The sequence below is a fragment of the Janthinobacterium sp. BJB301 genome, assembly GCF_002735685.1.
In the GTDB taxonomy this organism is placed as follows: Bacteria; Pseudomonadota; Gammaproteobacteria; order Burkholderiales; family Burkholderiaceae_D; genus Janthinobacterium; species Janthinobacterium lividum.
Genome location: NZ_PDZJ01000004.1, coordinates 285,837 through 398,010, shown reverse-complemented (window position 1 = coordinate 398,010; position 112,174 = coordinate 285,837). Strand labels below are relative to the sequence as shown.

The window sequence follows — 112,174 nt, the reverse complement described above, 5'->3', positions numbered from 1 at the left end:
CATGGCGCCGGCAATGACTTCATCGTCATCGACGCCATCCATCAAGATATCGACTTCACGCCAGCCCAGTGGCAGCGCCTGGCCGACCGCCGTTTCGGCATCGGCGCCGACCAGATCCTCGTGGTCGAAAAACCGCGCCTGCCCGGCTGCGATTTCCGCTACCGCATCTATAACAACGATGGCGGCGAAGTCGAGCAGTGCGGCAATGGCGCGCGCGCCTTCGTCAAGTTCGTCAGCGAAAAAGGGCTATCAAGCAAGGACAGCATCCGCGTGGAAACCATGGCCGGCGTCATCGCGCCACGCCTGGAGCCCGATGGCAGCATCACGGTCGACATGGGCGCGCCCGTGCTCGACCCCGCGCTGGTGCCGTTCGATGCAAACGGCCTGGACGGTGTAGCGCAAGGCAACGACACCTTGTGGCCGCTGGACCTGGCGCTGCCGGGCCAAACGTCGCCCGTGCTGGTGTCCGTCGTCTCGATGGGCAATCCGCATGCCGTGCAAGTGGTCGAGGATGTCGATGCGCAAGACCTGGAAGTGACGGGCCCGCGCATCGAGCACCACCCGCGCTTTCCCCGCAGGGTCAACGCCGGCTACATGCAGATCGTCGACCGCCAGCACGTGAAACTGCGCGTCTTTGAACGGGGTGCGGGCGAAACCCTGGCATGCGGCACGGGCGCCTGCGCCGCCGCCGTGGCCGGCATCCTGCGCGGCTTGCTCGATTCCCCCGTGCGCATCAGCGCGCGTGGCGGCGAACTGTCGATCGCCTGGCAAGGCGACGGCCATCCCGTCCTGATGACGGGCCCGGCCGTGACCGTGTTCGAGGGCACGATCGAGCTGTAGACGGGTGAAAGTAAGCAGTCAAAGTCAGGCCGCCAGGAACTGCTGTTCCTGTGCGACATCGAGTTCGGCCAGGTAGCACTTCAGGCGGTACAGGCGCTGCCGGTAATTGCCTTCCGGCCCCGCCACACCGCAATCGACGCGCTCGAACAGGCGCACCACCTGATCGAGCAGCTGGCGCTCCTGCGCCGTGCGGATCAGTACCAGGCGCCGCTTGCCGCGCCCATGTGTGGCACTGATATCGATCAACAGACAATGTCCCTGGTCAGCCGCGTGGATATCGAGCAGCAGCGCCTCGGCACGCGACAGATGGAAGCAGCGCGCCAGTTCCAGCCGCGCCGCCAGCAAGGGGTGGCTCTGGCCCAATTGCCGCAAGTGCCCATCGGCCTGCATGGCGGTGCACTGGCCCCAGTCGCCGGCTTCGCCCTGCGGCGCGATCTTTGCCAGCGCCGCCTCCGCTTCACTGCTGCCTTGCGCCTGCGCCTGCAGCAGCCAATACGCGGCCCGCACATCATTGTTGACGCCGTCGCGGCGATTGCGCCAGGCATGCATGCCGCATTCGAGCTGGGCCGGGCCATGCCCCAGGTCGGCGGCACGCTCCAGGCAGGAATGGGCTTCGACCACATTGCGCTGGGAAAATTCCGGTTTCGTGTAGATGCGCGACAGCACGAACCAGGCTTCGGCCAGCCCCTGCTCGCCAGCCTGCGTCAGCCAGCGCACGGCACGCTTGAAATTGGCCGCGCCATTGCGCGTGGCCAGCCGCTGGCCATGGGCATCCATGCGCGCATAGCCGAGCCCCAGCTCCAGCTGCGCCGTGCGGTCGCCGCCATGCGCTGCCAGCTCACAACACTGCCAGCCTTCGGCGTCGCCGCCAGGCGCCAATGCCTGGGCACAACGCGACAGCAACAGCACCTGCTGCGCGTCGAGGGCGATCGTGCGCGCACCGGCCGCCGCCTGGCGCTGCAGCAGCTCGCGCGCCAGCGGCAAGCCTTGCGACAGGAATCCGGCATGGTTGCCCTGGCGCCATGCCTGCTCCAGCCAGGCGTGCAGCGGCGCGTCGCCATCGATGGCTTTCTCGCCAGCCAGGCCGGTGTCCCGCCCGGCAGCGGCAAGCGAGCCATCTTGCATGGACAACAACCATTGTGCATCGGGCAAGCCGGCCCGCACGGCGGCATCCAGCGCCACGCGCGCCTTGGCGCGCAGGGATTCACAGTGACTGGCGGTATTGCCCAGCACCAGCTGCGCCAGCACCAGGCCCGCCTGCACCAGGCCTGCATCGAACGCCTGCGCGTAATAGGGAATCAGCGCCTTGGCTGCCGGTTGCGCCACTTCGAACGGCACGTGCGTGCCAATCAGCAAGCACGCTTCCTCGCTATCCTCCTGGGCCGCCCGCGCCAGCCAGTGCAAGGCCGTGGGCAGGCTTTGCGGCACGCCCTGTCCAAACAGATACACCCGCCCCAACGCCAGCTGGCAGGCAACATCGCCCGCACGTGCGCCCTTGATCAATCCTAATGTTTCGCGATTTGCCATCGATTCTCGATATTGAGTCAATGATTCTAATAATAGTGAGCCGTCTCCAGGCCCATCAACGCAGGCCTTCCCTTAGTGTACCGTCCTTGTGTCATAAATCCGCCAAAGCCGCCTCAAGAACTTGATTCAACGCAACAATGTCCTGGCGCGGACATGCCAATATGGCAAGGCGCCGCCAGCGTGACGGTGGGAGAACGCTGTCCATCGGCGCAGGATCGGCATAAACCGCGCGTTACAAAAATACAACAGGGGCATGCAGTTATGCCGCTTTTCACCAATCTTTTCACGCACATTTGACCAATCCCGCACGTCTTGCGCGCCGACGAATTAAGGTTCATTCATCGAAACGCGACAGTTAGCGCATTTCAATCTGCTCGGATCTCGGACGGAACTCACTTTTAATAGGGAATAAGACATGAAAAAATCACTCGTTGCCCTCGCACTCTTCGGCGCCTTTGCCGCAACCGCACAAGCGCAGTCGTCCGTCCAAATCTACGGCACGATCGATGCAGGCCTGGGCAAAGCGACTGGTTCGACCACCGCCGTCACCAAGCGCGACAACAACAAGCTGGGTTTCAAGGGCACGGAAGATCTGGGCAATGGCTTGAAAGCCATTTTCCAACTGGAAATTCGCTATGAATCCGACACTGGCACCGTAGAAAACACGTCGGGCGCCAATTCGCGTCCGCTGTTCCAGGGTCAAAGCCGCGTCGGCCTGCAAGGCGACTTCGGTACCGTGCGTCTGGGCCGTGGCCTGACCGCCTTCCAGGAAACGAGTACCGGTTTCGAACCATGGTCGGGCATGCCTACGCCAGCCGGTTTCCAGACCGACCTGACCGTTGCCGGCTACACCAGCGATCCGCTGAGCGCGCCAGGCAACTCGCGTAACCGCTTCTCGAATGCCGTGTTCTACAACTCGCCAGTCATCAGCGGCTTCCAGTTCAACGCCACTGTGGCCGCCAAAGAAGCGAACAACAACACCGCCGTTGCAGCCACCGTGCGCAACCTGACGACGAATGCCACCGGCAACTTCGCCCTGCCAGCAAATGCGGTGCCAGCATCGAACCCGTACTCGGTGTCGGCAACGTACAACAATGCCCAGTTCGCCGCCATGGCTGCCTACGAGCGTAACGGCCTGCAAGCCAAGCTGTGGTCGGTCGGCGCATCGTTCAATCCGATCGCGGAATTGAAACTGATGGCAACGTACCAACACCAGGATGACGGCAACTTCAAGATCGTCAACACCGACACCAAATCGTGGGTGCTGGGCGCCAACTATGACGTCGGCCCAGGCAAGATCCGCGCTGGCTACGGTCAAAAAACGCCGGATGGCGTCGCCAAGACCAAGCAAGCATCGCTGGGCTACGACTACAATCTGTCGAAGCGTACCTACCTGTACGCAGATATTTCGAACAAGAAATCGGCCAGCGTCGCCAACTACAACAACACCACCTCGGTCAACTACATCGGCCTGGGCGTACACCACAATTTCTAATGGCCCGCCTGTCACCCTCCGCGGGTGACAGCTGACCAGGAAATACAAAGCGGCATGGGCAACCATGCCGCTTTTTTCATGGGCGCGCGGAAAATGCACGGGCGCCATACCCTTTGCGCCTATGCCGGCGCACTCTCGGTTAGAATGAAGTGTTCAACTTTCACTGACAGATATTCTCAATGACCGCCACACTCGATTCCAGCACCGTCGCCCAGTACCTGAGCGAGCACCCGAATTTCTTCGAAGAGCATACCGCTCTGCTCGGCGAGGTCAAACTGAGCAGCCCGCTGACGGGACGCACCATCTCGCTGCAGGAGCGGCAGATGGAAGTGATGCGCGACAAGTACAAGGCGCTCGAACTGCGCATGTCCAAGCTGAGCCGTGTGGCCGAGGAAAATGGCGACATCGCCAGCAAGTTCCACGGCTGGAACCAGGCCATGCTGCAAGTGCGCAACGATGCGGACATGCCGCGCGTGCTGGTCGACGCCTTGCAAAGCAATTTCGACGTGCCCTACGTCAGCCTGCGCCTGTGGCAAGTGCTGCCGGAACACGCCAACGGCTGGTTCACGGAAGATGTCACGGCCGATGTGCGCATGTTCGCCAACAGCCTGCAAACGCCGTACTGCGGCAGCAACCGCGATTTCGAAGCCGTGCACTGGTTGCAGGCCGATAAGATCGAATCGACCGTCATGATCGCCCTGCGCGCGCCCGGCACGACGGGCACCTTCGGCTTGCTGGTGCTCGGCTCGCCCGACAGCGAACGTTTTACGTCCAGCATGGGCACGGACTTCCTCGTGCATATCGGCGCCACGGCCAGCGCCGCCCTGGCCGCGCTGCGCGCCGGCACGCCTGCCTGAGAACGCCATGGGCGACACGCGCGGCAAGGCCGAGTGGCTCGACGCCTATCTGGCGCAGCTGGCCACGCAACGCAAGCTGTCGCCGCATACGCTTGACGCCTACCGGCGCGACCTGCGCGCCTTGCTGGAACTGAGCGGCAACACGCCCTGGACGGCTCTTGCGCACAACGAAGTGCGCCGCTACACGGCCAAGCTGCACGCTGGCGGCCTCGACCCGCGTTCCATCGCCCGCAAGCTGTCGTCGTGGCGCGGCTTCTTCAACTGGCTCAGCGGCGCGACCAAGCTCGACGCCAATCCTGTCGACGGCATCCGCGCCCCGAAGCGGGCCAAAACGTTGCCGAAAGCCCTGTCGGTGGATGACGCCGTGCGCCTCGTGGCGCCCGCGCAACACCAGCAAGGCGCCGCCGAGCCGGAACAACTGTGCAACCGCGCCATGTTCGAACTGCTGTATTCGAGCGGCTTGCGCGTGTCCGAACTGACCAGCCTGGACACCCATTACTGCAAGGCCGACGGCGGCCAGCCCGCCTCGCTGGGCTGGCTCGACATGGCCAGCTTCGAAGTCATCGTCACGGGCAAGGGCAGCAAGATGCGCAAGGTGCCCGTCGGCAAGGCGGCCCTCGTGGCCTTGACGGCCTGGCTGGGCGTGCGCCCGCCGGCGGCCGATGGCAGCGCTGCCTTGTTTTTAAGCACGCGCGGCACGCGCATCTCGCCGCGCGTGCTGCAGCTGCGCCTGAAGGCGCATGCGCTGGCGACGGACATTCCCGCGAATGTGCACCCGCACGTGCTGCGCCACTCGTTTGCCTCGCACGTGCTGCAATCGTCGGGCGACTTGCGCGCCGTGCAGGAAATGCTGGGCCATTCCAGCATCACCTCGACCCAGGTTTACACGGCCCTCGATTTCCAGCACCTGGCGCACGTGTATGACCAGGCGCACCCGCGCGCCAAGCTCAAGTAGGCAGCCGCTCCCGCTGGACGGCCTGATCCATATCAAGCGGATGGGCGCGCATTTGCAAGCTTTTGCAAAATTCCGGCATAATCGTCCGCATTCTTCCGCTTGCGCGGCGGCACCACCGATTACAAGGCATCTCTCATGGCACTGATTCCAACCACCATCCTCACCGGTTTCCTGGGCGCCGGCAAAACCACCTTGCTCAACCGCATACTGCAGGAAGACCATGGCATGCGCATCGCCGTGATCGAGAACGAGTTTGGCCAGGAAAACATCGATAACGAGATCCTGGTGCAGGACAGCAACGAACACATCATCGAGATGAACAACGGCTGCATCTGCTGCACCGTGCGGGGCGACCTGATCGTGGGCCTGACGGAACTGGCGCGCAAGCGCGACGCCGGCTTGCTGGCATTCGACCGCGTCGTCATCGAAACGACGGGCCTGGCCAATCCCGGCCCCGTGGCGCAAACCTTCTTTGTCGACGAGGAAGTGGGCAGCCACTACATGCTCGACGCCATTATCACGGTAGTCGATGCCCGCCATGCCATGAAGCAACTCGATGAATACGAGGAAGCCCAGCGGCAAGTGGGCTTTGCCGACAAGCTGCTGCTGTCGAAAACCGACCTCGTCAGTGAAGAGGACGTGGCCGCCCTGACGCGTCGCCTGAAGCGCATCAACCCGCGCGCGCCCATCGCCAAGGTCGATTTCGGCCGCGCGCCGCTGGCCGAAGTACTCGACATCCGCGGTTTCAACCTGAATGAAAAACTGGAACTGGACCCGGATTTCCTGGCGACGGAAACGGCGCACGTGCATGATCATGACAAGGCGCACGACCATGCACACGGACATGAGCACGAGCATGGTCATAAGCACGAGCACAGCGACGCCTGCGCCACCGATTGCGGCCATGCCGACCACCACCATGCGCAGCACAGCGACGATATCGCCGCCTTTGTTTTCAAGAGCACGCAACCGTTCGACAGCGCCAAGCTCGACGAGTTCCTCGGCGGCCTGGTGCAAGTGTATGGCCCGCGCATGCTGCGCTACAAGGGTGTGCTGCTGATGCAGGGCGCCGAGCGCAAGGTGGTCTTCCAGGGCGTGCACCAGCTGATGGGCAGCGACCTGGGCGCCAAATGGGGCGAAAACGAAGTGCGTGGCAGCAAAATGGTATTTATTGGCAAGAATCTACCAAAAGACATTTTTATTCGCGGACTCGAACAATGTTTGGTATAAACTAGCCGGGTTTTGCAAAGTATCCGTTGCAAAGCAGAAACAAAAGGGAAAGTTAAGCACGCTTTCCCGCTGTCCGACACCCATCTTGCTGGCATAAACCAACAAGTAGCCGTTTCTGATCGGCTAGTCAACAAATCGGGATGGCAATATAAAGCAAAGCGTGCCAAAATCAGCGACGAAAACGGCCCATGTCGTTCGCCTGTCATGAAATGCTGGCAAACTGCCGCTGGCCGCATGCCAGGCATGCAACCGATCCACCCAACACGCCTGTTGACGCGCGCATAGCGCGACTGGCATAGAGCGGTAAAAAGTTATCAACATGGCACCTTAGCCGGCCGGTAGTCCTGGCTTTCGCCGGCAAGCCAAGGTCGCACGCAGTACAGCGGGACAGCAATGCCAAGCGGAACCTGTACAGTTGCTCGGTATCGCCGCATCAACTGATCAATTTGAAAACTCTGTCGTATCGAAGGTAAGCGAAGTTATGACCAAAACTAATAAATCGACCCCGGCCGCCAACCAAGACATCCCTCTCATCAGCGAAGACCAAATTCGCGCCATGAGTGAAGATGACTACATGAATCCGGCACAACTGGCATTCTTCAAGGCGCGCCTGCAGCAGCTCGAAAAAGATCTGCTGAAAAACGCCGGCGAAACCACGGAACACTTGCGTGAAACCGTGCTCGTACCGGATCCTGCCGACCGTGCCACCATCGAGGAAGAGCATGCGCTGGAACTGCGCACGCGCGACCGCGAGCGCAAATTGCTGAAGAAAGTGCAGCAATCGATCGCCAGCATCGACGCCGGCGACTATGGCTGGTGCGAAGAAACGGGCGAGCCTATCGGCATCCCGCGCCTGATCGCCCGTCCGACCGCCACCCTGTCGCTGGAAGCCCAGCAACGGCGCGAACTGAAGCAAAAGCTTTACGGCGACTGATCGCCCCTCCCTTGCGCGGTCGCCCCGGCGGCCACGCGATGGCGAATAAAAAAGCACGCAAGCTTCGGTTGCGTGCTTTTTTTTCGTCCCGCGCCGACTACACTGAAGCAGGCACTGCCGCTTGCAATTGCCTTTTCCATCCCCACTTTTGAGGCATGGGCGCGCAATCGCATGGCCTTGCACGCATCGGCACGAATCTTTTGAGGTCACTATGGAACAATTTCACGGCACCACCATCCTCTGCGTCCGGCGCGGCAAGCAGGTCGCCCTGGGCGGCGACGGCCAGGTAACGCTCGGCAACATCGTCATGAAGGGCACGGCCCGCAAAGTGCGTAAGTTGTATCAGGGCAAGGTCCTGGTCGGCTTTGCCGGCGGCACCGCCGACGCCTTCACCCTGCTCGACCGATTTGAAGGCAAGCTGGAAAAACACCAGGGCAACCTGCTGCGCGCCTCCGTCGAACTGGCCAAGGACTGGCGCACCGACCGCGTGCTGCGCCGCCTGGAAGCGATGCTGCTGGTGGCCGACAGCGAGTCGACCTTGGTCATCACGGGCAATGGCGACGTGCTGGAACCGGAAGACGGCATCGGCGCCATCGGCTCGGGCGGCACCTATGCCCAGTCGGCCGCCAAGGCGCTGCAGGAAAACACGGACTTGTCGCCGGCCGACGTGGTCAGGAAATCGCTGACCATCGCCGCCGAGCTGTGCATTTACACGAATATGTCCCACATCATCGAGACCTTGGACTAAACCTCCAAGCGCGCCTGAGCAAAGAATAGAAAGCCAACTATGATCATGAACATGACCCCGGCGGAAATCGTCACCGAACTCGACAAGCACGTGGTGGGCCAGGCCAAGGCCAAGCGCGCCGTCGCCATCGCCCTGCGCAACCGCTGGCGCCGCCAGCAGGTGGCCGAGCCCCTGCGCCATGAAATCACGCCCAAGAACATCCTCATGATCGGCCCCACGGGCGTCGGCAAGACGGAAATCGCGCGCCGCCTGGCCAAGCTGGCCGAGGCGCCGTTCATCAAGATCGAAGCGACCAAATTCACGGAAGTCGGTTATGTGGGGCGCGACGTCGACACCATCATCCGCGATCTGATCGACATCGGCATCAAGCAGACGCGCGCGCTGGAAATGAAGAAAGTGCGCGCGCGCGCCGAAGACGCGGCTGAAGACCGCGTGATCGACATCCTCGTGCCGCCGGCGCGCGACTTCGGCTTCACACCGAATACGGCGGCGGCCGTGGACACGGGCAGCGGCGACAGCACGCGCCAGACCTTCCGCAAGCGCTTGCGCCAGGGCGAGCTCGATGACAAGGAAATCGAGATCGAGCTGGCCGAGGCGGGTCCGCAGATGGAAATCATGGCGCCGCCGGGCATGGAAGAAATGACGGAGCAGATCAAGTCCATGTTTTCGGGCGTGGGCGGGCAGCGCAAGAAGGCGCGCAAGGTCAAGATCCGCGAAGCCTTGAAACTGCTGCTCGAGGAAGAAGCGGCCAAGCTGCTCAACGAAGATGAACTGAAACAGAAGGCCATCCAGAACGTCGAGCAGAACGGCATCGTCTTCCTGGACGAGATCGACAAGATCGCCTCGCGTTCGGAATCGGGCGGCGCCGACGTCTCGCGCGCCGGCGTGCAGCGCGACCTGCTGCCGCTGGTCGAAGGCACGACCGTCAACACCAAGTACGGCATGATACGCACGGACCACATCCTGTTCATCGCTTCGGGCGCCTTCCACCTGTCGAAGCCGTCGGACCTGATCCCGGAACTGCAGGGACGCTTCCCCATCCGCGTGGAACTGGAATCGCTGTCGATCTCGGACTTCGAGCGCATTTTGACGAGTACCGACGCCTGCCTGACGATGCAGTACGAAGCCTTGCTGGCGACGGAAAACCTCACATTGCAATTCGCGCCGGAAGGTATCACGCGCCTGGCGGAAATCGCCTATGCGGTGAACGAGCGCACGGAAAACATCGGCGCGCGCCGGCTGCACACGGTGATGGAAAAACTGCTGGAAGAAGTGTCGTTTACGGCCAGCGAAAACAGCAGCAGCACGGAAAACCTGCTGGTGATCGATGCCGCGTATGTCAACGAACGCCTGGAAGCGCTGTCGGTCAACGAGGACCTGTCGCGCTACGTGCTGTAGGAAAGAAGGGGGAAACCGATGGCAAACAAGGCATTGGCGACGCGGCAGAAAATGCAGTTCCGCGTCGAACCCTCGCAAAAACCGCGCAACCCGGTCGCCACTGCCGCCCTGCAGCGCGCCGCCGGAGCGCACGTGAAAACCGTGTCAGGCCAGCGCCAGCAGGAAAAACGCCTGCTGGCGAAATTGCTGCAGAAGGTTGACGTCAAAGACTGATCTGGAAATGTCCATGGCAAGGCGCATGGACGAAGACAGTATGAGCAATACGGCGAGGCCGTGCAACGCCGCCATGAACATTTCAGGCCGCCCGCGGACACCCCGTTCTGGGGGCGTCCGCCATCAGGCCATCGTCTGCTGAACGTCCCCCTTAGAAACGGTAGGACGCGCCCAGCGAAAACATGTCGACCTTGGTCGTTTGCTTGCTGTTGTACTTGACGGGCACGCGGTCCCAGTCGAGGTGCAGCGACCAATTCTTGTTCAGCGCATACGCCGCGCCGATGCCGTAGGTCAGGCCGATCTTGCTCTTCTTGTCCGAACCGCCGCCCAGATAATCGACCTTGCCCTGCGTGTATGCCGCACCGGCGCGGCCACTCAATGTAAACGCGTCAAACTGGTAACCGAGCACGCCCTGCATGCCGAGGCCCGTGAACTTGCCGCGGCCAGCGCGGTTGCCCGCGTCCGTGTCGAAGCCGGACTTGACCTCGCCGCCCATGTACCCCACCAGCTCAATCGAAGGCAGGGCCACGCCGCCCTGAAACGGCAGCGCGTCGAAACTGTAACCCAGGTAGGCCTTGCCATTGCGCTTGCTGCTTTTGTCGCAATCGCTTTGTCCGGCGATGCAATCGAGGCCGCTACTGGCGCGAAAGCCATAGCTGGCGCCCGCGTAGAACGGACCCGGTGCCGGTTCAGCTGCGACGGCATGCAGGGGGGCGATGGTGGCCAGCGCCAGCAGCGCTGCGGGGAAACGGAAAGATGGGAACATGGATAACCTCTACAAGTGGATGGATTGCCTGGTTGTAGCGCGCTGCGCGAGCCACAAGCGGGAGTGTCATCGCTTTTGCCGAAAAGTACTATCACCTTGTGCAAAGTGCCGTTAACGGCTACATTCGGTACCGTCATCCGCCACCAAAATTGCATAAAGGAACTATCGTGAGTTCACCTGAACTGGTTTTGCGCGTACTGCGCACCCAACTGCGCGCCGCCGGCATCACGTACAAGGTACTGGCCGAACGCATCGGCATGAGCGAATCAAGCGTCAAGCGCATGTTTGGCCAGCACGACATGTCGCTGTCGCGCCTGGCCCTGATCTGCAAGGCTTCGGGCATCGCCATGGAGGACGTGCTGCGCGGCGCGGCCGACATCACGCCGCATGCCGACACGCTCACGCTGGTGCAGGAAAAGTCGCTGGTGGCGCATCCGCGCTTGCTGCTGGTGGCGATCTGCTGCCTCGGCCACTGGAGCCTGGAGCAGGTGGTGGAAACGTATGCGCTGACGCAGGCCGAATGCATCGGCTGCCTGGCCGAGCTGGACCGGCTGGGCTTGATCGAACTCAAGCCGCTGAACCGCTACAGCCTGCGCGTCTCGAACGCCTTCCACTGGCTGGCCGACGGCCCGGTGCAGCAGTACTTCCGCGAACACGTGGTGGCCGATTATTTCAGCGGGCATTTTGACGGCGCCGGCGAAACCCTGATGTGCATCCCGGCGCGCCTGTCGCTGTCGAGCGCGCAGGAGCTGGTGCAAAAGATCCGCCAGCTGGCCGAGGAACTGGCGCGCCTGCACCAGAACGACCGGCGCCTTGCGCCTGCCGAGCGCGACGGCTTTACCCTGCTGCTGGGCTTTCGCTCATGGGAATTTGCCGCCTTCACGGCCCTGCGCCGCAGCACGGCGTCCGCCGCCCCCGCGGCGCCCTACCAGACCGGTCCCAGGAACAGATAGAGCGTGCTCTCGCCGCCCTTCGATGCGCCCGAGGCCACGTACACGGGACCGAAGCGCGTATCGACGGAGATGAAGGCGCTGCTGGCCTGCGTGAATTTGGTGGATTTCCAGCGCTCGCTCTGATCGAAGCCGCCGCCCATTTCCAGCGAAAAGCCGGCCCGCACGGCACCGCCCAGGGTGCTGGGCAGGGAGCCGATGCGGCGCGCCATCACGAAGCGCGCCAGGGCCACGCTGCGCCCCGTCACCGATTCGAACTGGGTGCCGGACAGGCGCAGGAAGCCGCCAAGGCTGAGCGGCGCCTCGCCGCGCTGCGCGCGCGCCCATTCGCCATACACGTGGCCGGCCCAGTTGCCGCGGCCAAAGGCCTTCAGGCCCGTGATGGCGGAGCGTCCCAGGCCCGACTCGCCCGTACCGGTGGTCGCAGAGCGGGTCCAGGTGGCGTCGAGCAGCACGCCGCGCGTGGGAAAACCGGGCGAATCGAGCGTATCGACGCGGAACTGGACGAACTGGTTGGTGCCCAGCGCCCGCTCCTCGGGGAAGGCCGGGTCGGCGGGGATGCTGAGACCGGCCTTCACCTCGCTGCGCGTGATGCCGAACTGCAGGTCGCCCCAGAAACCGAACTGGCGTCCCAGCACCAGGCTGGCACCCTGGCCGCTGTAGGCGACGCGCGCGCTGCGCCGTCCCTTGTCGAACAGGTCGACTGCCTGCGAACTGTACTGAATCGATGGCGCGATGTACCACGGGTTGCCGGCGCCGAGCGGCTGCCAGTACTGCACGCCGAAGTTGCGCGTGGTGCCGATCTGCACCATGCTGCGCAATTCGCCGCCCCAGCTGTTCAAATTCGAGCGCACGTGCAGCAGCTTCAGGGCAAAGGTATTGCTGTCCCTGAAATCGCTGGCCATTTCCAGGCCCACGCGCAGGCGGTTGCTGGCCCATGGCGCTTCGACCGCCTTGATATTGACCGTGCGCTGGTCGCCCGCGTCGACCACTTCCGTCTCCACGCGCGCCACGTCGCCGCGGCCATACAGCCTGGCCGCCGCCTTGAGCACATCCTCCTGGCTGACGGACTGCCCTTCCTCCAGCCCGGATTGCGCCTGCAGGATGCGCGGATTGATATCGCCTTCGCTCTCCACGGCCAGGCGCGTGAGCGGCAGGGCTACGTCCAGCAGGGCCGGCGCGGCCAGGCGCAGCTGCTCGCGCGCCGCATACTGTTCCGGCGGCAGGGCCAGCGGCGCGAGGCGGGCGGCCAAGGCCTGCGCCGCCTGCTCGCCGGCGCGCATGGCGCGCGCATAGTTTTCAAAGTCGAGGAAGCTGACGCCCGTCAAATCGGGCGCCACCAGGATATCCTGCGGCCGCAGCTCCTTGAGCGAACGCTGCACGTTCTGCTCCGTGAGAATCTGCAGCATCTGCTGCGCCACGCCGATGGCGCTGCCCAGTTCCTTTTCCGGCGCCAGCGGCGTGCCCACGTTGACGGCGATGATGATGTCGGCGCCCATGGCGCGCGCCATGTCGACGGGCAGGTTGCGCACCAGGCCCCCATCGACCACCAGCCGGTTGTTCACGCGCACGGGGGCAAACACCCCCGGCACGGCCAGCGAGGCGCGCATCGACAGGAACAGGGGCGTATCGACCAGCTCCACCAGCTCGCCATTGACCAGGTCCGACGCCACCGAACGGAAAGGCAGCGGCAGCTGGCTGGCGGGGCGGTCGCGCATGCCGGCCGGCAGCAGGCGGTTCAAGGCCATTTCCAGCGCCGCATTGCTGGCCGCCGCCGGCGGCGTGGAAATGCCGTTACGGCTGGTGCCAAACTCGATGCGCGACGGCAGCAACAAATCTTCCTCGCGGCGGCGGAACGCCAGTTCGTCGCGCGGCGGCCGGTCAGCCACCACGCGCGCCCAGTTGGTCTCGCGCGCCATCTTTTCCAGGTCCGCCACGGAAGCACCGGCCGCATACGCGCCACCCACCACGCCGCCCATGCTGGTGCCGACCACCATGTCGATCGGCACATGCAGCTCCTGCAGCACTTTCAATACGCCGATATGCGCCAGGCCGCGCGCGCCGCCGCCCGACAGCACCAGGGCGATGCGCGGGCGCGCCGCCACGGTCGCGGGCACGGCCAGGGTAGCAGCGGGGGTAGAGGTAGTGGCGGCGGCGGGGACGTCGGCTGCGGCAGCCGCCGGCAAGGCGCATAGCGCCGCCACGCAGCCCGCCAGGACGGCACGGATCGAGAACATGAAGACTCCTGTAGCGATGGCGGCATGGCGCCATCGGCAAAATACGATAAGAACAGCGTTAATTCGGCGGCGGCACGCTGCTCACTTGCGGCGCCGGCATCATGGTCGCCGGCCGCTGCTGCTCCATCGGCAGCGGCGGCGGCACCAGGTTCGAGACCGGCGCAGGGGCCGCGGCCGGCGTTGGGGTGGCGGACACTTGCCCCGGCAAGGCCAGCGCCTTGTCATCGGCCACCAGGTCGATGCGCTTGCTCACGCCGCCATCGCGCAGCAGCACGTGGCGCGCATGCACTTCCAGCACCGTCACGCCGGGCACCACCTCGGCGCCCTCCGGCAGGGCCACGGAAGGCTTGCCATCGGTCGAGATGATGGCCACGCTGCCGCGGCCATTGCCGGCGGCGACCACGCCCTTGAGCTGGTAATTGCTGGCCGTGGCCACGCTGACCTGGCCGCCAAACAGCGAAGCGCCCGCCTCCACGCTGGCATCCTGCACCACCGGCACGGCGGGCGGGTTGATGGGACGTTGCGGCGCCTTGAACAGCTGCATGGCCCAATAGGCCAGCGATACGGACAGCGCCACGACGGCGAGCAAACTTGTAACTTGAGGCAAACGCTTCATGGCTTCCTTGGATTCTTATCTTACGAGCTGATTGATTTCGATAATCGGCATCAGCACGGCCAGCACGATCAGCAGCACCACCACGCCCATCGCCAGGATCAGGGCCGGCTCCAGCAGGCCGGCAATCGTCAGGGTGCGGCGTTCCAGGTCCTGTTCCTGCGCGCTGGCGGCGCGTTCCAGCATGGCCGGCAGCTCGCCCGTGATTTCACCGGCGCGTATCATGTGGATCAGCATCGGCGGAAAATGCTTTTGTGCCGACAGCGCGCGCGCCAGGCTCACGCCCTCGCGCACGGCGCCGCTGGCTTCCTGCACCAGTTCCTGCATCGCCACGTTGGTGAGCGTGTCGCGGCTGGTGTCGAGCGCGCGCAGGATCGGCACGCCGGAACCCGTGGTGATGGCCAGGGTGCTGGCAAAGCGCGCCGTGTTCAGGCTGCGCTCGAATTTGCCGTACAGGGGCGCCGTCAGCAGCCAGGTATGCCAGCGCCGTTTCAGGGCCGGCTGCTGCAGGGCGCGGCGCCAGGCGAACCAGGCGCCGGCCAGGATCACGGCCACGACGAGGCCATAGTTGCGCACGAAGTCCGACAGCGCCAGCATGATCACGGTGAGCATGGGCAGCTTTTGCTTGGTATTGGCGAACACGGAAACGATCTGCGGCACCACATAGGTGAGCAGGAAGATCACGATGGAAAACGCCACCACCGTGACGATGGCCGGATACGTAAAGGCCAGCTTGACCTTCTGCACCAGCGCGTTGCGCCGCTCGATGTAGTCGGCCAGGCGCGACAGCACGCGCGACAGGTGGCCGATCTGCTCGCCCGACGCGACCAGCGCCCGATAGATCTCCGCGAAATCGCGCGGATGGCGCGCCAGCACGTCGGAAAACGCGGCGCCGCCGATCACTTCCGAGCGGATCGAGGCGATCAGGTCGCGCAAATACGGACGCTCGGCCTGTTCCAGCAGGGCGGAAAACGCCTGCTCCAGCGGCAGGCCCGCTTCCAGCAAACTGGCCAGCTGACGCGTAAACAGGGCCAGCTCGGTGCTGGACAGGCGCTCGCCGAAGCCGCGCCGTTTGGTGACGCCGGCGGCATCGACCTGCGCGGCGATCGGTTCGACGGCCAGCGGCACCAGGCCTTGCACGCGCAGCTCGGCGCGCGCGGAACGGGGACTGTCGGCATTGAGCACGCCCTTGCGGGTGGCGCCCTGGGCGTCGACGGCTTCATAGCGGAATGCGGGCATGGTGGCGGGCCTAGTCTTTGGTCACGCGCAGCAATTCAGCCTGCGTGGTGGTGCCGTCGCGCAGCCAGCGTTCGCCGTCGTCGCGCATGCTCGTCATGCCGTCCTGCAGGGCCACCGTGCGCACTTCCGCTTCCGACGCGCGGTTGTGGATCTGCGCGCGGATCTGTTCCGTCGTGCGCAACAGCTCGTACACGCCCACGCGGCCCTGGTAGCCCGTCTGGCCGCAATGCTCGCAGCCGACGGCCTGCCAGTATTGCCCGTCGAAGGTCTTGCAGGAGCCGCACAATTTGCGCACCAGGCGCTGCGCCAGCACGCCGAGTAACGACGACGACAGCAGGAACGGTTCGATGCCCATGTCGAGCAAACGCGTGACGGCCGCCGAAGCGTCGTTCGTGTGCAGGGTCGCCAGCACCAGGTGGCCCGTCAGCGACGCTTGCACGGCGATCTGCGCCGTTTCCAGGTCGCGGATCTCGCCGATCATGATCACGTCCGGGTCCTGCCGCAGGATCGCCCGCAGCGCCTTGGCAAAGGTCATGTCGATGCGCGGATTGACTTGCGTCTGGCCTACGCCGGCCAGGTCGTACTCGATCGGGTCTTCCACCGTCAGGATGTTCGTCGTGGTGGCGTTGAGCATCGACAGCGCCGCGTACAAAGTCGTCGTCTTGCCCGAGCCGGTGGGGCCCGTGACCAGCACGATGCCGTGCGGCTGCGTGATCAGGCCGTCGAACTGCCCCAGCATGGGCGCGCTCATGCCCAGGTGCTGCAGGTCGAGGCGCCCCGCCTCCTTGTCCAGCAAACGCAGCACGGCCCGTTCGCCATGCCCGGTAGGCAGGGTCGAGACGCGCACGTCGACGGGTTTTCCGCCCACGCGCAGGGTGATGCGGCCATCCTGCGGCAAACGCTTTTCCGCGATGTCGAGCTGCGCCATGATCTTGATGCGCGAGATCAGCGAACCGTGGATGGCCTTACGGGGGCGCACCACGTCGCGCAGGCTGCCGTCGATGCGGAAGCGCACGACGGAGGTCTGCTCGAACGGCTCGATGTGGATATCGGACGCGCCTTCGCGCAGCGCCTGCGTGAGCAGCGCGTTGATCATGCGGATGACGGGCGCGTCGTCGGACGATTCGAGCAAATCCTCGATGGCCGGCACGTCCTGCAGCAGCTTGGTCAAATCCAGGTCGGCGTCGAATTCATCGGCCATCTGCGACGCATCGCCGCCGCCGCCCGCGTAGGCGCCGGCAATGGCCGCATCGAGTTCGGCGCGCGGCAGCACCGTCAGCTGGATCTGGCCGAAACGGCGCGATACTTCGGCAATCGCCGCCGGCGCCGTCGATGCGGCCACCAGCACGTCGACGGGTGCGCCGTCGACGGCACCGGGCCGGGCCAGCAAGCCGAAATCGCGCGCGTAGGCGTAGGGAAGCAGATTACTCATGGCTGTCCCATCACTTCTGCGGCTGCTGCTGGTATTGCTGCAGCAGCGACTGCGGCGGCGTGGCCGCGTTGGCCGGCGCGCCTGGCGGCGGTGTCGGCGCTGGCGGCACGGGACGCGTCACCATGTTGCCGCCCACCGGCTGGCCATCCTGCAAGGCCGGCAGCACAGGCGTGCCCAGGTCTTTCAGCATCAAATTGCCCGACGCCGGCACGGCGGCCGTCTCGGCCGAACGCATGTAGTCGTAGCGGTCGGCCGCCAGGCTGCCGCTCTGCTCCTTGTTGCGCACGATGACAGGGCGCAGGAAGATCATCAGATTGGTTTTCTTGCGCTCGCGCGTCTGGTACTTGAACAGGTTGCCGATCAGGGGAATGTCGCCCAGGCCGCGCACTTTTTCCGCATTGTCGCCCGTGCTGTCCTCGATCAGGCCGCCGAGCACGATGATCTGGCCATCGTCGGCCAGCACATTGTTTTCGATCACGCGGTTGTTGATGGTGATGCCGCTGACGGCCGTCGACGTGGATTTGTCCACGCTCGACGTTTCGTGATAGATGCCCAGCTTGATGGTGCCGCCTTCGGAAATCTGCGGACGCACCTTCAGGGTCAGACCCACTTCCTTGCGGTCGATGGTCTGGAACGGATTCGTATTCGTGCCGGCCGTGCTCGTGTACTGGCCCGTCAGGATAGGCACGTTCTGGCCCACCTTGATGGTGGCCAGCTCGTTGTCCAGGGTGATCAGGTTCGGCGTCGACAGGATATTCGCGTTGCCGTCCGATTCCAGCGCATGCGCCACGGCGCCCAGGCCCAGCGCGCCGTTGATCTGCTTGAAGATGCCCAGGGTCAGGCCGCCCGTCGGCAGCACCTTGCCGCCGCCCAGCGCCAGCTTGGCGATATTGTTGTCGGTGCCGCCGGCGAACGACTGCAGCGCGCCCACGCGGTAGCTGCTGTTGCTGTCGCCGGAAAGCCCCAGCCACTGCACGCCGAATTCGGAGGCCTTGGCCGACGTCACTTCGACGATCAGCGCCTCGATGTAGACCTGGGCGCGGCGCACGTCGAGCTGGTCGATCACGGCGCGCAGGTTGCGGTAGACAGCCTCGTTGCAGGTCAGGATCAGGGTGTTGGTGGAAGCGTCGGCCTGGATGAAGCCAGCCGCGCCGCCCGACGACAGCTGCTGCGGCCCGTTGCTCAGCGAAGCGCCGCCCGAGGTGCCGCTTTGCGTATTGCCGCCCAGGCCAGTGCTGTTCATGCCGCTGCCCTGGTTAGTCTGGTTATTCGTATTCAGGCTGTTGCTGGTCGGCTGCTGCGCCGAGGCGGCCGTGCCGTCCGACGTCACGACCGAGCGCAGGGTTTGCGCCAGCTTGGTGGCGTCCGCATTTTTGAGGTACACCACGTGCACGTTGCCCAGCTGCGTGGTGGGCTGGTCCAGCTTCGAGATCAGCGACTTGGCCAGGTTGGCGCGCGCCGCCGACGGTGCGCGCAGCACCAGCGAATTGGTGCGCGGATCGGCCAGCACGGAGACCTTGCCCGCATCGGCCCCTGCAGCGCCGCCCGCATTCCCGCCTTCCATCAGTTTGTTCACCATCGAGGCCAGGTCGGACGCGATGGCATAGCGCACGGGGATCACGTCCAGGTCCGTCGAGGCGGGCACGTCAAGCGCGGCGATGATCTTCGCCAGGCGCTTGAGGTTATCCGCGTAATCGGTGATCACCAGCGAGTTGTTGCCCGGGTTGGCGTTGATCGTGTTGTTCGGCGAAATCAAAGGGCGCAGCACGGCCAGCAGGTTGGCCGACGATTCGTAGTTCAGGTAAAACACCTGGGTGGCGATCTGGTCGCCCTTCACCTGGCTGGCGCCGTTGCCCACCTGGGTCGGCACGGATTGCAGCTTGGCGTCCGCTTCCGGCACCACTTTCGCATAGCCGTCGCCGGAGACCACCGCATAGCCTTGCAGGCGCAAGGCCGATGCCAGCAGGGCGAAGGCCTGCGTCTTGCTGATCGATTTTTCCGACACCAGCGTGATCGTGCCCTTGACGCGCGGGTCGATGACGAAATTGATGTTGGTGTAATGGCCCACCGCCTTGATCACGGACTCGATGTCGGCGCCGACAAAATTGAGCGCCGCTTCGTCGCCGGGCGCGGCCCAGACGGGCGCCGGCATGCCGGCCACGGAACAGCACAGCAAGGCGGCGGCCGAGAGGCGGCGCAGCGAGAAGGTGGATTTATTTGGGCTCACGGATGGTTTTTTCATTGTCTGAACTCTAAGGCGATGATGTTTTTTTCGCTATTGCTACGGCGCTGTCCCAGCAAATTCAACAAACTCGCCAAGGTCTCTTCATATCCTGCTGCGGCCTGGGCCTGGCCGGAAAACTGCATGCGCCCCTGTTGCAGGCTGCCGCTGCCGTCGAGCAGCAGCGGTCCCCTGATGGAGCGCAAGGTCAATGCCGCCTGCTGCCCCTGCCAATCGAAATCAAGCTCATAACTGCCCAGCGGACGCAAGGACGACAGGCGCGACGCCATGTCCGTCATTTGCAAGGTCGTGCGGCCGACGGCGGAAAACTGCTGTTTTTCCAGTGCCAGCTGCAGGGTGCTCCACGACAGGCGCATGCTGCCCGTCGGCGCCACGGTATTCAAAGGTGCCCCCAGGCCGCCCAGGCCATCGGCCGGCAGCAGCAGGGCCGCCGGGCTGACCTGCCAGTGCGACCATGAACCGCGCAGGTTCACCGCCTGCGACAGCGCCTGCGCATTCTGCAATTCCACATCCACCGATCCCCACAGCACGGATGGCGAAATGCGCCAGCTGAAGCGCCCCGGCAGCAGCGGCGTCACGGCGCCATTCGCGCTGGCCGCCCCGCCGATAAAGGCCGAGCCGCGCCACAGGGTACCTTGCGCATCGCCCAAGGTCAAACGTCCGCCCGTCTGCTTTTCCACGATACTGGCCACCCAGCCGGACGGGAAAAACACCAGCAGGGTGACGCAGACGCTGACGATGATGGCCAGCAGCCAGGCAAGCAAGCGCATCATCGCGCCGCGCCCGGGCTCTGGTGCAGGGTCAGGCTGGCATCGACCAGTCCCGCCTTGCCCTGCGCCGTAATTTTTGCTTCCTGCACCGCCACGCGGCCTTCGCGGCGCAAACCGTCCAGCCACAGCATGACGCTGGCAAATGGCACGCCATTCAGCTGCACGCGCGCGTACTCTCCCGTCAGCGACAGCGATTGCGGCGCCAGGCCGCGCGCTTTCAGCGAGGCGTCAATGCTGTCACGGCTCATGGGTGCCACCTGCACGGGCGCCTGGCGCGCCAGGTCTCCCGCTTCGCGCGCCAGCGCCTGCAGCTGGGCCGCGTTCTGGCGCAGCTCGGGCAAGCTCTTTTGCAAGGCGATGCGGCCCGTCCAGGCCGGCTCGAAGAAGACGGCGTAGACGAGGGCCAGCCCCGCCACCACGCCGCCGATGCTCAAGAGCTTGCGCTCCTGCTGCGTGCGCTCGGCCCAGAAGGCCTGCACGGCCTGCTGCTGCCCCGCCCACGCGGCGCGCGCCTTGTTGACTGCTGCACTCATGTTTTTGCTCCCGTGGCCGGCGTGATCTTCCACACGCCCGGCGCCGTTTCATTCAAGGCCAGCTTGCGCGCGGCCAGGCCGTCGCGCACCTGCGCCTGGGCGCTGGCGTCGACCATGTCCGGCTTCAGCCTGACGATCAGGCTGCGCTCGCGGTATTCCAGCGACGCCACCACGCCGCGTCCGGCCAGGCCGCCCAGCGCTTCGCCCAGCGCCGCGCTCATGCTGGTGAAGTCATCCATGCTGGCTTGCCCGCCCTGCAGGCGGGCAGCAGCGATATTGCGCCGCATCTGCTCCGCTTCCAGGCCATACACGGGCGCTTCGTTCGGATACGCAGCCTTGAAGGTTTGCTGCATCGAGGTGCGCACGGTGGCGGCCTCGCGCTTCAGCCGCATCCATTCGATATTCATGCCGGCCAGGTTGACGATCACGGCCAGCAGCGCCAGGCGCAGCGGCCAGCGCCAGCGGCGCCATTCGGTGGCCGATCCCGTCGCCGTGCCCAGGGCGGCGGCCAGGTCCAGTCCCGCATTTTTGGCGCCGGCGATCCAGTGCGCCCAATGGTCAAGCTCCACCGTCACGCCATCCATGCCGGCAGCGAGCTGCTGATACTGCGCCAGCTCGGCCTGCGCCACATAGACCGTCAGGGGCACGTCGCCGGCAAACGCGCGCGTCGTCAGCAACGCCTGCTGCGGCTGGGCTGGTAATACCAGGCCCAGGCCCTCCTGCGGCGCCTGGCGCAAGGCCAGTTCCAGGCCGTCGCCGCTTGCCTGCAGGGCGGCCGTCACGCTGCCCGGCTGCAAGGGCAGGCACAGCTGCGACGGCAGCAGCGCCACCTTGCGCGCGCCCTGCGCCAGCAAGGCCTTCACCAGTACCTCGGCCCAGGCGCGCTGCGCCACGGCCACCGTGCGCATGCCGGCGGCGTCGGGCGCGCCAGCGGCCAGCAGGCAATCCTGGGTGTCGCCAAGGATGTGTTCTTCCACCAGGCCGGGCAAGGCCGCGCGCAAGCGGGCGCCGGCCAGCGGCGGCGTTTTCAGGCGCAGCAGGGTCACGTCGGCCGCGGCCAGCAGCAGCACCACCTGCTTTGCGCCGGCAATCAGCTGGCCCAGGCTGCCCAGCGGCGCGCTGCCTTGCTGCAGCAGGGCGCCGCCGTCGCCGGCCAGCACGAAGGAGCAGGCAGGCGCGCTGTCGGTGGACGCCTTGGCCGGGTGACGGATATACAATATTGTCAAAGTGACTCGCTTTCAGCTGTTAATTTTCCCGCAACCAGACCAGGCTGGTGGTGCGCTGCGGATCCGTTTTTCGATTGATGAGCGCCACGGCATCCAGGGCGGCACGGTCCAGCCGCACGCGGATGACGGTGAGGAAATAGCGGCTCTTCACATCGAGTTCCACGCCTTCAATCAGTTCAGCATTAATATTATTCTGGAAATTTGCTTTATCGACAAACTTTTTGCGCGGATTGCTCAAGGTCAGGGCACTGGCCTCGGACAGCGACATCATCGTCACGGCCGCCAACACCTCGGCCGGCGCCGTATTCACGTTGACTCCGGTGATCTCCGGCAAGATGATGACGACATCGCGCAGCTGCTCGACCATCTGCGGCGTATAGCCGGGCACGGCCAGCAAATCCTCGACCTGGGTGAAGGCCACCGGCTCGCTGCTGCCGCCCGTGGCAGGCGTGGCAACGGGCGTCTTGCCATCGGCGCCGCTGTCGGCAGTGCGTGGTTTCGGCCGCGCGCGCAGCACGGCGTCGGCCGTCGCTTGCGCCAGGCCGCTGTCGAGCTTCATGTTGGCCAACAGGCGCTGGTAGGCCAGCACCTGTTTCGGATTGATGCTGCCCGTGGCATCGACCAGGTTGGTGATATTGAAGCGCGCCTGCGCATCGAGCGCGCGGCCCGAGACGGTGGCGTCGAATTTTTCCGTGTCGACCTTTTCACGGTCCACATAATCGTCGAGCCGCGCTTCCTCGATGGGCGTGGCCCACACGCCGTCGGCGGCCGTCAGCATGGGATTGTCCTGGCGCAGCCAGAAGCGGGCAAAGTCGACCATGCCACGCATGGCCCACTGCGTCTGCAGGCGCAAACGCTGGTTTTCCATCGAACGCACTTGCACCTGCTGCTGCCAGAACAGGCTGGCAACGATGGTAATCGCCAGCGCCGTCAGCAGCAAGGCCGTGATGACGGCTACGCCGCGCTGGCGCGAGGGGCGCGTAAACGGCTTCATCCCGGCCCCAGTAAAAAGACTTTGGACAGGCCCGCGTCCTGCCCCGGCATCTGCAAGGTCACTTCCAGGCCCGGCACCTGCTTGGAGATGGTGGCGCCCGCCGTCAGCACGTTCCAGGCGCCATTGCTCCAGCCGCGCATGACCATGCTGTCGACGCCCTGCATCAGGGCCACGTCGGCGCTGGAGGTATCCGTATCGTCGCGCGCGGCCTGCCACAAGGTGTCGAGTACGGCCAAGTCGCGCGTGCCGTTCGACTCGCGCCGCGTCAGCACGCCGCCGCGCAGGCGGTAAGTGACCACTTGCAACTGTTGCGGTTCCTGTTCCGACGCGGCCAGGCGCACGAGGGTCAGGCGGTCATTTTCCGCCGACAGGTTGATGCGGCCATTGAGCAAACTCGTGCTCAAGCCGGCGCCGGCCAGGTGGTCGCAATCGCTCTGCATCTGGGCAAACGCCAGCTGCATGCCGCGCGCCTGCTCCAGCTGGCTGGTCAGCACTTCGCGCGAGCGCATGATGCTGTCCAGGCCGCGCCAGCCCAGCACGGCGACCATGGCCAGGATGCCGATCGCCACGAGCAGCTCGATCAGGGTGAAACCGCCAGCAGGAACAGTGCGGCGCGCCATCAGTCGTTAAAGGAAAGTAACACCAGGCGCACGATGCGCCGGGCCGGATATTGCGCGTCATACACGTTGACGCGCACTTGCCGGATGCGGGGATTCGGCGTGGCCACCACTTCTTCTTCACAGATCAGTTTCAGGTCGCCCTGCGGGCAGTCGACCGTGCGCTTGCCCGTCTGCGGGAACGTCTTCGCCAGGCGCAAGCGCACCAGGTGGTTTTCCGCCGACCAGGTGGCCATCATGGCGCTGCGCAAGCCATCGCTGTTCTGCGTCAGGCTGCCGACGGCGCGCAGCGAGGCGCCCAGGGCCGTGCCGACGATGACGAGGGCGACCAGCACTTCCAGCAAAGTGAAGCCGCGCTGGCGGCCATGACGTGGGAGCCGCATCATTGCTCGACCGTGAAGTGGCCGATGCCGTCGGCGCGGATGGCCACGCTGCGTTCGCCGCTGGCCAGGGTCAGCACGAAAGGCTTGTCGACCGGTTCGCGGCCGAAGATGATGCGCAAAGGCTGGGCCACGCTGTTCGATGGCTGCACGCTGAGCAGCATGGGCGTGTTGGCAAACGCCCGCTCGCGCAGCAAATCGTCCTGCGTCACGGGTTGCCACAACTTTTCATTGAGAACCAGGAAACGGTATTGATTTTCGTCAGCCTCGAACGCCACCTGCCGGCTGCGCACGATGGCTTCATCGCGCGCCAGTTGCAGCAGCAGCGCGATGCGCTCGGCTTCCTTCTGCAGCGCTTGCTGGCCATTCGGCATGGCGTTCAGCGACACCAGGCCCAGGGTGACGCCAATGATGACCATCACCACCAGCAGCTCGATCAGCGTGAAGCCGCTGGCGCGGGGCCGGGGCAGTGCACGGCCGGTGGTCATGGCAGGCATGCAATGGAAAACTTACAGTTCCCAGGAGCCGATATCGGCATCGTCGCCGCTACCGCCAGGCTGGCCGTCGGCGCCCAGCGAAATGATGTCGACTTCGCCTTTCACGCCCGGCGACAGGAACTGGTACGGGTTGCCCCATGGATCCTTCGGCATCTTTTCCAGGTAACCGCCCGCTTTCCAGCCATTCGCGGCCGGTCCCGTGGTCGGTTTTTCGATCAGCGCCTGCAAGCCCTGTTCGGTGGTCGGGTAGCGCTGGTTATCCAGGCGATACAGTTTCAAAGCTTGCATCACGGTGGCGATGTCGACCTTCGCCGCCGCCACTTTCGACTCACCCGTGCGGGCGATCAGCTTGGGCACCACCAGCGACGCGAGGATACCCATGATCACCACCACGACCATGATTTCGATCAAAGTGAAGCCGCGCGCACGGCGCTGGCGTATCGAACGGTTTGCTGCGTTTTGCATAAGAAAGAGAGAAGAAGGTGAGTAATGAGTGCAGAGTATAAAGCGGAAATATGACAAAGCCTGTCATATAGGGAAAAATTTCTGCGGGGGCTGTCAGGCCGGCAAGACCACTTCGCCGCAAACGGCGCAGCCGGGGTCGCGCGCGACGCGCATGCTGCTCCATTCCATGTGCAAACCGTCGAGCAGCAGCAGGCGTCCGGCCAAGGACTCTCCCGCTCCCATGATCAGTTTCAGCGCTTCGGCCGCCTGCATGGCGCCCACCACACCCACCAGCGGCGCGAACACGCCCATGGTCGAGCATGCCTCGTCCGTGAACTGCTGCTCCTGCGGAAACAGGCAGGAATAACATGGCTGCGTGCCCGTGCGCGGGTCGAACACGCTCACTTGTCCGTCGAAACGGATCACGGCGCCCGACACCAGCGGCACCCTGGCCGCCACGCAGGCGCGGTTGACGGCATGGCGCGTGGCGAAGTTATCGGTGCAGTCGAGCACCACCGTACTGGATAAGACCAGTTCGGCCAGGCGCGCACCGTCGAGGCGTTCCTGCAAGGCGATGATGTCGATCTCAGGATTGATGCCGGTCAAGGTTTCGCGCGCCGACAGCACTTTCGGCTGGCCCACGCGGGCCGTCGTGTGGGCGATCTGGCGCTGCAGATTGGTCAGGTCGACCGTGTCGTCATCGACGAGGATCAGCTTGCCGACGCCGCTGGCCGCCAGGTACATGGCCGCGGGCGAGCCGAGCCCGCCCGCGCCGATCACCAGCACATGCGCATCGAGCAAGGCTTGCTGGCCTTCGATGCCGATCTCGTCTAACAGGATGTGGCGCGAGTAGCGCAGCAGCTGATGGTCGTTCATGGCGGCGACTACGGTTTCCGTACAGGAGTCTTCTTGTCATCGGCCTTGATGTCGGAAGCGATTTCCGGCTTGGCGCCGATCTTCTCCGCCTTCGGGTCCACCTTGGCCAGCTGCACCGGCAAGCCCTGGAAGTGGTTCAAGGCTTGCTGCAGCTGGAAATCATCCTTGGCGCCGTATTCCAGCGGTTTGCGCTTTTTCGCCGTGGCGATCAGGCGCTGCTCTTCTTCCAGCTGATCCTGCATGCCTTCCATCGTCGGCTTGGCCGCTTCCGGCTTGCCATCGTTGCTGCTCAAGTGTTTTTCCAGGTCCGCCTCGCGGATGCGCAGGCTGTTCCAGCCATCGCCTTCGGCCGTTTCATCGACCAGCAAGTCGGGCACGATGCCGCGCGCCTGGATGGCCCGTCCTTTCGGCGTGTAATAGCGGGCCGTCGTCAGCTTGACGGCCGTGTCGGCCGTGATCTGGCGCAAGGTTTGCACGGAACCCTTGCCGAACGTCTGCGTGCCGATGACGGTGGCGCGCTGGTAATCCTGCAAGGCGCCGGCGACGATTTCCGACGCGGAAGCGGAGCCGGCATTGACCAGCACCACCAGCGGCACGGTTTTCAGCGCGGCCGGCAGCTTGGCCAGCGGGTCGGCCTTGGCGCCCGGCGGCGCATAGAATTCGCGGCGGCCATAGAACACCTGTTTCGACTCGGGCAACTGGCCCTTGGTGGACACAATCACGGAGTTGCCCGGAAGGAATGCTGTTGCCACGCCGATGGCGCCCGGCACGACGCCACCGGGATCGTTGCGCAAGTCCAGCACCAGGCCCTTGAGCTTGGGGTCTTGCGCATACAGCGCGTTGATCTTTTTGACCATGTCATCAACGGTCGGTTCCTGGAATTGGGCGATGCGCAGCCAGGCATAGCCGGGCGCGACCATCTTGGCCTTCACGCTTTGCACGCGGATTTCCTCGCGCACGATGGGAAACACCAGCGGCTTGCTCTCGCCCTTGCGCGACATCGTCAGCACCAGCTTGCTGCCAGGCTGGCCGCGCATCTTCTTGATGACTTCTTCCAGCTGCAAGCCTTTCAGCGGGATATTGTCGAGGCGGGTGATCAGGTCGCCCGCCAGGATGCCGGCCTTGGCGGCAGGGCTGTCCTCGATGGGCGAAACGACCTTCACGTAGCCGTCTTCCATGCTCACTTCGATGCCGATGCCGACAAACTTGCCCTGCACGCTTTCGCGCATTTCCTTGAAGGCATTTTTATCCAGGTAGACAGAATGCGGGTCCAGCGACGACACCATGCCGGAAATGGCTTCCGTCAAGAGTTTCTTGTCTTCCACCTTCTCGACGTAATCGGTCTTGATCAGGCCGAAGACGTCGGACAGCTGGCGCAACTCGTCGAGGGGCAGCGGGGCATTCGTGATTTTCTGCGCCACGGCCGGGAACTGCAGCGACATGCCGATGCCGGCCAGAACGCCCAGACCGATCAGGCCGATACTTTTGACTTTGATACCCATGTATTCTTCGCAATCTACAAATTCGCTGCCGCAGCAATGGTGGGAACTTAAAACTTCACCCAGGTGGCTGGATCGAAGGCGCGGCCCTGATGACGCAATTCAAAGTATAGCCCTGATTCCTCGTTGCCGCCGCTGTTGCCCGCGCTGGCAATGGCGTCGCCGCCCTTGACGGCGTCGCCCACACGTTTCAGCAGCGATTGGTTATTGCCATAAATACTCATGTACTGGCCGCCATGGTCGACGATGATCAAATTGCCGAAACCGCGCAGCCAGTCGGAAAACACGACACGGCCGCCGGCGATGGCGTGGATCTCGCTGCCTTCGCCCGTGCGGATGAACACGCCCTTCCAGCTGGGGCCGTCACCGCGCTTGCTGCCGAAACGGGCCGCGATCTTGCCCGCCACGGGGGCACGCAGCTGCCCTTTCAAGCTGGCAAAGGCGCCGGCTGGCGCAGCCGGGCCCAGGCTTGGGCGTTCCGGCTCCGGTTCCGGCTTCGGTTCGGGTTTCGGCGTCACCTTGGCCACTTGCGGCGGTTCGTCGTCGTCGATTGGTTCCAGTTTCACGGGCGGCGGTGGCGGCGTTTGCGGCTTGATCTTGCCCGACTTGTTTTGTTGCTCTTTCGCAATTCGTTCGCGTTCAGCCTGCGCCTGCGCGGCCTTGGCGCGCGCGGCCAGCAAGCGTTCGCGTTTCTCCGCCGCGATCTTGGCGTCAGCGGCTGCCTTGGCGGCGGCCCGTTGCTCGGCCAGCAATTGCTGGCGTTTCTTTTCCGCTGCGGCAGCGGCGGCCTGCTCTTCGATCAGTTTTGCCAGCTTGTCGACCAAGTTGCCCATGCGCTGTTCGTCGCGCTCGACATTGCCCACTTCCTTGCGCTGCGCCACCAGGCGCTGAGACAAGCTCGTCAGCAAGGCGGCGCGGCGCGCCTTCTCCTGCACCAGCAAGGCTTTCTGGTCGCGCTCTTCCTGCGCGATTTCTTCCAGCTCATCCTTGGCGTTCTGCACGTCCGCCTGGTTTTTCTCCACGGCCATCAAGTTGGCGCGCAAGGCTTCCAGCAGGCGCGCCTGCGCCTGCGACACGTACGCCATCAATTGCAAGTCGCGGTTGATGCGGTTGGGGTTGTCGCCCGACAAGAGCAGCTTGATGCGATCTTCGTTGCCGGCGACATATTGTTCACGCAGCAACTTGGACAGCTGCGTCTTTTGTTTCTCGACGGTGGCCGTCAATTGCTGATGCTCTTGCCCCAGCGCATTGAGTTTCACACCCGTCTCGCTTTGCTCCTGCGCCAGGTCGCGCAAGGCGCGGTTGGCGTTGGAAATGGCTTCTTCCGACTCGGCCAGGGTATCGGCCGCATCATCCTTGGCGCTTTCCGTGCGGCTGATGTCGCGCTTGAGCGCCGTCAGCTTTTGTTGCAATCCAGCACGTTGTGCTTCCGCGGCCGCCTTCTGCTTGCTGCGTTCGGTGGGCTTGGCGCCCTGCGCGGCACCGCTGGAAAGCAGCAGCGCCAGGCACAGCATGGCACCGGCGCGCCACGCCGGCAGAGGTCGTTCAGCAGAGGGGGCGATGGCTGTGCCGCGGAAGAAAGACGACAAGTTACTTGGCCTTCCCTTGGTTCGCCACGGCCGCTTGCGCTGCCGCAATCGCTGCCGGGTCGCCCAGGTAGTAATGACGAATCGGTTTCAGGTCGGCGTCCAGTTCATACACGAGCGGCTGGCCGTTCGGGATGTTCAGGCCGACGATGTCGCTGTCGCTGATGCCATCGAGCATCTTGATCAGCGCGCGCAAGCTGTTGCCATGGGCCGAAATGATGATTTTCTTGCCGGCGCGGATGGCCGGGGCGATTTCTTCATCCCAGGCCGGCATCACGCGCGCCACGGTGTCTTTCAGGCATTCGGTCAGCGGAATCGACGCTTTCGGCAAGCCGGCGTAGCGCGGATCGTTGAACGAGGCGCGGTCGTCGTCTTCCGCCAGCGGCGGCGGCGGCGTGTCGTAGCTGCGGCGCCATACCAATACTTGCTCGTCGCCATACTTGGCGGCCGTCTCGCCCTTGTCCAGGCCTTGCAGGGCGCCATAGTGGCGCTCGTTCAAGCGCCAGTCGTTCTTGATCGGCAAATACATCATGTCCATCTCGTCGAGCGCCAGCCACAGGGTGCGGATGGCGCGCTTCAGGACGGAAGTGTAGGCCACGTCGAACGTAAAACCTTCCTGCTTGAGGATCTGGCCGGCGGCCTTGGCTTCGTTGACGCCCTTTTCCGTCAGATCGACGTCGGTCCAGCCGGTGAAGCGGTTATCGAGGTTCCAGGTGGACTCGCCGTGACGCATGAAAACGATTTTGTACATAGTTCTATCTTCTCAAGGGGTTCAAATCAAAAAAGCAAAACGTAAAAAGACCTCGTCCAGCTTCTATTTTATAATGCGCGGATTGACTTAAACCATTGGACCCTACGTGAAATTCATTATCGACCACATTTTTCTGTTTGCCATCGTCATTATTTCCGGCGGCGCCCTCCTCTGGCCACTGCTGTCGATGCGCGGCAAGCGCGCGACCGTGCTGGAAGTCACGCAACTGATCAACCGCGGCAAAACCATCATCGTCGACGTGCGCAGCGCGGAAGAATTCGCCACGGGCCACTTGCCTGAGGCAAAAAATATTCCGCTGCCGGAACTGGCAAAACGCATGGGCGAGCTGGAAAAATTCAAAACGCGCCCCATTGTAGTGGTTTGCCAGAAAGGTTCGCGTTCGGCAACCGCCGTCGGCCTGCTGGGCAAAGCCGGTTTCGCTGAGGCAACGAGCCTGGAAGGCGGCCTCGACGAATGGAAAAAGCAGGGTTTGCCATTGAAAACCTTGTCGCTGGCGAAATAAACCAGCCTTAACTGAAGGAATCATCATGACCGTACCTGTTATTGTTTACAGCACCGCCGTGTGCCCGTATTGCGTGCGCGCCGAGCGCCTGTTGGAAGCCAAGGGCGTCGCCGTGCAAAAGATCCGCGTCGACCTCGACCCGGAAGAGCGCATCAAGATGATGGAACGCACGGGCCGCCGCACGGTGCCGCAGATCTATGTGGGCGATACCCACGTGGGCGGATTCGACGATTTGTATGCGCTCGATCAAGCCGGCAAGCTGGACCCCTTGTTAAATGGCACGGCAGCCTGATATAAAGCGGGTTCGAGAAATTGCTTGGTTTTTTGTCGTATTGTTTTGATACAATTGCCCTCGCACCTGATCTGGCCGCGCCTACCCGGCGCGGTTTGAATACCGCAAGCACCATATTTGAACGGTGTGCCGTTCTTGTCCTTTACAACGAAAGCGTTCCATGTCTGACGAAAATCTGCAACCAGTCTTCCAAATCCAACGCGTCTACCTGAAAGACATGTCGCTGGAACAACCAAATTCCCCAGCTATTTTCCTGGAACAAGAAGCACCAGCGATCGAAGTAGCTCTGGACGTGGGCGCTGCGCCTCTGGCCGACGGCATCTTCGAAGCCACCGTGACCATCACCGTGACCGCCAAAGTCGGCGAAAAAGTCGCTTTCCTGGTTGAAGGCAAGCAAGCCGGTATCTTCGAAGCACGCAACATTCCTGCTGATCAACTCGATCCGCTGCTGGGAATCGGCTGCCCGAACATCATCTACCCTTACCTGCGCGCCAACATCGCCGACGTGATCACCCGTGCCGGCTTCCCGCCAGTGCACCTGGCCGAGATCAACTTCGAAGTGTTCTACCAACAACGTCTGCAAGCTATTGCTGACGCCGCTGCCGCAGCACCAGCAGCCAGCGAAACGCACTAAGAACATCTCACCAAACCTGCTGCGCGGCGCGCTTTGCGGCCTGTGATGCTCGCTGTGCTCTAGCACAGCTGCGCTTCTCGGCCACAATGCACTGCCGCTCGCGACGGTTTTGTGAGTGTTCTATACTGCAGGTAAGAAACGGCGGCCTGGCCGCCGTGTTTCGTTAAGGTTCAAAAATATCATGTTGAAAAGTGCGCTCTTGAGCAAGTTCCGCTGGATGGCCGGCGCCGTACTGCTGCTGGCGACCGCCGCCAGCCATGCCGTCGATTTCAAAACGGTGGGCGCGGCTCCCGTGATCCTGTACGACGCGCCATCCTCCAAGGGCGGCAAGCTGTACGTGGCGCCACGCGGCATGCCGCTGGAAGTCGTGCTCAGCTACGGCGAATGGGTCAAGGTGCGCGACGCCAGCGGCGAAATGGCATGGACGGAAGCCAAGGGCCTGTCGGCCAAGCGCAACCTCGTGGCGCGCGCCGCGAACCTCAAGGTTCGCGCCAGCCCCGACGACACCGCCTCCGCCATCATCCTCGTCGACAAGGGCGTGCTGCTGGAAATGAGCGAGCAACCGACCTCCGGCTGGGTCAAGGTGCGCCACAAGGATGGCCAGAGCGGCTACGTCAAGACCAGCGAAGTGTGGGGCATGTAAGCACCGCACCCGTTCCCCCTGCCCCATTGAGGTTGCATGCAAGTTTCTCCTGAAGTCACTCCCGATATCATTCCCACCGCCCGCAAGATCACCATCCTGGGCGCTGGCGCCTGGGGCACGGCCGTGGCGATGGCCCTGGCCGGCCGCCACGACGTGCTGCTGTGGGGCCGCAATGGCGAAGCCATGGCCGCCATGGCCGCCAGCGGTGAAAACAGCTATTTGCCCGGCTTCCCTTTACCCCCGCAACTGCGCATCGGTGCCGATTTCGACGCCGCCGTCGCGCATGCCGGCGGTGAACACGGCATCCTGATCGCCGCCTGCCCCGTGGCGGGCTTGCGGCCCATGCTGCATCAATTGAAAGACAAGGCCATCGGCAACGTGGTGTGGCTCTGCAAAGGGTTTGAAGGCGGCACGGGCTTGCTGCCGCACCAGATCGTGCAGGAAGTGCTGGGCGACAATATTCCCGGCGGCGCCCTGTCCGGCCCTTCGTTCGCGCAGGAAGTGGCGCGCGGCTTGCCGTGCGCGCTGACCATCGCCTCGCACAGCGCGGCCTTGCGCGGCGCCGTCGTCTCGGCCTTGCATGGCGGCACCATCCGCGTGTATGCGAGCGAAGACCTGGTGGGCGTGGGAGTGGGCGGCGCCGTCAAGAATGTGCTGGCCATTGCCACGGGCGTGGCCGACGGCCTGGGCCTGGGCTTGAATGCGCGCGCCGCGCTGATCACGCGCGGTCTGGCGGAAATCACGCGCCTGGGCACGGCCCTGGGCGGCCAGACGGAAACGTTCATGGGCTTGACGGGCATGGGCGACTTGATTCTGACGTGCACGGGCGACCTGTCGCGCAACCGCCGCGTCGGCCTGGGCCTGGCGCAAGGCAAGGCGCTGGCCACCATCGTGGCCGAACTCGGTCATGTGGCAGAAGGCGTGCCCTGCGCCAAGGCCGTGCGCGAACTGGCGCGCCGCATGGGCGTCGACATGCCGATCACCAACGCGGTGGCCGGCGTGCTGTTCGACGGCGATCTGCCGCACGTGATGGTGCAGCAACTGCTGTCGCGCGATCCGCGCGCCGAGGCGGCCTGACAGGAAAAACCTAGCGACCAGCCTTGTGCATGAGTATGGTCAGCAACAATAAACTGTCTTCGCGCGCTTCCAGGGCGTGCGCCTGGCCGCCGAGCAGGTACAGCATCTGCCCCGGCCCCAGCAGCTGCACGCCGCCATGCGCCGTCACCGCCACCTGCCCCTGCAGGCACAGCAGGGTGATTTCACCGAGCACATGATGCTCGGGCATGGTCTTGCCCTTGGGCATGCACATGCGGATCAATTCCAGTTCGTCCGTCTTGGCCAGCGCAATGGCGGAAAACTGCGACAGGTCGTCGCCGTCCCTGCGCAGCACCTCGATCACCTGTCCTGAACTTGCGTGCTCCAGTGCCATCATGTGCTCCTTCCGCAATTACTCGGTGACTTCCTCCGGCTCTTTCGCGCCGCGCATCCACTCGACCAGCGGCCATGCATCCTTCAAGCCTTCCGCCAGGGTCGGCAGCAGTTTCTCGGGCGCGTTGACGGGCAGCGGCACTTCGGTCCAGACAAAAAAGCTTTTCAGCTTGATGAATTCGATATGTTCGGCATCCGCCTCGAAACCCTTGGGCGGGCGCTGCAATTTGCCCTCGTTCTGGATGGTGCCGAAGCGGGCCTTCAAACGCTTATTCTTCAGCACTTTGGAGAAACCTGGCGCGTCGTTGACCATGTGATCGCGCAGCGCCTTCAGGCGGCCCGGCGGCGGCATGTATTCGCCGGCGCCGAACAGCAGGTTGCCCTGGCCATCGATCTGCAGATAATACGTGGGGCCGCCCGCCTTGCTGGGACGGCGCATGTCGTTCGGCGCGATGGCGGCCGAAAAACGCGTTTTATACGGGCTCTTGTCGTGCGCAAAACGCACGTCGCGGTTGATGCGGAACATCGCCTTCTTCGGATTGCAGTACTTCACGGCCGGGTCGAACTTGCCCAGCTCACCGATCAGGCTGGTGACCAGGGCGAGGAATTCCTCGCGCAGGATGTCGTAGCGGGGCTTGTTCATGACAAACCAGGGACGGTTATTGTTGTCGCTCAGTTCACGTAAAAATTGGGTCAAATCACGCACATGCATGTGTCAAATTCCGATCAGCAACTATTTGGAAAGCTCTTTCGGGATGGGGCGCTTGCCCACCATCACGTCGAGCGCCGCTTCGCGATTCTTGCGCAGCACCGTCATTTTAGCTTTTCCGCCGGGCGGCAGTTGGGCGATCAGGTTCAGCATTTCCGTCGTGTCGCCCACGGGCTTGCCGTCCACCGTCAGCAGGATGTCGCCGGGCACGATGCCCGCCTTGTCGGCCGGCCCGTTGCGCACCACGCCGGCGATGATGGCGCCGCTGGTGCGCTGCAAGTTGAAGCTTTGCGCCAGCTCGGGGGTGATGTCCTGCGTTTCCACGCCGATCCAGCCGCGCACCACGTGGCCATCCTTGATGATGGCTTCCATCACCGTTTTCGCCGTCGAGACGGGAATGGCGAAGCCGATGCCGACGGAACCGCCGCTTTGCGAATAGATCGCCGTATTGATGCCGATCAGATTGCCGCGCGTATCGACCAGGGCGCCGCCCGAATTGCCGAAGTTGATGGCCGCATCCGTCTGGATGAAATTTTCAAAGCTGTTGATGTGCAGGTTGTTGCGGCCCAGGGCGGAGATGATGCCCATGGTCACCGTCTGGCCCACGCCGAAGGGGTTGCCGATGGCCAGCACCACGTCGCCCACGCGCGCCAGTTCCGACTGGCCCAGCACGATGACGGGCAGCTTGTCGAGGTCGATCTTGATGACGGCCAGGTCCGTTTCCGGGTCCAGGCCCACCACCTTGGCGGGCGCCTTGCGGCCATCGGTGAGCACGACTTCGATTTCGTCGGCGCCTTCGACCACGTGGTTATTCGTCAGCACATAGCCTTCATGGCTGACGATGACGCCCGAGCCGAGGCTGTTTTTCAAGTCCTCGCCATCCTCGCCGTCCGGGTCGCGGTCGCCGAAGAAACGTTTGAAGAAGGGATCGCGCGCCAGCGGATGGGCGCCGCGCTTGGGTACTTGCAGGGTGAGGATATTGACGACGGCGGGCATGGCGCGCGCCGCCGCGTCGCGGTAGGAACCGGGCGCCAGGCTGCTGGACGCCGTTTCCACCACGGGCACCGGTTTCGCAGGAGAGCCCAGTTGCTGTACCCGGCTGGCCGGGCGCAGCGCGCCGTACACAAAGTACAGCGCCAACGCGATCGTCACGGTTTGCGCAAACAATAACCAGAATCGTCGCATACAGTTCTCTGCCCAGGTCAGCCGGCCCGTGCCGGAACGACTTATTTTGCCAGATTGTTGCTGTTGCGTGCGTTCTGCTGCAAGGAGTCGCGGATTTCACGCAGCAGCACGATGTCTTCCGGCGTGGCCGGTGCCGGCGCTGGCGCGACCGGTTCGCTGCGGCGGGCCTTGTTCATCAGGCGCACCATCTGGAAGATGATGAAAGCAAGAATGATGAAATTGAGCAAAATGGTCAGGAAGTTACCGTAGGCCAGCACGGCGCCCGCCTTTTTCGCTTCCACCAGGGTCATCGTTGTCGCCTGGCCATTCAGGGGCAGGTAGTAGTTGGCAAAATCGAGGCCGCCGAAAATGCGGCCGATGGGCGGCATGATCACGTCTTGCACCAGGGAATCGACAATCTTGCCGAAGGCGCCACCGATAATGACACCGACCGCCAGATCGACGACATTGCCTTTCATTGCAAATTCTTTAAATTCCTTCATCATTGCCATGAATTTCTCCTTCGGATAGATATAAAAACATGCCGATCATACTATTGATTCCTGGGGACACCAACTTGTGGTTGCCAGCAGGACCAATTCCGGCACAGCCGTGCGCATCTAGTTCGAAAGAACTAGCCACCTCCTGCAAAAGTATATAAATTATGGTACAAGCAACGTTTTTGTTTTATTCGTTGTTTGCTTCACTTATAATTTGCGGTTGCCAGAAGTGGCTTTTTCACTTCCGGATAATCAACAAGAAACTGGCACGGGCTGCGCCATTGGCCGAAGTTCCGCAGGGATGTTGCCACTTTACCGTACAAAGATGCGGGTTGCGGCAAACAGTGGGAAAGAGCTTCGGCGACGGGTTTTTCGCGGCTGCCACTCATAATAAAGATTCGCATTTTGACTGATTGGGGTTTGCATGAGTAACGAAAAGCAGGTCGATTCAGGCCGTCGCGGCTTGCTCGTCGCCACGTGCGCGGCGGGCAGTGTAGTTGGATTGGCAACCGCGGGAGCCTTGGTAAGCACCTTCCAGCCGTCGGAGCGCGCGAAAGCGGCTGGCGCGCCGGTCGAAGTAGACATCACCACCTTGCAACCCGGCGAAATGCGCACCGTCGAATGGCGCGGCAAGCCGGTCTGGATCCTCAAGCGCACGCCGGAAATGATCGCGTCGCTCAAGCAAACCGATGGCAAGGTCGCCGATGCCAATTCACAACGCAATCCCGCCGAATTCACGCCTGAATACTGCATGAATGAAGCGCGCTCGATCAAGCCTGAAATTCTCGTCGCCGTCGGCATCTGCACCCACCTGGGCTGCTCCCCTTCCTCGAAATTTACCCCTGGCCCGCAACCGTCGCTGCCCGATGACTGGGAAGGCGGCTTCCTGTGCCCTTGCCACGGCTCCACCTTCGACATGGCAGGCCGCGTGTTCAAGAACAAGCCGGCGCCGGACAACCTGCAAGTGCCGCGCCATATGTACCTGAGCGACACCAAATTGCTGATAGGTAAAGACGAGAAAGGCGAGGCTTGATCATGGCTGCTTTCAAAGAAACGAAGTTCCCGGCAGACGCTCCCGTCGCCGAAAAAGCGCTGGGCTGGGTCGATGACCGCTTTCCCCTGACCAAGCTGTGGAACGACCAATGGGGCAAGTACTACGCCCCGAAAAACTTCAATTTCTGGTACATCTTCGGCTCGCTGGCCATGCTGGTGCTGGTGTTGCAGATCGTCACCGGCATCTTCCTGACCATGCACTACAAACCGGATGCGGCCCTGGCCTTCAATTCCGTCGAGTACATCATGCGCGAAGTACCGTGGGGCTGGCTGGTGCGCTACATGCACTCGACGGGCGCCTCGGCCTTCTTCATCATCGTCTATCTGCACATGACGCGCGGCCTGCTGTACGGCTCCTACCGCAAGCCACGTGAATTGATCTGGCTGTTCGGTTTCGCCATCTTCCTGTGCCTGATGGCCGAAGCGTTCTTCGGCTACCTGCTGCCATGGGGCCAGATGTCGTACTGGGGCGCGCAAGTGATCGTCAACCTGTTTGGCGCCATCCCGCTGATCGGCCCTGACCTGTCGCTGTGGATCCGCGGCGACTACGTCGTGTCCGACGCGACCCTGAACCGCTTCTTCGCCTTCCACGTGATCGCCATCCCGCTGGTACTGCTGGGCTTGGTTGCAGCGCACTTGATCGCCCTGCATGAAGTCGGCTCGAGCAACCCGGACGGCATCGAAGTGAAGGAAAACCTGGGCGCCGATGGCCACCCGGTCGATTCGATTCCTTCGCATCCGTACTACACCGTGCATGACCTGTTCGGCGTATCGATCTTCCTCGTCATTTTCAGCGCCGTCGTCTTCTTCGCGCCGGAAATGGGCGGCTACTTCCTGGAGTACAACAACTTCCTGCCGGGCGACTCGCTGAAGACCCCGCTGCACATCGCGCCAACCTGGTACTTCACGCCGTTCTACTCGGTGCTGCGCGCCACCACGGCCGACTTCATGTACGTGCTGATGGGTGTCGTGGCTGCCTATGTGGTGTTCATCTGGCTCAAGTCGCGCCTGTCGACGACCGTCAAATCCCTCATCGCCGGCATCGCCATCGTCGCCATCATCGGCATGCTGCCGCAGGTGCTCGATGCGAAATTCTGGGGCGTGGTGTTCTTCGGCGGTTCCGTCGTGATCCTGGCCTTCCTGCCATGGCTGGACCATTCGCCCGTGAAATCGATCCGCTACCGTCCGACCTGGCACAAATACATCTATGCCATCTTCGGCCTGTCGTTCCTGATCCTCGGCTACCTCGGGACCCAGGCGCCAACGGATACGAAGACCATCGTGTCGCAAGTGTGCACCCTGATTTACTTCAGCTTCTTCCTGTTGATGCCATGGTGGAGTGCAATGGGCCAGTTCAAGACCGTGCCGTCGCGTGTGACGTTTCACCCGCACTAAGCCGCTCTCACGCCACGCTCAAAGGACATACATCATATGAAGATTGCAAAAAAACTGCTCGCCATCCTGGCCTTCGTGCCTGCCATGGCTCTCGCCAGCGAAGGCGGCTTTCCGCTGGACAAGGCGCCTGACCGCCAGACCAACATGGCAGCGCTGCAGCATGGCGCCAAATTGTTCGTCAATTATTGCTTGAATTGCCACGCCGCCGTGTCGATGCGCTACAACCGCCTGCGCGACCTGGGCTTGACGGAAATCCAGATCAAGGAGAATCTGTTGTTCTCAGGTGATAAAGTAGGCGACCTGATGACGACGGCCCTGGCACCGCAGGACGCCAAGGCCTTCTTTGGCGTCGTACCGCCGGATTTGTCGGTAATTTCGCGCGCGAAATCATCTTCCGCTGGCACAGGCGGCGACTACCTGTATACTTACCTGCGTACGTTCTATAAAGACGACACTCGTCCGACCGGCTGGAACAACATGGTCGTGCCGAATGTTGCCATGCCGCATGTATTATGGGAATTGCAAGGTGTCCAGACTGCCAAGTTCGTGGAAGAGAATGATCCGCACGAAGCTGGCAAGAAGATCCACAAATTTGCCGGCTTCGAGCAGGTCAAGCCAGGTACGTTGAACAAGATCGAGTATGACAATGCGGTAGCCGACCTGGTCGGCTACATGGAGTGGATGGCCGAACCGGCACAGCAAACACGCAAGCGCCTGGGCGTGTGGGTGCTGCTGTTCCTGTCGGTCTTTGCTCTGCTGGCATGGCGCCTTAACGCGTCGTTCTGGAAGGAAGTCAAATAAGTGAGGCGCCGGCCATAGGCCGGTTTATGCCTGTTTCTGCGTTGTCCGCATGAGTGGACAAGCGACCTGGGGTGAGCCGTTCGCGGCTTCACCCCCTTTGTTTCTAAGGAACTATAAAAAATGATGGTTCTCTATTCGGGTACAACCTGCCCATTTTCGCAACGCTGCCGCCTGGTCCTGTTTGAAAAAGGCATGGACTTCGAAGTGCGCGACGTCGACCTGTTCAACAAACCGGAAGACATTTCGACCATGAATCCGTACGGCCAGGTGCCTATCCTGGTTGAGCGCGAACTGATCCTGTATGAATCGAACATCATCAACGAGTACATCGATGAGCGCTTCCCGCATCCGCAACTGATGCCGGCCGATCCGCTGATGCGTGCCCGCGCGCGCCTGATGCTGTTCAATTTCGAAAAAGAACTGTTCGTGCACGTGCACGTGCTGGAAAGCGAACGCGCCAAGAGCAACGACAAGGCCCACGACAAGGCACGCGCGGAAATCCGCGACCGCCTGACGACCCTGGCGCCGCTGTTCCTGAAGAACAAGTACATGCTGGGCGACGAATTCTCGATGCTCGACGTGGCTGTCGCGCCGCTGCTGTGGCGCCTGGACCACTACGGCATCGAACTGTCGAAGACGGCTGCACCGCTGATGAAATACGCCGAACGCATCTTCTCGCGTCCAGCGTATATCGAGGCATTGACCCCTTCCGAAAAGGTCATGCGCCGCTAAAGATAATCCCGGCAGGCCGCGCCTGCCGGGATATCTTGGGGCATGTGGTAAAGTTGCTTTTGCGCTGTCCCAGTCTTTTGAACTACCGGTGCGCCCGCCTCATGCTGACGGGGGCGCTCCCGCCTCACCGTGCCTACCATGTCTGAAATCTCAACCAAACCTTATATGCTGCGCGCCATCTACGAGTGGTGCACCGACAGCGGCTACACGCCTTATCTCGCGGTCAAAGTCGATTCGCGCACCACGGTACCGATGGAATACGTGAAAAAAGGCGAAATCGTGCTCAACATCAGCTTCGGCGCCACCAGCGGCTTGAAGATGGACAATGACGCCATCCGCTTCCACGCCCGCTTTGGCGGCGTCTCGCGCGAAATCTACGTGCCGGTCGACAACGTGATGGCCATCTACGCCAACGAAAACGGCCAGGGCATGGCCTTCGAGCCCGTGCTGGGCAACGATGACCCGGACGCGCAACCGACGGACAGCCCGGCCTCCGCCGACGTCCCGCCACCCGTGCTCGCCCCCGCCGCCAGCGGTCCCACCCTGTCGTCCGTGCCGACCAGTTCCCCCGAACAACGCGACAACGCCACGCCCGGCGACGACGAGCCACCAAAAAAAGGCGGCCGCCCGACCCTGACACGCATTAAATAGCGTATAATTCGCAACGCGCAGTTTTTGCCGACTTAGCTCATTTGGTAGAGCAGTTGATTTGTAATCATCAGGTGGCCAGTTCGAAACCGGCAGTCGGCACCAGAATTCAGTAGGAAATCAAAGGGTTACAGGCTTCGGCATGTAGCCCTTTTTCTTTTACGAGGGTCAACTGCGTCAACAAATGAAACATTAGTAGAGTAACAATGATGTTCATTGCGGAAGTTGGCATAGATCATTAGTTTGTAAACTAGAATGGTCCAGTACCTTTTGCACCAAGGAACGTCCTCGCGATCCATCATGAAGTGGCTTGCATATGTGTAGCGCACCATCTAAGTGAGCTAACTATGCAACAACTCATTGGCGAAGATCAATGCGTGCCCTGTATAGTGAATGGCTTGTGCATGGTCGGAAACGACTACTCTATGCGATGGTGCTATCTGGCTACAAGAGGTACAACAAGAAATTTATCATTGTGCTTCTCACTGCCGTCTTTTCCACTATAATCAAATACAAGTAATTATGCATTTAATGCAACGTCGTTACACAGCGTGACCGCGTTTGGAAGGGAAAAATGAGACCAGCTGATCTACCTGACTTCGGGAGCCCTCCACTAGGCGAGGTTGTTTTGGGAGTGCAGTTTTCGAATCCTGCCGGATATTCGCAGATTCATGCAGGAAAAGTTTGGGATCTGTTTCAGGAAAACTATCCTCACGTCGAAGAATATATGCCCTTGCCACCCGTTTTCGAAACATTCGGGCCACAGATTCCATCGCCTGGAAACCAGCTTTCATTCGTTGATGGTGCATTGCATGATCGCTACTGGTTCTTAAATGAGCGACGTGACGAAATAATTCAATTTCAACAAGATCGAATCCTTCATAACTGGCGTAAAGTAGGGGACCGCACGAATGAGTATCCGCGATTCGAACATATGATCGCGCGGTTTACAGATGAGTTAACTAAGCTGGAAAATTATTTTTCCACTCTTACTCCTCAGAAACTACAGATAAGCCAGTGCGAAATTTCATATATCAATCACATAGCTACTAGTGCCAATGGGACACTCAAACTATCAGATTGGTTAAGCTTTGTTAATTTTGGCACAAAGCACCCACAGAACTTTAATCTCAATTTTAGAGAAACTATTGTTGATGCGAATGAAAAGCCACGCGCACGTTTAATTTGTGAGATTGGAGAAATACTTAGGTCAGATGGACAGCGTGCTATTTCGCTAAGCCTTACGGTCCGAGGTGCTCCTGAATCATCAACTATTAGTTCTGCATTGAAGTTTCTGGCAGAGGGGCGTACAAGCATTGTGAATCGATTTACAGAACTTACAACGCCTGAAGCACATAAGGCATGGGAGCGAAAAAAATGATCACCGAATGCGCTGCATTTTCATCATCAGATATGAGGAGCACAATAGCGCCAAGTCGTCGCGTGTCTAGCACAGATATACTTCCATTGAAGACAGCTTTTGTGCGCCAACAAAATTGGATCGAGCCGATATCTAAACGTCTCCGTGAGTTGATGCATCTTAAAGCAGGGTGGGATGGTTATAGTGGACGTCCACTTAGCCAAGAGAATGCAGTGTTTGCCATGAGCATTTTGTCTGCCGTCATGGATCAAAGCATACCGGTTCCGTCACTAGTGCCAACCGTAAGTGGCAGTGTCCAAATTGAATGGCATACATTAAAAGGCGACATTGAACTTCGCATTCATCGACCAAACAGCGTGCATGCATGGTTCAGTAGTGTTGACGATGATCAGGAGCCGGAAGTTGACCTCACTTGGGACTTTAAAATCGTATCGGCTTGGCTCAATTATATTAAGGAGACGAACGTTGCCGCTGAGCCCGCCGCCGCGTGATGTAAATAACTTAGTGATTCCTCATGACCACGCCGAGATTCTGGCCGAGGATGGACTAATTCGTCGAATCCCGCCGCAATGGGTTGTTGATGATGTTAAGTCACCCACCGGTAAGCGGCTTTCTTCTGAGGCCTTCGAAATGTCTTCCCCTGAGTGTGGAGGAGGCATGTCTGTTGATATTCGACGCCTCATAATTGAGGCCGGGCAGGATATAAAAGCACACGTGACAATGCCCCCATGGATCGGTTCAATTCAAGTGACGGCAGGTCAATTACGTGGCTATAATCTCCAAGTAGGTTTCTCTCCTTTACCTACAAATCCATTCCACGGCGAAGCATGGGGTAAGATCTCGAAGAAGCAGAGCAAAGCCTTGCGGCTGGCAAGCACTTGGATAGTCGAAATCAATGGTTGCTCGCTTGAGGCCTAGGACTAGGACTAGACATATAAATAGTGCAAGTCTTAATGCCAAGTTATGTGGCATAAAGGTTTAATTTTGTTATGCTATGTTAGCTCACGTTACTCTCACCAATGGATTTTTAATCATCAATGGATAGTTTGAGAGTGCTTGCTAGCAGAAAAATCATTAGGAAATCAAAGGGTTACAGGCTTCGGCTTATAACCCTTTTTTCTTTCCCCCGCCTGCCTAGCACTCTTGTGACCTTTCAAACGCATCGCCATCTCTAGGCAACCCACTTGCGTGATGCATTGCTGCACCGCGCAATGACGTCCAGCATATTTAGGCGCAAGATGAGCACGTGCTTGCGCAAAGCAGGCTCCCGATGTCTGGCTTGCCTACCTGGGGAAATATCATGTCCGCACACACTTACAAACTGATCGAACTGGTGGGAACATCGACCGAGAGCAGCGATCAGGCGATACGCGATGCCATTGCCAAGGCGGCGCTGACGGTCAAGCACATGGACTGGTATGAAGTGACCGAGTCGCGGGGACATATCGTCGACGGCAAGGTAGCGCACTTCCAGGTCACGCTCAAGGTCGGCTTCCGGCTCGAGTAAAGGGATCGATTAAGGCAGGCGGCGCATTCACCGCCGCGCGACCGCTCCCCGGCTTTCCAGCCACTCCCGGCCGCCGGCATCCAGCGCGGTCTCGATGACCTTGTCCGGCAGGCTGTAGACGGTCGCCCAGCTGGCGCGGCCATCCTGCGTGTTGGCGGGAAAACTGTGCGTCTCGATCGGCCAGTGATATTTGCGTTTCAATGCCTTGACGATGGCGGCCAGCGAGACGCGGCCTTGCAGCGGTTCGGCGCCGGACTGGTCGCGGTTCGACAGCAGCACGGCCAGGACCTGGCCGCGGCCCGTGCGCGCGCCGGGGAAGGTGGGGGTTTTGTTTGCCATGGCCTATTTTACCGGGCAATGATCGGACGAGAGGCGATGTGCCGCACCTTTGATCCGGCGCAAGCGCCGCAGCGGCTTTGCGTCCACGATGGGTATTTCGCCAGGCGTGCCAGCGCCCCTCTGCCAGCCTGGGCCTATCATCATGGGGCACAGGAGCCTATCATGCACAGCCTGAACATCCACGCCATGCAATGGCAGCCCGTCGCCGATATTTCCGCCGTCGATCCGCTGCTGCCCGAGGATCTCGCCTGCTTTCGCGAACTGCGCGATGTGCTGCAACGCTATAGCGCGCTCGACCGCTTCGGCATTTCCCTGATCCACCGCCATTTCGACATCGCCGACGATGAGGAGCTGATGGAGTACACGGATGCGGAAGCACGCACCCTGACGGTAAAACCTGTCAAGAAAAGCGACATCGACTGGCAGCATACGACGATTACCAACTGGAAATTGACGGACGGCGAGGAAGTGTCGCGCATCGGATGCGGCTGCGCACGCAATTCCGGTGGCCACCTCGGCTATCACCGGGGCACCTGAGGCTGGCTGGCACCGCCCGCCAAGCGGCGTCGGCCTTTCTTACACTTTGCTTCCGCCAGCTCAGTCAGCTTTGCGCAAGCAATTGATTTCACGTGATTTTTTTGTGTGGCACGCAAGCTGCTTATCCCTGTCTACGAGATGAATCCAGGCAAGTCATCCTGGATTCTTTGTCCCCCGGATTTTTCGAGACTGACCACGATAAGAGGCTGCGATGAACGTCGATCACACACGAAGCAAGACCCTGGGCTGGCTGGGCGCACTGGCGGCGGCAAGCCTGCTGGCCAGCGGCCAGGCGCAGGCCGGCGCGTACGGCCTGGCCGTCAATGAGTTGAACAATTTCCGCATCACCACCAGCGCCGGCGCGCTGTCGCTGGCCGGCGCGAACCGCAATGCCAGCGACAGCGCGTTTTTCGAAGGCGGCGTGGCCGTCAATCCGCGTGCCGTCAATACGGGGCCGGCCGCCAACGCCGACGTACTGCAAGTGTGCTCGGGCGGCGGCTGCAGCGGCCTGCCGCAAAACCATTACGCCCCCAGCCCCAGTTCCACCCTGGAGTTCGCCCGCGGCGATGCACATGCCTTCGGCAACATGCTCAATGGCGGCGCCACGGTGCGCGCCGTGGCGGAAGCCCAGCGCAACACGGTCGGTGCCGCCACGTCCACGGCCGGCGACACGCTGACCGGCTCCGTCAACCTGACCCTGTCGAGCGCCGGCTTCATCACCTTCAGCTTCATGGGACGGCGCGACCTGCGCACCAGCGTGACGACCATGGGCGACAAGTCGAACGTGTCGATCATGGATATCTTCAATATCTCCTGCAACAGCGCCAGCCCCGTCGGCTGCCTGTCGAACGCGAATGCCGATGGCGTGATCTTCCAGTTCGCACCCGATGGCGATGCCAACAATGGCAGCGACGTCAACGGCAACCATACGGTCGGCAGCCTGGATCCGTTCAGCCTGAACATGACGGCAGGCACCAACGACCCCGCTACCGGGCGCGCCTTCACGAATGGCTTTGCGATGTTTTCCCTGACCTCGAATTTCGCCCTGCCGGCTGGCAGCTACACCTTGAACTTTTCCAAGTCCACGCGCACCGACATCGTCGTCATCGATCCCCTGGCCGTGCCGGAACCAGGCACCCTGTTCCTGCTGGGCATGGGACTGGCGGCCCTGGCTTTTACGCGGCGCCGCCAGCCACAATCAGCAGCAGCATGAAATAAAACGGCGCCTCATGGGCGCCGTTTCTTTTGCATCAACAGAGGCGTGTTAACCGAGCCGCGCCAGCGCCTGGCGCGCCAGTTGCAACTGCTGCAGATAATAGCGGTGCAGCATGGCCGGATCGCTCAGGTCGTGCCCCAGTACCAGGCGCAGTTCGCTGGCAGGACAATCGGCGGCCTGGGTCTGCACCTGGGTTTGTACCTGCATCCCCAACTGGCGGGCCAGCTGGCGCGCCGCCTGCTCCTGCGCGGGCCGGTATTCGACGCGCGTGCGCGCCACCTGGAAGCTGGTTTCATTGGCCAGGCGCACCACCTGCACGGGACTGCCGGCCAGGCTGCGCGCCAGTGCGGCGGCCAGGCCGGGCACGCCATTGCCATTCACAATTTCCAGGCGCGGACGGGGTACGGCAGCGGGCACGCTGCGCACGGCTGCCGGCACACGCTGCAAGCGGGCCATGCCGTCGCCTTGCGTGATCTCGATGCGCGCCATGGCGGGCGCATCCGGCACCGGCGCGGCCACGGGTACACCTTGCGGCGGCGCCTCGCTGCGCAAGACGGCCATGTCGCGCCGCAAATCGTGCTCCTGCAAGCTGGCCGCCTGGCGCCGCATGACGGCCGCGCGCGCGTGTTGCCCCAGCCGTTCGAGCACCTGCGCCAGATGCTGCCAGGCCAGCGCATTGAGCGGGTCGAGCAGACACGCCTGCTCCAGCGCGGGCAAGGCTTGCGCAGCGCGTCCACTCAGATAATAAGCATGACCGAGATTGCTGAACAGATACGCCTGTTGCGGCTGCGGCGTGCCCGCCTCCTGCGTCAAGGCCAGCCAATGGGCAATCGCCGCATCGTGCTCGCCCCGCTGCGCGTGCAGCACGGCCAGGCCGTTGCGCGCATTCACATGGCGCGGCGCGGCGCGCAAGGCTTGCTCGTAGGCCGCTTGCGCGGCAGGCAGGTCGCCCGCATCAAAATACTGGCGTCCCGCGACATAGGCCGCATCGGCAGCGGCAGCGGCAGCGGGCGGCGCCGGCAGCCGCGGCGCGTGCGCCGTGTGGCTGGCGCACGCGCCCAGGCCCAGACAGGCACAGGCGGCGGCCAGGCGGGAAATCGTCAAGCGCATGGTAGCTCCTTTCAGCGGCTGGCCATGGCCGGCACGAGCACGCGATACACTTCGATCACGGCCGGCCCCATGAGCACCAGCATGAGGGTGGGAAAGACGCAAAAAATCAGCGGGAACAGCAGTTTCAGGGCAATCTTCGCTGCCGCCTCCTCGGCCAGCAGGCTGCGCTTGCCGCGCAGGTTTTCCGAATGCACGCGCAGCGAATCGCCCATGCTGGTGCCGAAGCGTTCCGATTGAATCAGCATGGCGACCAAGGTATCGACGTCTTCCACGCCGCTGCGCAGGGCCAGGTTACGCAGCGCCTTTTCCTTGGAAAAGCCGGCGCGCATTTCCATCAGCACCAGCTGCAACTCCTGTGCCAGCACCACGCTCTTGATATGGATTTCGCCCGACACCTTCACCAGCGCGCGCTCCAGGCTCAAGCCCGCTTCCACGCACACGGTCAGCAAATCGAGCGCGTCCGGGATGTTTTCAAAGATGTCGCGCTGGCGCCGCTTGGCCGTGCTGGCCAGCACCAGGTTCGGCAGGTAATAGCCGATGGTGGCGCTGACGCACAGCAGCAACAGCAGCACGCTGCGCAGCTGCGCCGCCATGGCGCTGGCCGCATACAGGCCCAGCACGGTGGGAAACAGCAGGGCCAGCACGCTTTTCGCGGCGAAGTACAGGGCCGGCGCGCTGGCCTGGCGCCAGCCCGCGTTCATGAAGCGCGTGCGCAGCGGCGAGCGCTCCCAGCCCTCTTCCGGCAGCGACAGCTTGCTGAACGGCTGCGCCACGCGCGCCACGCGCTCCACCCAGCCGTTTTCCGCCACCGCCTCGCTGGCGGCCGGCGCCATGGAACCGAACAGGCGCTGGCGCAAGGCACCGGGAAAGAAGATCAGCCACGCCAGCAGGGCCAGCGCCACCACCACGGCGAAGACAATCAACAGAAACAGCAGTTGCGAGCCAGTCATGGCATTTCCTCCGATTGATCGACTGACAAAACGTTCAGGGCTAGGCGTGTCGCCGAAGGCAGTACGAAAGTACGACAAGGCGACGCAACAACGCCATGGACTTTTTTCAGACGATCTCTTAGATGCGGATGCGGATCACATTGCGCATCCACACGACACCCAGCGCCACCATGCCGGCCGCGTACCACAGCAGTTTGATGCCGCTGGGGTCGGTCCACAGCAAGCTGATGTATTGCGGATTGACGAGCGCCATGACGCCGATCATCACCACCGGCATCAAGCCCAGCACCCAGGCCGACATGCGCCCCTCGGCCGACAGCACGCGCACCTGTCCCAGCAGTTTCAAGCGGGCACGGATGATGCGCGCGATGCTGACCAGCACTTCGGCCAGGTTCCCGCCCGATTCACGCTGCACCAGCACGGCGATGACAAGGTAGCGCAAGTCCGTCAGCGGAATGCGCGCGGCCAGGTTTTGCAGCGCCTCGTTCATCGGCACGCCGTAATTGATCTCTTCGTGCGCCATCTTGAATTCGCCGCTGATCGGCTCATTGAGTTCATCGCCCACCATCTGCAGCACATTCGAAAACGAGTGTCCGGCGCGCAGCGCGCGGGCCAGGAAATCGGCCGCTTCCGGCAATTGCGCCTCGATCTTTTTCAGCCGCGCGGCGCGCGCGCGCAGCACGACCATGCACGGCCCGCCGCCTGCCACGCCCAGCAGCAGCAAGGCGCCAGGCAACGGCATGGGCAAGATGGCCAGCCACAGCAGCGCCAGCAACAGCAAGCCGCCCGCGCCGCCCAGGAACTGCGCCACCGACCAGGACAAGCCCGATTGCAGCAGCAGGTGGTCGAGCCGTGCCGCCTGCGGCAGGCGCCGCAGCCAGCGCTCGAGGCCGGGCGAGCGCGCATAGCGGCGCTGCTTGAGGATCGAGACCCGCTCACCGCCCGCCTCGCCGCGCGCCGCCATCAGCCGCAAGCGCCGGTTGATGCGCCGCGCCGCGCTGCCGTGCGTGCCCGACCACCACAGCCAGGCGCCTTCCACCATCAGGATGCAGGCGGCGAACAGCAGCACGGCAAAGCCGTAGAACACCAGGTCCATGATGCTTCCTTTATTCGTAGATGCGGTCGGGATCAAACACCGTATCGGGCACGGGCGCACCGAACATGCGCAAGCGTTCCGTGAAACGGGGCCGCACGCCCGTGGCGCAAAAGTGGCCCAGCACCTTGCCTGCGGCATCGACACCCGTCTGCTCGAAGCGGAAGATTTCATGCATGGCGATGATGTCGCCCTCCATGCCCGTCACTTCCTGCAGGCTGACCAGCTTGCGCGCGCCATCCGTCAGGCGCGACACTTGCATCACCACCGTCACGGCCGAACAGATCTGCTGGCGCGTGGCGCGCGGCGTCAGGTTCACGCTGGCCATGCCGACCATGTTTTCCAGCCGCGCCAGCGCGTCGCGCGCCGTGTTCGAGTGGATGGTCGCCAGCGACCCTTCGTGGCCCGTGTTCATCGCCTGCAGCATGTCGAGCGCCTCGGCGCCGCGCACCTCGCCCAGGATGATGCGGTCGGGCCGCATGCGCAGCGCATTGCGCACCAGCGCGCGCTGGCTCACTTCTCCCTTGCCCTCGATATTCGGCGGGCGCGTTTCCAGGCGCACCACGTGCGGCTGGCGCAGCGCCAGTTCGGCCGCATCCTCGATGGTGACGATGCGCTCGCTGCCCGGGATGAAACCCGACAGCACGTTGAGCAGGGTCGTCTTGCCGCTGCCCGTGCCGCCCGAAATCAGGATGTTGACCTTGGCCTGCCCCAGCGCCTGCAGCACCTGCACCATGGGCGGCGTCAGGCTTTTGTAGTCGAGCAGGTTGGCGATCGTCAAAGGCTGCACGGCAAAGCGCCGGATCGACAGGATCGGGCCATCGACGGCCAGCGGCGGAATGATGGCATTGACCCTGGAACCGTCCGGCAGGCGCGCGTCGACCATCGGGCTCGATTCGTCGACCCGCCGTCCCACACGCGAGACGATCTTTTCGATAATCTTCATCAGGTGCGCATTGTCGTGGAACGTCACGTCCGTCAGCTGCAGCCGCCCGCCCCGCTCCACATACACCTTGTCGCAGGTGTTGACGAGGATATCGGACACGCTGGCATCGGCCAGCAACGGTTCCAGCGGGCCGAAGCCCAGCATCTCGTGCTGGATGTCGAGCACCAGGCTATGCCGCTCGTGCTGGTTCAGGACGATGCGTTCTTCCTCGATCACGCGCTGCACCAGCAGCGCCAGCTCGTGCTTGAACTGCTCCGCCGTCAGGCGCTTCAGGCGTTCCAGGTCGATACGGTCTAGTATCGTCTGGTGCATGGTTTTTTTCAGTTCCTGGTAGGCGTGCAGCGCCAGCGCGCCTTGTGCGTTGGTGGCGGGGCGCACCGTTTCATTCGCCGCCAGGCGTTCGCGTAAAGTCATCTCGGCTCCCATGATGGCTCCCGGCGGGAGCCTTGACATCCATTGCTGTCCTAAGCCTCGCTGCGGCTGAACAGGCGGTCGAACAGGCCGCGGCTTTCCGTCACGCGGCGCGCCGTCACCAGTTCCACCAGCTCGGCCAGGCTGCGCGCCACGGCGCTGGTGCGCGACAGCTGCAGCAGCGGGATGCCCTGGTTGACGGAATCGGTGGCGGCGATGTAATCGTTGGGCACCGTGTGCACCACTTCCGCACCCAGCGCCTGCTCCAGGTCCGCCAGGCGCAGCCGGCCACCCTTTTCATAGCGGTTGACGATCAGGCGCAGGCGCTCGCCCGGATAGCCGAGCGAGCGGAAGATGTCGAGCAGGCGGCGCCCGTCGCGGATGTCCGGCAAGGCCAGCTGCAGCACCGGATAGATGGCGTCGGCGTTGTCGAGCGCGCGCAGCGACAGCGCATCGATCTGCCGCCCCACGTCGAGCACGATATAGTCGTAGTGCTGGCGCGCCACGGCCAGGATGCGGTCCATGTGCTCGGGCTGCATGTCGACCTTGTGCGCGGGATCGTCGGCCGCCGCCAGCACGCCGAAGTTCGGCGTCACGTGCACCAGGCACGAGGCGAGAAAGGCGCCATCCATGCGCGCGATCTGCGCGCAGATGTCGGACAAGGTCATGGCCGGCTTCTGGTCCGAGACATACAACGTGGCGTCGCCGAACTGGCCGTGCAGGTCGATCAAGAGCACCTTGCAGCCGGCCAGTGTCGCCATCGCATAGGAAAAATTCGTCGACAGAAAGGTGGCGCCGCTGCCGCCCTTGCACGAGATGAAGGCAAGCACTTTTCCATCGCGCATCTGCGTCACGCCGGCCTGGATATCGACCCTGTCCATCGCCTCGTGGAAGGCCTTGTGCACCAGCGGCAGTTGCAGCACTTCGCGCATGCCGGCGCGCATGGCGCGTATCAAAACATCCTGCTGCTGGCCGCGCGTGAGCAGCATCAGCACGGCCAGCGGATACTGGCGCGCCAGGCGCTCGAGCAGGTCGGCCTCGTCGGCATCGATGCCGCTGGCGTCGACGATCACCAGCTCGGGCGCTTCGGCCAGCATGCGCTCGACGGCGTCGCGCAGGCCGCTGCGCCGGTCCAGCAGCCGCAGCACGGGCATGCGGGCCGCGCCTTGCGCCGCGATTTCATCGTGCAAGCTGGCGTCGCGGGTAATCATCAAGGCTTTCATCGCCCCTCCTTCATTCAAGGCTACACATTCGGCTGCGCCAGCGGAGCGGCGCTCATGGACAAAAACCGGGATTGTCCGGATAGCCCAGCGACTCGGCCACCGCCATGGTGGTCCCGCTGGGCAAACGTATGGCGCCTGCGCCGGAAGGAAACATCACCCCCAGCAGCGGCAGGATGGGCCGGTAGGGCACGCCCTCGCAGCGCGCGCCATCCCCCGGCAGGCACAGGCGCGCGCGCACGAAGCGGATGCAGCTGGCGCCATGCGGATCGTCCAGGCAATTGATGCGGTTGCGTTGCGGGCAGCCCGGCAGCACCGTCACCGGCACTGCCGCCAGCGCGGCGCCGCCGCTGCTCTCCGACAAATAATCGATGCGCACATGCGCGTCGCCGATGCCGCCGCCCAGCGGCAGCGTGCCCGGCGTGGCGCGCAGCACGGCGTGCGTGCGCACGGCCTGCAAGGCGCCGGCATTGCTGAAATCGGTGACGGCGGCAGCGCGCGCCGCGCGCCGGGTGATCTCATGCACCATGTTCCACACGTACACGGCGCGCGCCATTTCCAGCATGGCAAACAGGAACAAAAAGAACAGCAGCGCCAGCATGGCAAATTCGACGGCGAAGACGCCGCCCTGGCGCTGCCGGTGGGGGGGCAGGTTAATTAACATAGCGCAATGTCGCATTGGCGCGCAGGGGAATCGGCTCCAGCTGCGGCAGCCACTTGCGGGTCAGCTCAGGCAGGAAATCCACCGGCATGTCCACGGTGACCTTGATGCGCACCTGCAGCGGCGCCGTCGCGTAGCTGCCGCAGCCATAGGAATCGTCGGCATACACGCAATCCACGTTGACCCTGGCGGCCTCCATGTCGGGCCAACTTTCCGCCATCGCATCGACCACCATCTGCCGGGCCAGGGCGGCGCCCTGGTTCGCCGTGCCGATGCTGCCCATCTGCGGCAGCGGCATGGTCGCCATGTAGCGCGCCGCATCGTGCACGCTTTTCTGCAGGGCCGTGTACACCAGCAGCGCGCGGCCGAACAGCAGCACGAAGGGCAGCAGTCCCATGAAAAACAGCAGGATCAGCGCCAGCTCGATGGCGGCGACACCGCCCTGGCGGCGTGGCGCGCGGCAGGCCAGCTTCATTGCAGCAGCTCCGCCGGGCCGATCAGCGATCCCTCGGCTGCCAGGCCGGCAAATTCGGCGCTCAGCACGCCATTGCTGGCCGGCGCCGTCATGAAGAAGCGGCCGATGCCCAGCACCTGGGCCAGCACGTCGCTGCCGGCCGGCACGGGACAGGCGAGCAGCGCAATGTGCAGCAAACGCCGCTGCGCCAGGCCCGCGTTGCCGGTCGGCGCCGTCTGGTATGCCAGCGTCAGGTACGGCGACTTGTCGGTCGGATAGCTGGATTTGGCGGCCGGGGCGGCCGGCGTGGCCGGATACAGCTTGGGCCAGTCGGTGGTGGCAAACGGCGGATAACCGCCGGCCGGCTTCGGGTTGCTGTACCTGGCCGCCCTGGAAAATGACCACAGCGGCCCGTAGCTGCCGACCGCAGGCGGCGTCGCATTCGACTCCGGATCGGCCACGGACAGCAGCGGATTGCCCGTGCTCAGCGCACTGGGCGCATCGGGCGCATTCTTCATCCACCAGTTCGCCGCCGTATTCGGATAGGCGCGGATGTTCGTGTCGGACGGCGCCACCACCGGATGGCAGCCGCTGCCCGGATACTGGTTGAAGCGCGCATTGAAGGCCGTCCATAGCGCGGCGGGAAAAGGCCGGTGCACATGCACCTGGGCGCTGCCGATGCGCGGATACAGCACCGTGCCGCTGCAGACAAACGGCAACACATTCGATTCGCTGACCTGCTGCGACGGTCCCACCACGCCCGGCCGGCCCAGCGGATTGAGCACGAAATGTTCGGCCGCCGGGCCGTGCGGATTGAGCTTCAGCAAGTTATACGCCACGCCGCGGCGAAAGCCATATTCCAGCAGCTCGACGGCCGGCAGCAGTGCCGCATTCGTGCGCGGGCTGGCGGCACTGGCCGACAGCGCGCAGACAGCCAGCGGCATGAGATTCAAGCTGCTGCGCCCCGCCACGGCGCGCGCGCCCGTGTCCAGGGTGCGCAGCGCCGGCGACCAGGCGCCGAGGAACGCCGTCGCCACCCGCCCCAGCGAGGGATCATTGGCCTGCGTATCGACGCGCACGAACAGCGCCGTGGCGGCGTCGGGCACGGCGCCCGCCGCATGCCATTCGCTGGCGGGCGCGTCGGGAGCACTGGCGAAGCGGATGCTGGCGTCCGACAAGGTCGCGCCTTCCATGCGGCGGCGCCATGCGCTGCGGTCGGCCGCACTGCTCTTGGCTTTCGTCGCGGCGGCAAGCAGGCCCTCGGGCGTGCCCACCAGCTCCGCCGCCGCCGCCATCGCCGCGTTGTCGGCCAGGTTCTGCAGTTCCGTCTTGCGGCCGATGACTTGCCCCACGTCCAGCGCCAGGCCGATAAAGCCCAGCACCACGATGAGCAGGATGGAAAAGGCGATCAGCATCGCCCCGCGCTGGCGCCGGCGTCTATTTGCCATTGCCGCCTCCCAGCATGAATTGCACCGGCTGCGGCGCCTGGGCATTCGGTTCGGCAAACGAGGCGCGGTAGCGCTGCATGACGGCGTGCGCGCTGGGGCCGTCGAGGCCGTCTGCCGGCGTGCGATTGCCCGCGCCGGCCGGATCGCGCACCTGCTGCGCCATGGACAGGCGCACGGCGTCGCCGAAGCGGCGGTCCAGCTGCGGCGTGCTGCCGTGCGCGCAGGCGGCCAGCTGCAAGGCCAGGGCCAGGGCGGCCAGGCGCCGCAGCGACGTCAAGAGCGAGTTCGACATGGCGTATCTCCCCGTCTCATTTCAACTCGAAACCGTTGGCCGCGCGCGGTGGCGGCACGGACGGCGGCGCCGAGGGCACCGGCCCTTCCATCTTGCCGCCCAACATTAAGTCCATGCGCGACGGCGGCGCCAGCTGCGCCGTCGGCAGCACGGCATCGGCCGGCAAGGGTTTGACCAGGTGCGCGGTAATGACGAACAACAATTCCGTGCGGTCGTGCTGGAAATCCGTGCTGCGAAACAGCGCGCCGAGGATCGGCACTTCGCTCAGCCAGGGCAAGCCCGTGATGTTGCTCACCTGGTTGTTCTTGATCAAGCCGCCGATGGCGTAGCTCTGGCCGTCGTACAGCTGCACCGTGGTCGAGGCGCGCCGCGTGGTGATGACGGGCAAAATCGAGCGCCCGCTGACGCCGGCGGCGGAAATACCCACCCCTTCGCGCGACAGCTCCGACACTTCCGGCGCCACCTTCAGATTGATGCGCCCGCCCGACAGCACGGTCGGCGTGAAGCGCAGGCCGACACCGTACTCGCGCTCTTCCAGCGTGATCTTGTTGTTGTCCTGGCCGACAGGAATGAAGATCTTGCCGCCGGCCAGAAAACTGCCCTCTTGCCCGCTGATCGCCATCACCGTCGGTTCGGCCAAGATGCGCACCAGGCCATCCTGTTTCTGCGCCTCGATGGTCAGCTGCTGGCCATTCGACTTGCGCACGTCGAGCAGGCCATTGGCCGTGCCGCTCAAGAAATTCGACAGCAAGGTGGTGGCCCAGCTGCCGGAAGCAAAGCGCAGGGTGGCGCCCACTTCCAGCCGTTCCAGCAGCGACTTCGACACTTCCGCGATCTGCACGGCCAGCATCACTTGCTGCGGCGCACTGACGTCGAGCATGTTGATGATGCGGCTGTTCGCGCTGCCCGCGCCGCCAGCGGGCGCCGTGGCGGCGGGCGGCATGGCGGCGCCATCGGCGGGCTTGGGCAGCGCCAGCGGTACGGTGGCGCGGCGCACGTACGCATGCGCCAGCTCGACGGCGCGCAGCACGGCGCCCGCATCCTGCACCGTGCCCGACAGCACCAGGGTGTCGGCCACGGCCGTGACGCGGATGGCTTTTTCGTCCGGCATCAGCGCCGCCAGAGTTGCCTGCAAGCCGGCCGGGTCCATGCTGACGCTGACGTTCACCACGCTGCACACGCCGCTCTTGCCCTGGATGATCATGTTCGTGCTGCCCACGTCGACGCCGACCACATACAAGGTGTCGGGCGCCACCAGCATGGCTTGCACCACGGCAGGATTGCCGACGCTGCGGGCCAGCACCGCCTCGGGCAGGCGCAGCATGCTCGACTTGCCCACCTGCAGTTGCAGGTTGCCGGGCGAGGCCGCTTCACCGCCGCAGCGCGGACCAGGATCGGCCGCCGCGCCGGCAAGCGGCGACAGCAGGCAGCACAGTATCAGCAGGGCGCGGTTCATGAGCGTGTCCATGGTTGGCTAAAAACATTCGCGCGACTGGCGCGTTCCATCGATGACGCCGCTGCACTGGCGCGTTGGCTCCGGCGGCGCCTTGGCCACGCGTACCGGACGCGGCGCGGCGGCCGGCACGGGCGCGGCGGCAGGAACGGGCTCGTCGGCTTCGTGCGGCCCGCCCAGCAGGGTCAGCTTGGTGGCGCCCGCCGTCACGCCCGGCTGCGGGTCGACCTGGTTGCGCAGCACCAGCGACAGGCTGCCCACGCTGCGCGCCAGGTCCAGGTTTTCCGCCTGTTCCGGCGTCACTTCCAAGGTCACCGCATTGACCACGCGCGGCTTGGTCTCGTCGCGCCCCACTTCCTGCGCCACGGCCAGCACGAGGATGCGTTCGAGCACGATCTTGGAAATGTTGCGGCTTTGCGGAAAGGCGCGGTCGCCAGAATCCTGCTGCGTGCTCACGATGATGTCGACATAGTTGCCCGGCAAGGCGAAGCCGGCCACGCCGATCACATCGTTGACGCGCACGGTAATGGCGCGCCGCCCTTCCGTGATGAGCGCCGACAGGCCGCCCAGGGTGCCGGCCGGCGCCAGCTTGGCTTCGCTCAGCGGTTCGCCGCGCAGCACGCTGGTTTTCAGCACCCGTCCCGCCAGTTTCGCCGGGTCTTGCAGCGCGCCTTGCGGCAAGCTTTCCGCCGGCCATTCGGCCAGGCGCAGCATCTCGGGCGCCAGGCGCTGGCCCAGGTTGACATCGCTGGCGGCGACGACGATCTTGTCCTTGCCGGCCGGCGTCTGGCGCAGCAGCCAGTGCGAGGCCAGCAGCACGGCCAGCAGACCCAGCACGACCGCCAGGCCCATCATCAGGAGGGCGCGCCGGTTTTTCATGCGATACGCTCGCACAGGCTGGCGGCCGGCATGTCGCAGCTGGCAAACAGGCTGCCCCAGGCCTGTTCCAGGGCGCCCACCGTCAGGCGCGCTTCGCAGCCGGCAAAGCCGGCGAAGTCGCCTATGCGCGCCAGCAATTCCTGCGGATAACTGGCCAGCAGGGGCCGTCCCTGCGCGCCATGCAGGTGCAGCAGATGGTTCAGGGCCAGCTCGTCGATGGCCATGCCGGCCAGCCGGCATTGCTGGCGGAACAGCGCGCGATAGGCGCTCTCGGCCAGCGGCCCCACGTGCACCTTGTAGCCGATGCGGCGCAGCAAGGCGGCGTCAAACAGCTCGCCCGGCGGCACGTTCGTGGCCAGCACGAGGGCATTGTCGAACGGCACACTGATCTGCACGCCGCCGGGCAAGCCCAGCTGGTCGCTGCCGTGCGCCAGCGGCTGCATCAGCCGCGTCAGCAATTCCGGCGCGCCCAGGCGCTGGCGGCCCAGGTCGTCGATGATCAGCATGCCATTGTTGGCGCGCACATGGGGCGGCGCCTGGTAGCAGCCGCCGCTGGCGTCGAGCCGCAGTTCCAGCATGCCGGCGTCGAGTTCGGCGCCCACGTGGATCACGGGACGCTGGCACAGCACCCAGCGGATGTCCGTGCTGCGCCGCTCCAGCGCCTGGCGCGCATGGCTGACATGCTGCGGCGCGGGCGGCAAGTGCTGGGCCGGATCGTACAACTGGATGATGTCGTGGCCGACGATGACGGCGTACGGCACGGCGACCAGCCCGTGCAGCAATTGTCCCAGCTGCAGCGCCAGGGTCGACTTGCCGCTGCCGGGCGGACCGTACAGCAGCAGCGAGCGCCCCGAATGCAGAGCCGCGCCGACCACGTCGAGCATGCCCGGCCCCGCGTGGGCGCCACCCAGCACGGCGGCCAGGTCATCGCTGCCGACGCGCTGCTCCTGCGCCAGCCACGACTGGCGCGCCACCATGGCGCGGTACGCGTCCAGGGTAACGGGGGCGGCGCCGATATACGCGCAGCGCTCGAGGAAGGCGCTGGCGCGCTGCTTGCCGGCATTCGTCAGCTGGTACTGCACGTCGATATCGGATTCCCCGCGCCAGGCCACTTCGGCCATCTGCTCGCTCACCATGAAGTCGAGCACTTCGCGCAAGACATTGATCGACAGGCGTAAGCGCGTCGTCAGTGCGGACAGGTGCGTCTTGCCGCTCACAAACATCAGCTTGGCGATCAGTTCAACCACCAGGGGCCGCTCCAGTCCCGTTTCACGCAAGCTCTTCGGCTGCGGCGGCAAGGGCGGCATCAGGTTCGCATCGGCAGGGCGCGGCGCACTCTCGGTGCTCATGGAATAGTCGACCTCGGTCATGCTGCGTCTCCTAGCCGGTTAAGACTGCATTCAACAGAATTCATTCTAGCGAGCGGGGACCGGTGCCCATTGATCAAGAGCAATGAATACCAATCAGAAATAATGCCGCCCTTGCACCAGCAGGCAGCCCAGGGCAATGGCCAGTCCGTACGGCATGTTGCCCACGCTGGCGCCGCTGCCCAAAGCGTTTGGCGCCAGGGGAATGCCGGCCATGCGCGCGATCATCGGCCACAGCAGCTGGCGCAGATTGCCGAGGCAGGCGCGCCACTTGCCCTGCCAGGTGATCATCAGCACGGCCATCAGGCCGCCCAGGACAAACGTGGCGAAACAGATCTGCAGCACGGGCCAGGGACCGGCAAAGGCGCCCGCCATGGCGATCAGCTTGACGTCGCCGGCAGCCATGCCGCGCAGCACGTACAGCGGTAGAAACAGGAAAAAGCCCGTGGCCATGCCGCCCAGCCACAGCGGCAGCACGTTTTGCGGCCACAGCCACAGGTGCAGCGCCAGGGCGGCAAGGATGCCGGACAACACCACGCCATTGGGTATCTTGCGGCGGATCAAATCACTGACGGCGGCCCCCGTCACGAAGCACAACAACAGCAGGTCGAATACGGCATAGGCAGGCATGCGGCACCTCCTGAAAAAAAACCCGCCGCTGGCCGGCCAGCGGCGGGCACCCGCTTAGGGCGTCAACACCAGGTTCGACGAAATGTCGGTGAGGACGGCCAGCAAGTTGGTCTTGATCAGCAAGAAACCGGCCGTGATGGCGGTAGCCATCAACGCCGCAATCAGGCCGTATTCGATTGCCGTAATGCCATCCTCATCCTTGACAAACTGCTGTACTGCCGACAGGAAGGTATGCATGACAAGCTCCCAAAAGTGAATCACAAGTCCCTGGCGCAATCGGGTGTGAAACATTGCCCATTCCTGCTAATATGTTTCCTGCCGTAAATTTCTGCGCCATTGCATTGACTATAAAGCGTCCACGTTTTGGCAAATTGACGCGCCACAAGTTTCCATATGGAAATTATCAAACCCTGTTGAAATGCCGGCTGGCGCAAACAAATGTTGCGATCCGGATTGAAAGCCTTCGTCAGGGCAAGTTTTTTGCAATGCGGTGCATGAATCTCATGTATTTACATGAAATATTGCATACGTTAATTGCCTATTAGGCAAAAAGACATTATCCTGCTTAGCTCTTCTTTGGAAAGGCCTCTCGCCCGGCGGTAAAGAGCGTCATGCCACCAAATAAATCTTGGCTTCTTGTAGACGGACGCGAACATGCTCTTGCTTGATGCAATGCTGGTATGACGACACTTGTGTGACTACTTTCCAGAGATCGACAATGGATTCCCTACTGAAACACATGGTGGACATGACCGGGCACCGCGACCACACGATGCTCGACATCTCCGTGATCTCGGCCGTCCAGGAACTCGCTGCCGCGTCGCAGACCCGTGTGCTGGCCCTGACCACCGTGCGTGGCCAGGTGTTCGTGCGGTCGCGGGCCATCATCGTGGCGGGCAGCGTGGCCCGCATGGAAGAGCATAACGACCCGACTCTGCCAGGCGAACCGCTGTCGGACTACCCGGCCCTGGCCGCCTGCATCAAGCGCCATGAAGCGAGCGCCGACACCCTGTGCGCCGACGGCCGCCACCTGCTGTGGCTGCCCATCTGGATCGGCGACCAGGTCACCACCTGCCTGGAAATCACCAACCCCACGCCGTACACGGGCGCCACCATCCAGGTGATCGGCGGCATCGTCAGCGTGTACCGCAATTTCCAGAACCTGCTCGACTACAGCGAACGCGATTCGCTCACCGGCTTGTTGAACCGCAAGACCTTCGACGACCAGCTGGCGAAAATCCTGCAAAGCCGCGGCGAACCGGAGGCGGAGAAGCCGCTTCCCGTCGATGCAGAACGGCGCCACCATACGGACACGGAACGGCAATGGCTGGCCGTGATCGACGTCGATCATTTCAAACTGGTCAATGATAAATTTGGCCACCTGTATGGCGATGAAGTGCTGATCCTGATCGCCAACCAGCTGCAATCGTCGTTCCGCTCGCAAGACCGCATCTTCCGCTTCGGCGGCGAGGAATTCGTCGTGCTGCTGCGCTCGATCACCCTGGAAAATGCACAGAAAATCATCGACCGCTTCCGCACCAATGTCGAAGCGCACGACTTCCCGCAAGTGGGGCGAGTGACCGTCAGCGTGGGCTTCGTCAGCATCAACGCCTACGAGGCGCCCGTCATCATCCTCGGCCGCGCCGACCAGGCCTTGTATTACGCCAAGAGCCATGGCCGCAACCTGGCTTGCCACTACGACGAGCTGGTCGCCAAGGGCCTGTTAACTACCATTACCTCGAACGATACGGCGGAATTCTTCTAGGCATCCGCTAGGGAAAGAAACCGCATGGGATCAACCTGCCACTTGGCGGCCGACTCATGGCCGACGATCTTGTCGGCGCCGCCAAAACCGAAGCCGCGCGACAGGTCGACCGTTTCCGGCTTGATGTAGGTCTTGCTCTTCGTACTGAAAAACACATTCACTTTCGGCGCCAGCAGATTGCTTTCGTGCGCCTCGATGACGACGGCCAGGCGGCCTGATTCCAGCATCACCATGGTGCCGACCGGATAGATGCCCACGCAGCGCATGAAATCCTGGGCGAACACGGGGTTGAAATGGAATTTGCTCCACTCATAGATCTTGCGCAGGGCTTCGGCGGCGGCGATGCCCTTGTGATAGCTGCGGTCAGACGTCAGCGCGTCATACACGTCGACGATGGCGGCCATCTGCGCCAGTTCGCTGATGGCGTCGCCGGCCAGCTGGTCCGGATAGCCGCTGCCATCGCGCCGTTCGTGGTGGTGCAAGGCGATGTCGAGGGGAATCGCGCCCACCTCGGGCGACTGGCGCAGGATTTCGTAGCCGTCGCGCGGATGGCGCTTGATCAGGGCAAATTCTTCCGGCGTGAGGGGGCCGGGCTTGTTGAGCACGCTGTCGGGCACCAGGGCCTTGCCCGTGTCGTGCAGCAAGCCACCGAGGCCAGCCTGGTGCGTGGTGGCCGCATCGATGCCGCGCGAGCGGCAGAACGCCACCAGCAGCGCGCACACGCTGACGGAATGCAAAAAGGTGTAGTCATCCTTGGTCTTGATGCGCAACAAGCCGACGAGGGCACCGGGATTGCGCAGGATCGATTCGGTAATATCCTGGACCGTGTGCTGCACGCGGTCCAGCTCGACAGCCTTGCCCAGGCGCACGTCGGCCATCACCGTGCGCACCAGGCTGGCCGCCTGCCGCCGCACTTGCGTGGCGCGCGCCAGTTCCATGCCCAGCGACACGCGCGTGACCACTTGCGGCGCCGCGGCGATCTGCACCAGTTCGCGCTCGGTGGTGGCCTGTGCCTGCGCCACGGTAGGCGCGTCCTGCACGTCAAGGCCCTTGCCGCTGTCGATCACCACGTCGTGGATGCCGGCTTGCATGATCTTGCGGATTTCATCGTCGCTGCGCAACAGGAAACGGTTGCGCACGAATGGATGCGTCATCCAGTCGCAGCTGAGGTCATGAATGTACATGCCCACTTTTAATTGAGACGAATCAACTTTCTTGAGCATGCTGTCATCCCACAAATACGCGACTGGAGCACCGAAGGCGCTAGAATGAGTATAACAAAATTGTTATTCTGCTGGCCGCGTTCGGCGCTGCGGCGCAACACCGTGTTTTTTCCGCTCAACGCACCGCTTCTGGGACCCATGGAACTGCGCCAATTACGCTACTTTGTTGCCATCGTCGACCACGGCTCGCTGTCGCGCGCGGCCCTGATCCTGCACGTGGCCCAGCCGGCCCTGACACAGCAGCTGCGCCAGCTGGAAGAGGAACTGGGCGTGCAGCTGCTGCACCGCTCGGCCCAGGGCGTGCTCAGCACGGATGCGGGCAAGGTGTTCTACGAACATGCGCAAGCGATCCTGAAACAGGTGGCCGACGCCCGCTCGGCCGTCACGCAAAGCGCCACGCGGCCGTCCGGCAATGTCACCTTGGGCTTGCCGCACAGCATTTCCGGCGCCCTGGCCCTGCCCCTGCTGCTGGCCGCGCGCGAACGCTATCCCGAAATCACCCTGCAATTGACGGAAGAAATCACGGGTAACCTCAATGAACAGCTCAAATCGGGCCGCATCAACCTGGCCGTGCTGTTCGACGATGGCCAGCTCACGCCGTTTGCCTGCAGCCCGCTGGTGGAAGAAGAGATGCGTTTTATCTGCCGCAGCGATTCGCCGTTCGCCCCCGCCGGCCATGCCGTGTCGTTCCAGCAAGCCTTGAGCGCCACCCTGATCCTGCCGGGCCTGCAGCATGGCGTGCGTCCACGCATCGACAGCCGCGCGCGCGAACTGGGCCTGGAAACGGCCAACGTGATCGAGATCAACTCGATCGCCATCCTGAAATCGGCCATCCTGGCCGGCATGGGCGCCACCATCCTGCCGGCCGCCCCCCTGCTGGCCGAGCTCGACAGCGGCGCCATGCGCAGCTACGCCATCCACAGCCCCGTGCTGTCGCGCACAGTGGCCCTGTGCGCCTCGAAAAACATTCCCCTCACCAATGCGGGCAACGCCGTGAAAAACCTCGTGCTGCAAGTGGCCGCCGAACTGTGCGGCAGCGGGCGCTGGGTGGGGGCGAATGTGCTCTCGCCCATGACATAAGTATTTCTTATACCCCCATCGGCAAAGCGTATTTGCCCCCTTTCCTGACTCGTTCTACACTGACCACATTAACTATTTTAAATTTAAAATGGTTATGTGCCGCCCACACGCGGCCATCCCGTCTGCACAGTGCGCGCCTTACCGGGCGCGCCACTTGTACAGCCGTCATCTGAAACACCCTTTTGGAGACAGCCATGTCCGTGACCACGGAAAACGGCTCCGCAGCGTTCGCTAGAAACGCCGGTGCCGCGCCATCTACGCCCCCCGACACTTCCCGTTTGACCACCGTCAGCCTCGACGACAAATACACGGCCACTTCCGGCGCCATCTTCCTGTCCGGCATCCAGGCCCTCGTGCGCCTGCCCATGATGCAGCGCCTGCGCGACCAGGCCGCCGGCCTCAACACGGCCGGCTTCATTTCCGGCTACCGGGGCTCGCCCCTGGGCGGCCTCGACGAAAACCTGTGGAAAGCCAAGAAACAGCTGGAAGCGCACCACGTGCAGTTCGTCCCCGGCGTCAACGAAGACCTGGCCGCCACGGCCGTCTGGGGTTCGCAGCAAGTCGACCTGATCGGCCCGGCCAAGTACGACGGCGTGTTTGCCATGTGGTACGGCAAAGGCCCCGGCGTGGACCGCTGCGGCGACGTCTTCAAGCACATGAACCATGCGGGCACCTCCAAATTGGGCGGCGTGCTGCTGGTGGCCGGCGACGACCATGGCGCGTATTCCTCGACCCTGCCGCACCAGTCCGACCACCTGTTCTCCGCCTCGATGATCCCCGTCCTGTATCCGTGCAATGTGCAGGAATACCTGGACCTGGGCATCCACGGCTGGGCCATGTCGCGCTTTTCCGGCTGCACCGTAGCTTTCAAGGCGCTGGCCGACACGGTCGAATCGTCGGCGTCCATCGATGCCGATCCGTTCCGCGTGGAAGTCAAGATTCCGCAGGACTTCGTCATGCCCGAAGGCGGCCTGAATGCCCGCCTGTCGAGCATCCCGCTGGGCCAGCAGGCGCGAAATCAGGAAGCGCTGATGCAGGACTACAAGATCTACGCGGCCCTGGCCTACGCGCGCGAAAACAAACTCAACCACACCACCATCGACAGCCCGAACGCCAAGCTGGGCATCATTGCGTCCGGCAAGTCCTACCTGGACGTGCTGGAAGCGCTGGAAGAGCTGGGCATCGACGAGCAGATGGCGGCCGACGTCGGCATGCGGCTGTTCAAGGTAGCCATGCCGTGGCCGCTGGAGCCGGACAGCGTGCGCGAATTCGCGCAAGGCCTCGATGAAATTCTCGTCGTCGAAGAAAAACGGCAGATCGTCGAATACCAGCTCAAGGAACAGCTGTACAACTGGCGCGACGACGTGCGCCCGCGTGTCATCGGCAAGTTCGATGAAAAGGGCGAGTGGGTGGCGCCGCGCGGCGAATGGCTGCTGACCTCGAAGGCGGACTTTTCCGTCTCGCAAGTGGCGCGTGTCATCGCCAGCCGCATCGCGCGCCTGATTTCCGACCCCGTCACCTGCGACCTGATCAAGGCGAGATTAAGTTTCCTCGACGCCAAGGATGCGGTATTGAAGAAAGCCGTGAATACGCCGTTCCGCCCCGCCTTCTACTGCTCCGGCTGCCCACATAACACGTCGACCAAGGTGCCGGACGGCAGCCTGGCGCTGGCCGGCATCGGCTGCCACGTGATGGCCACGTCGATCTACCCGGAAATGAACAAGCTGACCACGCACATGGGCGGCGAAGGCGCGCCGTGGATCGGGCAGGCCGCGTTTTCCGAACTGCCGCACGTGTTCCAGAACCTGGGCGACGGCACATACTTCCACTCGGGCTATCTGGCCATCCGCGCCGCGCAGGCCGCCAAGGTCAACATCACCTACAAGATTCTGTACAACGACGCCGTCGCCATGACGGGCGGCCAGCCCGTGGACGGCTTGATCACCGTACCGATGATGGCGCAGCAGGTAGCGGCCGAAGGCATCGCGCGCATCGCCCTGGTGACGGAAGACCTGTCGCGCTACAGCGACCGCAGCAACCTGCCCGCCCACGTGACCTTGCATGATCGCAAGGATATGGATGCCGTGCAGCGCGAATTGCGCGAAGTGCAAGGCGTCTCCGTGCTGATCTACGACCAGACGTGCGCGGCCGAGAAACGCCGGCGCAGGAAAAAGGGCGAATACCCTGACCTGGCCAAACGCATGGTCATCAACGACGCCGTCTGCGAAGGCTGCGGCGACTGCGGCGTGCAATCGAACTGCGTGTCGATCCTGCCGAAGGAAACGGAATTTGGCCGCAAGCGCACCATCGACCAATCCTCGTGCAACAAGGATTACTCGTGCGCCAAGGGTTTCTGCCCCAGCTTCGTCACGGTCGAAGGCGGCAGCCTGAAAAAGACCAAGACGGGTGCCAGCAAAGCGGGCGAGACGGACAACTTCGGCCCCCTGCCGGAACCGGTCCTGCCCGCCTGCGACGCGCCGTACAACATCCTGATCAACGGCATCGGCGGCACGGGCGTCATCACCGTGGGCGCCCTGATGGGCATGGCGGCCCACCTGGAAGGCAAGGGCGCGTCCGTGCTGGACATGACGGGCATGTCGCAAAAGAACGGTTCCGTCACCTCGCACGTGAAAATCGCCAGGTCTCCCGCACACATCCGCGCCCAGCGCATCGCCACGGGCGAAGCGGACCTGATTTTAGGCTGCGACATGCTGACGGCCGGCGCGCAGGATGCCGTGTCGAAAATGCGTCCGGGCCGCAGCCTGGCCGTCGTCAACCTGCATGAGCAGCCGCCAGGCACGTTTGCGCAAAATGCCGACTGGCAATATCCAACGGCGGAAGTGCGCCAGCTGATCGAGGAATCCGTCGGCGGCGCCGAGGCAGCCGACTTTATCGACGCAACGAAACTGGCCACCGCGCTGATGGGAGATTCGATTGCCGCCAACCTGTTCATGCTCGGCTACGCCTGGCAAAAGGGCCGCATTCCGTTGACGGAAGCGGCCTTGCTGCGCGCCATCGAACTCAATGGCGTGGGCATCGAATCGAACAAGAAAAGTTTCCTGTGGGGCCGCCGCGCCGCCGTCGACGTGCGCCGTGTCACGCAGATCGCCACGCCCACGCAGGCGATCATCGTGCAAATGCCGCAAAGCCTCGATAGCGTCATCAAGAAGCGCGTGGAGTTCCTCACGGCCTACCAGAACGCCGCATATGCGGATGGTTATGTGACCTTGCTCAAGCAGGTACGCGACCGCGAAAACACCCTGGGATTGGGCCAGAAGCTGTCGACAGCCGTTGCCAAGAGCTATTTCAAATTGCTGGCCTACAAGGACGAGTATGAAGTGGCGCGTTTGTACACGGATGGCCGTTTCGTGGAGCAATTGCAGCAGCAGTTCGAGGGGAATTTCTCCGTGAAATTCAACCTGGCGCCACCGCTGTTCGCGAAAAAAGATGCGAAAGGCCACCTCGTGAAAGCGGAGTTCGGTTCCTGGATGTGGCGCGCCTTCAAGCTGCTGGCGAAAGCCAAGGGGCTGCGGGGCGGCACTTTCGACGTCTTCGGTTATACGGCCGAGCGCAAGATGGAACGCGCGCTGATCGTCGAATACCGCGAACTGCTGGCGGGACTGCTGGTCAACCTGACGGCGGAAAATCTCGGCACCTGCGTGGAACTGGCGTCGCTGCCCGAGAAAATCCGCGGCTTCGGCCACGTCAAGGAAGCGGCCGTCGCCACGTATCGCCAGGACAAGGCGAGATTGCTGGCCAAGCTGGCGGACGGCAGCAAGCACGCGGCATAAGCCGGTCAGCTGGGTTTGACATGACAACGCAGAGCCTCGGCTCTGCGTTTTTTTTCACTCAGGACAACGCCCCACCGTCGCCCCCGGCAACAGCACCGGCTGCCAGATTTCCTGCAGCCGCTCCGGCGGCGTGCCGGCCAGCAAGGATTGCAGCATTTCCACCATCTTGGCGCCGGCGCGGCGCAGGTCGGGCTGGTCGATGGTGGTGACGTTGATGCCGATCAAGGTGTCTTCCACATTGCCCCAGACGATGACGGAAATTTCCTTGCCGATTTCGATGCCCGCATCCATCAGCGCGCGCACCACGCCCACGCCGGACAAGTGATTGTCGACGATGACGGCCGTGGGACGGGGCGAACAGGCCAGCAATTGCTGCATGGCCTGATAACCGCTGCGGCGATCAAAAGTATTGTCGAGCAGATAGGCGGGATCGACCGGCAAGCCCGCTTGCGCCATGCAGCGGATAAAGCTTTCCTTGCGTTCATACGCGAAGTGCAGATCCAGCGGCGCGCTCAGCAGGGCAATGCGCTGGTGGCCGTGTGCCGCCAGGAAAGACACGGCCAGGTCGATACCCGTATCGTTGTCGTAGTCAAAATACGCATACGGCGCATCGATGCGCGTGCGGCCGTTCGCCACAAAAGGAAAGCCGACTTTCGTCAGGTAGGCGATGCGCTCGTCGACCACCTTGGTGCGGCCCACCACCAGGCCATCGACCTGGCGTCCGCGCACCATGGTTTCATACGAGGGCTGTTCGTTCTGCGGCGATACGGGAGCGATGATCAAACTCATCTTCGATGCTTCCACGGCGTCCGACATGCCATTCACCACGGAAAGAAAGACGCTGTCGCCCAGGTCGCTGGGCAGCAGGGGATAGATCATGCCCAGCACATTCGTGCGGCCGACGGCCAGGCTGCGCGCCAGCGGGTTGGGCCGGTAGCCGACTTTCTTGGCGGCGGCCAGGACGATTTCACGGGTGCGGGAATTGACTTCCGGATAGCCGTTCAACGCCCTGCTGACTGTCGTTTTCGACATGCCGAGGGCAATTGCGAGGCTCTTGAGATTCATGTTAACTACCTGTCTGTATGGCAAAAGAAACCAACTCTGACCGTCAATTATAGCCCAGAGCGCCAAACAGGCCGCGCATTAGCGTGCGCAGACATGGTATAAAAACAACAATACATTGACTATTTAAAAAGCAACGTTTTGAATGCGACCACTTCCACCCTCTCCGCAGCGCCATATCGGCGATAGCAGTCAAGACAAGGTAAAAAGCGACAGCGGGTACTCACTTTGACAAGTGCTGCAGCAACTTCAGGATGCCGGCTTGGGCATGCAAGGCGCGCACGTTAGCATTATCAAGAAAACATAATTTACTGGAACTGTGCGAGAATTTGTCCTACTCTTGATTCAGGTAAAGATTACCGCTTGGCATGTTCGAACAATGATGCCTGGCGCAGCACATCCGCCCGGGCTTTCCCCATCCCTGCACGCCTGGACATACTTTCAAAGGTGAACAATGTGGTCACGCTAACGTCCGTCAACAACTTGCAAGCCTCGCTGGCTACGGCGCAACGCCGGGTCGAGCAAGGCCAGAACCAGGTACAGCGCGACAGTGAACAGCTGGCGCAAAGCCGCCAGTTGCTGGCACGGGAACAGGAATCGCTGAGCCAGACGCAACGCAACAGCCAGCAAGCCCAGGCAGATGCCCCCACCGCCATCAAGGCGCCGCAGCTGGACCAGGCGATCAAGCTGGCCGTGCCGCAGCAAGCGGTCCCCGCCGCGCCGAAAAACACGCCCCAGCTGAACAGCTATGGCCAGACCCTGGGACGCCTGATCGACGTGACGGCGTAAATTACCGAATCATCTCCTCTTCCAGCATCGCCAGCCACCATTTTTCGCCCTTCGTCGGCTGCGCCAGATCGACTGCCTCGCCCATCTGCGGCGTGGCCAGGTTCACGCCCTGCTTGGCCGCCAGCCCCGTGATGCGGTCAAACGGTTCATGCCAGGCATGCAGCCCCAGGTCGAAGGTGCCGTTATGCACGGGCATCAGCCACTTGCCGCGCAAGTCCAGGTGGGCTTGCAAGGTCTGTTCCGGCTGCATGTGCACGTCCGGCCACAGCTTGTCGTAGGCGCCCGTCTCGATCATGGTCACGTCGAACGGGCCGTACTTGTCGCCGATTTGCTTGAAACCGTCGAAATAGCCGGAGTCGCCGCTGAAAAACACGCGCACGTCCGGTGCGTCGATGACCCACGATGCCCACAGGGTTTGATTGCCGTCAAACAAGCCGCGTCCCGAGAAATGCTGCGATGGCGTGGCGACAAGTTTCACGCCAGCAATCGTCGCGCCCTGCCACCAGTCGAATTGCTGCACCTTGTCTTTTGGCACGCCCCATTCGACCAAGGTGTCACCCACGCCCAGCGGCGTGACGAAGTGTTCGGTCTTGGCGGCCAGTTGCAGCACGGCCGCATGGTCGAGGTGGTCGTAATGGTCGTGCGACAGGATGACGGCCTTGATCGGCGGCAAGTCGGCGATACTGATGGGCGGCTGATGGAAGCGTTTTGGTCCTGCCCACTGCACCGGCGAGGCGCGCTCGGAAAACACGGGATCAGTGAGGAAAAATTCATTGTTCAGTTTCAGCAACAGGGTCGAATGGCCGAGGCGAAACAGGCTGTTGTCGGGTGCGGCCAACAGTTGCGCCCGGGTCAAGGCTTGCACGGGCACAGCCGCGGCCGGCACCGTGCTGTCGGGTTTGTCAAAGAAAAATGTCCACATCAGCTTGAGCGTCGCTGCCGTGCCCAGCTTGTGCATCTGCACGGGATTACGGAACTTGCCTTCGTGGCGTTGGGGCGATTCTATCGGTGCGGCAGGCGCGGCGCGCAAGGTGCAAGAACTCATGATGATCAGGACTCCCAGAAAGAAGAGACGACGTGCGACTCGGTGCAAGTGCATATGCGGCCCGGCAAAGAATTAACAAGGATTAAATTACACTACACAGTGTAGTTCCTATTTCTGGCAAAGTAAACCAAGAGGTGTAAAATATTGTTTTCAAAGGAGATTTCCCGCCATGGCCGCACCGCAACGCCTCACCGACCGCAAGCGCGTCGCCATCGTCGATGCCGCCATCGCCGAGTTCCGCGAGCACGGTTTTGATGCGACCAGCATGGACAAGATCGCTGCCACGGCTGCCGTATCCAAGCGCACCGTGTACAACCATTTCCCCAGCAAGGACGAGCTGTTCGCGGAAATCCTGCAGCGCATGTGGGAAAGCAGCATGGCCCAGCCTGCCGTGCCCTATGTTGCCGACCAGCCCCTGCGGCCGCAAGTGCTGGCCCTGGTCGAGCAGAAAATGGACTTGCTGTGCGATCCCGCTTTCATCGACCTGGCGCGCGTGATCTTTGGCGAAACCATCCACTCGCCCGAGCGGGCGCAAGCGATGGTGGCGCGCCTGAATGAAAAGGAAACGGGCTTGAATATCTGGATCCGCGCGGCACAGCAAGACGGGCGCATCAAGGCGGGCGAGACGCTGGAAGTGGCGCACCTGCTGATGTCGCCTTTAAAAACCTTTGCATTCTGGCCGCAGATCACCCTCGGTGAGCCTCTGCTGGGCCCGGCACGCCGGCGCGAAGTGACGGCACTGGCCGTCGATATCTTCCTGTGCTACTACGGCGTGGCAAAACAGACGGCATAAACGGGCGGCAAGTGGGCAGAGATGGTCTGCCAATGCTCGCCCTCGTCGCCGGAAAACCAGGCGCCCCCCGTCGTCGACGCCATCAATAAACTGCGCCCATCGTCGGCCAGCGCCAGCCCGTGGCGGTAGACCAGGTCATAGCAATGCTGCTGCGGCAATCCCGCGCGCAAGACCTCGAAGGTTTTCCCTCCATCGCGCGTGCGCGTGACGGCTAGCGCGCCATCGATGGGAATGCGCAGCACATCCGCCTGCGCCGGCACGAACCAGGCCGTGTCGCCATCGCGCGGATGCACGGCCACGGCAAAGCCAAAATGCGACAGCGGCGCCGTCGTCACTTCCTGCCAGTGCCAGCCGGCATCGTGCGAGCGCCAGATGCCGTTATGGTGCTGGCACCACAGCGCGTCCGGCGTGCCGGCGCTGCGCACGATGCGGTGCGGATCTTGCACGGCTTCGTTTTCATCGAGCTCGGGCGGCATGTAGTCGGCTCGCATGCCCGTCGCGCTCAAGGCCCAGCTGGCGCCGCCGTCCAACGTTTGCCACACGCCGCCGCAGGACACGCCAACCAGCACCTTGTTGCTGTCGCGCGGGTCGACGCAGATGCTGTGAATGCCGGGCACGTCATAGCCGCCGCCAAACCACTGCGCCCGCTGCGGCACGTGCCACAGGGATTCCACCAGCTGCCAGCTGTCGCCGCGGTCGCTGGAACGGAACAGGCCGCCAGGCAAGGTGCCCGCCCACAGCACGCCGGGCTGGTCCGCGCCGCCGGCCGCCAGCGACCATATCTGCTGCAAGGTCCAGTCCACGGTATCGGTGCTGCCTTCCGGCTTGGCGGGATAGGCGGGCACGGCGACTTCCTGCCACGCGCTGGCGCCCCCGTCGCGTCGGTGCAGCTTGGCGCCGAAGTGCCCCAGGTTCAGGGCCGCATACAAGGTGCCGTCGCGGCCATCGTGCAGCAGCATGGAAACGGGATCGCCGGCAAACTGCACCAGCGCCAGCTGCCAGGCGCCGGCCGCATCGACATCGAACTGGAACAAGCCCTTGCGGGTGCCGAGATACGCGCGTTGAGCCATGCCTTGTCCCATGATTAACCTCCGGAAAGTGCCTGCAAGATATACACCTGGCTGTCGGGCAGCAAGGCGTCGTCGAGCACGCGCCGCTCGCGGCAGCGGGCGCCATCGATGAAGATCACCACATTCGGGCGCAGGGCGCCCTGCTCGTCGAGCACGTAACCGCGCAGGCGCGGCTGCCGGGCAAACGCGGCATCGAGGGCGGCGCGCAGCCGTGGCGCGGCCACCTCCACCGTAGGAACGTCCAGGTAGCGTGCCAGTTGTTGCGTAAAATGCAAATGCGCCATGCTGTCCTTCGACGTCGTCGGCCTCGACTCATTCTAGTCCCCTTTGCGGCCAATACAATTAAAATAGAGGCAAGCACACAAGGAGGCCAGGCATGACGATTACCCCGGAAGAACTAGCAGTGCTGATGCAGGAAGTGGAAGTGGCCGATCCCATCGATTTTGCCGACCTGCCGTTCGACGAGCAGGAATTGCGCGGGCTGATCGCCAACCACCTGTGCGAGATGGCCGACGCGATGGAAAGTTTCAGCCCGGAAGACCGCAACCTGGCGCTGCTGGCCGTGGCGGCCAAGCTGGTGCTGGAAAACCTGGTGCTGCACGTGCAGCTGCTGCGCCGCCATGGCTTGCCCGTCAGCGACAGCGTGGACGCCCTGCTGCAGCGCCTCAAGGGCGGCAAGCCCACCTGAGTCAGGCGCCGTGCAAGCGGCAGGCGGCTACTGCAGGTTGATGGCCGTCAAGACCATGCTGCCGCCGGGTAGATCCGTGCCCTGGCGGATGTACAGCACGCCATGGCGCGACAACGCCAGGCTGCCCCCCATGCGGTAAATCCAGACAGTCTTGTGGCTGGCCAGGTCGATCGCATAGGTATTGTTCCGCCCGCCAACAAACAGCAGATTGCCGGTGACGATCAGATCACCGCCGAAGTACGCGTCGAGGGCCGTATCCAGGGGCCAGCTCCACAGGACCGCGCCGTCGCCGAGCCTGCGCGCTTCGAGCGCCTGGCTGCCCTGGTTGCCCACATACACGACGCCCTGCGCCACCACCGGCTGCGTGCTGAACTGTCCCTGCACCGTCCAGCGCACGGCGCGGCTATGCACGTCAACCAGACTCAGGCTGTTATTCGCCGCCTCGCCGGCCAGCGGCCGCTGATTGAGCAGCAGCACGCTGTCCGCATCGGCCAGCACGGGCGCCTGGCGCAGGCTGCTCTTGTTCAGCCCGCCCAGCACCTGCCCCGGCACCGTCACGCTGAAGCGAGCCTTGCCATCTGCGATATCGAACGCCGTCAATGTCCCTGCCGCATGGCTGTACACCGTGTCCCCATTGACGGCGGGCGTCCAGTCATTGACGTTGCCCAGCTTGGGCAAGCCAAGGCTGGCAGACCAGCGTGTCTGCCCCACCGCCGCATCGATGCCACTGATATCGTTATTGCCACCCACGTAGACATTGCCGCCAAAAAAGGTGGGCGCCGTCGCCAGGGAAACCCCCAGCAGCGTGCCATTCGTATTCGGCGGACGCACGCCGAGCGGCACACCGCCGGCATGCGCATCGAAGACATGCACGGTATCGTAGCCAGCCATGGCCAGCTTGCCGCCCGAAACGGCCGGCGCGCCCAGATAACCATCGGACGTGAGCGACTGCGTCCAGCGCGCCTGGCTGTCGCTCTCGTTGAGCGCCGTCACGGTCGAGGTGGTGATGTATTTGGTGCTGCTGCCTTCCACCGGTGCGGCCGATTGCTGGCTGACATACACGAGGCCATTCGCAGCCACCACGGGACTGCCGACGACCGCGCGCGGGGAACTGGGGCCCAGCCAAGTCCAGCGCCGCGTGAAGCGGCGGCTGTCGAAGGTGGCCGGCACCAGGCCCGTATGCGCGGCATTGCCATTCACGCCTTCCCAGTCGCCCACGCCGGGCAAGGCCTGCAGTGCGCCCATGCTGCCGGCGAACGGCGCGACAGTGACCTGGTAATCCATGCTTTCCGTCTTGTACACCCCCACCGTGAGCGGCAAGGATAGCTCGATCTTGCCCGCGTACACCCCGGGAGCCAGACCAGGCACCGCCTTGAACGTCAGCAGCCAGCTGCCGTCTGCCTGCTTCTGGCGGTCGGCCTGCTGCAGCACACCGGCCGTGCCGCTGGCCGGTTTTTCATGCGACTGGGGACGCGTATCGGTCACGCCATCGGCCAGGCGCACTGTTACGTGGATGTCATCGCAGATGGCGCCAGGCTGGGCCGTGCAGCGGCTACTGACTGCCGACAAGGTCATGCCGGGTTTTTCCTGCAAGCCAGGCGGTACGCCAACGGCACCGCCGGAACCGCCGCCACAGGCGGACAAGGTCGTCGTGATAGCCAGCGGCAATGCGGCGGCCCGCCACAACAAAGGGAATAATGTACGCATGCGATATCCATGTTGAGGTTTCATTTCCTCCCCAATGGAGGTGTGCTGGAAACCTGAATCAAATGTTATAGCATGGAAAACATTGCCAAAATATAACAAATAATCACGGCGGTGCTTTACTTGCGCACGGCCCGCGCCTGGATGGTGATATCGCTTTCGGCCGCGGCCACGCAGGGCAGGATGTAGCCGTCGAGCCGTTCATCGGGGCTGATGCCGGGCCAGTCCACCGTGTAGCGCACCTGGCCATCTGGCATGTGACACAGGCAGGTGCGGCACGTGCCATTGCGGCAGGAACTGAGCAGGCGGATACCGGCCAGTTCGGCGGCGGCCAGGATGGTGGTGCCCGCCTCGGCCGGGAATTGCCAGCCTTGCGGGATGATGGTGATAATAAAGGGCGCACTCATGCGCGCAGTGTAACAGTCAGCTTGCCAAGGTTGTCCAGCTCGCACCATCCGCATGGCTGCGCAGCACGGCTTCCGCAAAAGCCAGGCCCGCCACGCCATCGGTGACAGTCGGCAGCCAGCCGGTTTCCCTGGGCACGGGCAAGCCCGCCTGCAAGGCGCGAATGCGCAAGGCCGCATCCAGGTACAGCTGGGCGAACGCTTCCAGATAACCCTCCGGATGGCCGGCCGGCACCCGCGTGGCGTGGCGCGCGGCGGCGCTGTCGACCCGGCCCGGACGCAGCAACTGGCGGTTGCCGCCCTGCGGCGTAAACCACAGTGCATTCGGTTGTTCCTGGTCAAAGTCCAGCTGTGCCTTGCTGCCGAACAGGCGCAGGCGCACCGTGTTTTCGCAACCGGTCGCCACCTGGCTGGCCCACAGGGTACCTTTCGCCCCGTTGGCGTAGCGCAGCATGACCTGCACGTGGTCGTCCAGGCTGCGGTTCGGTACAAAGGTCGACAGTTCCGCCAGCACGGCATGCGGCGTCAGTCCGCTGACGAATTGCGCCAGGTGATACGCATGCAGCCCCACGTCGAGCAGGACGCCGCCCGGCCCCGCCTTCTGCGGATCGTTATGCCAGTTGCCCTCGTTCATGCCGCCGGCAGCAATCGAATCGGCCAGCCAGTCCTGCGAATACTCCACTTGCACGAGGCGCAATTCGCCGATGTCGCCCGCCTCGACCATGGCCTTCGCATGGCGCAGCAGCGGGTAGCCGCTATAGGTGTGCGTGAGCGCAAACAGCAGGTTTTTCCGCTCGGCCAGCGCCGCCAGCGCCTGGCCTTCCGCCAACGATATTCCCAGCGGCTTGTCGCAGATCACATGGATGCCCGCTTCCATGAACGCCGTGGCGACGGGCGCGTGCAAGTGATTCGGCGTGACGATGGCCACGGCCTCGATGCCGTCCGCGCGCGCGGCCTCCATCTGCGCCATGACGCGGTAATCGCTGTAGCAGCGTTCGGGCGCCAGGTGCAGCGCGGCGCCGCTTGCACGCGCGCGATCCGGGTCGGACGACAAGGCGCCCGCCACCAGTTCGTACTGGTCGTCGATGCGCGCCGCGATGCGGTGCACGGTGCCGATGAACGCGCCCTGCCCACCCCCTACCATGCCCAGCCGTAAGCGTCGCTGCATGTCGTCTCCTTATTTCAAGCCAAGCAAGTGATGAATTTGATCTTGGTCAACCGCACTGCCCGCGAAATCGTCGAACGCGTGTTCGGCCACGTGGATGATGTGCTCGCGGATGAATCGCGCGCCCTCGGCCGCGCCATCTTCCGGGTGTTTCAGGCAGCATTCCCATTCCAGCACGGCCCAGCCCGAAAAGTCATACTGCGCCATCTTGGAAAAGATCGCCTTGAAGTCGATCTGCCCGTCGCCCAGCGAGCGGAAGCGCCCGGCCCGGTCTTGCCAGTCGCCATAGCCGCCATACACGCCCTGGCGCCCGTTCGGCCGGAATTCCGCGTCCTTGACGTGGAAGGCCTTGATGCGCGCATGATAAATATCGATGAAGGCCAGATAGTCGAGCTGCTGCAGCACGAAGTGGCTGGGGTCGTACAGAATCGATGCGCGCGGGTGATCGTTGACGGCGGCAAGGAAGCGTTCGAAGGTCACGCCATCGTGCAAGTCCTCGCCCGGATGCAACTCATAACAGAGGTCCACGCCCGCTGCATCGAACGCGTCGAGGATGGGCAGCCAGCGTTTCGCCAGTTCCGCGAAAGCCGTCTCCACCAAGCCGGCGGGGCGCTGCGGCCATGGATACAGATACGGCCAGGCCAGCGCGCCGGAAAACGTCACGTGCGCCTTCAGGCCCAGGCGCTGCGAAGCGCTAGCCGCCCACAGCAACTGCTGCGTGGCCCAGGCCGTACGGGCCGCGCTGTCGCCGCGCACATGTTCGGGCGCAAAGCCGTCGAACAGGGCGTCGTAAGCGGGATGCACGGCGATCAGCTGGCCCTGCAAATGCGTCGACAATTCCGTCACCTGCAAGCCGTGGCGCGCCAGCAAGGCTTTCACGTCGTCGCAATACTGCTGGCTGCTGGCCGCCTGTTCCAGGTCAAACAATCGCGGCGCCGTCGGCAGCTGCAAGCCCTTGTAACCGAGGCCGGCCGCCCATTGCGCCAGGTGCTCAAGCGAGTCGAACGGCGGCTCGTCGCCGAGAAACTGGGCCAGGAAAATGGCCGGGCCCTGGATGGTTTTCATGGAAATTCCTTAAAATCAAATTGGAAGGTCGGTCCCTGCGGGAGCGGAAGGCGCCCCATTGGTACGCCTTCCCCCGTCAGGGTACGACCCCAATCCTTGTTTTGGGGTGTCGTTAAAAAGGCGAGTTCGGGAAGTAGAACTGCTTGGCGTTCTCGCGCGTGATCAGCACCGACGGGATGATGGTGTTGGCCGGCAATTTATCACCTTTCAGGCGCGTTTCCGTCGTCAGCTTGATGGCGTCGTACATGAACTTCGGCGAGTACGATACGTCGGCCACGATCAGCGGGTCGGAGCCATCCATGATCTTTTTCACCGCGCCCTTCGCGCCCGCGCCGCCGAACACTTGCTTGATGTCCGTGCGCTTGGCTTGCGCGATGGCTTTTTGCACGCCGATGGCCATATCGTCATCGGCTGCCCAGACGGCGTCGATATGCTTGAAGCGGGTCAGGTAATCCTGCATGACCTTGAAGGCATCGTCGCGGTTCCAGTTGCCGTACTTGGCATCGAGCACCTTGATCTCGGGATGGCCCTTCATCACGGCGGAAAACGCATCGTAGCGCTCGTTGTCCAGGGTGGTCGGCATGCCGCGCAGCACGACGATATTGCCCTTGCCATTCAGGCTTTTCGCCAGGTATTCGGCCGGCAGCTTGCCGAAAGCCGTGTTGTCGCCCGCGATGTACGCATCCTGCGACTGCGTGTTCGTCAAGCCGCGGTCGACCACGGTCACATACACGCCCTTGTTTTTGACTTGCGCCACGGGCTGCGTCAGCGAGGCCGATTCGATGGGGAAGATCACCAGGGTGTTGATCTTGTTCACCGTCAACATGTCCTGCAACTGGTTCGCCTGCTCGGGCGCCGTGGCGGCCGTCTTGACGATGATTTTCAGGCCAGGATGGGCTTTTTCCAGCTCCGCCTTGGCCTGGTTCGCCCACCACACGATACCCGACGTGAAACTGTGCGTGGCGGTGGGAATGGCCACGCCCACCACCAGTTTCTCGGCCGCCTGCGCCGGTCCCATCGGCAGCGCCCACGCCTGCATCACCAGCACTGCCATCCCTGCTACCCGTATAAAGCTCTTCATGCTGCTCTCCTCCAAGGTTGTGGGCGCCCGTTGGCCGCCCTTTCAGAACGCCGCTCTTGTTTTATTTGCGGCCTCGCTGCAGGAAGGCGACGGCGATGATCACCACGCCTTGCACTGCGGCATTCAGGTAGACACTGATGATGCTGGTCAAATTCAGGATATTGCTGATCACGGACAAAAGGATGGCGCCGATCACGGTGCCGACGATGCGTCCCTCGCCGCCCTTCAGGGCCGTGCCGCCCACGACAACGGCGGCGATGGCTTCGAGTTCCCACAGCAAGCCCGTGGTCGGCGTAGCCGAGCCCAGGCGAGGCACGTACAGCACCGTGGCGATGCCCACGCAGACGCCCAGCAGCATATAGGTGGCGATCTTGACTCTATCAACATTGATGGCCGCATAGCGCGCCACTTGCTCGTTGGAACCGATCGCCTGCACGTGGCGGCCAAAGGTCGTGCGGTTGAGGATGATGGCGCCGGCCGCCGCCACGAACAGGAAAATCCAGATCGGTATCGGTGCGCCCAGCACGCTCGTGTAGTACACGGGGCTGTACAGTTCGGACAGGGTGGCGTCCAGAGTCAGCGCGCCGCCGTCGGCCAGGTACGTGAGCACGGCACGGAAGATGCCGAGGGTGCCCAGCGTCACGATGAACGGTTCAATATTGCCCTTGCTGATGAGCAAGCCATGCATCAGGCCAAAGCCCGCGCCAAGGATCAGCGCCATGGCGATGCCCAGCACCAGCATGGTGATCGGCGCCAGATTTCCTCCCGCACCTTGCGCCAGCGCATTCATGAAATAGATCATGCAGCCGGCGATCAGGGCCGCCATCGAGCCGACGGACAGGTCAATGCCGCCCGAGATAATCACAAAGGTCATGCCGACGGCGATGATGCCGATGAAGGCCGTGCGCGTGAGCACGTTCATCAGGTTGTCCAAGGTGGCGAAATCGCCATTGAGCAAGGTGCCCGCGATGCACAGGGCCAGCAGGCCCAGCACAGGGCCAAAGCCCTTGATGCGCGCGCCGAATCGAGCAATAGGGGATACGGTGGTATCAGTGCGTGCCGGTTGCATGGGCAATCAACTCCTCTTCAGTCAGGTGGTCAGCAGACAGGGTGGCTTGCAAGGTGCCGGCGCGCATCACGGCGACTCTGTGGCACAGGCCAATCATTTCGATCAGTTCGGATGAAATCACGATCACGGCGCGCCCTTCGGCGGCCAGGCGGTGGATCAAAAAGTAAATGTCGCGCTTGGCGCCCACGTCCACGCCGCGGCTCGGTTCATCGAGCACGACGACGCGCGGGTCGGAATGCAGGTATTTCGCCAGCGCCAGCTTTTGCTGGTTGCCGCCCGACAGCATGCGCACGCGGCTGTCCAGGTCCCCCGTGCGGATATTGAAGTCAAGCACCGCCTTGGCCAGCGCCGCTTTTTCCCCTGCCACATCGAGCCACGGCCGCGCATAGCGCTCCATCGTCATCATGGTGAGGTTTTCGCGCAAGCCCAGGTTCACATGCAGACCTTTTCCCTTGCGGTCTTCGCTCAGGTAAGTCATGCCGTGCTGCATGGCTTGTTTGGGCGTGCGGATATCCACGGGCTGGCCATTGAGATGGATCAACCCCGCGCTGCGTGGACGCAAGCCCAGCAAGGCCTCGAACGATTCCGTGCGCCCCGCGCCCACCAGGCCCGCCAAGCCCAGCACTTCGCCGGCGCGCACCTCGAACGACAGGTCTTTCGACCAGCCGGGCACGCAGAGGCCGTCGACCTTCAGGAGCACAGGAGCTTCTTTCGCCAGCGCCACCTTGGCCGGGAACATGTCGGACAATTCGCGCCCCACCATCAGGTTCGCCATCTGCTGGCGCGTCAGGCTGGCCGTCGGCTCGCGCGTGACGAAACGCCCGTCGCGCATGACGATGACCTCGTCCGTGTTGCGCTCGACTTCGTCGAGCTTGTGGGATATATACAAAATGGTCACACCGTCCGCTTTCAGCTGGGCCATGACGGTAAACAATCGTTGGGTTTCCGACGACGTCAGGGTGGCCGTCGGTTCGTCCATGATCAGGAAGCGGGCGCGGCGCGACAGGGCCTTGGCGATTTCCACCAGTTGCTTCTCGGCTACGATCAGGTCGCGGATTTTCGTGTCGGGCGAGACGTCCAGGCCCACCTGTTTCAGGTAGCGCGACGCTTCTTCCTGCATGGCGGCCTCGTCGAGCAGCCAGCCGCGCGTCTTTTCGTGGCCGAGGAACATGTTTTGCGCCACCGTCAGGTGTTCGGCCAGGTTGAATTCCTGGTGAATCAGCACGATGCCGGCGCTCTCCGCCGCGCGCGAGCTGCCAAAGCGCCGGGGCTGGCCATCGATCAGCAACTGCCCTTCGCTCACGGCCTCGTAGCCGGCGAGGATTTTCATCAGGGTCGACTTGCCGGCGCCATTTTCGCCCAGCAAGCCATACACGCGTCCTGGCGACAGGTTGAAACTGACGCCATGCAAGACGCGCACGGGGCCGAAATCCTTGCAGACCCCCTCGAAACCGACGGCAACGCTCACTATGCACTCCCTCGCAGAATTAATCGGTGTTGCAGCAGCACGCCCGGCACACTGGCCGCCGGGTCCGCCAGACGCTGCAGCAATAATCGCGCCGCCGTCTCGCCCAGTTCGCGCATCGGCTGGGCGATGGTGCTCAAGCCCGGGTCGATCTGCGCGGCGATGGCGATATCATCGAAGCCGATGACGGCCACGTCTTCGGGCACCCTTTTTTTCAGCTGGCGCAGCGCACTCAGCACGCCGATGGCCAGGGTGTCGGAGACGGCAAAGATGGCCGTGGGCGCATCCGGTCCCGCCATCATCCGCAAGGTGGCGGCCGTGCCTGCTTCGTAATCGAGGCTTTGCACCGTGTGCACCCACTGCGGCTGTACTGGCAGGCCGGCCGCCGCCAGGGCGTCCAGGTAGCCTTGCTGGCGTTGCCGCGCGTACAGATAGCGCTCGTCGGAGTTGATCAGGCCGATGCGCGTATGGCCGCGCGACAGCAGATGCGCGACGGCGTCGGAGGCGGCGCGGTGGTTGTCGATGCCGACATAGGGCACAGCCACGGCGGGATCGAATTCGCAACACGCCACCCACGGCAGGCTGACGGATTCATGTGACAGAGCATGCTGCACCGTGTCCGGATCGAGGCAGATGGCGCCATCGGCGCGGTGCATGCGCAGCAAGTCGAAATACGAGCGCTCGCGGCCCGCATCGGCGCCCGTGTCACACAGCAGCACAAAATAGCCGTGTTCGCGCGCCACCGTATCGATGCCGCGCACGATCTGCGCATAGAAGGGGTTGCCCACGTCGGGCACCATGGTGAGCAGCATGCGGCTCTCGGCCGTGCGCAGGCTGCGCGCCAGATGATTCATGCGGTAGCCGAGCGCGGCCACGGACGCCAGCACCTTGTCGCGCGTGGGCGCCCGCACCCCGGCCTGCTCGTTCATCACGCGCGAGACGGTGGCCACCGACACGCCCGCATGCGCGGCGACGGCGCTGATGGAGACGGTTTCTGTCGGCAATGGAGAAGGAACGGCTGCTGGCATGGCGCTTTTCAATAAAATGTAATCGATTACATTTATAAGCCAGTCGCGCGCCCGATGCAAACAATATCGATGCTGCAATGCGCAAAAAAGAGGCAGAAAGGCGGCACAAGAGTGGCCCTGCGCGGGCCGCCGCAAGCGGCTATTTCTGTGGCGGCGAGGTATTCTGCTGCACGGCAAAACGCCGTGTCGCAGATCAGGGAGCACTTATTTCATCATCGCGCAAAACGTCTCGGGATTGCCGTCAAGAATGACCCCGCTGGGCCAGCGGTGGCTGCGCTGCTGCGCGCGCAGCAAGGACGCGGCCAGGGCCGAGTCGCCATCGACGGCGTAGACGAAGACGGGCATGTTCAGGCTGGCGGCGTCGCCCAGCAGATTCGGATTGGCGTCCAGGCTGCGCGCATCCACGTGCACGCCGGTGGGCATGCCGATCTGCTGCTGCACGCGCTGCAGCCACGGCTTGTCCAGCTTGGGCGGGCGGGCATTTTTCGCGATATAGCGGCTGACCCGGTTGGCGCCGGCCGCCTGGGCATTGCGCGCGTCAAACACGAGCAAGCCCAGATAACCCTGCGGGTCGGCGCGGCGCGCGCACGCCAGGTTATTCGGCACGCCCGACGTCAAGAACCAGTTGCCGTGCTTGATGTTCGTACGCAACTGCGCCACCAGGGTGGCGATCGGCGCGCACGACGAGACGACATCCTTGATTTCCGCATTCAGGGTTTTCGCAGGGAAAGCCGTGGCCAGGTCGGCGACGTCGCTGACGAACGGCGGCGTTTCCGGCGTGGCCACGCCACGGTTCTTCATGCTGGCGGCGCGCCAGTCGTCGGCCGTCAGCTGCTTGACGGTGCGCGGCGATCCCGTGTCGACCACCCGGCCAGTCAACAAATCGTGGTGCACCACCCAGCTGCCATCGCCCAGCAGCTGCAAATCCGTCTCGACGCCGTCCCAGGTGCCGAAATACGTGTTGCGCAGCGCGCTCAGCGAGTTTTCCGGCGCGTTGCCGGCGCCGCGGTGGGCGTGCACCTTCATGCCCAGGCAATCGGCCTGTACCAACGTGCAGAACGTGCTGAGTAGCAATGCCAGCGCGGCCGCCTTATTTTTGTTGCGCGTGATAGCCATAGTGAATTCCCTGCAAAACGTGGATGCGGATCGCTTCGTTGACGGGGTAGCTGTAGCCCTGCCCCACCGCCACGACGTGCGTGATATTGGCCAGCAAGCCCTTGCCGGCGATTTGCCAGCGCGTGCTGTCGGGCTCGGGCTGGCGCGCCCAGTCCAGCATTTGCCCGAACAGCTCGCTGCGCGTGACGTTGTTGTCGAGAATGGACAGCATGCCCCAGCTGCCCGCAAAGGCGGTCGCCAGCACACCTGTGGCGATCCAGGCGGAACGGCGGCTCAGCTGTCCATCCGCACCCGCCTGCTCGCCACGGCGCATGGCCAGCAGCAATAATACGACGGTGGCGACCAGGTACAGCAATTTGGAAAAGTGGCCGATGGCGCCCAGCAGCGAGAAGAACAGGGCCACGGGCGGCACGATGGCGGCGCGCGCCGCTTCCTTGCCTTCATGGAAGAACCTGCCACCCGCTTCAAAGTCGGTGCGGCTGGCGCGGTATTCCACCAGTTTTTCCGCCGTCTGGCGATCGAGGAACTGCTCGAACAGGCGCCCGAACTCGGCAGGACTGGCATACGCTGGCTGCACCGTGGCGCCTGCAGGCAGTTTCAACGCTTCGCGCAATTCCGCCTGCACGCCAGGGCGCGCGACAAAGGCGGCAAACGGCAAGCCCGGCGGGATGCGTTCGCCGCGCACGGTGACGCCCTTGCTGGCCGCCTCGGCTGTGTAGCGGCGCTTGACGGCGGCGCGGAAGCCCCGCTCATCGTCGGTACGCCAGTTGGCGGGCACGGGGACTTTCTTGCGCACATTATTGACGACGGCCGCCTGGCGCCGCATCGGCACGGAATGCGGCTGCCAGCCACGCCGCGACAGGCTGCTCACGTATTCCTGCCACGAGGATTGCTGCTTGGCACGCAAACCGGCATCGCTGTCGGGAATGATGCCCGCATACAGCTCCCACTTGCCGGCCAGCTCGCGCATGGCTTCCTGATATTTGTCATAGTAACCGGACGGGCCGCCCGCCACCTGGCGCACGTTGGCACGCACCAGCTGCTCCTTGGCCGGCCCCATGCGCTCGTCAAGATGCCGCACCGACACGGCCAGGAAGGGGAACAGGGCCAGGAAGGACTTGCCTTCCGGCTTGGCGAACAGGGTCGGATCGTCGACCAGACCTTGCAGTTGCAGGCTGCCGCCTACCAGCGAGCGCTGCAGCAAGGTGGTGTTGAAGGCCATGCGGCGAAATTCCGCGTCGCGCGTATTGACCAGCACATTCACCGTGGCCTTCAGCACGCCGAAGACGACGCCGGCCGTGACCAGGCAGCAAACGATGATTTTTACCCAGCCAGGGCCGCTGCCATTGTTCTTCAGCCGGCGGCGCCACATCAGTTGCAGCACCACCAGCGCGGCGGCGATGCCGGACAGGCTGCGGCCATAAAATTCCACCCCTTCCACGTCTTCCGGCTTGACGTTGCCGCCCACCACGTCGAGCAGGCGGGCATTGAAGCCCAGCTCGAAGCACAGGTAAATGATCGTCAGGACGATCAGAATCAGGGTCTGCCGGATTTGCAGACTGCGCAAACTCGCGGCCATCTTATTTCCTCAAATCGATGACGACGGGCTTGATCTCTTCAGCCTGGAAGATCATCGGCGCCGCCGGAGCAGCCGCTGCGGCACGCGGCGCGGGCAGGCTGATGGCTGCGGGCGCCGCCGCCCTGGTCGGGGTGTCCTGGCGGCGCGCCTTGGCGCTGGCGCGGCTGCCCGCTTTCGGCGCGGCGGCAGGTGCCGGGGCCGATGCCGGGGCCGGTGGCGCCGGGATCACACGGCCGCTGTCGCTGCCGGGCATGGTGGCGATGGCGGGACCGGTGGCGCGCAAGGCGTCATCGGCAAACGGCTGCGCGCGCGTATCGACGCCGGGCGGCACGGCCACGCTGGCGTTGAGCAGGCGGTTGTCCGTGTAGATCATGCGCGACAGGCGGTTGTAGTTGGGGAAATCGATATTCAGCGATTTGGCGTCCGCCGCCAGCTCCACGCGGGGGCGGTCCTTGCAATTGCCGACCGTCCACTGCAGCACGTCCGTGCCCTGGAAGGCCAGCACTTCATAGCGGTAGGCGCAGCCGCGCTCCTGGGTTTCCACGATCACGACGGTGCGCTCGCCCACGTTTTCCACGCGCGCCACGCGGGCCGTGATGGCCTTGTCCAGCGGCACGACGCGGAACGCCTGCGACAGCTTGATCGAATACTTGCCCTTCGGATCCTTGCGCAAGGTGCCTTCCGTGCCGTCGCGCAGGCGGAAGGTGGAAATCGGCGTGCCGAACAGCTCGGCCGTATCCAGGCCCACCAGCACGCCGCCACGGCCATTCGGCGTCATGGCGCAGCCCGTCAACAGGACGCCGGCAGCCAGGCCCATGGCCAGTTTGCGCCAGTGCGCGGATGCAAAGTTCTTATACATTGTCATGCTCGATAACTTTCTCTTATTTCTGGGTCAGGGATTGATCACGGCCAGCGGATTGCCCGGGCCTGGCGGCGGCAAGACTTTCTGGCGGTCGCGCGACAGCAGGGTGAAGGCGCCCAGGGTGTCCGGCCCGGCGACGATTTCCAGCTGCTCGCGCTGCAGCCAGGTGCGGATTTCCGCCTCCGTGGCCTCGGCGCGGAACAGCACGCGCATGCGCACGCCCTTCTCGACGCCGCTGCCGCCATTGCGGAACTCCGCATGGTCGACGATGGCGCCCTCTTTCGGCAGGAACAGCCAGGCCGATTGCACCACCATCACGCTGGCGGCCACGGCCGTGACGATCTTCAGCCAGCGGTTCGCATTGGCTGCCTGCACAGGCCTCGATATCGGTGCCGTCGTTTGGGATGCGGCCGCATCGGCCGAAGCGATCTGCAATTGCTGCAGCCCCTGGCGCAGCAATTGCCGGTACGCCACGCGGCCATCCTTGCCCAGCTCGCTAGACAGCGGCGTGCCCGTCAAGACGTAATCGTCGCCGGGCAAGGCCACGCGGGCGATCACGCCCGGTGCCGCAGCTACCCCCGCCCCGTTCGCCCGGCCATGCGTTTCCAGCCAGCGCGCCGCCTGCAGGCGTTCCTGGCTGAACACGCCCAGGCAGGCACCCAGGTCCGTCACGGCCAGGGTCACCGGCATGTCGCACAGCACCAGGCCCGCGCGCGGATCGGCGGGCGCGTCGCGCTCCTCGACCACCAGGCCGCAGGCATCCGCATACGCCGTATCCGGCGTGACGAGCCAGCCGCGCCAGCGCTGCCGCGTGCTGTCCCAGGCGTCGAGCAGCACGGCGCCGAAGCCGGGACGGCGCGCCAGCAAGTGGATCTGTCCACCGGCGATGGGCCTTGCTGCCAGCGGTGCGGCGTCGCTGCGGCGCGCGAAGCGTTGCATCACGTGTTCCGGCACGGCGATGCCGCGCCAGTCGGGGATATCGCCCGCCACCTCGTCGTCCAGCACGTCGGTGGAAGACGGTGGCGACGGCAGGCGCGCGGCAACGATGGCCAGTGTGGGCGTCAATGCAGTCATGCCGATGGCCTTTCATCAGTATTCGGGTGGGTGGACACGGGGTCCATGTGCAGGGATAACGCGGCCACACATAAAATATCCAAAACTATTTGCGCCGCCTGCATGTCGCGCGCGGCCAAGGAGTCCCCCACGCGCAGCTTGAGCAGGCTCAAGACCCAGCTGCCCAGCAAGGTGGCGCGGTGGGCCGGCTCGACGATCTGGCGTCCCGCGCTGGCAGGATCGTCCTTCTGCCTGTGCACCAGGCCCAGCTTGCCGCCGTGGTAATGCGCGGAAGCGATCTGCTCGGCCAGTTCCTTGACGGGCATGCCGCCGCAACCGCAATGGCGCAGCAGCAGGATCAAGTCACGCGGCAAGGTGGTAATAAAACCGTCTGCCGCCTCGCGCACCTGCTGTGGCGTGAGCCGGTAATCGCGCAGCGCTTCCGCATAGGCGTCGGGTGCGCGCAGTTCGCAGCCTTCTTGCGCATCGGCATCCTCCTCGATGCGCTGCTTGCGCAGCTGGTCGATGATGAAGCGCTTGAAGTACAAAAACAGGGCGCCGACGTGGTGAGGCGCCGCGTCACTATCGCTGTGGAGGACTTTTTCAATGAAAAACTGGTGGCGCAAGTCGGCCAGTGAATCGCCCAGCGACGCCGCCTCGCGCGGGCGGCATGGCGTCAGCGCGGCGATGACGCGCTGGTAAAACTCGCCCAGTTCGCCTTGTGTCAGCTGCGGGCGGCGGGTCCAGAAAGCATGAATCCGTTCAAATTGTTCCGATTGCACAGCCGGTCCGATCGTGTGTTGGGGCGGCGCGCGCCACTGGCCGGGAGCGAGGCTGGCCGGTAAAGAGGAAATACGCTGGACAACAAGACAAACTTGTCAGTCAGGTAAAATGCATTTAAGCAATTTTCTCATACCGTACTGGAAATCGCTAACTTTTGTTACTCACACGACAATCCCCGAGACCCCGATGCATCGCCTGATTCCCCTGTTTTTGAGCCTCATCTTTTTACTCTGCGGCAATGTCGTGCAAGCGGCCGTGGGCACCGCTGCCAGCGGTTCCGGCAAGCGCATCGCCCTGGTGATCGGCAACGCAGCCTATCCGCAACCCTTGCTGAACCCCGTGAACGATGCACGCGCCATGGCCGAGCGCTTGCGCCGCCTGGGCTTTGAAGTGCTGTTGCGCACGGACATCAATGCGGCGCAGCTGCAAAAGGCCTCGGCCGAGTTTTCCACACAGGCGCGCGGCGCCGATATCGCCCTCGTGTTTTACGCGGGCCACGGCGCGCAGGCGGGCGAAGCCAATTATGTGCTGCCGCTGGGCGCGAACATGAATGCGCTCAGTGCGGCCGCCATTGCCGCGCAGGGCGTGTCCGTTTCCAGCCTGGCGGGCGACTTGCAGCGCACGGGCGCGCGCGGCGCCGTGCTGATCCTCGACGCTTGCCGCCAGGAATATACGCGCGGCGGCGCCGTGGTGGCTCCCGGCGGCGGCAATGCGGCCAGCCATGGCTTTGCCGACACGCAAGCACCACGCGGCGTGGTGATCGCCTATTCGGCCGGCCCCGGCGCCCTGGCGCGCGATTTCTGGTCGCCTGATTCGCGCAACAGCCCCTACACGAGCGCCCTGCTCGACGCGCTCGACGCACCGGGCCTGTCCATGGGCGACGTGTTTTCGCAGGTGGCGGCACGGGTCGCCGCCATGACGCACGACGTGCAAAAGCCCCGCGTGTCGTTTGGCGAAACGTCGGCACGGCTGGTGCTGAACATGGGCAGCGGCAAGGGCGTCAGCCCGCCGGCGCCGGGCGTACTGGCATCGGGCAACAACGGCATGCGGGCGCCTGCCCCGACGGTGGAGAAGCCTGCCGCACCCGGTGCCAAGGTGTGGCCAGGCAACGTGCTGCAAGACATCAACTATGAAATCCGCATGCAGATCGCGGCCCGTCCGTTTCCCCGCCAGCAACTGGAAAAGCGCGCGCGCGGCGGCGACCTGGTGGCGCTGACGGCCCTCGGCTATGGCATCGGCGGCGGTGATGCGGGTGTGAAACAGCCGAAGGCGGGCATGCAGTGGCTGGAAAAAGCCGCCGCGAAAGACTTTCCGATTGCCCAGACCTATCTGGCGGAATTGCTGATGGTCAAAGGTGACCCAGCCTCGCTGAAACGGGCCGGCGTGCTGCTGGACGCCGCCTCGCAGGCCGGCTACACGGCCGCGCACGCGTATAAATTCGACCTGGCGCGGCGCACGGGCGCGCCGCCGCAGGATGCTGCCCGGCATTTGCAGGACGCCTTCATGGGCTTGATGAAGGATTACCAGGGCGCCGCCAAGGACCTGATGCAGCCGCCGAAAAAATAATTCAAAATAATTTTGGATTTCCCTGAACTGCCCCCGTTATCCGTGGGTACATGCAATACAGCATGACAGTGACCAGGGAAATCCCATGCAACCATCCAGCCCAGCAGCAACCATTACCACCGGCCAACGGGGCCGCATCCTCGCCTACCAACCGAGCGGACAAGGTTCCGTCAGCGTGGCCGGCATTCAACATGCCTTCGACGTGGCCACGCATTGGCGTTCGGACGTGGCGCCCGCCATCAATGCCGTCGTCGACGTGCGCTTCGATGACGCAGGCAGCCTCGCCACGGTCAGCGCCGTGGCAACGCAGCAACTGGCGCAGGAAGAGATGGCCGGCGCGGCCAAGCTGGCGCGCGACAAGGGCCAGCAGCTGTGGGGCCAGGCCGTGTCCGCCCTAGGCATCAAGGTGCTGGCCAGCCTGGGCGTCTTGATCGCCGGCGCCTTTGTCTTCAACATCATCGGCATCCGCCTGTTCGCCTCCGTTTCGCGCACCTATTGGCAGCTGCTGGGCCTGTCCGCCGACAGCCTGGAAAGCTTTGCCCGCGATGGCGGCGGCGGTTTTACCTCAGCACAATTCTTCTTCCTGCTGGCCATTGCCGCCTGCTGCGCCACCATGGCCAGTAACCACCCGAAAGCGGCGCTGGGCAAGTGCGCGCCGCTGCTGTTCGTCGTCATCCACAGCAGCTTGCTGTTCATCAAGATCAAGGGCGCCGTCAGCGACGCGGGCAACGCCATGGGCGGCATCATGGGCAGCCGCGCAGCCCGCATGGCCGAGCAGATGGCCAGCGAAATGCTGGGGCAAGTGTGGCAAGGGCTCTCGTTCGGCATCGGCTTTTACCTGGTGCTGGCGTCTTCCATCGTCCTGGCCGCTTACGGCCTTGGAGAATACAAACGCAAAACTGTCGGCTAAGTCACCTCTTACACACCCACACTGAAGGAAATACCATGAACCGCACTTTCCCCGCCCTGCTCGCCATCGCCGTGCTCCTGTCCGCCTGCGGCAAGACGGATAACGCCACACCAGCCGCCTCTGCCCCCGTCGCCGCGAATGTCGCGGACCTGGCCGCCAAGGCGCAGGTAAAAGCGGCCGCCGCCAGCCTGCCGCAAGCGGACGCCGCCACGCCAACGTCCAGCTATGTCGACATCACCAGCGGCAACCAGTTGATGTACAGCTACATCGCCCTGTCTGGCGTGCCGCCCGACTATGCGGCCGTGGCGCAGCGCATCTCGCGCGAATATGCGGGCAGCAACGATGCCTTCCGCAAGCAGGAAGTGCTCGATGCCCTGAAACCGCAGATCGACGCCAAGGTCAGTGAAGCGAAAACCAGGCGCTACCTGCGCTACCAGATCAATGGCCAGGGCGCGCTGTCGCCGTACGCCATGGACAAGGCCGCCTTCCCCGCCAAGTTCGCCGAAGCGGGCACGTATTACTACATGTACGACAACGGCGACTACAAGCTGGCGTTCACGAATGGCGACGGTTATTCGCTGCTGAAGGTGGATCAGGAGGCGGCGCGCAAGATCGAGGCGGCGCGCAGCGGCTACAAGGACTTCGCCATCGTCGTGTACGCCTACGCGCAGGAAGCGGACATGGCCAGCCATCAGGTCAAGGCGCAGATCGTCAAGGTGGCGATCAAGCTGAACGGAGAAGAAATTCCCGTCAGCCAGGCGCAGTAGAACGGGCTCGGTTACACTGTTCGCCACATTGCATCGGGATAGCGACATGGGCGAACAGACACTGGCGGAACAACATCTGGCAAACGGGCAACGGCTGCAGCAGGCGGGCAAGCTGATCGAGGCGATCAACGCCTACCAGGCCGCCCATAAACTGAACCCGGCCCTGGCCGAAGCACAGCATTTCCAGGGCCTGGCGATGCTGGAGCTGGGTCAGGGCGCCATCGGCCTGGGCCTGTTAAAACTGTCGCTCAAGCAACAGCCCGACAATGCCCTGTTCCACTACAACCTCGGTAATGTGCTGCGCGGCACGGACAACGAGGCGGCGCTGGCCAGCTACGCCACGGCGGCGCGGCTGGCGCCGCACGAACACGATTTCGCCATCAGCCATGCCGAATTGCTGATGGGCAAACAGCAACTGGCGGATACCATCGCCGAGCTGGAACGGGCCCACGCCCTGCGTCCGCAGCGCTGGCAAACCCTGCAGGGACTGGCCGAGCTGTATTACCGCACGGGACAGCAGGAACTGGCGCTGGCCCGCTACGCGCAAGGCCTGGCGCTGCATCCTGCGCTGGCGCAGACGTGCTGCATCGGCTTTGCCAGTCCGCAAGCGGAACAGGCAGAGACATTGACGCCGCTCAATGTCGCTGACACCCTGCACGATTTTATCCGCGAAACGGACTTGCACATCCTCGACGATTTCCTGCCCGACCCGGCCGCCTGGCGCGCGCAGGCGCTGGCGTTGCCGTTCGAGCAGCAGCGCTATGCGGGACAAAACTATCCGGGCAGCCAGACGGCGGGCCAGCCCAGCCAGGCCATCATGGAGCGCATCGCCACGGCCCTGGGCCGCCCCATCCGTTTTATTTCGCCCGACAATGGCTCGTACCGCCTCAGCTATGCGGACGCGATGGCGCGCACGGATATCCACGTGGACAATGAGACGGGCAACAATTTCAATTTCTATGCGGGCGTGCTGTATCTGAACCCGCCCGAGCAGTGCCAGGGCGGCACCACGTTCTGGCGCCACCAGCCCAGCGGCTGGTACCGGAGACTGCCCGAGGCGGACGTGAAAGCGGGCGGCTATGCCAGCTTCAAGGATTTCCAGAAGCGCTGGCTGCCGAACAGTAAAGTACAGAAATTCAACGACTTGCAGGAACAGCGCGACAGTTGGCAAGCGCTGCTGGAAGTGCCCATGCGCCACAACCGCCTGATCGTGTACAAGGGACATTACTTTCACTCGATCAGCAATGTGTTTGGCGACACGCCGAAGAATGGGCGACTGGTGCAGCTGTTTTTCTTTGAGGTACCCGATTAAGCATGCTGCGCGGGTATTGTCGGATTACGCCCTGCGGGCTAATCCGACCTACCTGTCTTTTTTGAAGTGCCCGATTAATTGGCGGTAAAAATCCCCGAAGTTGGTGACGGCGCCGAAGAAAATGTTCAGGGCCAGGCGCCGTGCCGCAGGCAGTACGAATGTACGACAAGGCACGGCAACAACGCCATGGACGTTTTATTGGGTGATCGTCAATACATGTCCGCAGCGGTCGCCCGCACAGCTTTGAGCAGCATATCCGCCCCCGGCGACAGCAAATGATCCTGCTGGCGGATGATGCCGAAGGCATCCATCTTGCACGGCAGCTCGATGGGCAAAATGCTCAGCACGTTCAACGATTCATAGTAGTGCGCCACTTCCGTCGGCATCACGTGCAGCGAGTCCGTTTGCTGCAGCAAGGACGTAATCAGCAGCAAAGCGGTCGTGTCGACCACGTCGACAGGCGGCTCCTGTCCCGCGCGACGGAACATCATGTCGAAGCGGTGGCGCAGGATGCTGCCTTGCGGCGGCAAGATCCACGGCTGGCCCGCCAGGTCCTTCAGTTGCAAATTCTTGCGCGACAGCAGCGGATGGCCATTGCGCGCCACGGCGCTGGCCGGCTCTTCCGTCAATTCCTCGTAGATGAGGCCGGCGCTGCTTTCCTTTTCCAGGATGCGCCCGATCATGAAGTCCAGGGTGCCATGCTGCAGCATGTCCATCAGGGTATTGCTGTGCTCAAGGTGCACGCCGATGCGCATCAGCGGCGCCTGCTGCTTGATGCGGGCGATCGCGCGCGGCAGCAAGGCCATGGCCGGCGTCATGATGACGCCCACTTCCACCTGGCCCGTCAAGCCCGACTTCAGGGCGACGATATCGTCATGCGCCAGCGACAGGCTCGTCAGGGCCATGCGCGCGTGGCGTATCATCGTCTCGCCGTAGATGGTCGGTTCCATGCCGCGCGGCAACCTGTCGAACAGGCGCACGTCCAGCATCTCTTCCAGGTCCTTGATTTGCTTGGACGCCGCCGGCTGCGTCATGTGCAATTCTTCCGCCGCGCGGTGGATGTTGCGCTGCTCGTCAAGGGCGATCAACAGCAGCAATTGCCGCGTCTTCAGGCGGGCTCGCAAGAACCAGTTGGGGTTGAGGGTATCCATGAATAAATCATATCATGATCGATATCGGTTCTAACTCAATATCGATGTTATAGATATCGGTGTGTCTCCTTTTTGTGCGTAGTCAACGAGCGTTCAGGATGCCTTGCAGGCGGCGCTGGGATTGGCGGCCGGGCCAGCCGTCTGCTGGATGAATTCAATGGTGCCGTCGGGCTTGTATTTCAGCTCCTCAACTGCCACGGAGCGCCGGTATTCTCCGCCGCCGGGCAATTTATCGTTGTGATAGAAGATGTAGGACTTGCCGTTGAATTCGATGATGGCCTGGTGTATGGTTTTCACGACGGCATTCTTGTCCATGATGGTGCCGCGGAAATGCCAAGGACCTGTCGGCGTCGGTCCCGTCGAATACGCCGTTTCTTCCGGGAAGTTGCGCGAGTACGATAAATAATACGTGCCGGCATGCTTGTGCATGTAGGCCGCTTCCGTGAACGCATCCATGCCGAAGGTCAGGATCGGGCCGTCCAGCTCCGTCATGTTCGCTTTCAGCTTGGCGTATTTCAAGACCGTGTTGCCCCAGTAAATATAGGCCTGGCCGTCCGTATCGATGAAAACGGCCGGATCGATGTCATCCCAGGGAATGGCCGTCTGCTTCGTCATGTCGTTCGTGATCAGGGCGCTGCCGCGCGCATCGACGAACGGCCCGGTCGGGCTGTCGGACACGGCCACGCCGATGGCCTTGCCGGCGATGGTCTTGTGGTCGACGGTCGAATAAAAATAGTATTTGTTGCCGCGCTTGACGATGTCACCGGCCCAGGCATCCTTGCCGGCCCACGCGAAGGTGGAAAAGCGCACGGGCGAGCCGTGGTCCGTCCAGTTCGCCATATCGCACGAGGAATACACGCGCCACTCGTTCATGCGGTAATCCGTATCCGTGGCGCTCGCTTCATCGTGGCCGACGTACAGGTACACCCTGCCATTGTCGACCAGCGCGGCCGGGTCGCCCGTGTAGATATTTTTCACGATGGGGTTGGCCGCCTGCACGCCGAATGGGGCGCAGGCGAGCGCCGCCGCCATGCCGATGGCTGCGGCAAGTGTGTGTTGCTTGAACATCAGATTAACTCCCGTTGGTATTTTTCTGGCCCATGGCCATCAGTCTTTGCACGACGCAAAAGACAAACAGCAGGCCGCCGATGACGATCTTGGTCCACCACGAGCTGAGCGTGCCGTCGAAGGCGATCAGGGTCTGGATGGTGCCCAGCACGAGCACGCCCGACAGCGCACCCGCCACGTAACCATAGCCGCCGCTGAGCAGGGTGCCGCCGATGACAACGGCGGCAATCGCGTCCAGTTCCGTGCCTTGCGCATGCAAGCCATAGCCGGACAGCATGTAGAACGAAAACAGCACGCCGCCGAGCGAGGCGCAGAAACCGCTGAAGGCATAGATCAGCACCTTGGTGCGGCCGACAGGCAGCCCCATCATCAAGGCCGACTGTTCATTGCCGCCGATCGCATACACGGCGCGGCCGAACGGCGTGGCGTGCGCCAGCCAGATGGCCAGCAGCAAAGTGACCACGGCGATCACCACGCCCGGCGAGACAAAACCACCGAGAAATTGCAACTGCGTCTGCGACATGGCGACGAACAGCGGATCATCGATGGTGATGGAGTTGATGCTGATCAAGTAGCACAGCCCGCGCGCCAGAAACATGCCGGCCAGGGTGACGATGAACGGCTGCAATTTGAAATAATGGATCAGCGCGCCCATGCTGGCGCCAAATACGGTGCCCAGCGCCAGCACGGTGGCGATCACCAGCAGCGGCGGCCAGTGCGCCACGTTGAGCAGCCAGGCGGCGATCATGGTCGACAGGGCCAGCACGGAACCGACGGACAGATCGATGCCGCCGGACACGATGACGAAGGTCATGCCGACGGCGATGACGAGCAAAAAGGCGTTATCGATCAATAAGTTAAAAATGACCTGCGTCGATAGCAGGCCCGGGTAGGCGGCGCCGCCCAGGCCCAGCATCACCACCAGCAGCAAGACCGTGACGAGCGAGGTGAAATACGGGGTGTGCAGCAAACCCTTCATGCTTTTCTCCGATGCAGCAATTGCTTGAATTCCGACGATTGCGACAGGCAGACGAGGAAGACGACGACCGACTTGACGACCATGTTGACTTCCGGCGGCACGCCCAGCGAATAAATCGTGTAGGTCAGGGTCTGGATGATGAGCGCGCCGATCATGCTGCCGACTAAGCTGAACTTGCCGCCAGCAAGGGACGTACCGCCCAGGGTCACGGCCAGGATGGCGTCCAGTTCCAGCATCAAGCCCGCGTTGTTCGCGTCGGCGCTCTTGATGTTCGAGCTGATCATCAGGCCCGACAGCCCCGCGCAGGCGGCGCAAAACACGTAGACGAAGAAGATCAGGGTCGCCGTCTTGATGCCGGCCAGGCGCGCGGCGACGGGATTGATGCCGACGGCCTGGATGAACAGGCCCAGCGCCGTCTTGCGCATCAGCACGGCCGTGATGAGGAACACGGCAGCGACGAGAAACAGGGAAAACGGCAAGCCGAACAGGTAACCGCTGCCGATGAAAAAGAAGGGCTGGTAGTAGACGGTGACGATCTGCCCATCCGTCAACAGTTGCGCCAGGCCGCGCCCCGCCACCATCAGGATCAGGGTAGCGACGATGGGCTGCAAGCCCAGGCTCGCCACCAGCACGCCATTCCAGGCGCCGCACAGCAAGGCCGCGCCCAGGGCTGCCGCCAGGGCCCAGCCCATGGGAATGTTGCTCACATACGCAGGAACGCCATTTTCCATCACCATGGTGCCGCCGATCAGCATGGCGGCCACGGTGCCGGACAGGGCCACGACGGCGCCCACGGAAATATCGATGCCGCGCGTGGCGATCACCAGGGTCATGCCCAAGGCCGCCAGCATCAGCGGTGCGGCACGGTTGACGATGTCGATCACGCTGCCGTACAGGTGACCGTCGCGAATTTCCAGATGAAAAAAGCCGGGGATGGCGAAGAAGTCGACCAGCAGCAGCAAGAACAGCGCGGCCAGGGGCCGGCTCAGGGGGTGATGCAAGACACTCTGCAACATGGAAGCATTCGTAAGGGAAGCCGCACGCGCCAGTGGTGCGCTCGATGGCGTGGATAAACTCATGTGGCGTCTCCGGCGATCACTTGCAGCACGGAACTGTCGTCCAGCTCGCCGCGCGCATAGTCGCCGCAGGCCTTGCGGTCACGCATGACGACGATGCGGTCGCTGCAGCGCAGCACTTCCGGCAGTTCGGACGAGATGAACAGGATGGCCATGCCCTTGCGGCACAGCTTGCTTACATAGCTCATGATTTCCTGCTTGGCGCGCACGTCGATGCCGCGCGTCGGTTCATCGAGGATCAGCATGGCGGGCGACGTCACCAGCCAGCGCGCCAGCAAGGCTTTCTGCTGATTGCCGCCCGACAGGCTGCCGATGGGGGTTTCGATGCTGGCCGTCTTGATGCCGAGCGCTTTCACATATTCGTCGGCCAGCGCCTGCTGGCGTTTGAACGGGATGGCGCGCAGCAAGCCCGTGCGGGCCTGCAAGGCCAGGATGATGTTTTCGCGCACGGACAGCGACAAAATCGCGCCCTCGTGCTTGCGGTCTTCCGAGCAAAAGCCGATGTCCCGGGCAATCGCATCGCGCGGCACGCTGAAGTGGCGTGGCTGGCCCTGCATGGTGATCGTGCCGGAATCGGCCTTGTCGGCGCCAAACAGCAGGCGCGCCAGTTCCGTGCGGCCCGAACCGAGCAAGCCGGCCAGGCCCAGCAATTCACCCTGGCGGATGTGGAAATCCATGGGCAGCAAGGCGCCCTTGCGGCCCAGTCCCTGCGCTTCGAGCACCGTCGGACCAAAGCTGGCGGCGCCCGCGTCTTGCGCCAGATCAAGCTCTTGCGCCACGGTGTCGGCCGCCACGCCGATCATCTTGTTCACCAGCGCCAGGCGCGACAGCTCGCTGCACGCATACTCTCCCTCGCGCTCGCCATTGCGCATGACGGTGATGCGGTCGGAAATGGCATACGTCTGGTCGAGGAAATGGGTGACGAACAGAATCGCCATGCCCTGCTCGCGCAGGCGGCGCAGCACGGAAAACAGCAGATTGACTTCCGCCTCGTCCAGGCTGGACGTGGGTTCATCGAGGATCAGCACGCGGGCCGAAATATTCAGCGCGCGCGAAATGGCCACCATTTGCTGGATGGCCAGCGGAAAGCTGGACAGTTGCGCCGTGACATCGATATCGATCTGCAATTGCTGCAGCAAGGCACGCGCCTGTTGCTGCATGCCACGCCAGTCGATAGCGCCAAAGCGGCGCGGATAGCGGCCGATAAAGATATTTTCCGCCACCGACAGGTTCGGGCACAGATTGACTTCCTGGTACACGGTGCTGATGCCCAGTCCCTGGGCATCCGAGGTGGACGCGGGCGCAATGGGCTTGCCATCGAGCAAAATCTGGCCGCTGTCGGGCGTGTAGACGCCCGTCAGCACCTTGATCAGGGTCGATTTCCCGGCACCATTCTGTCCCATCAAGGTGTGCACTTCACCCGGATACAGGCGCAGGGCTACGTCGCTGAGGGCTTTGACGCCGGGAAAGGACTTGCTGATGCCGCGCAACTCCAGCAAGGGAGCTGGCGCGGCATTGTGTTTCACTTGCGTCTTCATCATGCGGCAAGCTTAGTACTTACGGTTCGGGAATTCCTTGGCGGCCACCTCGGCAGGGAACACGCCTTCCACCGTCGTGATACGCGCTGGCACGGGCTTGCCGGCCACCACATCGCGGGCGATGGACATCAGTTGCGGACCCAGCAGCGGGCTGCACTCGACGGTCACGTTCAGCTTGCCGGCGATCATGGCCTCGAACGCGCCTTTGACGCCATCGATCGAGATGATGATGATGTCCTTGCCCGGTTTCATGCCCGCTTCTTCGATGGCCTGGATGGCGCCGATGGCCATGTCGTCATTGTGCGCGTACAGCACGTTGATCTTCTTGCCTTCGGCCTTCAGGAAGGCTTCCATCACTTCCTTGCCCTTGGCGCGCGTAAAGTCGCCCGTTTGCGAACGGATGATCTTCATCTTCGGATTCTTGCCCACCACTTCCAGGAAGCCCGCCTTGCGGTCGATGGCCGGGGCGGAGCCCACCGTGCCCTGCAGCTCGACGATGTTCAGGGTGGCGTCCGGGGTTTTCTTGGCATGCTCGAGCAGCCATTGGCCGGCGCGGCGGCCCTCTTCCACGAAATCGGAACCGATGAAGGTCACGTACAGCGATTTATCGGCCACGTTGACGGCGCGGTCCGTCAGGATGACGGGAATCTTGGCAGCCTTGGCTTCGCGCAAGACGGTATCCCAGCCCGACTCAACGACCGGCGAGAAGGCGATGACGTCGACCTTTTGCGCGATGAACGAGCGCAGCGCCTTGACCTGGTTTTCCTGCTTTTGCTGGGCATCGGCAAATTTCAGGGTAACGCCATCTTTCTTGGCGGCATCCTTGATGGAGACGGTATTGGCGGTGCGCCATTCGCTTTCGGCGCCCACCTGCGAAAAGCCCATGACGAGGGGCTTGGCGGCGAAAGCGGAAGAAGTAGCGGACAGTGCGAGCAGCATGGCGCTGGCGAGGAGTGTGCGGCGTGTCAATTTCATTCTTGTCTCCAGTTTTTTTGGAATACCATCACAGCCGGATGCCGGATGGGCGGTTTTTTATGAACTCATGGTAGGAGAAAGCAACATAGCCATCCAATCAATTCTTTTTCGCTTGCGATACCGATTTGCGTATCGGTATCGCCAGCAGAGTCCCTCTTCCCTCAGCGCAGCAAGCGCAGTCCGTACAGGCCGCCCGCCACGGAATCCTTGCCAGCGACAAATTTCACGCTGAGTTTGCCGTTGCCAGCCGCCACCAGGGCCTGGGGAATGGCGATATCGAGCGTATGCAGCTCTTGCGGCGCATCGGCCGCCACGGCGACCGTCTCGACCTTGATGCCGTTGATCAGGACGTCAAAGACGCGGCCCGCATCCAGGGTGGACAGGGTCAGGCGCAATCGCTTCGCTTCGGCTTGCGGGTCGCTCAGTTCATAGCTGAACCAGCCTGTCGCATGGCGCCAGTGCCTGCCCTTGTTGACGCCGTTTTCTCCGCCCTCGGCCTGGAAGAAATGGTCGGATTCCGGTTGCTGTTGCCCTGGCGCCACCTGGTCGATGGTTTGCGCGTCGAGCGTCAGGCGCTGCGCTTCCGCCTGCCGGGTGCTTTGCTGCAGCTGCGCCATCCTGGCCGGCGTGGACACGGGCCAGTACAGCATGTAGCGAGAGTCATGCAGGCGGAAGAACGGGATCAGTTTTATCTTCGCCGCATCCTTGCCCTGGATCAACCCGGGCGCCGTAAACGTCAGCGGCTGTCCCTTCACGGGACGGATTCTCCGCATGAAATCCTTCTCATCGCTGACGAACAGGGGCGACGATTCCAACGGACACACTTGCCCCTGGGCGATATGGCCCATGCGCGAGTCGTCGGCAAAGTAATTCAGGGCTTCATTGGCGAACGGCTGCGTCCTGGCGGCCAGCACGATGGGGCCATGCAGCACGGCGTAGTAATTCGACTGGTCCGGCATCTGTTCCAGGCGCGTGGTCATCGGCAGGGTCACGTCGACGGTGTCGCCGGACTTCCAGGCCCGCGTGATGGTCACGTACTCGCCCGGTGCGCCGTTCACGCGCATGGCCTTGCCGTTGAGCTTCAGGCGCAGCTTGCCTTTGGCTACCCACTGCGGGTAGCGGATCTTCATGCTGAAGGTTTTACTACCCTGCACGGTAATGCGCGTCGTGTCCTGGTCCGGAAACTGCGTGCTCTGGATAATCTTCACGCCCTGCTCTTTCCAGTCCAGCGTGGACGCCATGAACAGGTTCACGTACAGGGCGTCGCCTTCATGCGCGTAGATGAACTCGCCATACTTGGCCTGGCTTTCGATGCCGGATCCCACGCAGCACCACATGCCCTTGTCCACTTGCGAATACACGCGGTAGTGGTTCGGGCGCATGGGCGTGAAATACACGAAGCCGCCCGTGCCCGGGCGCTGCGACGACAGGATATGGTTGTACAGGGCGCGCTCGTAGTAATCCGCGTAGCGCACCTGCTCATCGCGGCGGAACAACTGCTCCGTGAGCTTGAGCATATTGTAGGTATTGCACGTTTCCGGCCCTTCGACCTCTTCCACCATAGCGGAAAAATCGTGCTCGTCATGAAAATGTTCCTTGACGCTATTGCCGCCGATGGCCACCGTGCGCTTGTCGTGCACGGTTTGCCAAAAGAATGTCGCCGCCTGCTGCCAGTCGCGCCGTCCCGTCAATGCACCGATACGCTCGAAGCCGATCACCTTCGGGATCTGCGTATTCGCATGCAGGCCCGTCAGCTTGTCTTGCCCCGCCGCCAGCGGCTGCAAGATCGCCTGGTGCGAAAAGCGCACGGCCAGGTCCATGTAGCGCTGCTCGCCCGTCATCGCGTAGACGTCGGCCAGTACTTCGTTCATGCCGCCATGTTCGGCGCGCAGCATGGCTTGCATCTGTGCATCGGTAAGCGAGGACGACAGATTCACGGCCCAGTCCGACAAGGCGATCAGCATGGCCTTCGCTTCAAGATTGCCGGCGTGCTGGTAGGCGTCGCGCAAGCCGGCGAACACCTTGTGCAGGTTGTACCACGGCACCCATTTACCATTGACGGAGAAGGTATCGGCCTGCAATTTTCCCTTGGCGATGGCTTGCCAGGCGGCATTGCCGTCGGGGATACCGCCCAGATAGCCGTTGCCATTGGCATCCTGGCATTTCTTCAATTCCACCAGCATGTAGTGGAGGTGTTCGCGCGCCTGCGCGTCGCCCGTCGATGCCACCATCAGCGCCAGCGCGGACAGGTAATGCCCGCCCATGTGGCCGTCCAGCCCTGTCGATTCCCAGTTGCCATAGCTGGACTGCACCTGCGGCAAGCCCGCCTCGCGGCGAAACGGCGCCAGCAATTTGTCAGGATCGAACGCCAGCAGATAGTGCAAGTCCGTCGTTTGCGCATCGAGAAACGGTCCCGCTTTCAAGCGCACGGACGAGAGGGGAAACAGCTCGGCTGCCTGCGCCGCAGGCGCGAACAGGCCGCCAGCGGCCAGCGCCAGCGTCAACAAGGTCTTGTGCATGGGGCGCCCTCAGGGTTTGGCGGCCGGCAGTTGGCGGCTTTGATAGCGGTTCAAGTCGCGCGCATCGATCTGCGGCCAGCCATCCTTGTCCCACGTCATGGGCAGGATCTTGAGCTTCTGCAAGTAATTGTCCGCCGTTTCGTAGGCGTGCAGCACCAGGTAATCCTTGCCATCGAAGGTGTAGGCGCTGTTGTGGCCCAGGCCCTTCCAGTCCTTGTCGCCTTGCAGCAGCACCGTGCCGCCGCCCTGCGCCATGTCGCGGCCATCCCTGTCCAGGTAGGGACCCGTCACGCTAGTCGAGCGGCCCACGGCCAGGTGGTAGGTACTTTTTTCCTTCTGGCAGCACAAGCCCCACGAGACGAACAGGAAGTAATCGCTGCCGCGCTGGAAGATGAACGGCGCTTCGATTTCCTCCGGTGCGGGCTTGAATTCGCCGGCCCTTGGCGGCAAGGGCACGCGTCGCGCCAGGGAATGCCACTCTTGCGGTTCCGCAATACGGGTCCAGTCGGGCGTCAGTTTCACCAGCTTGATGCCGTTCCAGAACGAGCCGAACGACATCCATGGCGTGCCCTTGGCATCGGTGATGATGTTCGAGTCGATGGCGTTCCACTCGTCGCGCTCGGGCACGGATTGCAGCAGCATGCCCTGGTCCACCCAGCGGTAGTCGGGCGAACGGGGATTCAAGGTGGTGTTGACGGTCACGCCGATGCCGGACGTGTTCTTGCCGAAGCCGGACACGGAGTAATACAGGTAATATTTTCCGTCATGGAATTGCACGTCGGGCGCCCAGATATGGTCGTCAAAACTGGGAGCGGCTGTTTTTGCCCACGTGGGCTGGCCCGCGAAGACGCGCCCTTCGGGCTGCCAGTCGACCATGTTTTTCGAACTGTAAAAGGTGATGCCGGGCCCCGTGCTGTACAGATAATACGTGTCGCCTTCCCTGGCCATCACGGGGTCGTGCACGCTGACCTGGGCCGCGTGCGCGGCAGCCATGATCGCCAGGGTGCCCAGGATGGCAGCCATGCCGCGGGTCAATGTATGCATCGTCTACTCCGATATGAATGGGCCGGCCCATCATGCGGGCCAGCCGGATGAATGACAAGGGGTAAAGACTATTCGACAGCCACCACCACCACGGCCTTGGCGGGCACCGACACGGTCAGCTTGCCGCCTTGCGCCTTGGCATTAAACGCCACCGGTTGTACGGCTTGCGGTTGCGCAAAGCTGTTGACGGCATCCATCTTGCCTGCGGTCAGCACGCGGCCATTCACGGCTGTCACTCTTTGACCTGCCAGCGCCACGCTCACGTCGACAGCCTTGTGCGGGTTGGTATTCACCAAGGACAAGTACACCTTGCCATCCTTGGCGCGCGCGGCCGAGGCGCTGACTTCAGGAATGCTGACCTTGCCCAGGCTGTACTTGCCATTGCCATTGATGGCGACCGGTAACGATGTGGCATCCTGGAACGGCACGTACATTTCAAACGCGTGATACGTGGGCGTGAGGAAATATTTATCCTTGTCGGTGATGATCATCGCCTGCAGCACGTTGACCATTTGCGCGATATTCGTCATGCGCACGCGGTCTGCATGGGCGTGGAAAATATTGAAGTTCAGGGCGGCGACGAGTGCATCGCGCAAGCTGTTTTGCTGGAACAAGAAACCCGTGTTGGTGCCCGGCTCCACGTCGTACCAGGTGCCCCATTCATCGACGTACAAGCCCGTCTTTTTCGATGGATCGTTCTTGTCGATGGCGGCGATATTGTTCTTGATCAAGCTATCGATGCGCTGGGTACGGCTCAGGGTGGAAATCCACTCATTTTCGCCAAAGCCCGTGGCGGCGCCCTTCTTTTCCCACACGCCGGTCGGCACCGTGTAGTAGTGGAAACTGATGGCGTCCATCATGTTCGGCTTGATTTCGCGGCTCAGGGTGCTGGACCAGCTGATGTCGTCGTCATTGCCGCCGCTGGCGATGAATTTCGGGCGCGCGCTTTCCGGCGTCTTCATGAAGGTGTGATAGTGCTTGTACAGGTCGGCGTAGTACTGCGGGCGCATATTGCCACCGCAACCCCAGGCTTCATTGCCGATGCCAAAGTAATCGACTTTATACGGCTGGGCGCGGCCATTCTTGCGGCGCAGCTCGGCCAGGGTGGACTTGCTGTCCGACGTCATGTATTCGAGCCATTCGGACATTTCCTGCGGCGTGCCGGAACCGAGGTTGCCGTTGATATAGGTTTGCGCGCCCAGCAGCTCGGCCAGGTCGAAGAATTCGTGCGTACCGACGGCGTTCGACTCTTCCACGCCGCCCCAGTTGGTATTGACCTTGGTCGGACGCTGGGCGCGCGCGCCGATGCCATCCTTCCAGTGATATTCATCGGCAAAGCAGCCGCCCGGCCAGCGGACCAGGGGCACGTGCAACTGCTTCAGCGCGCCCAGCACGTCATTGCGCCAGCCCTTGGTGTTCGGAATGGGCGAGTCCGGCCCCACCCACATGCCTTCGTAGATACCGGTACCCAGGTGCTCGGCGAACTGGCCATATACGTTCTTGTTGATCACGGGACCGGGCTTGGCCACGTCGATGGTGACGCTGACGGGCGCGGCAAAGGCGCTGCCGGCGACCAGGCTGAGGGCCGCGATGCTGGTGTTGATGAATTTCATGCTGTCTCCTGTTTTTAAGTGAAAAGCAAGGGCCGGAATCAAGCCGGCAATGGATGTGGCGATGCCTCTCCTGCTACGGAGTGGGAGGCATACACGAATGGGGTAAGGCGGGAAGGCCCGCGGCCGACAAAACGCCCAGGGCTAGGCGCAGCGTCGAAGACAGTACGCTAGTACGGCGAGACGCTGCAACAACGCCCTGGACGTTTTGTCAGACCCAGCCGGCGTCGACGATGAATTCTTGGGAGGAGCACATCGCGCCGTCATCGGAGGCCAGGAACAGCACCATGGCGGCGATGTCCTGCGGCATCAGCTTGCTTGGCAAGCATTGGCTTTTCTTGATTTCCACTTCGGCCGCGTCGTCTACCCACAGGTCGATCTGGCGCTGCGTCATGACCCAGCCCGGCGTGACCGTGTTGACGCGGATATTGTGGGCGCCATAATCGCGCGCCAGGCCCCGCGTGAGGCCCACGACGGCCGCCTTGGTGGTGGCATACACGGGGTAGCCGCCCGACTTCATGTGCCAGGAAATCGAGCTGACATTGATGATGGAACCGCCGCCCTTGCGCTTCATGCCTTCGAAGACGGCCTGGCACGTGAAGAACATCGGACGTTGATTGATCGCAATGCGCTCGTTCCAGTATTCCAGGGTGACGTCCTGCGCCTGGTGACGCTGGTCGTTGGCGGCATTGTTGACGAGGATATCGAAGTCGCCCAGCTCGCCTGCCAGTTCGGCCATGACGGCTTGCAAGGAACCAATATCCGTGATGTCGCAATGGCGGAACAAGGGCGCCGTCAGGCCCGCTTCGGCCAGGCGGCGGCACAGAGCCTCGCTCGCTTCCACGGCGATATCGACAAACGCCACCAGCGCGCCCTGGGCGGCAAATTCCGCCACCAGGGATTCGCCGATGCCGCTGCCGCCACCCGTGATGAACACGCGCTTGCCCTGCAAGCTGCCATATTTCGCCAATTGCTTCATCTTGTCTCCACCTGTTTATTTTTTACATACAACGTGCAACACAAGCCGGCGCGGCAAGACCCGTTGGCCCCGCCGCGCAGCAGGTTTTAGTCCTTGCCCAGCACGCCATCGTGACGGCGCCAGATCCCCAGCGGATTATCATCGCGCAACGACTCCGGCAGCAAGTCCTGCAGCAGGTTCTGGTACGACACGGGACGCAGGAAGCGGTTGATGGCTGCCGTGCCCACGGACGTGCTGCGGCCATCGGACGTGGCCGGGAACGGGCCGCCGTGCACCATGGCCGTCGACACTTCCACGCCGGTGGGGAAACCGTTGGCCAGGATGCGGCCCACGCGGCGTTCCAGCACAGGCAGCAGTCGGCGCGCATCTTCCAGGTCGCCCGCATCCATCTGCAGGGTGGCCGTCAGCTGGCCTTCCAGGCTTTCCGTGATCGCCAGCAACTGTTGCATGTCGCGGCAAGCCACCAGCAGGGAGGCGGGACCGAAGACTTCGTCGCGCAAGTCATGCTTGGCCAAAAACGCTTCCCCCGAAGTGACGAACAGGGCGGCGGCGCCCTTGCCTTCGTCGCCCGTATTTTGCACCAGCGGCGTCACATCGGCGTGCTGCGCCAGGGCGGCGACGCCCTTGGCATAGCTGCTGGCAATACCAGCCGTCAACATGGTGGCGGCAGGCGCAGGCGCCAGCGCTTCGGCGGCAGCGGCGGCAAAGGCCGTAAAGTCGGCGCCTTCCAGGCCCAGCACGAGGCCGGGATTGGTGCAGAACTGGCCCACACCCATGGTCAGCGAGGCGGCAAAACCGCTGGCGATCGCCGCGCCGCGGGCGGCCAAGGCTTGCGGCAGCACAAACACGGGGTTGATGCTGCTCATTTCCGCATACACGGGGATCGGTTGCGGACGTTCCGCCGCCACCTTCATCAGGGCGATGCCGCCCGAACGCGAACCCGTAAAGCCCACGGCCTGGATGGCCGGATGGGCCACCAACGCCTGGCCGATGCCATTGCCCGTTCCCGTCAGCAAGGCAAACACGCCGGCCGGCAGCTTGCAGATGGCAATCGCTTTCACGATAGCGCGCGCCACCAGCTCCGACGTGCCAGGGTGGGCCGAGTGGGCTTTCAGCACGACAGGGCAGCCGGCAGCCAAGGCCGAGGCCGTATCGCCACCGGCGACGGAGAAGGCCAGCGGGAAGTTACTGGCCGCAAACACGGCGACGGGGCCCAGGCCGATCATGCGCAAGCGCAAATCAGGACGCGGTGGCACGCGGTCAGGCAGCGGGCTGTCGATGCGCGCATCCGTCCACGAGCCTTCCCGCAGCAAGCCGGCGAACAGTTTCAGCTGACCGACCGTGCGGCCGCGTTCGCCTTCCAGGCGCGCGCGCGGCAAGCCGCTTTCCGTCATGGCGCGCACGATCAGGTCGTCGCCCAGTTCGAGGATTTGCGCGGCAATGGTGTCGAGGAAATCGGCGCGTTCCGCATCCGTGGTGGCACGGAACGGGTCGAACGCGGCTTGCGCCAGGCGGCAGGCTGCGTCGATTTGCGCTACGTCAACCATGTGGAAGGCAGGCGCGATGTGCGCGCGCGCAGCCGGATCCCAGGCTTGGAAGGAGCCGCCATTGCCCTGGACGGCAACGCCGCCGATCAATGCATCACCGGTGATATTCAAGCTCATAATGTGCTCACTTTCGCAAATTCGGTTGGGAAGACGTCGAGGCGGTTGCGCAAGGCGGGGCCAAAGGCCGGCGCTTCGATTTCAAAGGTTTCGCCCGGCGCCACGCTCACGCCATCGGCAAAGCTCAGGGTGGCCGTACCGAAGAAGTGCACATGCACGTCGCCAGGGCGCTTGAACAGCGGATACTTGAAGTGGTGGTGTTCCAGGTTGGCAATCGTGTGCGACATATTCTCTTCGCCGCTGACAAACGCCTTTTCCCAGCGCACATTGCCAGCCGCATCGAGCACGCGCGAGGCGCCGGCGATATGCGCGGGCAATTCGCCCACCAGCAGGGCCGGCCCGACGCTGCAGGCACGCAGTTTCGAGTGGGCCAGGTACAGATAGTTCTGGCGTTCCGTGATGTGGTCCGAGAATTCATTGCCGATGGCGTAGCCGACGCGGTAGGGCTGGCCATCGTCGCCGATCACGTACAGGCCGGCGATTTCCGGCTCCTCGCCGCCATCGAGGGCAAAGTCCGGCATGCGCAGCGGCTGGCCGCCGGCGCGCACGATGGAACCGTCGCCTTTGTAGAACCATTCCGGCTGGGCGCCGGCCGTGCCGTCAGTCGGCTTGCCGCCTTCCACGCCCAGGCGGAACATTTTCATGGAGTCGCTCAGGGACTCCGCATCGCCGCCGATCTTCTTGTGCATGGCGTCGCGCGCGCCGGCGCTGCCCAGGTGGGTCAGGCCCGTGCCCGTCACGTAGCAGTGCGCCTCGTCCGCGTGGTCGAGCGGCGGCAGCACACGGCCGCCGGCGGCCACGTCCGCATAGGAATGCGTGGTGTTGCCGACAGTAGCATTGACCAGTTCCGCCAGGCTGACCTTCTTGCGGATGGCGTCTTGCGCCAGCGCATACGTCGTGTTGTAGCCTTCGATGACGCGGATCTGGTCGTCTTGCAGCAGGCCGACCAGGCGGCCGCCATGTTCATTCGTAAATTGCAGCAACAGCATGAGATTCTCCGCTTAGTGTGAGTGGCGCGGCACGGCGGAACCGCGATTGCCGACCAGGAAGTCGAAATCGCAGCCTTCATCGGCCTGCAACACGTGTTCGATGTACAGCTGCTGGTAGCCGCTCTTCGGCCCGGGCGCGCTGCCCAGTTCGCGGGCCGCCAGGCGCTCGGCGATTTCCGCGTCGCTGATGTCGATATTCAGGCTGCCGTTGTGGCAATCGAGGGCGATCATGTCGCCATCGCGCACGATACCCAGCGGGCCGCCCGCCATGGCTTCCGGCGCCACGTGCAAGACGACGGTGCCGTAGGCGGTGCCGCTCATGCGCGCATCCGAGATGCGCACCATGTCGGTGATGCCTTGCGCCAGCAGTTTCGGCGGCAAGCCCATGTTGCCCACTTCAGCCATGCCCGGATAGCCTTTCGGACCGCAGTTCTTCATCACCAGCACGGAGTTCGCATCCACATCCAGATCCGGATCAACGATGCGGGCCTTGTAATGCTCGAAATCTTCGAACACGACAGCCTTGCCGCGGTGCTGCATCAGGTGCGGCGAAGCGGCCGACGGTTTCAGCACGGCGCCGCGTGGCGCCAGGTTGCCGCGCAGCACACAGATGCCGCCATCGGCCAGCAGCGGGTTGTCCAGGGTGCGCACCACTTCATCGTTGTAGATCGGCGCTTCGACGCAGTTGTCCCACAGCGACTTGCCGTTGACGGTCAGCGCATTCTTGTGCGGCAACAAATCGCCTTCCCCCAGGCGGCGTATCACGGCCGGCAAGCCGCCCGCATAGTAAAACTCTTCCATCAGGAAACGGCCCGACGGCAGCAGGTCGACGATGGTCGGCGTGCCGCGGCCCACACGGGTCCAATCTTCCATTTCCAGGGGCACGCCGATGCGGCCGGCAATCGCTTTCAAATGGATCACGGCATTGGTCGAGCCGCCGATGGCGGCGTTGACCTTGATGGCGTTTTCAAACGCTTCGCGCGTCAGCACTTTCGACAGGCGCAGGTCTTCGTGCACCATTTCGACGATGCGGATGCCCGACATATGCGCCAGCACGTAGCGGCGCGAATCGACGGCGGGGATGGCCGCATTGTGCGGCAGCGACGTGCCCAGCGCTTCGGCCATGCTGGCCATCGTCGAGGCCGTACCCATGGTGTTGCAGGTACCGGCCGAGCGCGACATGCCCGATTCGGCCGACATGAACTGGTGCAAGGTGATGGAACCGGCCTTCATCTGCTCGTGCAGCTGCCACACGGCCGTACCGGAACCGATATCCTTGCCATTCAGTTTGCCGTTCAGCATGGGGCCGCCGCTGACGACGATGGTGGGGATGTCGACGCTGGCCGCGCCCATCAGCAGCGCTGGCGTGGTCTTGTCGCAGCCGACCAGCAGCACGACGGCGTCCATCGGATTGCCGCGGATCGATTCTTCCACATCCATCGAGGCCAGGTTGCGCGTCAGCATGGCCGTCGGGCGCAAATTCGATTCGCCATTCGAGAAGACGGGGAATTCCACCGGGAAACCGCCCGCTTCCAGGATGCCGCGCTTGACGTGTTCGGCCAACTGGCGGAAATGGGCGTTGCAGGGAGTCAGTTCGGACCAGGTATTGCAGATGCCGATGATCGGCTTGCCGTGAAACTCGTGGTCAGGTATGCCCTGGTTTTTCATCCAGCTGCGGTACATGAAGCCGTTCTTGTCCTGCGAGCCGAACCACTCGGCAGAGCGCAGGGCAACCTTCTTTTTTGTCTCAGACATGCCATTCTCCTGGTTGTGCCATGCCGGATCTAATGTCGTCGGCCCGGGCAGCGATGTTGGAATACTAAAGAATCCTGCCATGCCTTTCCAATCAATTTTTAATGCGTTCCGATATCGAAAACGGTATCAGCATCCCCCAATGAAAACGCCCTGCGCGCACGTGGCGGCAGGGCGCAGGCTGTTTTGGCCGGGGTGCTTACTCGGCGGAAAAGCGATACACGGTTTGCGTCCGATACTCCTGACCCGGTCGCAAAATCGTACTGGGGAAGTGGGACTGGTTCGGCGAATCCGGGAAATGCTGGGTTTCCAGGCATAGCGCGCCGCGATAGCTGTTGGCGCGCAGCTTGCCGGGCTGGCTGCCGTCGAGGAAATTGCCCGAATAAAACTGGACACCGGGCTCCTGCGTGTACACCTGCATCACCCTGCCCGATTGCGGATCGCGCACGGTGGCGGCCAGCTTCAGCCCTTGCTCCGCCTGTTGATTCAGCACGAAGTTATGGTCATAGCCGCGGCCGATGCCCAGCTGCTCATGCGGCAGGGCGATGCTGTCGCCGATGATGGTGCTCTGGCGCAAATCGAACGGCGTGCCAGTCACGTCCGCCAGCTCACCCGTGGGGATCGACCCCGCGTCCACGGGCAGGTAGCGGTCCGCGTTGATGGACAGCGCGTGGCCGAGGATATCGCCCTGCCCCGCCAGATTAAAATAGCTGTGGTTGGTCAGGTTGACGGGCGTGGCCTGGTCCGTGATGGCATGGTAGCGCAGGCTCAGCGCATTGTCGTTGTCCAGTTCGTACACGACGGTGACGTCCAGCTTGCCCGGGTAGCCGTCTTCGCCGTGCGGGCTGCTGCGCGTGAACGTGACGCCGACCACATCATCCCTGGTGAACGGCTCGGCCTGCCACATGACCTGGTGAAAGCCCTGATTGCCACCATGCAAGTGGTTTGGCGCATTGTTGACGGCCAGCTGGTAATCCTTGCCGTCGAGGCTGAAACGCCCCTGCGCGATGCGGTTGCCGAAGCGGCCGATGACGGCGCCCAGGAAAGCGCTGTTGTGCAGATACGGTTCGATGCGCTCGAAACCGAGCACCACGTCGGCAAAGCTGCCGTCGCGGTCCGGCACGTGGATTTCGCTGATGATGGCGCCAAAGTCGAGCACCTTGACTTGCATGCCCTGGCGGTTCGTCAGGGTAAATACGCTGACGTGCTGGCCATCAGGCAGGATGCCAAACGGCGCTTGCGTCACTGAAACAGAATCAACTGGGGTCATGGCGTCGGGTCCGTAACGTTACAGGGTCGATGAGCGGCCAAACACGGGCATGCCTTGCGCATCCCAGCGCAGCGGTTTGACAAACGTGTGGCGATCCGGGTTCCACAGCGGGTCGCCGACGATTTCCGTGTAGGTGCGGGCATGGTACACCAGCAATACGCCGTCGCCGTCGTCGGCCGTCGTGAAACTGTTGTGGCCGGGACCGTAGATGCCGTGCTCATAGCAGGTGGCAAACACGGGCTCGGGCGACTTGCTCCACGAGAATGGATCGAGCAAGTCGGCGGACGCGTCAGCCCACAGCAAGCCCATCGCGTAATTTTCATCGGTGGCGCTGGCAGAATAGCTGATAAAAATCTTGCCATTGCGCTTCAGCACGGACGGTCCCTCGTTGACCCAGAAGCCGCGGATTTCCCAGTCGAATTCCGGTTTGCTCAGCATCACGGGCGGGCCGGCCAGCTGCCACGGCGTGGCCATCGGCGCGATGTACAGGTTGGAATTGCCTTCGATGGCGACATCCTTCTGCGCCCACAGGTAGTACAGCACGCCGTCGTGCTCGAACGTGGTGGCGTCCAGGCAAAAGGTGTCGATGCCCGTGTCTATCTGCCCCATGAATTCCCATTCGCCTTCGAGCGGATTGGCGTTGGTATTGCGGATCGCATACATGCGGTGCTGGAACAGTTTATGTTTGATCTCGCGGCTCGGCGCGGCAGCGAAATACACATACCAGGCGCCCTGGTTGAAGTGCAGTTCCGGCGCCCATACCAGTTCGCTGTACGGCCCCGTTTCCGGCTTGTGCCACACGTCGACCGTTTGCGCGTCCGCCAGGCCGGCGATGCTGTCGGCGCGGCGCAGCTCGATGCGGTCGTACTGCGGCACGGAGGCCGTAAAATAATAATAGCCGTCGCTGTGGCGATAGATATGCGGGTCAGCGCGCTGTTCGATCAGCGGTTTCAAGACGTCTGCCATGTTGCTTGCTCCATTCAGTTATTCTTACGCGGCGACAAAACCGCGCTTGTGCATCTCTACCTTCACGCCGCTGTAGTACGCATCGCTGATGCGGTACTTGAACATCAGCAAACCCATCAGCAAGTGAAAAAAGCCGGGGATGATCGACAGCATCAGGGCGATGCCGTTCAGGGCGAATTGCGTTTGCTCATGGTTGGGCTGGTAGTCGAAATACGCCAGCAGCACGCCCACCAGGCCACCCGCCACCGCCATGCCCGCCTTCTGGCAGACGGAAATGCCGCCAAAGGCGAAGCCGGAGACGCGCTTGCCCGTCTTGACTTGACCGTAATCAATGGTTTCCGCAATGGCCGACCAGAACACGGGCGCATGCAAGTCCACCACAAAGGACAGCAGGAAATACAGGGCGAAGGCCAGCACGGTGTCGCTCGGCTTCACAAAGAAATAGATCGCCAGGCTGATCAGCGCGACGCCGATCTGCGTGTAGCGGAACAGTTTCACCTTGCAATAGAACTTGGTGATCCAGGTCGAAGCGATCATGGCCAGGATGGCGGCCACCACGCCGGTCGTGAGGAAGGCGGCCACCGTTTCCGTGCTGCCGCCCAGATAGTATTTCGCGTAATAAATGGCGACGGAGCCGCGCACCACATAGCCGATGGTGCCCGTGACGCACACGCCGCACAGCACCAGCCACTGATCGTTCTGCAGCAGCACTTTCAATTGCTCGAGCAGCGATTGCTTTTCCACCACGTGCACGACCCGCTCGGTGGTGGAGAAATAGCAGAACAGGAACAGGGCCACGCCCATGACGGCCATCACGGCCATGGCCGCCTGGTAGCCGACGGCCGGGTTGCCGCCGCCCCAGCGCTGCGACAGGACCGGCACGACGATGGTCACCATGAAGGCGCCGATCTTGGCGAAGAACAGGCGGTAGCCGTTGGCCGACAGGCGGTCCTGCGGGTCGCTGGTCAAGCCGCTGATCAGGGAAATATACGGGATGCCCACGCCGGCCGTCATGATCGTCATCAGGATATACGTGGAATATGCCCAGATCAGCTTGGCGTCATACTGCCATTCGGGCGTGCTGAAGACAAAGAAGACGCTGACGCCATACGGCACGGCCAGCCACAGCAGATACGGCCGGTAGCGGCCCGAGGCAAAGCTGTAGCGGTCGGTGATCTGGCCCATGACCAGGTCGGCGATGGCGCCGATGACTTTCACGGCCACGAACAGCAGGGCCAGGTCGGTGGTTTTCAAGCCATAGATATCGGTATAGAAAAAGGTGATGATCAGCATCATCGACGAGATGACGACATTGAGCGCCATGTCGCCGGCGCCGAAGCCGACCTTTTCAACGGTGGATAATTTTTGCGTCTCCATGCTTTCCGTCCATTCTTTTTATGATGAATCGTGCGTGACTGTCCAACTGACAGGGGCGTTGCCGGCCGAAACCATGGCAACGCCCTTGATTGTTTACTGTGCGATCAACTTACATTTTCCAGCGTAAAGAAAGACCTACCGTGCGGTCATAGCGGCGCGTATCGCGCGCATACACGCCCGGCTCGTTCCAGTAATCCTTGAACTTGGTGTCGAGCAAGTTATTGCCATCGAGGGTCACCGTGAACTGCTCGTTGATCTTGTACGACAGCGAACCGTCGAGCTGGGCCGTCGGCGCCACTTTCAAGTCCAGGCCGGGGCCGCCCTGGTTGTAGCTGTCGATGAATTTCGAGCGCCAGTTGTAGGCCAGGCGGCCCGACCACGCGTCTTTTTCATACAGCAGCACCAGGTTGTAGGCGTAGCGCGACACGCCCGTGATGGCATGGCTGCCCGTCTCGTCATCGGTGGTGCCACTCATGTAGGTGCCGTTCGCCTGCAAGCCCAGGCCGCTCAACAGGCCCGGCAAGCCGTCATAAAACTGCTGGTAGCCAATTTCCAGGCCCTGCAGCTTGCCGGCGGCCGTGTTGTACGGGCGGTCCACGTCATAGGTCTTGCCACCGATGGTTTCGCTGGAAATGCGTTGCTGGATATAGCCGTCGAACTTGTGGTGGAACACGGTGGCCGTCACGGAACCGGCTGGCGCGAAATACCATTCCAGTG

109 protein-coding genes and 1 tRNA gene (2 of these 110 only partly in view) are annotated in these 112,174 nt (G+C 63.0%); 37 read left to right on the top strand and 73 right to left on the bottom strand.

Going from position 1 to position 112,174, the window contains the following annotated elements:
• Positions 1-840: the 3' portion of a diaminopimelate epimerase gene (dapF, locus tag CSQ91_RS23825; protein WP_070280036.1), read on the top strand. 24 nt of this gene lie to the left of the window's left edge; 840 of the gene's 864 nt are visible here — the last part of the coding sequence; its start codon lies off the left edge, out of view; it ends in the stop codon at positions 838-840.
• 24 nt (positions 841-864) lie between these two features.
• Here dapF and CSQ91_RS23820 read toward each other — a convergent pair whose 3' ends face one another.
• The gene (locus CSQ91_RS23820) at positions 865-2,367 is read right to left on the bottom strand and encodes a tetratricopeptide repeat protein (RefSeq protein WP_099389813.1); all 1,503 of its coding nucleotides are present in this window, start codon (positions 2,365-2,367) and stop codon (positions 865-867) included.
• Positions 2,368-2,782: 415 nt separating this feature from the next.
• Between CSQ91_RS23820 and CSQ91_RS23815 the strand changes: the two genes are divergently transcribed.
• The 8 genes from CSQ91_RS23815 to CSQ91_RS23780 all read left to right on the top strand — a co-directional run bounded on the left by CSQ91_RS23815 (position 2,783) and on the right by CSQ91_RS23780 (position 10,197).
• Positions 2,783-3,862 (top strand): porin, encoded by a 1,080-nt coding sequence (locus CSQ91_RS23815; RefSeq protein WP_092609285.1) that lies wholly within the window; start codon positions 2,783-2,785, stop codon positions 3,860-3,862.
• 179 nt (positions 3,863-4,041) lie between these two features.
• On the top strand, positions 4,042-4,719 hold the full coding sequence (locus tag CSQ91_RS23810; RefSeq protein WP_070258565.1) for a DUF484 family protein: 678 nt from the start codon (positions 4,042-4,044) through the stop codon (positions 4,717-4,719).
• Positions 4,720-4,726: 7 nt separating this feature from the next.
• The gene (locus tag CSQ91_RS23805; RefSeq protein ID WP_099389812.1) at positions 4,727-5,674 is read left to right on the top strand and encodes a tyrosine recombinase XerC; all 948 of its coding nucleotides are present in this window, start codon (positions 4,727-4,729) and stop codon (positions 5,672-5,674) included.
• A 135-nt stretch (positions 5,675-5,809) separates the two neighbouring features.
• The gene (locus CSQ91_RS23800; RefSeq protein ID WP_070280034.1) at positions 5,810-6,904 is read left to right on the top strand and encodes a CobW family GTP-binding protein; all 1,095 of its coding nucleotides are present in this window, start codon (positions 5,810-5,812) and stop codon (positions 6,902-6,904) included.
• 481 nt (positions 6,905-7,385) lie between these two features.
• A complete protein-coding gene (gene dksA / locus CSQ91_RS23795; protein ID WP_034753066.1) occupies positions 7,386-7,838 on the top strand; it encodes an RNA polymerase-binding protein DksA in 453 nt (150 codons plus the stop codon).
• 211 nt (positions 7,839-8,049) lie between these two features.
• Complete coding sequence (gene hslV, locus CSQ91_RS23790; RefSeq protein ID WP_034783551.1) at positions 8,050-8,586, top strand: ATP-dependent protease subunit HslV; 537 nt, start codon at positions 8,050-8,052, stop codon at positions 8,584-8,586.
• A 45-nt stretch (positions 8,587-8,631) separates the two neighbouring features.
• Positions 8,632-9,984, top strand: coding sequence for an ATP-dependent protease ATPase subunit HslU (gene hslU / locus CSQ91_RS23785; protein WP_099389843.1), 1,353 nt, complete (start codon positions 8,632-8,634; stop codon positions 9,982-9,984).
• 18 nt (positions 9,985-10,002) lie between these two features.
• Positions 10,003-10,197, top strand: coding sequence for a hypothetical protein (locus tag CSQ91_RS23780; protein ID WP_070258561.1), 195 nt, complete (start codon positions 10,003-10,005; stop codon positions 10,195-10,197).
• Between the two features lie 151 nt (positions 10,198-10,348).
• Here CSQ91_RS23780 and CSQ91_RS23775 read toward each other — a convergent pair whose 3' ends face one another.
• Positions 10,349-10,963, bottom strand: coding sequence for an outer membrane protein (locus CSQ91_RS23775; RefSeq protein ID WP_099389811.1), 615 nt, complete (start codon positions 10,961-10,963; stop codon positions 10,349-10,351).
• 167 nt (positions 10,964-11,130) lie between these two features.
• On the opposite strand from CSQ91_RS23775, the gene CSQ91_RS23770 reads away from it, so the two are divergent.
• Positions 11,131-11,916 (top strand): helix-turn-helix domain-containing protein, encoded by a 786-nt coding sequence (locus CSQ91_RS23770; RefSeq protein ID WP_034783557.1) that lies wholly within the window; start codon positions 11,131-11,133, stop codon positions 11,914-11,916.
• On the opposite strand, the gene CSQ91_RS23765 is transcribed toward CSQ91_RS23770, so the two are convergent.
• The 17 genes from CSQ91_RS23765 to gpmA all read right to left on the bottom strand — a co-directional run bounded on the left by CSQ91_RS23765 (position 11,889) and on the right by gpmA (position 29,849).
• Positions 11,889-14,150 (bottom strand): patatin-like phospholipase family protein, encoded by a 2,262-nt coding sequence (locus CSQ91_RS23765; protein WP_099389810.1) that lies wholly within the window; start codon positions 14,148-14,150, stop codon positions 11,889-11,891. The genes CSQ91_RS23770 and CSQ91_RS23765 overlap by 28 nt on opposite strands.
• A gap of 58 nt (positions 14,151-14,208) precedes the next feature.
• Entirely contained in the window at positions 14,209-14,766 is a 558-nt protein-coding gene (locus tag CSQ91_RS23760) for a type II secretion system protein N (protein ID WP_052140217.1), read from the bottom strand.
• A gap of 15 nt (positions 14,767-14,781) precedes the next feature.
• Positions 14,782-16,002, bottom strand: a complete 1,221-nt coding sequence (gspF, locus tag CSQ91_RS23755) for a type II secretion system inner membrane protein GspF (protein ID WP_034783560.1) — start codon at positions 16,000-16,002, stop codon at positions 14,782-14,784.
• A gap of 10 nt (positions 16,003-16,012) precedes the next feature.
• Entirely contained in the window at positions 16,013-17,434 is a 1,422-nt protein-coding gene (gene gspE, locus CSQ91_RS23750; protein WP_034783561.1) for a type II secretion system ATPase GspE, read from the bottom strand.
• Between the two features lie 10 nt (positions 17,435-17,444).
• Positions 17,445-19,676: a type II secretion system secretin GspD gene (gene gspD / locus CSQ91_RS23745; RefSeq protein ID WP_099389809.1), complete on the bottom strand. Its 2,232-nt coding sequence runs from the start codon at positions 19,674-19,676 to the stop codon at positions 17,445-17,447.
• Complete coding sequence (locus tag CSQ91_RS23740) at positions 19,673-20,449, bottom strand: type II secretion system protein N (RefSeq protein WP_099389808.1); 777 nt, start codon at positions 20,447-20,449, stop codon at positions 19,673-19,675. The genes gspD and CSQ91_RS23740 overlap by 4 nt, the downstream gene beginning before the upstream one ends.
• Positions 20,446-20,979 (bottom strand): type II secretion system protein GspM, encoded by a 534-nt coding sequence (gene gspM, locus CSQ91_RS23735; protein WP_034783565.1) that lies wholly within the window; start codon positions 20,977-20,979, stop codon positions 20,446-20,448. Before gspM ends, CSQ91_RS23740 begins: the two co-directional genes overlap by 4 nt.
• A complete protein-coding gene (gene gspL, locus CSQ91_RS23730; protein ID WP_257217456.1) occupies positions 20,976-22,205 on the bottom strand; it encodes a type II secretion system protein GspL in 1,230 nt (409 codons plus the stop codon). The genes gspM and gspL overlap by 4 nt, the downstream gene beginning before the upstream one ends.
• A gap of 19 nt (positions 22,206-22,224) precedes the next feature.
• Positions 22,225-23,199, bottom strand: a complete 975-nt coding sequence (gene gspK, locus CSQ91_RS23725; RefSeq protein ID WP_099389806.1) for a type II secretion system minor pseudopilin GspK — start codon at positions 23,197-23,199, stop codon at positions 22,225-22,227.
• Entirely contained in the window at positions 23,196-23,819 is a 624-nt protein-coding gene (locus CSQ91_RS23720) for a PulJ/GspJ family protein (RefSeq protein WP_034783569.1), read from the bottom strand. The genes gspK and CSQ91_RS23720 overlap by 4 nt, the downstream gene beginning before the upstream one ends.
• Positions 23,819-24,202 carry a type II secretion system minor pseudopilin GspI gene (gspI, locus tag CSQ91_RS23715; RefSeq protein ID WP_034783570.1) on the bottom strand — a complete coding sequence of 128 codons (384 nt, stop codon included), beginning with the start codon at positions 24,200-24,202 and terminating at the stop codon, positions 23,819-23,821. Before gspI ends, CSQ91_RS23720 begins: the two co-directional genes overlap by 1 nt.
• Positions 24,199-24,693: a GspH/FimT family pseudopilin gene (locus CSQ91_RS23710; protein ID WP_046681998.1), complete on the bottom strand. Its 495-nt coding sequence runs from the start codon at positions 24,691-24,693 to the stop codon at positions 24,199-24,201. Before CSQ91_RS23710 ends, gspI begins: the two co-directional genes overlap by 4 nt.
• Before the next feature lie 12 nt (positions 24,694-24,705).
• Positions 24,706-25,158 (bottom strand): type II secretion system major pseudopilin GspG, encoded by a 453-nt coding sequence (gspG, locus tag CSQ91_RS23705; RefSeq protein WP_034783572.1) that lies wholly within the window; start codon positions 25,156-25,158, stop codon positions 24,706-24,708.
• Positions 25,159-25,251: 93 nt separating this feature from the next.
• Positions 25,252-26,013 (bottom strand): HesA/MoeB/ThiF family protein, encoded by a 762-nt coding sequence (locus CSQ91_RS23700; RefSeq protein WP_099389805.1) that lies wholly within the window; start codon positions 26,011-26,013, stop codon positions 25,252-25,254.
• A gap of 8 nt (positions 26,014-26,021) precedes the next feature.
• Complete coding sequence (locus CSQ91_RS23695) at positions 26,022-27,515, bottom strand: S41 family peptidase (protein WP_034783575.1); 1,494 nt, start codon at positions 27,513-27,515, stop codon at positions 26,022-26,024.
• Positions 27,516-27,562: 47 nt separating this feature from the next.
• Entirely contained in the window at positions 27,563-29,026 is a 1,464-nt protein-coding gene (locus CSQ91_RS23690) for a murein hydrolase activator EnvC family protein (RefSeq protein ID WP_099389804.1), read from the bottom strand.
• 76 nt (positions 29,027-29,102) lie between these two features.
• Complete coding sequence (gene gpmA, locus CSQ91_RS23685; RefSeq protein ID WP_034753030.1) at positions 29,103-29,849, bottom strand: 2,3-diphosphoglycerate-dependent phosphoglycerate mutase; 747 nt, start codon at positions 29,847-29,849, stop codon at positions 29,103-29,105.
• A 106-nt stretch (positions 29,850-29,955) separates the two neighbouring features.
• Here gpmA and CSQ91_RS23680 point away from each other — a divergent pair, with 106 nt between their 5' ends.
• From CSQ91_RS23680 to CSQ91_RS23660, 5 genes are all read left to right on the top strand, one after another.
• Entirely contained in the window at positions 29,956-30,372 is a 417-nt protein-coding gene (locus CSQ91_RS23680) for a rhodanese-like domain-containing protein (protein ID WP_092609308.1), read from the top strand.
• A gap of 25 nt (positions 30,373-30,397) precedes the next feature.
• A complete protein-coding gene (gene grxC / locus CSQ91_RS23675; RefSeq protein ID WP_070220900.1) occupies positions 30,398-30,664 on the top strand; it encodes a glutaredoxin 3 in 267 nt (88 codons plus the stop codon).
• Positions 30,665-30,824: 160 nt separating this feature from the next.
• On the top strand, positions 30,825-31,298 hold the full coding sequence (gene secB, locus CSQ91_RS23670; RefSeq protein ID WP_034783580.1) for a protein-export chaperone SecB: 474 nt from the start codon (positions 30,825-30,827) through the stop codon (positions 31,296-31,298).
• A 181-nt stretch (positions 31,299-31,479) separates the two neighbouring features.
• Positions 31,480-31,941: an SH3 domain-containing protein gene (locus CSQ91_RS23665; protein ID WP_034783582.1), complete on the top strand. Its 462-nt coding sequence runs from the start codon at positions 31,480-31,482 to the stop codon at positions 31,939-31,941.
• Between the two features lie 36 nt (positions 31,942-31,977).
• Complete coding sequence (locus tag CSQ91_RS23660; protein WP_099389803.1) at positions 31,978-33,018, top strand: NAD(P)H-dependent glycerol-3-phosphate dehydrogenase; 1,041 nt, start codon at positions 31,978-31,980, stop codon at positions 33,016-33,018.
• A 10-nt stretch (positions 33,019-33,028) separates the two neighbouring features.
• On the opposite strand, the gene CSQ91_RS23655 is transcribed toward CSQ91_RS23660, so the two are convergent.
• From CSQ91_RS23655 to mscL, 4 genes are read right to left on the bottom strand one after another with little or no spacing between them, the layout of a single operon-like run.
• The gene (locus CSQ91_RS23655) at positions 33,029-33,373 is read right to left on the bottom strand and encodes a hypothetical protein (protein ID WP_225317152.1); all 345 of its coding nucleotides are present in this window, start codon (positions 33,371-33,373) and stop codon (positions 33,029-33,031) included.
• 15 nt (positions 33,374-33,388) lie between these two features.
• On the bottom strand, positions 33,389-34,081 hold the full coding sequence (locus tag CSQ91_RS23650) for a DUF2461 domain-containing protein (protein WP_099389802.1): 693 nt from the start codon (positions 34,079-34,081) through the stop codon (positions 33,389-33,391).
• A gap of 21 nt (positions 34,082-34,102) precedes the next feature.
• Positions 34,103-35,263 (bottom strand): Do family serine endopeptidase, encoded by a 1,161-nt coding sequence (locus CSQ91_RS23645; protein ID WP_070258533.1) that lies wholly within the window; start codon positions 35,261-35,263, stop codon positions 34,103-34,105.
• 41 nt (positions 35,264-35,304) lie between these two features.
• Positions 35,305-35,754: a large conductance mechanosensitive channel protein MscL gene (mscL, locus tag CSQ91_RS23640; protein ID WP_070223752.1), complete on the bottom strand. Its 450-nt coding sequence runs from the start codon at positions 35,752-35,754 to the stop codon at positions 35,305-35,307.
• 412 nt (positions 35,755-36,166) lie between these two features.
• On the opposite strand from mscL, the gene petA reads away from it, so the two are divergent.
• The 10 genes from petA (at position 36,167) to CSQ91_RS23600 (ending at position 43,259) form a co-directional block, all read left to right on the top strand.
• Positions 36,167-36,775 (top strand): ubiquinol-cytochrome c reductase iron-sulfur subunit, encoded by a 609-nt coding sequence (gene petA / locus CSQ91_RS23635; RefSeq protein WP_034783594.1) that lies wholly within the window; start codon positions 36,167-36,169, stop codon positions 36,773-36,775.
• A 2-nt stretch (positions 36,776-36,777) separates the two neighbouring features.
• Positions 36,778-38,190 (top strand): cytochrome b, encoded by a 1,413-nt coding sequence (locus CSQ91_RS23630; RefSeq protein ID WP_099389801.1) that lies wholly within the window; start codon positions 36,778-36,780, stop codon positions 38,188-38,190.
• Between the two features lie 36 nt (positions 38,191-38,226).
• Positions 38,227-38,991, top strand: coding sequence for a cytochrome c1 (locus CSQ91_RS23625; RefSeq protein WP_034783597.1), 765 nt, complete (start codon positions 38,227-38,229; stop codon positions 38,989-38,991).
• A gap of 120 nt (positions 38,992-39,111) precedes the next feature.
• Positions 39,112-39,723, top strand: coding sequence for a glutathione S-transferase N-terminal domain-containing protein (locus CSQ91_RS23620; RefSeq protein WP_010394154.1), 612 nt, complete (start codon positions 39,112-39,114; stop codon positions 39,721-39,723).
• 138 nt (positions 39,724-39,861) lie between these two features.
• Complete coding sequence (locus tag CSQ91_RS23615; protein WP_034783599.1) at positions 39,862-40,374, top strand: ClpXP protease specificity-enhancing factor; 513 nt, start codon at positions 39,862-39,864, stop codon at positions 40,372-40,374.
• A 26-nt stretch (positions 40,375-40,400) separates the two neighbouring features.
• Positions 40,401-40,476, top strand: a tRNA-Thr gene (locus CSQ91_RS23610).
• 469 nt (positions 40,477-40,945) lie between these two features.
• Positions 40,946-41,752, top strand: a complete 807-nt coding sequence (locus tag CSQ91_RS23605; protein WP_099389800.1) for a TIGR04255 family protein — start codon at positions 40,946-40,948, stop codon at positions 41,750-41,752.
• The gene (locus tag CSQ91_RS28790) at positions 41,734-42,243 is read left to right on the top strand and encodes a hypothetical protein (RefSeq protein ID WP_143451087.1); all 510 of its coding nucleotides are present in this window, start codon (positions 41,734-41,736) and stop codon (positions 42,241-42,243) included. Before CSQ91_RS23605 ends, CSQ91_RS28790 begins: the two co-directional genes overlap by 19 nt.
• Positions 42,218-42,670 (top strand): hypothetical protein, encoded by a 453-nt coding sequence (locus CSQ91_RS28785; protein ID WP_143451086.1) that lies wholly within the window; start codon positions 42,218-42,220, stop codon positions 42,668-42,670. Before CSQ91_RS28790 ends, CSQ91_RS28785 begins: the two co-directional genes overlap by 26 nt.
• A gap of 382 nt (positions 42,671-43,052) precedes the next feature.
• A complete protein-coding gene (locus tag CSQ91_RS23600; protein ID WP_034753599.1) occupies positions 43,053-43,259 on the top strand; it encodes a dodecin in 207 nt (68 codons plus the stop codon).
• A 27-nt stretch (positions 43,260-43,286) separates the two neighbouring features.
• On the opposite strand, the gene CSQ91_RS23595 is transcribed toward CSQ91_RS23600, so the two are convergent.
• Positions 43,287-43,598, bottom strand: coding sequence for a hypothetical protein (locus tag CSQ91_RS23595; protein ID WP_099389799.1), 312 nt, complete (start codon positions 43,596-43,598; stop codon positions 43,287-43,289).
• A gap of 162 nt (positions 43,599-43,760) precedes the next feature.
• Between CSQ91_RS23595 and CSQ91_RS23590 the strand changes: the two genes are divergently transcribed.
• Together CSQ91_RS23590 and CSQ91_RS23585 are read left to right on the top strand one after the other, a co-directional pair.
• Positions 43,761-44,135, top strand: a complete 375-nt coding sequence (locus CSQ91_RS23590) for a hypothetical protein (protein WP_099389798.1) — start codon at positions 43,761-43,763, stop codon at positions 44,133-44,135.
• 211 nt (positions 44,136-44,346) lie between these two features.
• Complete coding sequence (locus CSQ91_RS23585; RefSeq protein WP_099389797.1) at positions 44,347-45,348, top strand: EDSAP-1 family PEP-CTERM protein; 1,002 nt, start codon at positions 44,347-44,349, stop codon at positions 45,346-45,348.
• A gap of 51 nt (positions 45,349-45,399) precedes the next feature.
• Here CSQ91_RS23585 and CSQ91_RS23580 read toward each other — a convergent pair whose 3' ends face one another.
• The 14 genes from CSQ91_RS23580 to CSQ91_RS23515 all read right to left on the bottom strand — a co-directional run bounded on the left by CSQ91_RS23580 (position 45,400) and on the right by CSQ91_RS23515 (position 58,502).
• Positions 45,400-46,461 carry a LytR C-terminal domain-containing protein gene (locus CSQ91_RS23580; protein WP_099389796.1) on the bottom strand — a complete coding sequence of 354 codons (1,062 nt, stop codon included), beginning with the start codon at positions 46,459-46,461 and terminating at the stop codon, positions 45,400-45,402.
• Between the two features lie 11 nt (positions 46,462-46,472).
• The gene (locus CSQ91_RS23575; RefSeq protein WP_034783626.1) at positions 46,473-47,411 is read right to left on the bottom strand and encodes a type II secretion system F family protein; all 939 of its coding nucleotides are present in this window, start codon (positions 47,409-47,411) and stop codon (positions 46,473-46,475) included.
• Positions 47,412-47,529: 118 nt separating this feature from the next.
• Positions 47,530-48,507: a type II secretion system F family protein gene (locus CSQ91_RS23570; RefSeq protein ID WP_099389795.1), complete on the bottom strand. Its 978-nt coding sequence runs from the start codon at positions 48,505-48,507 to the stop codon at positions 47,530-47,532.
• Positions 48,508-48,517: 10 nt separating this feature from the next.
• Positions 48,518-49,864: a CpaF family protein gene (locus CSQ91_RS23565; RefSeq protein ID WP_170846399.1), complete on the bottom strand. Its 1,347-nt coding sequence runs from the start codon at positions 49,862-49,864 to the stop codon at positions 48,518-48,520.
• Positions 49,865-49,914: 50 nt separating this feature from the next.
• Positions 49,915-51,084 (bottom strand): AAA family ATPase, encoded by a 1,170-nt coding sequence (locus CSQ91_RS23560; protein ID WP_034783630.1) that lies wholly within the window; start codon positions 51,082-51,084, stop codon positions 49,915-49,917.
• A 52-nt stretch (positions 51,085-51,136) separates the two neighbouring features.
• On the bottom strand, positions 51,137-51,745 hold the full coding sequence (locus CSQ91_RS23555) for a TadE/TadG family type IV pilus assembly protein (protein WP_099389794.1): 609 nt from the start codon (positions 51,743-51,745) through the stop codon (positions 51,137-51,139).
• Positions 51,735-52,217, bottom strand: a complete 483-nt coding sequence (locus CSQ91_RS29025; protein WP_099389793.1) for a TadE/TadG family type IV pilus assembly protein — start codon at positions 52,215-52,217, stop codon at positions 51,735-51,737. Before CSQ91_RS29025 ends, CSQ91_RS23555 begins: the two co-directional genes overlap by 11 nt.
• A complete protein-coding gene (locus CSQ91_RS23545) occupies positions 52,214-53,644 on the bottom strand; it encodes a TadE/TadG family type IV pilus assembly protein (RefSeq protein WP_180278495.1) in 1,431 nt (476 codons plus the stop codon). Before CSQ91_RS23545 ends, CSQ91_RS29025 begins: the two co-directional genes overlap by 4 nt.
• On the bottom strand, positions 53,634-53,936 hold the full coding sequence (locus CSQ91_RS23540) for a hypothetical protein (RefSeq protein ID WP_083299690.1): 303 nt from the start codon (positions 53,934-53,936) through the stop codon (positions 53,634-53,636). Before CSQ91_RS23540 ends, CSQ91_RS23545 begins: the two co-directional genes overlap by 11 nt.
• Positions 53,937-53,952: 16 nt before the next feature.
• Positions 53,953-55,392 (bottom strand): type II and III secretion system protein family protein, encoded by a 1,440-nt coding sequence (locus CSQ91_RS23535; RefSeq protein ID WP_070280070.1) that lies wholly within the window; start codon positions 55,390-55,392, stop codon positions 53,953-53,955.
• 18 nt (positions 55,393-55,410) lie between these two features.
• Complete coding sequence (cpaB, locus tag CSQ91_RS23530) at positions 55,411-56,268, bottom strand: Flp pilus assembly protein CpaB (protein WP_099389791.1); 858 nt, start codon at positions 56,266-56,268, stop codon at positions 55,411-55,413.
• Positions 56,265-57,638 (bottom strand): ATP-binding protein, encoded by a 1,374-nt coding sequence (locus CSQ91_RS23525; RefSeq protein ID WP_099389790.1) that lies wholly within the window; start codon positions 57,636-57,638, stop codon positions 56,265-56,267. The genes cpaB and CSQ91_RS23525 overlap by 4 nt, the downstream gene beginning before the upstream one ends.
• Positions 57,639-57,731: 93 nt before the next feature.
• The gene (locus tag CSQ91_RS23520; RefSeq protein WP_034783644.1) at positions 57,732-58,265 is read right to left on the bottom strand and encodes an A24 family peptidase; all 534 of its coding nucleotides are present in this window, start codon (positions 58,263-58,265) and stop codon (positions 57,732-57,734) included.
• Positions 58,266-58,319: 54 nt separating this feature from the next.
• Positions 58,320-58,502: a Flp family type IVb pilin gene (locus CSQ91_RS23515; RefSeq protein ID WP_034752975.1), complete on the bottom strand. Its 183-nt coding sequence runs from the start codon at positions 58,500-58,502 to the stop codon at positions 58,320-58,322.
• Positions 58,503-58,983: 481 nt separating this feature from the next.
• On the opposite strand from CSQ91_RS23515, the gene CSQ91_RS23510 reads away from it, so the two are divergent.
• Positions 58,984-60,030, top strand: coding sequence for a GGDEF domain-containing protein (locus tag CSQ91_RS23510; RefSeq protein WP_034783647.1), 1,047 nt, complete (start codon positions 58,984-58,986; stop codon positions 60,028-60,030).
• Here the strand turns inward: CSQ91_RS23510 and CSQ91_RS23505 are convergent.
• Positions 60,027-61,253, bottom strand: coding sequence for an HD-GYP domain-containing protein (locus tag CSQ91_RS23505; RefSeq protein WP_034783648.1), 1,227 nt, complete (start codon positions 61,251-61,253; stop codon positions 60,027-60,029). The genes CSQ91_RS23510 and CSQ91_RS23505 overlap by 4 nt on opposite strands.
• Before the next feature lie 138 nt (positions 61,254-61,391).
• Here CSQ91_RS23505 and CSQ91_RS23500 point away from each other — a divergent pair, with 138 nt between their 5' ends.
• Together CSQ91_RS23500 and CSQ91_RS23495 are read left to right on the top strand one after the other, a co-directional pair.
• A complete protein-coding gene (locus CSQ91_RS23500; protein ID WP_099389842.1) occupies positions 61,392-62,333 on the top strand; it encodes a LysR substrate-binding domain-containing protein in 942 nt (313 codons plus the stop codon).
• A gap of 194 nt (positions 62,334-62,527) precedes the next feature.
• A complete protein-coding gene (locus tag CSQ91_RS23495) occupies positions 62,528-66,124 on the top strand; it encodes an indolepyruvate ferredoxin oxidoreductase family protein (RefSeq protein ID WP_099389789.1) in 3,597 nt (1,198 codons plus the stop codon).
• Between the two features lie 54 nt (positions 66,125-66,178).
• On the opposite strand, the gene CSQ91_RS23490 is transcribed toward CSQ91_RS23495, so the two are convergent.
• Positions 66,179-67,189, bottom strand: a complete 1,011-nt coding sequence (locus CSQ91_RS23490; RefSeq protein WP_034783651.1) for a substrate-binding domain-containing protein — start codon at positions 67,187-67,189, stop codon at positions 66,179-66,181.
• 453 nt (positions 67,190-67,642) lie between these two features.
• Here CSQ91_RS23490 and CSQ91_RS23485 point away from each other — a divergent pair, with 453 nt between their 5' ends.
• On the top strand, positions 67,643-67,975 hold the full coding sequence (locus CSQ91_RS23485) for a hypothetical protein (RefSeq protein ID WP_143451085.1): 333 nt from the start codon (positions 67,643-67,645) through the stop codon (positions 67,973-67,975).
• A gap of 1 nt (position 67,976) precedes the next feature.
• Here CSQ91_RS23485 and CSQ91_RS23480 read toward each other — a convergent pair whose 3' ends face one another.
• Entirely contained in the window at positions 67,977-69,020 is a 1,044-nt protein-coding gene (locus CSQ91_RS23480) for an MBL fold metallo-hydrolase (RefSeq protein ID WP_099389787.1), read from the bottom strand.
• A gap of 169 nt (positions 69,021-69,189) precedes the next feature.
• Here CSQ91_RS23480 and CSQ91_RS23475 point away from each other — a divergent pair, with 169 nt between their 5' ends.
• Positions 69,190-69,813, top strand: a complete 624-nt coding sequence (locus tag CSQ91_RS23475; RefSeq protein ID WP_070280007.1) for a TetR/AcrR family transcriptional regulator — start codon at positions 69,190-69,192, stop codon at positions 69,811-69,813.
• Here CSQ91_RS23475 and CSQ91_RS23470 read toward each other — a convergent pair.
• On the bottom strand, positions 69,786-70,883 hold the full coding sequence (locus CSQ91_RS23470; protein WP_099389841.1) for a WD40/YVTN/BNR-like repeat-containing protein: 1,098 nt from the start codon (positions 70,881-70,883) through the stop codon (positions 69,786-69,788). The two genes, CSQ91_RS23475 and CSQ91_RS23470, sit on opposite strands and share 28 nt — an antisense overlap.
• A 14-nt stretch (positions 70,884-70,897) precedes the next feature.
• Positions 70,898-71,167 (bottom strand): MoaD/ThiS family protein, encoded by a 270-nt coding sequence (locus tag CSQ91_RS23465; protein ID WP_034783656.1) that lies wholly within the window; start codon positions 71,165-71,167, stop codon positions 70,898-70,900.
• A gap of 92 nt (positions 71,168-71,259) precedes the next feature.
• Between CSQ91_RS23465 and CSQ91_RS23460 the strand changes: the two genes are divergently transcribed.
• Entirely contained in the window at positions 71,260-71,571 is a 312-nt protein-coding gene (locus CSQ91_RS23460; protein ID WP_034783657.1) for a hypothetical protein, read from the top strand.
• 27 nt (positions 71,572-71,598) lie between these two features.
• Here the strand turns inward: CSQ91_RS23460 and CSQ91_RS23455 are convergent, their stop codons facing one another.
• The 13 genes from CSQ91_RS23455 to CSQ91_RS23395 form a co-directional block, all read right to left on the bottom strand.
• Positions 71,599-73,278 carry a PQQ-like beta-propeller repeat protein gene (locus CSQ91_RS23455; RefSeq protein ID WP_180278494.1) on the bottom strand — a complete coding sequence of 560 codons (1,680 nt, stop codon included), beginning with the start codon at positions 73,276-73,278 and terminating at the stop codon, positions 71,599-71,601.
• Between the two features lie 116 nt (positions 73,279-73,394).
• Positions 73,395-73,682: a 2Fe-2S iron-sulfur cluster-binding protein gene (locus CSQ91_RS23450; RefSeq protein WP_099389785.1), complete on the bottom strand. Its 288-nt coding sequence runs from the start codon at positions 73,680-73,682 to the stop codon at positions 73,395-73,397.
• A 16-nt stretch (positions 73,683-73,698) separates the two neighbouring features.
• Positions 73,699-74,847: a Gfo/Idh/MocA family protein gene (locus CSQ91_RS23445; RefSeq protein WP_257217455.1), complete on the bottom strand. Its 1,149-nt coding sequence runs from the start codon at positions 74,845-74,847 to the stop codon at positions 73,699-73,701.
• A gap of 9 nt (positions 74,848-74,856) precedes the next feature.
• A complete protein-coding gene (locus tag CSQ91_RS23440) occupies positions 74,857-75,909 on the bottom strand; it encodes a sugar phosphate isomerase/epimerase family protein (RefSeq protein ID WP_099389783.1) in 1,053 nt (350 codons plus the stop codon).
• 112 nt (positions 75,910-76,021) lie between these two features.
• On the bottom strand, positions 76,022-76,948 hold the full coding sequence (locus CSQ91_RS23435; protein WP_373630545.1) for a substrate-binding domain-containing protein: 927 nt from the start codon (positions 76,946-76,948) through the stop codon (positions 76,022-76,024).
• A gap of 103 nt (positions 76,949-77,051) precedes the next feature.
• Positions 77,052-78,059, bottom strand: a complete 1,008-nt coding sequence (locus tag CSQ91_RS23430; RefSeq protein ID WP_070258483.1) for an ABC transporter permease — start codon at positions 78,057-78,059, stop codon at positions 77,052-77,054.
• Positions 78,040-79,527 carry a sugar ABC transporter ATP-binding protein gene (locus CSQ91_RS23425; protein WP_099389781.1) on the bottom strand — a complete coding sequence of 496 codons (1,488 nt, stop codon included), beginning with the start codon at positions 79,525-79,527 and terminating at the stop codon, positions 78,040-78,042. The genes CSQ91_RS23430 and CSQ91_RS23425 overlap by 20 nt, the downstream gene beginning before the upstream one ends.
• Complete coding sequence (locus CSQ91_RS23420) at positions 79,527-80,552, bottom strand: LacI family DNA-binding transcriptional regulator (protein ID WP_083299687.1); 1,026 nt, start codon at positions 80,550-80,552, stop codon at positions 79,527-79,529. Before CSQ91_RS23420 ends, CSQ91_RS23425 begins: the two co-directional genes overlap by 1 nt.
• Positions 80,553-80,756: 204 nt before the next feature.
• Entirely contained in the window at positions 80,757-81,668 is a 912-nt protein-coding gene (locus tag CSQ91_RS23415) for a glycerophosphodiester phosphodiesterase (RefSeq protein ID WP_099389780.1), read from the bottom strand.
• Positions 81,643-83,247, bottom strand: coding sequence for a hypothetical protein (locus tag CSQ91_RS23410; RefSeq protein WP_257217454.1), 1,605 nt, complete (start codon positions 83,245-83,247; stop codon positions 81,643-81,645). Before CSQ91_RS23410 ends, CSQ91_RS23415 begins: the two co-directional genes overlap by 26 nt.
• A 1-nt stretch (position 83,248) precedes the next feature.
• Positions 83,249-84,106 (bottom strand): hypothetical protein, encoded by an 858-nt coding sequence (locus CSQ91_RS23405; protein WP_099389779.1) that lies wholly within the window; start codon positions 84,104-84,106, stop codon positions 83,249-83,251.
• A 33-nt stretch (positions 84,107-84,139) separates the two neighbouring features.
• Positions 84,140-85,183 carry a hypothetical protein gene (locus tag CSQ91_RS23400; RefSeq protein ID WP_099389778.1) on the bottom strand — a complete coding sequence of 348 codons (1,044 nt, stop codon included), beginning with the start codon at positions 85,181-85,183 and terminating at the stop codon, positions 84,140-84,142.
• Positions 85,180-85,944 (bottom strand): hypothetical protein, encoded by a 765-nt coding sequence (locus CSQ91_RS23395; protein WP_099389777.1) that lies wholly within the window; start codon positions 85,942-85,944, stop codon positions 85,180-85,182. The genes CSQ91_RS23400 and CSQ91_RS23395 overlap by 4 nt, the downstream gene beginning before the upstream one ends.
• Positions 85,945-86,131: 187 nt before the next feature.
• Here CSQ91_RS23395 and CSQ91_RS23390 point away from each other — a divergent pair, with 187 nt between their 5' ends.
• The 4 genes from CSQ91_RS23390 (at position 86,132) to CSQ91_RS23375 (ending at position 90,500) form a co-directional block, all read left to right on the top strand.
• Complete coding sequence (locus tag CSQ91_RS23390; RefSeq protein WP_170846402.1) at positions 86,132-87,511, top strand: caspase family protein; 1,380 nt, start codon at positions 86,132-86,134, stop codon at positions 87,509-87,511.
• An 85-nt stretch (positions 87,512-87,596) separates the two neighbouring features.
• A complete protein-coding gene (locus tag CSQ91_RS23385; RefSeq protein WP_099389775.1) occupies positions 87,597-88,421 on the top strand; it encodes a hypothetical protein in 825 nt (274 codons plus the stop codon).
• A 35-nt stretch (positions 88,422-88,456) separates the two neighbouring features.
• Positions 88,457-89,188, top strand: a complete 732-nt coding sequence (locus CSQ91_RS23380) for a hypothetical protein (RefSeq protein WP_099389774.1) — start codon at positions 88,457-88,459, stop codon at positions 89,186-89,188.
• 46 nt (positions 89,189-89,234) lie between these two features.
• Entirely contained in the window at positions 89,235-90,500 is a 1,266-nt protein-coding gene (locus CSQ91_RS23375) for a DUF6445 family protein (RefSeq protein WP_099389773.1), read from the top strand.
• 209 nt (positions 90,501-90,709) lie between these two features.
• Here CSQ91_RS23375 and CSQ91_RS23370 read toward each other — a convergent pair whose 3' ends face one another.
• The 17 genes from CSQ91_RS23370 to CSQ91_RS23290 form a co-directional block, all read right to left on the bottom strand.
• Positions 90,710-91,651, bottom strand: a complete 942-nt coding sequence (locus CSQ91_RS23370) for a LysR family transcriptional regulator (RefSeq protein ID WP_034752932.1) — start codon at positions 91,649-91,651, stop codon at positions 90,710-90,712.
• Positions 91,652-91,744: 93 nt separating this feature from the next.
• On the bottom strand, positions 91,745-92,719 hold the full coding sequence (locus CSQ91_RS23365) for a glycoside hydrolase family 43 protein (RefSeq protein WP_099389772.1): 975 nt from the start codon (positions 92,717-92,719) through the stop codon (positions 91,745-91,747).
• Positions 92,720-92,723: 4 nt separating this feature from the next.
• Positions 92,724-93,698, bottom strand: coding sequence for a galactofuranose ABC transporter, permease protein YjfF (gene yjfF, locus CSQ91_RS23360; RefSeq protein ID WP_034783682.1), 975 nt, complete (start codon positions 93,696-93,698; stop codon positions 92,724-92,726).
• The gene (locus tag CSQ91_RS23355) at positions 93,695-94,777 is read right to left on the bottom strand and encodes an ABC transporter permease (protein WP_099389771.1); all 1,083 of its coding nucleotides are present in this window, start codon (positions 94,775-94,777) and stop codon (positions 93,695-93,697) included. Before CSQ91_RS23355 ends, yjfF begins: the two co-directional genes overlap by 4 nt.
• The gene (locus CSQ91_RS23350; protein WP_257217453.1) at positions 94,774-96,315 is read right to left on the bottom strand and encodes a sugar ABC transporter ATP-binding protein; all 1,542 of its coding nucleotides are present in this window, start codon (positions 96,313-96,315) and stop codon (positions 94,774-94,776) included. Before CSQ91_RS23350 ends, CSQ91_RS23355 begins: the two co-directional genes overlap by 4 nt.
• Positions 96,316-96,324: 9 nt before the next feature.
• Positions 96,325-97,287 (bottom strand): ABC transporter substrate-binding protein, encoded by a 963-nt coding sequence (locus CSQ91_RS23345; RefSeq protein ID WP_034783686.1) that lies wholly within the window; start codon positions 97,285-97,287, stop codon positions 96,325-96,327.
• A gap of 161 nt (positions 97,288-97,448) precedes the next feature.
• Positions 97,449-99,806 (bottom strand): beta-L-arabinofuranosidase domain-containing protein, encoded by a 2,358-nt coding sequence (locus CSQ91_RS23340; protein ID WP_099389770.1) that lies wholly within the window; start codon positions 99,804-99,806, stop codon positions 97,449-97,451.
• 9 nt (positions 99,807-99,815) lie between these two features.
• Positions 99,816-100,850 (bottom strand): arabinan endo-1,5-alpha-L-arabinosidase, encoded by a 1,035-nt coding sequence (locus CSQ91_RS23335; protein WP_257217452.1) that lies wholly within the window; start codon positions 100,848-100,850, stop codon positions 99,816-99,818.
• A 68-nt stretch (positions 100,851-100,918) separates the two neighbouring features.
• Positions 100,919-102,463: an alpha-N-arabinofuranosidase gene (locus CSQ91_RS23330; RefSeq protein ID WP_099389768.1), complete on the bottom strand. Its 1,545-nt coding sequence runs from the start codon at positions 102,461-102,463 to the stop codon at positions 100,919-100,921.
• 208 nt (positions 102,464-102,671) lie between these two features.
• The gene (locus CSQ91_RS23325) at positions 102,672-103,439 is read right to left on the bottom strand and encodes an SDR family NAD(P)-dependent oxidoreductase (protein ID WP_099389767.1); all 768 of its coding nucleotides are present in this window, start codon (positions 103,437-103,439) and stop codon (positions 102,672-102,674) included.
• 86 nt (positions 103,440-103,525) lie between these two features.
• The gene (locus CSQ91_RS23320) at positions 103,526-105,103 is read right to left on the bottom strand and encodes an aldehyde dehydrogenase (NADP(+)) (RefSeq protein WP_257217451.1); all 1,578 of its coding nucleotides are present in this window, start codon (positions 105,101-105,103) and stop codon (positions 103,526-103,528) included.
• The gene (araD1, locus tag CSQ91_RS23315) at positions 105,100-106,092 is read right to left on the bottom strand and encodes an AraD1 family protein (RefSeq protein WP_099389766.1); all 993 of its coding nucleotides are present in this window, start codon (positions 106,090-106,092) and stop codon (positions 105,100-105,102) included. Before araD1 ends, CSQ91_RS23320 begins: the two co-directional genes overlap by 4 nt.
• Before the next feature lie 12 nt (positions 106,093-106,104).
• Positions 106,105-107,847: an IlvD/Edd family dehydratase gene (locus CSQ91_RS23310; RefSeq protein WP_070258439.1), complete on the bottom strand. Its 1,743-nt coding sequence runs from the start codon at positions 107,845-107,847 to the stop codon at positions 106,105-106,107.
• Positions 107,848-108,043: 196 nt separating this feature from the next.
• Positions 108,044-109,114, bottom strand: a complete 1,071-nt coding sequence (locus tag CSQ91_RS23305; protein ID WP_099389765.1) for an aldose epimerase family protein — start codon at positions 109,112-109,114, stop codon at positions 108,044-108,046.
• Positions 109,115-109,132: 18 nt separating this feature from the next.
• Entirely contained in the window at positions 109,133-110,080 is a 948-nt protein-coding gene (locus CSQ91_RS23300; protein ID WP_099389764.1) for a glycoside hydrolase family 43 protein, read from the bottom strand.
• 24 nt (positions 110,081-110,104) lie between these two features.
• Complete coding sequence (locus tag CSQ91_RS23295) at positions 110,105-111,457, bottom strand: MFS transporter (protein WP_099389763.1); 1,353 nt, start codon at positions 111,455-111,457, stop codon at positions 110,105-110,107.
• A 109-nt stretch (positions 111,458-111,566) separates the two neighbouring features.
• On the bottom strand, positions 111,567-112,174 hold the 3' portion of the coding sequence (locus tag CSQ91_RS23290; RefSeq protein WP_099389762.1) for a TonB-dependent receptor. The gene runs 2,050 nt beyond the window's last position; 608 of the gene's 2,658 nt are visible here — the last part of the coding sequence; its start codon lies off the right edge, out of view; the stop codon is at positions 111,567-111,569.

What these genes read in the sequence shown, in the direction of transcription:
- CSQ91_RS23820 (WP_099389813.1), bottom strand. Translation starts at nt 2,367, where the DNA reads ATGGCAAATCGCGAAACATTAGGATTGATCAAGGGCGCACGTGCGGGC.
- CSQ91_RS23815 (WP_092609285.1), top strand. Translation starts at nt 2,783, where the DNA reads ATGAAAAAATCACTCGTTGCCCTCGCACTCTTCGGCGCCTTTGCCGCA.
- CSQ91_RS23810 (WP_070258565.1), top strand. Translation starts at nt 4,042, where the DNA reads ATGACCGCCACACTCGATTCCAGCACCGTCGCCCAGTACCTGAGCGAG.
- CSQ91_RS23805 (WP_099389812.1), top strand. Translation starts at nt 4,727, where the DNA reads ATGGGCGACACGCGCGGCAAGGCCGAGTGGCTCGACGCCTATCTGGCG.
- CSQ91_RS23800 (WP_070280034.1), top strand. Translation starts at nt 5,810, where the DNA reads ATGGCACTGATTCCAACCACCATCCTCACCGGTTTCCTGGGCGCCGGC.
- dksA (WP_034753066.1), top strand. Translation starts at nt 7,386, where the DNA reads ATGACCAAAACTAATAAATCGACCCCGGCCGCCAACCAAGACATCCCT.
- hslV (WP_034783551.1), top strand. Translation starts at nt 8,050, where the DNA reads ATGGAACAATTTCACGGCACCACCATCCTCTGCGTCCGGCGCGGCAAG.
- hslU (WP_099389843.1), top strand. Translation starts at nt 8,632, where the DNA reads ATGAACATGACCCCGGCGGAAATCGTCACCGAACTCGACAAGCACGTG.
- CSQ91_RS23780 (WP_070258561.1), top strand. Translation starts at nt 10,003, where the DNA reads ATGGCAAACAAGGCATTGGCGACGCGGCAGAAAATGCAGTTCCGCGTC.
- CSQ91_RS23775 (WP_099389811.1), bottom strand. Translation starts at nt 10,963, where the DNA reads ATGTTCCCATCTTTCCGTTTCCCCGCAGCGCTGCTGGCGCTGGCCACC.
- CSQ91_RS23765 (WP_099389810.1), bottom strand. Translation starts at nt 14,150, where the DNA reads ATGTTCTCGATCCGTGCCGTCCTGGCGGGCTGCGTGGCGGCGCTATGC.
- CSQ91_RS23760 (WP_052140217.1), bottom strand. Translation starts at nt 14,766, where the DNA reads ATGAAGCGTTTGCCTCAAGTTACAAGTTTGCTCGCCGTCGTGGCGCTG.
- gspF (WP_034783560.1), bottom strand. Translation starts at nt 16,002, where the DNA reads ATGCCCGCATTCCGCTATGAAGCCGTCGACGCCCAGGGCGCCACCCGC.
- gspE (WP_034783561.1), bottom strand. Translation starts at nt 17,434, where the DNA reads ATGAGTAATCTGCTTCCCTACGCCTACGCGCGCGATTTCGGCTTGCTG.
- gspD (WP_099389809.1), bottom strand. Translation starts at nt 19,676, where the DNA reads ATGAAAAAACCATCCGTGAGCCCAAATAAATCCACCTTCTCGCTGCGC.
- CSQ91_RS23740 (WP_099389808.1), bottom strand. Translation starts at nt 20,449, where the DNA reads ATGATGCGCTTGCTTGCCTGGCTGCTGGCCATCATCGTCAGCGTCTGC.
- gspM (WP_034783565.1), bottom strand. Translation starts at nt 20,979, where the DNA reads ATGAGTGCAGCAGTCAACAAGGCGCGCGCCGCGTGGGCGGGGCAGCAG.
- gspK (WP_099389806.1), bottom strand. Translation starts at nt 23,199, where the DNA reads ATGAAGCCGTTTACGCGCCCCTCGCGCCAGCGCGGCGTAGCCGTCATC.
- CSQ91_RS23720 (WP_034783569.1), bottom strand. Translation starts at nt 23,819, where the DNA reads ATGGCGCGCCGCACTGTTCCTGCTGGCGGTTTCACCCTGATCGAGCTG.
- gspI (WP_034783570.1), bottom strand. Translation starts at nt 24,202, where the DNA reads ATGATGCGGCTCCCACGTCATGGCCGCCAGCGCGGCTTCACTTTGCTG.
- CSQ91_RS23710 (WP_046681998.1), bottom strand. Translation starts at nt 24,693, where the DNA reads ATGCCTGCCATGACCACCGGCCGTGCACTGCCCCGGCCCCGCGCCAGC.
- gspG (WP_034783572.1), bottom strand. Translation starts at nt 25,158, where the DNA reads ATGCAAAACGCAGCAAACCGTTCGATACGCCAGCGCCGTGCGCGCGGC.
- CSQ91_RS23700 (WP_099389805.1), bottom strand. Translation starts at nt 26,013, where the DNA reads ATGAACGACCATCAGCTGCTGCGCTACTCGCGCCACATCCTGTTAGAC.
- CSQ91_RS23695 (WP_034783575.1), bottom strand. Translation starts at nt 27,515, where the DNA reads ATGGGTATCAAAGTCAAAAGTATCGGCCTGATCGGTCTGGGCGTTCTG.
- CSQ91_RS23690 (WP_099389804.1), bottom strand. Translation starts at nt 29,026, where the DNA reads ATGCTGTGCCTGGCGCTGCTGCTTTCCAGCGGTGCCGCGCAGGGCGCC.
- gpmA (WP_034753030.1), bottom strand. Translation starts at nt 29,849, where the DNA reads ATGTACAAAATCGTTTTCATGCGTCACGGCGAGTCCACCTGGAACCTC.
- grxC (WP_070220900.1), top strand. Translation starts at nt 30,398, where the DNA reads ATGACCGTACCTGTTATTGTTTACAGCACCGCCGTGTGCCCGTATTGC.
- secB (WP_034783580.1), top strand. Translation starts at nt 30,825, where the DNA reads ATGTCTGACGAAAATCTGCAACCAGTCTTCCAAATCCAACGCGTCTAC.
- CSQ91_RS23665 (WP_034783582.1), top strand. Translation starts at nt 31,480, where the DNA reads ATGTTGAAAAGTGCGCTCTTGAGCAAGTTCCGCTGGATGGCCGGCGCC.
- CSQ91_RS23660 (WP_099389803.1), top strand. Translation starts at nt 31,978, where the DNA reads ATGCAAGTTTCTCCTGAAGTCACTCCCGATATCATTCCCACCGCCCGC.
- CSQ91_RS23655 (WP_225317152.1), bottom strand. Translation starts at nt 33,373, where the DNA reads ATGATGGCACTGGAGCACGCAAGTTCAGGACAGGTGATCGAGGTGCTG.
- CSQ91_RS23650 (WP_099389802.1), bottom strand. Translation starts at nt 34,081, where the DNA reads ATGCATGTGCGTGATTTGACCCAATTTTTACGTGAACTGAGCGACAAC.
- CSQ91_RS23645 (WP_070258533.1), bottom strand. Translation starts at nt 35,263, where the DNA reads ATGCGACGATTCTGGTTATTGTTTGCGCAAACCGTGACGATCGCGTTG.
- mscL (WP_070223752.1), bottom strand. Translation starts at nt 35,754, where the DNA reads ATGGCAATGATGAAGGAATTTAAAGAATTTGCAATGAAAGGCAATGTC.
- petA (WP_034783594.1), top strand. Translation starts at nt 36,167, where the DNA reads ATGAGTAACGAAAAGCAGGTCGATTCAGGCCGTCGCGGCTTGCTCGTC.
- CSQ91_RS23630 (WP_099389801.1), top strand. Translation starts at nt 36,778, where the DNA reads ATGGCTGCTTTCAAAGAAACGAAGTTCCCGGCAGACGCTCCCGTCGCC.
- CSQ91_RS23625 (WP_034783597.1), top strand. Translation starts at nt 38,227, where the DNA reads ATGAAGATTGCAAAAAAACTGCTCGCCATCCTGGCCTTCGTGCCTGCC.
- CSQ91_RS23620 (WP_010394154.1), top strand. Translation starts at nt 39,112, where the DNA reads ATGATGGTTCTCTATTCGGGTACAACCTGCCCATTTTCGCAACGCTGC.
- CSQ91_RS23615 (WP_034783599.1), top strand. Translation starts at nt 39,862, where the DNA reads ATGTCTGAAATCTCAACCAAACCTTATATGCTGCGCGCCATCTACGAG.
- CSQ91_RS23605 (WP_099389800.1), top strand. Translation starts at nt 40,946, where the DNA reads ATGAGACCAGCTGATCTACCTGACTTCGGGAGCCCTCCACTAGGCGAG.
- CSQ91_RS28790 (WP_143451087.1), top strand. Translation starts at nt 41,734, where the DNA reads ATGGGAGCGAAAAAAATGATCACCGAATGCGCTGCATTTTCATCATCA.
- CSQ91_RS23600 (WP_034753599.1), top strand. Translation starts at nt 43,053, where the DNA reads ATGTCCGCACACACTTACAAACTGATCGAACTGGTGGGAACATCGACC.
- CSQ91_RS23595 (WP_099389799.1), bottom strand. Translation starts at nt 43,598, where the DNA reads ATGGCAAACAAAACCCCCACCTTCCCCGGCGCGCGCACGGGCCGCGGC.
- CSQ91_RS23590 (WP_099389798.1), top strand. Translation starts at nt 43,761, where the DNA reads ATGCACAGCCTGAACATCCACGCCATGCAATGGCAGCCCGTCGCCGAT.
- CSQ91_RS23585 (WP_099389797.1), top strand. Translation starts at nt 44,347, where the DNA reads ATGAACGTCGATCACACACGAAGCAAGACCCTGGGCTGGCTGGGCGCA.
- CSQ91_RS23580 (WP_099389796.1), bottom strand. Translation starts at nt 46,461, where the DNA reads ATGCGCTTGACGATTTCCCGCCTGGCCGCCGCCTGTGCCTGTCTGGGC.
- CSQ91_RS23575 (WP_034783626.1), bottom strand. Translation starts at nt 47,411, where the DNA reads ATGACTGGCTCGCAACTGCTGTTTCTGTTGATTGTCTTCGCCGTGGTG.
- CSQ91_RS23570 (WP_099389795.1), bottom strand. Translation starts at nt 48,507, where the DNA reads ATGGACCTGGTGTTCTACGGCTTTGCCGTGCTGCTGTTCGCCGCCTGC.
- CSQ91_RS23565 (WP_170846399.1), bottom strand. Translation starts at nt 49,864, where the DNA reads ATGACTTTACGCGAACGCCTGGCGGCGAATGAAACGGTGCGCCCCGCC.
- CSQ91_RS23560 (WP_034783630.1), bottom strand. Translation starts at nt 51,084, where the DNA reads ATGAAAGCCTTGATGATTACCCGCGACGCCAGCTTGCACGATGAAATC.
- CSQ91_RS23555 (WP_099389794.1), bottom strand. Translation starts at nt 51,745, where the DNA reads ATGTTAATTAACCTGCCCCCCCACCGGCAGCGCCAGGGCGGCGTCTTC.
- CSQ91_RS29025 (WP_099389793.1), bottom strand. Translation starts at nt 52,217, where the DNA reads ATGAAGCTGGCCTGCCGCGCGCCACGCCGCCAGGGCGGTGTCGCCGCC.
- CSQ91_RS23545 (WP_180278495.1), bottom strand. Translation starts at nt 53,644, where the DNA reads ATGGCAAATAGACGCCGGCGCCAGCGCGGGGCGATGCTGATCGCCTTT.
- CSQ91_RS23540 (WP_083299690.1), bottom strand. Translation starts at nt 53,936, where the DNA reads ATGTCGAACTCGCTCTTGACGTCGCTGCGGCGCCTGGCCGCCCTGGCC.
- CSQ91_RS23535 (WP_070280070.1), bottom strand. Translation starts at nt 55,392, where the DNA reads ATGAACCGCGCCCTGCTGATACTGTGCTGCCTGCTGTCGCCGCTTGCC.
- cpaB (WP_099389791.1), bottom strand. Translation starts at nt 56,268, where the DNA reads ATGAAAAACCGGCGCGCCCTCCTGATGATGGGCCTGGCGGTCGTGCTG.
- CSQ91_RS23525 (WP_099389790.1), bottom strand. Translation starts at nt 57,638, where the DNA reads ATGACCGAGGTCGACTATTCCATGAGCACCGAGAGTGCGCCGCGCCCT.
- CSQ91_RS23520 (WP_034783644.1), bottom strand. Translation starts at nt 58,265, where the DNA reads ATGCCTGCCTATGCCGTATTCGACCTGCTGTTGTTGTGCTTCGTGACG.
- CSQ91_RS23515 (WP_034752975.1), bottom strand. Translation starts at nt 58,502, where the DNA reads ATGCATACCTTCCTGTCGGCAGTACAGCAGTTTGTCAAGGATGAGGAT.
- CSQ91_RS23510 (WP_034783647.1), top strand. Translation starts at nt 58,984, where the DNA reads ATGGATTCCCTACTGAAACACATGGTGGACATGACCGGGCACCGCGAC.
- CSQ91_RS23505 (WP_034783648.1), bottom strand. Translation starts at nt 61,253, where the DNA reads ATGCTCAAGAAAGTTGATTCGTCTCAATTAAAAGTGGGCATGTACATT.
- CSQ91_RS23500 (WP_099389842.1), top strand. Translation starts at nt 61,392, where the DNA reads ATGGAACTGCGCCAATTACGCTACTTTGTTGCCATCGTCGACCACGGC.
- CSQ91_RS23495 (WP_099389789.1), top strand. Translation starts at nt 62,528, where the DNA reads ATGTCCGTGACCACGGAAAACGGCTCCGCAGCGTTCGCTAGAAACGCC.
- CSQ91_RS23490 (WP_034783651.1), bottom strand. Translation starts at nt 67,189, where the DNA reads ATGAATCTCAAGAGCCTCGCAATTGCCCTCGGCATGTCGAAAACGACA.
- CSQ91_RS23480 (WP_099389787.1), bottom strand. Translation starts at nt 69,020, where the DNA reads ATGAGTTCTTGCACCTTGCGCGCCGCGCCTGCCGCACCGATAGAATCG.
- CSQ91_RS23475 (WP_070280007.1), top strand. Translation starts at nt 69,190, where the DNA reads ATGGCCGCACCGCAACGCCTCACCGACCGCAAGCGCGTCGCCATCGTC.
- CSQ91_RS23470 (WP_099389841.1), bottom strand. Translation starts at nt 70,883, where the DNA reads ATGGCTCAACGCGCGTATCTCGGCACCCGCAAGGGCTTGTTCCAGTTC.
- CSQ91_RS23465 (WP_034783656.1), bottom strand. Translation starts at nt 71,167, where the DNA reads ATGGCGCATTTGCATTTTACGCAACAACTGGCACGCTACCTGGACGTT.
- CSQ91_RS23460 (WP_034783657.1), top strand. Translation starts at nt 71,260, where the DNA reads ATGACGATTACCCCGGAAGAACTAGCAGTGCTGATGCAGGAAGTGGAA.
- CSQ91_RS23455 (WP_180278494.1), bottom strand. Translation starts at nt 73,278, where the DNA reads ATGCGTACATTATTCCCTTTGTTGTGGCGGGCCGCCGCATTGCCGCTG.
- CSQ91_RS23450 (WP_099389785.1), bottom strand. Translation starts at nt 73,682, where the DNA reads ATGAGTGCGCCCTTTATTATCACCATCATCCCGCAAGGCTGGCAATTC.
- CSQ91_RS23445 (WP_257217455.1), bottom strand. Translation starts at nt 74,847, where the DNA reads ATGCAGCGACGCTTACGGCTGGGCATGGTAGGGGGTGGGCAGGGCGCG.
- CSQ91_RS23440 (WP_099389783.1), bottom strand. Translation starts at nt 75,909, where the DNA reads ATGAAAACCATCCAGGGCCCGGCCATTTTCCTGGCCCAGTTTCTCGGC.
- CSQ91_RS23435 (WP_373630545.1), bottom strand. Translation starts at nt 76,948, where the DNA reads ATGCAGGCGTGGGCGCTGCCGATGGGACCGGCGCAGGCGGCCGAGAAA.
- CSQ91_RS23430 (WP_070258483.1), bottom strand. Translation starts at nt 78,059, where the DNA reads ATGCAACCGGCACGCACTGATACCACCGTATCCCCTATTGCTCGATTC.
- CSQ91_RS23420 (WP_083299687.1), bottom strand. Translation starts at nt 80,552, where the DNA reads ATGCCAGCAGCCGTTCCTTCTCCATTGCCGACAGAAACCGTCTCCATC.
- CSQ91_RS23415 (WP_099389780.1), bottom strand. Translation starts at nt 81,668, where the DNA reads ATGGCTATCACGCGCAACAAAAATAAGGCGGCCGCGCTGGCATTGCTA.
- CSQ91_RS23410 (WP_257217454.1), bottom strand. Translation starts at nt 83,247, where the DNA reads ATGGCCGCGAGTTTGCGCAGTCTGCAAATCCGGCAGACCCTGATTCTG.
- CSQ91_RS23405 (WP_099389779.1), bottom strand. Translation starts at nt 84,106, where the DNA reads ATGTATAAGAACTTTGCATCCGCGCACTGGCGCAAACTGGCCATGGGC.
- CSQ91_RS23400 (WP_099389778.1), bottom strand. Translation starts at nt 85,183, where the DNA reads ATGACTGCATTGACGCCCACACTGGCCATCGTTGCCGCGCGCCTGCCG.
- CSQ91_RS23390 (WP_170846402.1), top strand. Translation starts at nt 86,132, where the DNA reads ATGCATCGCCTGATTCCCCTGTTTTTGAGCCTCATCTTTTTACTCTGC.
- CSQ91_RS23385 (WP_099389775.1), top strand. Translation starts at nt 87,597, where the DNA reads ATGCAACCATCCAGCCCAGCAGCAACCATTACCACCGGCCAACGGGGC.
- CSQ91_RS23380 (WP_099389774.1), top strand. Translation starts at nt 88,457, where the DNA reads ATGAACCGCACTTTCCCCGCCCTGCTCGCCATCGCCGTGCTCCTGTCC.
- CSQ91_RS23375 (WP_099389773.1), top strand. Translation starts at nt 89,235, where the DNA reads ATGGGCGAACAGACACTGGCGGAACAACATCTGGCAAACGGGCAACGG.
- CSQ91_RS23370 (WP_034752932.1), bottom strand. Translation starts at nt 91,651, where the DNA reads ATGGATACCCTCAACCCCAACTGGTTCTTGCGAGCCCGCCTGAAGACG.
- CSQ91_RS23365 (WP_099389772.1), bottom strand. Translation starts at nt 92,719, where the DNA reads ATGTTCAAGCAACACACACTTGCCGCAGCCATCGGCATGGCGGCGGCG.
- yjfF (WP_034783682.1), bottom strand. Translation starts at nt 93,698, where the DNA reads ATGAAGGGTTTGCTGCACACCCCGTATTTCACCTCGCTCGTCACGGTC.
- CSQ91_RS23355 (WP_099389771.1), bottom strand. Translation starts at nt 94,777, where the DNA reads ATGAGTTTATCCACGCCATCGAGCGCACCACTGGCGCGTGCGGCTTCC.
- CSQ91_RS23350 (WP_257217453.1), bottom strand. Translation starts at nt 96,315, where the DNA reads ATGATGAAGACGCAAGTGAAACACAATGCCGCGCCAGCTCCCTTGCTG.
- CSQ91_RS23345 (WP_034783686.1), bottom strand. Translation starts at nt 97,287, where the DNA reads ATGAAATTGACACGCCGCACACTCCTCGCCAGCGCCATGCTGCTCGCA.
- CSQ91_RS23340 (WP_099389770.1), bottom strand. Translation starts at nt 99,806, where the DNA reads ATGCACAAGACCTTGTTGACGCTGGCGCTGGCCGCTGGCGGCCTGTTC.
- CSQ91_RS23335 (WP_257217452.1), bottom strand. Translation starts at nt 100,850, where the DNA reads ATGCATACATTGACCCGCGGCATGGCTGCCATCCTGGGCACCCTGGCG.
- CSQ91_RS23330 (WP_099389768.1), bottom strand. Translation starts at nt 102,463, where the DNA reads ATGAAATTCATCAACACCAGCATCGCGGCCCTCAGCCTGGTCGCCGGC.
- CSQ91_RS23325 (WP_099389767.1), bottom strand. Translation starts at nt 103,439, where the DNA reads ATGAAGCAATTGGCGAAATATGGCAGCTTGCAGGGCAAGCGCGTGTTC.
- CSQ91_RS23320 (WP_257217451.1), bottom strand. Translation starts at nt 105,103, where the DNA reads ATGAGCTTGAATATCACCGGTGATGCATTGATCGGCGGCGTTGCCGTC.
- araD1 (WP_099389766.1), bottom strand. Translation starts at nt 106,092, where the DNA reads ATGCTGTTGCTGCAATTTACGAATGAACATGGCGGCCGCCTGGTCGGC.
- CSQ91_RS23310 (WP_070258439.1), bottom strand. Translation starts at nt 107,847, where the DNA reads ATGTCTGAGACAAAAAAGAAGGTTGCCCTGCGCTCTGCCGAGTGGTTC.
- CSQ91_RS23305 (WP_099389765.1), bottom strand. Translation starts at nt 109,114, where the DNA reads ATGACCCCAGTTGATTCTGTTTCAGTGACGCAAGCGCCGTTTGGCATC.
- CSQ91_RS23300 (WP_099389764.1), bottom strand. Translation starts at nt 110,080, where the DNA reads ATGGCAGACGTCTTGAAACCGCTGATCGAACAGCGCGCTGACCCGCAT.
- CSQ91_RS23295 (WP_099389763.1), bottom strand. Translation starts at nt 111,457, where the DNA reads ATGGAGACGCAAAAATTATCCACCGTTGAAAAGGTCGGCTTCGGCGCC.